Source organism: Pseudoalteromonas phenolica, assembly GCF_001444405.1.
In the GTDB taxonomy this organism is placed as follows: Bacteria; Pseudomonadota; Gammaproteobacteria; order Enterobacterales; family Alteromonadaceae; genus Pseudoalteromonas; species Pseudoalteromonas phenolica.
The window spans coordinates 3,287,274-3,402,616 of sequence record NZ_CP013187.1 but is presented as its reverse complement, the minus strand read 5'-3'; the positions used below and the strand labels follow the sequence as shown (position 1 = coordinate 3,402,616).

The window sequence follows — 115,343 nt, the reverse complement described above, 5'->3', positions numbered from 1 at the left end:
GGATTTCAATCGCGCTCAATGAGCGTGCACATGATTTGTTTATTAGTCATAACTTTGCGCAGCAACAGTTAGGGTATATTCATACTCTAGACCTAAATTATGGTGAGAAGATACCGCAACGTACCATGCTTGAGGTTGAAATTGCTGCGGCAGCAAAACGAAAAGAGAGCAGCACCAGTCACCATAAATATATTGCTAAAGCCAGTAATCATCTGCATCAAATTATAGAGTCATCAATTCAGCAACAAATGGATGATATCGATAATATCTACCATGAGATTGTTGGCATTCAGGATGCGGTACCGACTATTTTAGATATATTAGGCGTTAAATCAGCGTCGGTTGGACGCCTTGAACCCTTGGTTAATGAATTAACTTGGTTAGGCAGAGACTTGGTCTCCTTAGTAAATTTACCGCAGTATCGCAAGCAAAGCTCAAAAGGTGTTACAGTCAAAGTTGACACGCCAGCACTGGCGCTTCGTTATCTTGGGCTTGAAAATTTACAAATGGTGATCCCAACATTTGCAATGCGTCATTGGATGCCCCACGATACATCGCCATTTCCATTATTAAAGCGCAAACTCCGTGATCATAGTATGACAACGGCAATTGCAGCCAAGCAATTAGCTGAGTTGAACGGTGTGAAAGAACAGCATGCTTTTACGCTAGGTATGTTATTAGATGTAGGTAAAGTCGCATTGACGCGCTTGTATCTAAGAACGTTTGAAAAGGTCTGGCAGGAAAAGGTGCGCATTGCGCGTGATAAAAACCATAAAGACCTTCACTCTGCACTTTTAGAGCTATCACCTGACCCATTATTTTTAAGAGGTTTGCTACTAAACCATTCAGCAAATCTATCGACAAAGCTAATAGAAAAAATGGCGTTTAGATATTTGCCATTTATGGCGCCGATGGAAGAGTTCGCTGCTAATTATTTACCTCAGTCGCATAGTCAGTCAGCCGATTATTTACCTCTTAGCCAGGTATTGCGAAAGGCACATGGCTACAGTCTGTATATGATCCTCAAAGACAATCAGTTTATCGAAAAGGATGAAGCAGCTCATTGGTTTGCTCACCTGGGGTTATCAAAAGAGGAACTCACTACGCTAGCAAAATGTAACTTTAATAGTTTACAGCTAACAATTTTGTAAAATTTAAGATTTTTTTTGCGACTATTCATTCAAGCCACTAATTAACTCGATTAGTGGCTTTTCCTTTTCTTAACAGTCAAATCTATCGAGTGCACCTAAATAGTTATTCACTCACTATGAAAAACTATCCCAAACCCTTGAATATCAAGGGCTCTATGAAAGTTTTAAATGAGACTTTAAGGCTTTTTTCTGAAATAATGGGTGAATGGAATTTGTGCCATACGGCTATTTTTAGCCGCAAACTAGCTACACTCAATACTAGTTTTAGCGCACCTAACTCAACTTTATGGGGATAGAAAATGACTATTAATCGTGAATTATTCGATCAGGTAATGGTACCTAATTATGCACCTTCAGCAGTTATTCCAGTTCGAGGCGAAGGTTCTCGTGTTTGGGATCAGGAAGGTCGCGAGTTTATCGACTTTGCAGGTGGTATCGCTGTTAACTGTTTAGGTCACTGTCACCCAGCATTAGTTAATGCGCTGAAAGAGCAAGGTGAAAAAATCTGGCACCTATCAAATGTAATGACAAATGAGCCAGCACTTCGTCTAGCGAAAAAATTAACAGACGCAACGTTTGCAGAAAAAGTTTACTTTGCAAACTCAGGTGCTGAAGCGAACGAAGCAGCACTTAAATTGGCGCGTCGTTTTGCACTTGATAAGTTTGGTGCTGAAAAATCACAAATCATCTCATTCAATAAAGGCTTCCACGGTCGTACTTTCTTCACTGTAACTGTGGGTGGTCAAGCTGCTTATTCAGATGGTTTCGGTCCTAAGCCAGGTGATGTTGTTCACTGTGACTATAACGATCTAGCTGCATTCGAAGCGCTAATCTCAGACAACACATGTGCTGTGATGATGGAGCCACTGCAAGGTGAAGGTGGTATCGTATCTCCAGAAGCTGATTTTGTTAAAGGTGTGCGCGAACTATGTACTAAACACAATGCGCTGCTTATTTTTGATGAAGTACAAACAGGTGTCGGCCGTACTGGTGACCTATATGCTTACCAAGGTTTAGATGTTATTCCTGACATTCTGACAACTGCAAAAGCATTAGGCGGTGGTTTCCCAATCGGTGCGATGATCACAACAACAGAAATCGCGAAGCACTTAAAAATTGGTACACACGGTTCAACTTACGGTGGTAACCCACTAGCTTGTGCTGTTGCAGAAGCTGCGTTCGATACGGTAAATGATGAAGCTGTTTTAAACGGTGTTAAAGAGAAAGAAGCACTATTCCGTGAACTGCTTACTGCGATTAATGACAAGTACAACGTATTCAGCGAAATTCGTGGTAAAGGTCTATTATTAGGTGGCGTTGTAAATGAAACATACAAAGGCCGCGCTAAAGAATTTTTAGTTGCAGGCGTAAAAGAAGGCGTGATGTCTCTTGTAGCTGGCGCTGACGTTGTTCGTTTCACGCCTTCACTGGTTATTCCTGAAGCGGATATTCGTGAAGGCATGGCGCGTTTCGAAAAAGCAGTTGCTGCAGTTGTAGCTGCAAACGCTTAATTCCTTGAGTGGCCAAGCTTGCTTGGCCTTGTCTACCGTCAAGTTAACTTTTTAGGAGTAAGCGGACTCATGATGATCCTTCGCCCAATCCAGCAAAGCGACTATCCAGCGCTTTTAAAAATTGCCCATGAATCAGGTCATGGCTTTACTTCATTGCCAAATAATGAAGAGCTATTACAAAGCAAAATCGAACGCTCTGAAGCGTCTTTCAAAAAAGAAACGGATGTCCCTTTTGATGAAGGTTATTTGTTTGTTTTAGAAGACACAGAAACTGGCGAAGTAGTGGGTACCAGCGCGATTGAAGCAGCAGTTGGTTTAGATGATGCGTTTTATCATTACCATCTGAGTAAGGTGATCCACTCATCACGCACCTTAAATGTTTATAAAGCGGTTGATATTCTGACTCTGTGTAATGACTACACGGGTGCAACTGAACTATGTACTTTGTTCTTGAAAGAAGGACATCGTCGAGGTTTTAATGGCAAGTTACTGTCAAAGTCGCGCTTTATGTTTATCAAACAACATCAACAGCGTTTTGCCGATACGGTTATTGCTGAAATGCGTGGTGTATCAGATGACAATGGTCAAAGCCCATTCTGGCAATGGCTAGAAGAGCACTTTTTCTCAATGGACTTTCCAACGGCAGATTATCTAACGGGTATCGGTCAAAAGGTGTTCATTGCTGAGCTTATGCCAAAGTATCCAATTTATGTGAATCTGCTGAGTGACGAGGCACAAGAAGTAATTGGTCAAGTGCATGACAATACTCGCCCAGCGATTGAGCTACTTAAGAGTGAAGGTTTCACTTTTAATGGTTATGTAGATATTTTTGACGCAGGCCCAACGGTTGAAGCAAAAGTAGATAACATTCGTACTGTGCGTTCATCAAGCTTTAGAACAGTTTCAATCGGTGATAACCCAGGTGGTTCCCCTGTGATGATTGCTAATGATAAACTGGAAGGGTATCGAGCAACCGTTGCTGAGCTTCAGATTGATGACAATACTGATACCGTCGTTATCTCAGCAGAGTTGGCAAACGCATTGAATTTAGTGGATGGTGACAAAGTCAGCATCGCAACTATATAAAAATAGAGATTTATTATGACAACACATGCCGCACAATTTATTAATGGTGAATGGTTAGCAGGTCAAGGTGAGGCATTCTCATCACTGAACCCAGCAAACAACGAAGTTATTTGGCAAGCAAACTCAGCAACGGCTGATCAAGTTGATACAGCTGTAAAGTCAGCGCGTGAAGCTTTTTATAGCTGGAGCGATATGGCATTTGAAGCGCGTTTAGAGATTGTTAAGCGTTTTGCTGAGCAGTTAAAAGAAAACAGCGAAGAGCTGGCAATTGCGATTGCGAAAGAAACAGGTAAGCCGCTATGGGAAACGCGTACTGAAGCGGGTGCTATGGTTGGTAAAATTGCCATTTCAGAAAAAGCATACCATGAACGTACTGGTGTGGTTGAAAACGCAATGCCAGTTGGCCGCGCGGTTATTCGCCACAAAGCACATGGTGTCGTCGCTGTATTTGGCCCATATAACTTCCCAGGCCACTTACCAAACGGTCACATTGTGCCTGCACTTTTAGCGGGTAATACGGTTATCTTTAAGCCGTCAGAACTAACCCCTTATGTTGCTGAGCTCACACTTAAGCTTTGGGAAAAAGCGGGGCTTCCAGCGGGTGTGATCAACCTAGTGCAAGGTGAAGTAGAAACAGGTAAAGCACTTGCTTCTCACCGTGGCATCGATGGCTTGTTCTTCACAGGTTCTTCTCGCACAGGTCATATCCTTCATGAGCAGTTTGCAGGTCAGCCGGGTAAAATTCTTGCGCTAGAAATGGGTGGTAACAACCCATTAATCGTAAAAGATGCGTCTGATACAAAAGCGGTTGTTCACGATATTATTCAATCTGCATTTATCTCAAGCGGTCAACGTTGTACGTGTGCGCGTAAGTTGTTCTTACCTGCAGGCGAGCAGGGTGATGCGATCCTTGAGCACCTAGTACGTGCAACAAAAGCAATCAAAGTGGGTAACTTTGATGATGAAGATCAGCCATTCATGGGCTCTATGATCTCAAATCAAGCGGCGGCAGGCATGGTTGCAGCACAGCAGCAACTGATTGACTTAGGTGCTGAGGCTATCATCGAATTGACACATAAAGAAGGTACTGGCTTTGTAACACCAGGTATCCTTGAGTGTTCAAATGTCACTGACTTCCCAGATGATGAGCACTTTGGTCCATTATTAAAAGTATTCCGTTACACAGACTTTGATGCAGCAATCGAAAAAGCAAACGATACAAGCTTTGGTCTTTCTGCTGGTCTATTAAGCGACAATGCTGAAGATTACGACCACTTCTTACGTCGTATTCGTGCTGGTATTGTAAACTTTAACCGTCCTATCACAGGTGCATCAAGTGCAGCGCCTTTCGGTGGTATTGGTGCGTCAGGTAACCACAGAGCAAGTGCATACTATGCAGCAGATTACTGTGCTTACCCTGTAGCGTCTGTTGAGTTAGAAAAGGTGACATTGCCAGGAGCATTAAGCCCAGGTTTATCAATCGACTAATTCACAGCCTCTATCTATTTAGGTAGAATAAAAGTATTAAAAAAAGCAGCTTAGGCTGCTTTTTTTTCATCCGTTAGCTGTAAAAGTAGCAATGCATGTGAGTTTCTGCTTAAATCAATAGGAGATGCTTTGAGAGTTTCAGGTGGACAAACTATGGTATTAGATAAACAGGGCTATGATGAGTTAGTAATGTACTTAACCCACAATTTAACCTTGTTTGAAAAGCCTGGTGAGATTGAACCAGGTGCACCAAGGGTGATGGAGTTAATTGAAGATGTCATCGCTGAGTATGTAATCAAAATCTGTGAGCAAAACACAGAGTTATCAACTGAGCAACGCAGCTTAATTGTCCGTGAGGTAGATGGTATCGTCTATGACTTGCAAGAAGTGCTGTCTAGCGTGACCGAGCAACGAGTGACCAAAGAGCAACGAGAGTTTATTGAAGAGTTTGCAGGTTTGGTTAAAAACCTATTCGACGCCGCAATCTAAAATAATTGCAGTCTCAAACAGTTTATAGCATTTTATAACACCGCCGTTTTAAGGCGGTGTTTGTATTTATAGAGGTAAAAAATGGAAGCAAATATTAAGTGGGTTGAAGGCGATACTTTTATTGGCCGTTCACAGTCTGGTCATAATGTGGTATTTGATACAGGCGCTGATGGTGCTGCGCCAAGCCCAATGGAAATGGTCTTAATGTCGACGGGTTGCTGTTCATCGGTGGATGTTGTGAGCATTCTAAAAAAAGCAAAACAACAGGTTGAGAATGTTGAAGTTAAGCTAACAGCAGAGCGAGCAGAAAGTGCGCCTAGAGTATTTACCAAAATGAATCTACACTTTGTAGTTACCGGTAAAAATGTTTCTGAAAAGCACCTTGCACGCGCGGTTCAGCTGTCTGCTGAGAAGTACTGTTCTGTGGCCTTAATGCTTGATAAAACAGTAGAAATTACTCACAGCCATGAGGTTGTTGAAAGCGTTGCAAAATAACGCTTTTTCAGTGCGGATTTTTCGTATAAAATCCGCCCTCTTTGAGTTCTGCGTTGCAGATTTATTGTTTAAAGGTTGAGTATAGTGAACAAGCCCTTTGATAAAATTAAGCTCCATGGCTTTAATAACTTAACGAAAAGTTTAAGCTTTAGTATCTATGACATTTGTTACGCTAAAACGGAGCAACAGCGTAAAGAATATTTAGAATATATTGATGAGCAATATAGCGCTGATCGCCTAACGGATATTCTAAAAGAAGTTGTCGATATCATTGGTGCAAATGTGCTGAACATTGCTCGCCAAGACTATGATCCGCAAGGTGCAAGTGTAACTATCTTGGTGTCTGAAGAGCCTGTAGAGCAGCAGACATTTGATAGTAACGAAACACCTGGACCACTTCCTGAGTCAGTGGTTGCACATTTAGATAAGAGTCACATCTGTGTTCACACTTATCCTGAAGCGCACCCTAACGATGGTATTTGTACATTCCGTGCAGACATCGAAGTATCAACGTGCGGCGTAATCTCTCCACTTAAAGCGTTGAACTTCTTGATCCACTCACTAGAGTCGGATGTGGTGACAATCGATTACCGTGTACGTGGTTTTACCCGCGATATCACAGGGGTAAAACACTACATTGATCATGCAATTCATTCAATCCAGAATTACATGACAGAAGATACCAAAGAAGCGTATCACATGGTGGATGTGAATGTTTTCCAAGAAAACCTATTCCACACTAAGATGATGTTAAAAGAGACAGATCTTAATACTTATTTATTCGGCTTAAGTACAGATGATTTAAGTGCAGAAGAGGAAAAAGAAATCCGCGCGAAAGTAGAGCGTGAGATCCAAGAAGTATTCTATGGTCGTAACCTGCCTGAATTAGGTTAATCTCTCAGAAAAAAGAAAAGCGCGCATTTTAATTGCGCGCTTTTTTTATGTCTAAATTTTATAACTCGTATTTAAACGTCAAACCGATAAGGCGAGGCTCGCCATACTGGTAGTAATTTTCAGTCGCGTACTCTTTAAGTGGGTTATTACCGAACTCAAAGCCGCGAACAGGCACATCTCTATCAGCTAGGTTTCTACCCCAAGCGGTCAGTGACCAGTTTTCACTGTGGTAGCTGACACTTGCATTAATTAGATTTTGATTAGGTGCTTGGTCGTTATGACTGTCTGAGAAGTAATAACTATCTTTGCCCTCGAATCCAATTTGCACCTCTAAGTTATCTGTTAGCGCATAGTTAAAGCTGAACGCATATTGATATTTAGGGGCTTGGGCTTGATCTCTACCGTGTTGGTCGATGCCATTAGAAGTGGTGAAGCCTTTAATTTTCGAACGTAAATAGCCAAAACTATAGTTAAGTGCAAGGCGCTCTGTATATTGTTTAGTGCCTTCTACTTCAAAGCCATAGTTTTTACCTGAGCTGGCATTATCTAAATATCCAGCGAATTGTTGGTCTTGAACTTGCCATTGCTTTAATTGCATATCGTCACGCTTCATGTAGAAAGCAGTTACACGCAAGGTATGGCTTTTATCTTCAGATTGGCCTTTTACACCGAACTCGGCATTCCATAAATATTCAGGATCAAAGGTGTAGTTCTCTGGCTGAATATTTAGGTTTTCATCTTTCGCTTTCGCAAGTGCCTCGCCGTTTACCCCTCCGATTTTGTAGCCACGAGATAGGCTGGTGTAGATCATTGTACGTGGTACAACTTGATACTCTAGTGCAACCTTACCACCTAGCATGGTTTTATCGGTTGTTTCTGAAAAGCCATTGTTGTCTTTGTAGTCAGCTTCATAGCTTTCTGCACGTAAACCGGTGATCAGCTCAACATCTTTTGCGATTGATGTTACTTTTTGGCCATACACAGCGGTGTTAATGATATCAAAACTAGAATTGAAAGGGTTGCTAGGGTCATTATAGATACGAGTTAAGTCTACATCGCGACGCTCAGAATAAAGGCCAACAATCCAGTCATTTTGTTTCGAGCTTACTTGCAGGTCGAAAGTGCCTTTTTCAGTATCGCGTGAATAAATATCAGTAGAGCTGTAACCCCAAGGGTGAAGACCTGCTGCACATAAGTTTGTTTGGCTGGCGTTATTACACACCCAGTCTTCATCATAGCTGTATAGTGAATCTGCTTGCAAGCCAGTTGCCGTTGCTGTGATATTGACTGTTTCAAAGCCGGTATAATTTGCAGTTAAAGAGAAAGCATCGCTTTCTAAGTTATCTTGGCCCGGTTCATCAGCAACACTGTTGCGGCTATTATCAAGCGTAAATGCATCATAACCGTTTTCGATATTGATGTGATGTACAGCAATTGAAGTATTAAAGCTGTTGCTCCATTCATTATTAAGCTTCAATCGTAAAGCTTGCTCATCTTGTTCTTGGGTTGGGCGATCCAGAAATAGGTTATCGGTATAGCCATCTGATTTACGTTGGAACGCGCTCACTCTGATAGTTGAGCTATCAGTTAAGCCAGTGCCTGCAGCAATACCTGCTTCATAACTATTATAGTTGCCAACACCTAACTTCACCTTCAATGCTTTATCTTGGCTAGGCGCAGTGGTTTGCATATCAATCATACCTGCCATGGCATCTGCACCATAGCGAGTTCCCTGCGGGCCGCGATAAACCGCCACTTGCTCAACATCAAATAACAATGCACTGCCACCAAGACCAGAGTAGTTAATACCATCGATGAGTAAGCCCACACTAGGCTGGATAGGGTCTTGGAATTGAGAGCGAAGACCAACGCCACGGATCTGTACAAAGCGACCGCGAGATGCACCAGCTGTGAAGTTGACGTTAGCCGCTGAATTTAAAATCTCATCTAGGTAGCTGGCGCCACGTTGTGTAATTTCAAGCTCGCCTAATACGCTGGCACTGGCGCTTAAGGTTTGAATGCTTTCTTTTTTGAAGTCACCGGTGACTTCAATCACTTCAAGGCTATTTTGCTCAGCAATCGCATTAGTGGCAAATAAAGGCAGCATGGCTGCACATAACAGAGAGATTTTTGCTTTCATTTTCAGGCTATTCCGTTTTGATAGTGAGGCGTGCATACGTTATGAATGTCAGTTTTGTTCAATTCAAAATCAGTAGTTAAGTTCGGCACGCGCTGGTTATTCTAACAAATCAGACCATACAGAGAAGTGAAACTATGTTTAATTGTGTTATAACTGCGGCAAAGACTACCAAGTTAATGAGGGTTAAATGAGTTTCAAAGTTGAGTTTAAAGTGCGCGACTATGAGTGCGACTTGCAAGGCATCGTCAACAATAGCGTTTATTTCAATTATCTAGAGCATGCACGCCATGAGTTTTTGGCTGCTAAAAATATCGATTTTGCGCAACTTGCACGTGATAAGGTCAATTTAGTGGTGATCCGCTCAGAAATGAACTACAAAGACTCATTAAAGCCTGGCGATGCATTTTACGTTGAAGTCGAAGTAGAGCGTTTAAGCCGTTTGAAATTCGCCTTTAATCAAAAGGTGATCCGCGCAGCAGACAATAAACTGATGCTGGATGCAGTTGTGACAGGCACATCGGTAAATGCAAAAGGTCGTCCGTTTGTGCCTGAGCAACTTGAGCAGTTATTTACATAAAAAATTAAGCCCTAAACATAGGAAACCTTGCATGAAAAATAAGCTATCTACTTTGGCCATTGTTTTGGGCTTAGCAGGCTCTGCTGTTTTATCAGGATGCACCATGGTGTGGGATGACCCAAATAGCCTTAACCCTTTCTCTGAAAAGACGCTACCGCAAGGGCATTGGCAATTAAGTCAGATTGATGAGGTTGCGCAGACTAGTAGTGAGATGCGCATTCAGCTCGTTGAAGGCAATCAGATCATGGGCCACACTGGATGCAACCGCTTCTTTGGTAAAACCCGTATTGAAGACAATCAGCTGTATGTTGAGCAAATCGGCATGACAAAAATGCTCTGCTCCGATGAGCTCGATAAACAAGAGCGTATGCTACTGAATATGTTAGAAATCGGTGTGCCTTTTACGTTGTCAGATAAGACCCTAATACTAAATGGTAAGCCAATCCTGACCTTTAAACGTTTAGATGGTCTTGAATAAGCCATTGTTTATGAAGTAGACTGCACTCAATTCGTTACTTGTCGGAGTGCCTTCGGGCTGAGATCGCATTATTTGCGGGATCCGTGAACCTGATCAGGTTAAAACCTGCGTAGGGAACAAGCTGCCTTGCAAGCAAATACCTTTGCTGGCTGCAAAAAGCTAAGATGCGTCGTGCATGCATTTAGCTCGGACCAATTGGGCTAACCCCCATCTCTCTCCACCTGGAGATCTGACAAGACACCTTAACTAACCATGAGGCAAGTCATGTCAAACAATAGTAGCAAGCCAAGCCGTCGCGAAACCCGTGCCGCGGCATCAGAATATATTTATAACCTTACTGGTCAACCGTTTCCAAACTCACAAAAAGTGTATGTAGAAGGTGAGCAGGCGGGTGTACGTGTGGGTATGCGCGAAATCACTCTAAGCGACAGCTTTATTGGTGGCACAGAAGAAAACCCTGTGTTTGAGAAAAATGACCCAATCCGTGTTTACGATACATCAGGCCCTTACACAGAGCCGGGCTTTGAACTAAATGTACGTAAAGGTTTACCTAAATATCGTGAGCAATGGATCTTAGATCGTGATGACACAGAAGAGCTCGAGTCAGTAACCTCACAGTTCTCTCAACAACGTATGGCTGATGAAGGCCTTGATCACATCCGTTTTGAGCACTTACCTAAAATTCGTCGTGCTAAAAAAGGCAAAAATGTGACGCAAATGCACTATGCGCGTCAGGGCATCATCACCCCAGAAATGGAATTCGTCGCGATTCGTGAAAACATGGGGCGTGAAAAAATTCGTGAAGAGTTATTAGCGCAACAGCACAAAGGCGAGTCGTTTGGTGCTGAAATTCCAGATTTTATTACGCCAGAATTTGTACGTTCAGAAGTGGCACGTGGTCGAGCTATCATTCCCAACAACATCAACCACCCTGAATCAGAGCCAATGATTGTGGGTCGTAACTTCTTAGTTAAAGTGAACGCCAACATTGGTAACTCATCGGTTACGTCTTCAATCGAAGAAGAAGTTGAGAAACTAGTATGGTCTACACGCTGGGGTGCAGATACGGTCATGGATCTGTCTACAGGCCGTTATATCCACGAAACGCGTGAATGGGTTGTACGTAACTCGCCAGTGCCAATCGGTACCGTACCAATTTACCAAGCCCTTGAGAAAGTAAATGGTGTTGCTGAAGACCTAACATGGGAAATTTTCCGCGATACGCTGATTGAACAAGCAGAGCAGGGTGTAGATTACTTCACGATCCACGCTGGTGTATTACTTCGCTACGTACCAATGACGGCAAAACGTGTCACCGGTATTGTATCGCGTGGTGGTTCAATCATGGCGAAGTGGTGTTTAGCACACCATAAAGAAAACTTCTTATACACACACTTCGAAGACATCTGTGAGATCATGAAGCAGTATGACGTATGTTTCTCATTGGGTGATGGTTTACGTCCGGGCTCAATTGCAGATGCCAACGATGAAGCACAATTATCAGAGTTACGCACTTTAGGTGAACTGACGAAGATTGCTTGGGAGCATGACGTTCAGGTGTTTATCGAAGGTCCTGGTCACGTGCCAATGCATATGATCAAAGAAAACATGGACGAGCAATTAGAGCACTGTCATGAAGCGCCTTTCTATACGCTTGGCCCATTAACGACCGATATCGCGCCGGGTTATGACCATATTACTTCAGGTATCGGTGCTGCGCAGATCGCTTGGTATGGTACGGCGATGCTGTGTTATGTAACACCAAAAGAGCACTTAGGCCTACCAAATAAAGAAGACGTGAAAGAAGGTCTTATCACATACAAAATCGCCGCTCACGCAGCAGATTTAGCAAAAGGTCACCCAGGTGCACAAATTCGTGATAACGCGTTATCAAAAGCGCGTTTCGAGTTCCGTTGGCACGACCAATTCAACCTAGGTCTAGATCCTGAACGTGCACTTGAATATCACGACGAGACACTACCGCAAGAGTCGGGCAAAGTGGCGCACTTCTGCTCTATGTGTGGTCCTAAGTTCTGTTCAATGAAGATCACCCAAGAAGTACGTGACTACGCGAAAGACCTAGAAGCACAAGGTGTTGATATTTCTGATAACAACGCAATTAAGATCAAGATGATCGATGTTGAAGCTGAAATGAAAGCCAAGTCTGAAGAGTTTAAACAAACAGGCTCTGAGCTATATCACAAAGCGATTTAGCAATTTATGCCATGCTTCGCGCATGGCATTGTTTTTTGGACCTGAGATGATTGCGTCTTAGGTCTTAACCTTCGGGTTTTTAGGGGCAGAAATGAGTAAACCAAAAGTTGCGATCTTAGGGTTTGGTTTGTTGGGGCGTGTCGCAGCATTGATGCTGATGGAGCGCTATCAACTGAGTATCTTTGAAAAAGACGACGCACAAGCAAATAACAGCGCCGGTGTGTTAGCAGCAGCCATGTTAGCGCCGTTGGCAGAGTCGGTAATTTGTGAAGCAGACTTAGCCGAAGATGGCTTAAAAGCCATGGCACTTTGGCCTGAACTTTTGGCAAAACTTTCTTCCCCAGTATTTTTTCAACAAGCAGGCACCCTCGTTGTTGCACACCAGCAAGACAAGGGCGATTTACAAAGCTTTTCACAGCGTTTAAAACCCCTAGCTGGACATCACGCACACATAGCCGATAGCCGAGATATTTCTCAGTTAGAACCAGAACTAGCAGGGCGTTTTCATCAAGGCATATTTTTACCTTGTGAAGGCCAGCTCGATAACTTGGCTTTTTATCGCGCCAGTTTTGATACGCTACAACAGCAAGATGTTGAGTTTCATTTTGGGCAATCTGTGTATTGCGAGCAAGGGCAAGTAAACGGTGAAGCATTCGATTGGATCATCGATTGTCGTGGCTTAGGCGCCAAAGATGAAGTATCTGGGTTGCGTGGCGTACGTGGTGAAGTCGCCCGCGTGTACGCACCAGAAGTGACGTTAACTCGCCCTGTGCGTTTAATGCATCCTCGCTACCCAATTTACATTGCGCCTAAACCCAATCATGAGTTTGTCATTGGTGCGACTGAAATTGAGTCGCAAGATAATGGCCCGATCACGGTGCGCTCTACCCTTGAGTTGTTGTCAGCTGCCTACACGGTACACAGCGGCTTTAGTGAGGGCCGTGTAATGTCGATTAATTCTGGGCTAAGACCTGCGTTTGTTGATAATCGTCCAAACATTGAGGTGAAAGACAACCTCATCCAAATTAATGGCTTATATCGCCATGGTTATTTACTTGCACCCTTTGTGGTGCAGCAAGCACTGAGCAAGGGGTTACTTTGAACGTCGTATTCAATGGTCAACAAGTCGCGTTAACCGACACTAATTTACAAGCATTTATTGAATCGCAAGGCGCAGTGCCGCCATTTGCTGTGGCTGTGAATGGGCAGTTTGTACCGCGTAGCCAATGTGCTGTGGCTGAATTAAAAGAGGGCGATCAAATCGAGTTATTGTCGCCTATTCAAGGGGGCTAAACATGCATAAACCACTCACCATTTATGGCGAAACCTTTGATAGCCGTTTATTGATAGGCTCAGCACTTTATCCATCTCCGCAAATTATGCAGCAATCGCTGGTGGCATCGCAGTCACAAATTGTGACTGTGTCATTGCGACGCCAAAACTCAGTCGAAGCTGGGCAAGATTTTTGGCAATTAATCAAAGATACAGGGCTGCGCGTATTGCCTAATACAGCAGGGTGCCACAGTGTGAAAGAAGTGGTGACCTTGGCGCAAATGTGTCGCGAAGTCTTCGATACAGACTGGATCAAGTTAGAGCTAATTGGCGATGAGTATAATTTGCAGCCTGATCCCGTGGCTTTATTAGAAGCGACTGACATTTTGATCAAAGATGGTTTTAAAGTACTGCCTTATTGCACCGATGACTTAGTGATCTGTCAGCGTCTGGCCGATTTAGGCTGTGAGGTATTGATGCCTTGGGGCGCACCAATTGGCACAGGCAAAGGGCTAATTAATCCTTATAATTTAAAAACCATTCGTGAGCGCCTGCCAGAGCATACTCTCATTGTGGATGCAGGCTTAGGCTTACCGTCGCATGCTTGCCAAGCGCTCGAGCTAGGTTATGATGCGGTACTATTAAACTCGGCCATTGCTGGTGCGGGTTGCCCGGTGACCATGGCCAAAGCGTTTAAATCTGCAGTAGAAGCAGGGCGCTTTAGTTATGAAGCGAAAGCCATGCCTGAAAAAGAGGTGGCGGCACCTTCTACGCCGACCATGGGGATGCCGTTTTGGCACCAAGATTAAAATAGATAAAGAATTTAGGAGTCTGACATGTCAGAAGTTGTTTGGAGTATTGCAGGCTCAGACAGTGGTGGTGGCGCAGGTATTCAAGCCGACCTTAAAGCTATGCACAGCTTCGGTGTACACGGCTGTACAGTGATCACGGCGCTAACCGCACAAAACAGCCTTGGGGTTGACGCTATAAACCCTGTTAATAATGCTGTGATTGAGTCTCAACTTAATGCATTGGCGCAAGATATGCCTGCAAAAGTGATTAAAATAGGCTTGCTCGCCAATATCGCGCAAGTAGAGTTAATCGCCGAGCACATTGCTCACTACAAAAAAACGTGGGCGGTGCCGCCAGTGGTGGTGTATGACCCGGTTGCGATTGCAACCAGTGGTGACACGTTAACTGAAGAAGACACGGTTGACGCACTGAAAAAGTATCTTTTCCCGCTGGTGGATGTGATCACGCCAAATACACACGAGACACAGTTACTCACAGGTATTTACCTTATTGGCCCAAGTTCAGTGGTTGAAGCGGCCGAAAAGCTGCAGGCTTTTGGTGCAGGTTCAGCGGTGATCAAAGGTGGTCACTGGGATTACCCGAAAGGCTACTGCATAGATTATTGTCGCAGTGACAGCCAAGAAGAACACTGGCTAGGAAACGAGGCGATAGTCACTCCACATACCCATGGCACGGGCTGTAGTTTATCTTCATGTATCGCGGCTTGCCTTGCCAAAGGTTACCCGTTAAAAGATGCATTTATTTTAGGTAAAGCGTATATCAACCAAGGTTTAGCAAGCGCCGTGCGTTATGGCGAAGGCATTGGCCCTGTAGCGCATACGGGCTTCCCAGAAGACTTAACGCATTTCCCGCAAGTGATTGAGCCGGGTAGTTGGTTAGCCGATGAATTAGAACTGGGCGCGCCGGATGATTTTAATTTTGCAGCAGGTTTTGCTGACACCGAGGGTGAGCTTGAGCTTTATGCGGTTGTTGATACTGCAGATTGGATTGAAAAATGTTTAGCCGCAGGCGTACCGACCGTTCAACTGCGCATTAAAGATCCGAATGATCCAAACCTAGAAGCGGAGATCAAAACTGCCATCATGCTGGGTGAGAAATATCAAGGCCGAGTATTTATTAACGATTACTGGCAGTTAGCTATTGAGCATGGTGCATATGGTGTGCATCTTGGTCAAGAAGATTTAAGTGAAGCAAACCTGTCGGCAATTCAAAATGCGGGTTTACGTTTAGGTGTATCGACACACGGCTTTTATGAAATGGTGCGAGCGCATAACTATCGCCCGAGCTATTTGGCATTTGGGGCGATTTATCCAACCACAACCAAAGATATGACAGGGCAAATACAGGGCCTTGAAAAGCTCAAGCATTTTGTACCGTTAATGAAAGCACATTACCCGACCGTGGCCATAGGCGGTATTGATATTGCGCGTACTGAGCAGGTTGCCAGTACTGGTGTGGGCAGTGTCGCGGTTGTGCGTGCTATCACTTTAGCTGATGACCACCAAAATGCGGTTCTTGAACTTAAAGCTGCAATTCGCAAAGGACGAGGTGAGGCTTAATGGCATTGGATGACAAAGAGCGGCTGCGTTACAGCCGCCACTTGTTACTCAAAGAAGTTGGCGAAGCTGGGCAAAATAAGCTGAAAAGTGCCAAAGTTGCGGTGGTAGGCTGTGGCGGTTTAGGCAGTCCGGCTTTACTGTATTTGGCGGCCTCAGGCATAGGGCAACTGACATTCATTGATGATGACGAGGTTGAGCTGTCTAACCTTCAACGTCAGATCATGTATAAGGTAAACCACCTTGGTCAAAGCAAAGCTAAAGCTGCAGGTAAAGTACTGACTAGTCTAAATAATCAAATTTCACTGAACCCAGTGCACGCACGTTTAAGTGCAGAAAATTTAGATGCATTATTGGCTGATGCCGACTTTATCCTCGATTGTAGTGATAACTTTAAAACCCGTTATCTACTGAATGAATACTGCCTTGCGAAGCAAAAAGTACTAATTTCAGGCGCAGCCATCGCAACCCAAGGTCAAATAATGGTATTTGACTTTAGAAGCGAAAGTCCTTGTTATGCCTGCCTGTTTCCAGAAAGTAGTGGGCAAGTTTCTCAAAACTGCGATAACTTTGGAGTAATCAGCCCGTTGCTCGGTGTTATTGGCTCAATGCAGGCGCTTTATACCGTAAACATGATTTTAGGTCATCATAGCGGCAGTGTGTTTAAACAAGTGGATGGTTTAACGTTAGAGCAAAAGTCCTTTGGGTTATTTAAAGATCCAGAATGTGAACAGTGTGCAAGTGGTTAGAGAGTCAGAGCATGTCATGAATCACAAAGCCTTGTACATCACCTTGAATAGGTTTGAGTTCCGCAAATAAAATTGCATTTTGCGCTGAGTTAATATGAAACTGGTTGATGAAATGGTGATTACTCTTCATGACTTTTTCAGCTTCTTTGGCTGTTAAATTATAGCGCCAGATGCCGGAGCCCTTGCGATAGAAATAAACATTATCTTCTATTAGTTGAAAGTTGAGCCAGTTTATATTGCTAAAATCTTTGATAAGTAAAGTCTCTTTACCCTCAAACAAACGCCACAGTCCAGCTTGGTTCCTTTTTGAGTAAATCAGCCCGCCTTGATATTGATACCCACTATAGCCACCATACTGTGTTAATTGAGTGTGTATTAAAGTCGTTTTGTTAAACAGCCATAATTGCCATTGACCGCTTTTTTGACTGCTATAGATGATGTTTTTATCGTCTTGGCTATAGTTTGCAACATACGCTTTGTGCTCAGCAGTTATGAGTGTATTCACTTTATTGGTGAGTAAATTAAGCTCATATAAAGCGCCCTTTTTTTCAAAAAGTACATGCTCTTTTTGGCTATCAATTTGAAAGCGTCTAAAGCCAAATTCAAATGGCAGCGAGATTTTGTGTAATGCTTCGCCTTTAAGTTGCCATAAATCATGCGTGCCCATCATGTCTGAGAGAAATAACAATGACTGATTATCAGTTTGCCTTGGCAGACGGTTGAGCGCGGCATTGTTAAGCACGGTTTTGGTTTCTTGTGTGTTGAGGTCATATCTTTTTATACGACTGCTAGGGTGATATTGAGTCGCGAGTAATACCTTGCCATTAGAAGAGAGGGTACTGGTAATGGACTCAATCGGATAGCTCAGCTGTTTGATGGCGTGTTCAGAACCACTTTGAGTATCAATTTGTAGTAAGGTCTTTTCTGCAGTAAAAAACAGTACATCATTTCCTGCGTCCCAGGCTAAAGCACCAACCACATAAGGTACAGGATAAGTTGCCAGCTTTTCTAGTGTATGGGTGTTTAGCACATGAATTTCACTGCGATCAGACTCAAGATATCGAGCAAATGCTAAACGAGGTTGAGTGGGATGAGCGGCCAATCGAAAGTCACCATTTAAAGCAACGTGCTTTTGTGGCAAGGATATTTGCTCTAGTACCTGAGTTGCTATCTTAAATTGATATATTTTATAGGGCGTTGCGTTATTTTTTCTGGCTTGAATAAAGAGCCTCTGCATATCGTAGTGCCATGCAATTTTTACATCCGAAAACTGACTACAATCGAGCAATGTCTTTTTATCAAAAGAAGCGAGAGATACCTGTTCTATTAAGCAGCTTTCTCTATTTTGAGACACCAGTCCGATGACTTTCCCATCTGGAGCGAGTCGAATATCTCGAACGTCAGTCAGTTTTATCGGCAATACTTTTGGGATGTCTTTATTTACCTTCAAGTACAGTGATGCTTGACCATTTACATCAGTATTAATGAATAACACTTGCCCGTCTTTTGAACTACTAAGCTTGGTTTCTACCCCATCGAGCGCGGTAAATCTAAACTGGCTGAACTCAGTTTGTTTGGTTTTTTCCTCTGTGTTCTGCAAAGTGTTATGTATGTATAAGAAAAACAGCGATATAAGCAAAAAAGTGCAAATGACGATGATTACCCATCTATTTTGAGGTCTTATAGACGGTTTTAAGGTTGCGGAGCCCAGTGTGTTATTAGGCTCAGACAGTATTTTTACAGGTGCGCAAAATTGATATCCAAACTTTGGCTTGGTGACAATAAATTCAACATCTGGTGATAGCTGTTCTAGATGACTTCTAAGTTTAGAAATCGCTTTGTTTACCGCACCGTCAGAGACGACTTGTTGTGGCCAGGCCAACTCAATTAATTTATCTCTCGATAGAACGGGTTCGTTACTTTGAATAAAGGCTAATAATAGGTGATAAGACTTGGCTTCCAATAAAACGCTTTCTCCATTATGAAAAAGCGCTTTTTCTTGAGTATCAAAGATGATGTCATGTATTTGATATTTCATACCTAGCCTAATGTTTTTTATACTTATTTTTTAGGTAAGCAAAAGGTAACGATAAATTCGATTAAAGGTTGTGACAATAATGTAGCAGCAAATTTAGTCTCTTGGCAAAACAGGAGAGACAAATGAAAAAGTTATTATTAGCCCTTGTATTATCTGGTGTGCTACAAGCTTGTGGAAGCCAGAGCCACCCCACAGAGCAGGTTGAACTCAATGAAACACCGGAGGAAACCTCAAGTGATTTACATTTAAGTTTAGGAGATCGTTTTTATACCTTGGCCTTCCCTGAAGGAGGGGTTAAAGAAGGAAAAGCATACAAGTTATTATTTGCTTTTCATGGTTCAGGAGGAACAGAAAAACGTATGCAACGCATGACGCGATTTGAGTTATTAAGCGATGACTACCTTGTAATTTATCCTAAGTCTAAGGAGATAGAGTGGGATGAAGGGTGTGAGTGTAATATTGCACATCGTTTGGGGGCTAAAGATGTCGAATTTATCGTTCAATTGATTGATAAAATGCATGCCGAATATAATTTGTTGGAAGGTGAAAACTACGCGGTCGGTTTTTCTCAAGGTGGGCTGTTCAGCCAAAACATGCTGTGTAAGTTCAGTGAAAAGTTTCAAGCTGTCGCGAGTGTGGCATCGCCTATGTCAGATAGGTTATCGAGTATGTGTAGTATTACCGATCCTACAAGTTATATGTTAGTGCAAGGCACTGCAGATAGAGTCTTACCTTATCAAGGTCTGGTACATCATAACTTTGGGCTTATTTCGGCGCCTAAAACAGTCGAGTTGATTACTAGCCAGACCATACCTGATGCCATAGTGACTGAAAGTACGCCCAGTGAGCGCGTTACGGAGAAACTATATCGCTCTTCAATCGACGCTACACTATTGAGCAAATTAGTGAGCATTAATGGAGGTGGCCATGCTTGGTCTTTTGAAGACTACTCAACCTCAAACCAGCTATTAGACTTTTTTAATCAAAGCAGCGCATACGCTTTACCTGAATTCTCAGCGCTTTATACGGTGAATACTAAAAACTATCACGTTAGAAGTATGGGCAAACAAACTGACAAGGGAGATGTGGTGATCCTCTCTGGTGCGAACAAGTTTTTTCACAGTGACTCCGCTTGGGCTTCTCTTGTGCAACCATTACTTGCAGAGCATGCAAGAGTGCATGTAATAGACAGGCTGGGGAATGCTTGGAGCTCCGATGTAGAAGAGCCGTCATTCAAACAGCTGGCGGAAGATTTGCCTGAACTACTGAGCTTATTAGGCACTAAAGAAGTAACATTCTTGAGTTTCGCCAACAGCAACTTAGCGACCCTCATGTACTTACATAATCCCAACCCTGATATCAAGGTGAATGGTGTAGTGTGGGCTGATCCTGATATTTTACTACCTCACTCAATTTCTCAATATCAAAGTGGCTCGGTTGCAGGCCTGCGAAAATATAAAACCGAATATATTGAGCATGTGCGTGGTGGTAATTGGACTGAAAAGAGTCGTGAGCGTATTGCCATTGAACGTGAAGAGATCGTCAAGCTCATTCCGTCAAATCATCAAGAGAAAATGGATTGGGTCTATTATGGCCAAGTAACTGAGCAGCGATTACAAGTCGAAAATCAAGTAACACGTATAAAAGAAATGATGAACTATCATGATGACCTGAATATTGCCGAGCCATTGCAACACAATATTAGTGTACCTATTAGTGTAATTGATACTGATTTTGAGCGCTTAGACATTGAAACTGCCGACGAAGAAAATAAGGCTGGTTTAATTAAATGGCAACAAGAGGGGACGCAATGGAGTAAAGATATTGCTAATAAGACTCAAGGAAAATATTACCAGCTAAAAAATGCCAGTCATCAAGTGTTTTTTGAACATCCAGATACCGTGATAGAAGCCGTGTTAGAGCTAATAGAGCGTTCTGAATAAGCTCTTCATTTTAAAGGCATGTCTAATTTATGGCTCGTGATTTGATAGGTAAAGAAGTCGCGAGCCATTTTTTATTCAACTAACCATTCTGTTTCACAATACACACTATGCGCTTTTTCGAGCGCTTGGCTTAACCATTGCCCACCTTTGTTTGCATTTTGATATTCAGCTAACAGTTGAGTATCTGCTTGTTGCCATTGAGTAGGTAGCTGTGATTGAAACGTTTTTAAAGTCGTTATGGCATTATCAAACTGGTCAAGCTCAGCATACGCTCTAGCTACATAAATTGCTTCTAATCGGGTGGTGAATTGCGCTAGCCTGAGGTTTAGTACTTGCGCATATTGCTGCTGTAAAAGATATGCGTACATTTTGCTATATCTAGCGTAGGCGTGTGTGATGCGATATGCAGGTGTTTCAGTGTCTAATAATGCTTGTGCAAGTACTTGGTGTGCCAGTTCAAAATCTTGGGTTTGGGTATGCGCCCAACCTAGAAAGACTCGGCTGCTTGCGGCAATGATTTGATTTGAAGTGGTATTCAAAACTTGATTTAGTAAATCAATCGCTTGCTTTAGCTTTTGAGGGTTACCAGCCTGCCCACCTCGATCACTTTGGTCTAACCCCTGATCAAGATAAGCAAAAGCAAGATAGAACTGTGCCCAATCAAGTAGGTTCTTAGCATCTAGTTGTTGTGCTTTATCAATGGCAGATTGAAAATAAACTTGTGCCTTATCGCCTTGATGCAATTGCATCTGATAAAAACCCGCGTACATTTCAGCGACGGCAAGCTCATAAGGTTGCTGCAAAACTCGGTAAGCTTGCATTGATGCAATAAGGGCTTGTGCACGCTCCTCTACCGGTAGCCCATAGTTTTGTGCAATGGCCAGTTGTGTGGCAGCAACTTGACTTCGATTATTTAGTGTTTGATAAAACCCTAATGCCTTTTTTAAGCGTTTAGCATTTTCGGCCAAATCTAAATGTGGGCTTTGCTCTAATCCGGAATTGATTGGTTCGCCAAGGTAAAACATTTTATCTGCGAGTAGTTCGGGGGCCGTGCTTAGCTCGAAAGTTTGATCGATTTGGTCCAATACAGCTTCATGTGCTTGCCAATTCATATTAAGGAAATGTTGGTCAGCTTCGAGCTTTAGACTGCTAGCAAGAAGTTTTGCATCTTGTGTTTGCGCACTTTTGGTAACGCTCTTGGCTATCCAAACGTTGCTCTCTGGATGACCTTTTTTAGACATAAGATCTGCCATCAAAAAATGCACAAAAGCGTCTAAGTAGGGATCATGCTCGAGAGAGATATTCACTAAATGAAAGAGAGTTTGCTCGGCTTCTTGCCATTGGCCCAATGTAATTAATGTTTGACTTAAATAAGCTTTTGCCCACAAAGAGGGCTTTAAGGTCAATGAAGCACTAAAAAATCGCTTTGCGTCGAGCGCACCTGTGGTTTGAAGCGCTTGCATACCTTGCGCAATCGCCATGGCTGATAAGTCTGGTTGGGAATGTTCTGATGTAAGTACTTGCTTTGGATTAATTAGCTGAAAAACTTGATGGCCAACACGGTCGATATTGGCAGCAAGGTTATCAAAACTCATACTACCTTGTTGTACCCTGCCATCGCGAAATAAAATTTGAAAGTCGATAATTTGCTGCTGTTTAAGCAGTCTGACACTGGCCACTAGTGCTGCGTCAATTTGCTCTTTTTCTAGCATGGCGCGAATATAGTTAGGTAATGTAGGCCAACTAATTTGATGTTCAAGCAGTAACAAATTGCCTTGGGCTGGAGAGACAATTTGCACTTGGTTAGCGCGTTTTAAATCGACCGATAACATATCCGATAAACCTAATTCGAGCCATGCCATATCGGCATTGCCGGTGTTATTACTAAAAGGCAGTACAATGAGAGATTCTACTTGCTGCTGAATATGCTGTTGTGAGTCTGCTTCATCGGCGGTTACATCATCTTCGAAGTAGCGAGTCGTACTCCAAATACTCATCGCGACGAGTCCACATAACCCCATAAAAATGAGCTTCTTAGTCGATGCGAATATATTTTGTTTAGAGGCGTTGGCGCTTTTTGAATGATGCGATTTAGACGTTAATTTTAATGGGCAGATCCAACGGTATCCACGCTGCGGAATGGTTTCTATAAAGCGGGGGGTTTTTGCATCGTCTCCAAGTGCCGCTCGCAATTCTCGAATGCTTTGAGTGAGCGATGCTTCACGAAAGTCACCATGTTGCCAAAGCTCACTCAATAAGCGGTCTTTACTTATCACTTCATTTGGGTGCTGTAAAAAATAAGCCAGTAGTAGTGCGACCTTGTTTCTGAGCCTAACTTGTTCACTTGCGGTATTGAGACAAGCGGTGTCTGGGATAAAAGTGAATTCAGCAAAACAATACACGACGCACTCCTTGGTAATAGTCATTGCTATTCTATGGTATTCCAACCTGTTTTTAAAATTTAAACATCTTCCAGTGTTTTTTATAAGTTCATGTAATAAATGGTTAAATTTTTATTTGATAGAAATTTTATGACGATTTTATACGCCCTTAATAGCAAACCAAGCGCTGTACTGTTGAACTTGTGTTCATCACAACTCAAGGGCTGTTCATATGGAACAACTGCTACAGCAACTATTATTTTCGCAGCAACACTCGGCATTGTTATTTGTATTGGTGTTTTTTACAGGCGTACTGACCAGCTTAACGCCTTGTGTATATCCGATGATCCCCATTACCGTGTCGGTGGTTACTCAGCAAGCAACTCACGCGAAGCAGCGAGTACGATTGGCGTTTATTTATGTACTTGGCTTGGCGCTGACTTACAGTCTGCTAGGTGTTTTGGCTGCCAGTAGTGGCCATTTATTTGGCTCTGTCGCGACTCACCCCATGATGCTTTTTACTGCGGGAGTTTTTTGCCTACTTATGGCTGCCAGTCTATTAGATTGGATAAAGATGCCGCAGCTTTCAGTGCGTGTTAGCGCAAGTAGCCGTGTGCGATCATTGAATGTATTTGTCACCGGCTTACTTTCTGGCTTAGTCATGGCGCCGTGCACCTCTCCGGTACTCGGCATGCTACTGATGTTTGTGGCCTCCACCCAATCGCCACTGTTGGGTTTTAGTTATCTATTTTTATTTGCCCTAGGCATGAGTGCTTTGCTTTTGCTGATTGGCTGCTCGACACACTTTTTATCACGCTTACCCAAATCAGGCCGCTGGATGCAGGCTGTCAAATATCTGCTGGCCGTTACTATGATGGGAGTGGCGTTGATGTTCTTTTTACAAATTAACTCATAAGGAAACACCATGAAAAATCTGTGTATGTTTTTACTCTGTTTATTGTTATTGAATTTGCCAATAAGTGCGCAAGCCGCGCCTTTGCAAGTGGGTGACCAAGCCCCTGAATTCTCGGTTACTACGCTGGCAGGACAGCAGCTTGCGCTTTCAAAGTTTGTGGGCAAAAAGCCCGTTTATTTAAAGTTTTGGGCGACTTGGTGTCAGTACTGTACCAACGAAATGCCGCATTTAGCGAGGTTACATCAAAAGTTGCAAGGCGATGTTGAAGTGATCACCGTGAATATTGCCTTGAATGACTCAGTTGCAAATATCGAAAACTTCTATGCTGTGAACGATTTATCGCTGCCTACGGTGTTTGATAAAACGGGTGCCTTAACGCAAAGCTATGGGGTAATGGGCACGCCGTTTCATGTTTTGATAGATAAGCAAGGGCGTATTCATCAGCAGTCTTTTTTTGCATCCGATGAATTTAATCAAGCCTTACTGAACTTAGCGAAACAATAATAGCGAAACAATAGGAGAAACAGCATGAAAGCATTATTTTTGGTCTTTGTTTTATTGAGTGTGAGCACAGCCTCCTTCGCAGAACAGTTACAAAGCTCAGAAACTAAAATGAAACATTTAGTATTTATTGACGTGTGGCAGTATTTTAGCGATCAACAAACACCGCTAACGGACTGGCTGAGTGCACAAAATTCAGAAGAGTATCAGGTGCAATATGTGCAGCCAAATATCAATGTCACCCGTGATATTTTGGCGCAGGCGCAACAGGCATTTCCGGTTTTAGGCGATCTTTACTTAGACGAAAATTATCAGTTGATGCGCCAATATGGTGTTTGGCAGATGCCTTACCATGTCATCTTGCAAAACGATCAAACGGTTTTTAAAGGCAATGATACAGATCTAGCACGTTATTTAGTCGCGGAGCAATTGATCAATCAGGAGCAACTGACTGCTGTGCATCATTTATTGCAAGACTTAACTCACGAAAATAAACCACAGCCAAGTCAAACGCAGTTTGTAAAACAAGCACCAGTAGCGCGCGTTGATGAAAATGATATTGCTCCCAACTTTAAGGGGCACACCTTGTTGGCTGAGCCAATCAGCTTAAATAGCAGGCTTACAAATTTACAGGCCGATGAGCATCTTAGCTTGGTTTTTGTTGATTCTTTGTGTCCTATGCCACAGTTTGCAGGGTGTGAAGCAAGCTTAGCGCGTTTGGCTAAACGAAAAGACAGCAATACTTTGATTGTTGTGAACGGCTATTATGTTGACGAACATCATGTAAAACAGTTTATCGCGGCAAATAAATTGTCACAGCCTGTACTTTGGGATCAACACAACCACATCTTTAATCAATATGGGGTATTAGCGACAGTGACTGAAATTCGCATTAATAAAAATGGCAGAGTGATTAGACGAACACAACTTTAACGCTGCGTTTATCGCCATTGGAGGTCGTTGTTTAAAGTTTTAGCTTCGAAGCAACGACTTCAGTACTTTTGAAGTGTTATTTTCGAATCTTCATACCAATCCGTTCGATTAGGTGATCTATTTTTAGGCAAGGAAAACTGTTTATAGCGAGACTAAATTTTTGCTATTTATTTGTTCTAAATAAAAACTTTCAACGAAGCTAGCGTCCGCTTTAGTCCCTCAAAGTGATTGAGTATTATTGAAGATTGGTATTAGTGTTGCTTTTGAATATGAGAATTGATGTTGTCGCAAGTGATATACGGCGAGATTGACTATCAATTTTGTCTTTAGGGTAAATTCTTGTTTTTACTCAGAGCGTGATTATATACAAATCAAAAGCGCATAAATGACTATAAAATCGCACTTTAACTATTCTTAATAACTTCTAAACTGAACATATTAAGATGAAAAGTTAGTTTGCGGGTGAACGGCTTTGCATATCGTTATTGAAATTTTAAATGTGGCTAAATATGGCTAAGAGTTCAATTAATATGCTTTTGCAAGCCTGCTTTTTCTTTTGGCTTTTTAGCGCTCTAGTACATGGAAAACCGCTCAGTTTAGTGACCAGCGAAGGGCCGCCGCATACGATAAATAATAAACTATTTAGTGGCATAGATTTAGATGTGACTAAAGCAGTACTCAGACAGCTTGGTTACTCTGTGAAGCTTAACTTTGTAGCACTTGGCAGAGCAGAGATGTTAGTTCGCTCCGGTCAGTATGACTTAATGGCACCGATATTTTTTGCACAAGATACCGATAACTTTTATATCAGTGAGCCCATTGTTACTTATAAACCCATGGTGTTTTCTTTATCTGAGCGTAATTTATCGCCCGAATCTATCAGCGATCTTGCTAAGTATTCTGTGATTACTTTTCAAGGTGCACCGGGCTATTTTGGCGATGCGTTTAAAGCCATGTCGGAGCAAGCGCGATATAAAGAGTCGGCAGACATGTCGGTGATCCCCGAGATACTGGCTAAATCCCGTTACGACTTTGCAGTATTAGACCAATATATTTTCTATTACTTCTATCGCATAAATGACAAACAAAGACCCATAGATATCTTTAAACATCATTATTTAATCCCGCCAGTCACCGCCAGTGTCGCTTTTAAAGATAAAATGCTCAGAGATAGGTTTAATTATGAGTTGAAGAAGTTTAAACAAGGTAAAGGCTACGCCAAAATCGTTGAGGCTTATTTGGGGCGAATGGAGCAAGTGGCTCTGACTGATACCCAGTAGTTTTGTTGATTGTCTGAAACGACATTTGTAAATTTTAAAGGTGATTTTCTTAACGCTTTTGATATTCCCTCAGGCTCAATCCAAACTGCTTTTTGAAGGTGCGACTCAAATGCGCGCTGTCTGAGAAACCTGCAATATACGCCGCTTCTGTGGCCGTTTTTCCTTGCTGTAATGTCTGTAATGCACAGATCAAACGTCGCCATAATAAGTAAGGTCGCCAGGGGATCTGCATTGTGTCTTTAAACAAATGCAAAAAGCGACTTTCTGAGAGGTTGAGCTCTGCGGCAATATCGACAGCTCGCCACTGCTGTGGTTTTACACACTCTTTGCCAATGCAGTGATTAAGCTTATCGAGCAAGCGGGCTATTCGTGCATCAACTTTGGTTTGCGGTGTTGTGGTTAGAGGTGATGGGGTTTGAGGTACCTTGGTTTGAAGTGCAGGGGTTAAACCACACAAAGTGAGTAACTCACTTAGGCTTTGAGTACTGTCTAGTTTCTTATTAATGTCGATTTCAATAAAGGCTTTATCAGCCAGTTTTGCCGTGAGCTGTTTGCCAACATTGCAGCTAGGTTCGATTAAGACCACCCACCCAGCTTGCATGGTGAGCTGATGACTAACATCTTGGTTAATGATGCTTGCATCGGAGAGCTCTATTGCATCGTGATTTGGCAGAGTAAGGCGCATATCCGCGTTACCTATGGGTAAGGAGATCTGAATAAGCGTGTGTTGGTGAGCAGCCGTTTTTGGCACTGTGCCAAAAATAGCTAGTATGCCGGGCTCGATGAGTAATTGGCTAGGTGCTTGCTGCGTCATAGATTATGGGCAATAAAAAACCGAAGACATTGCTTCGGTTTTATCAGCTATTTACATAACTTGCTAGTGTTTGCTTATGCAAACGCATCTTGTAGTGGTGGTACTACTTGCTTCTTACGGCTTAGTACACCATCTAACCATACGCGGCTTTGCTCAGGCGCAACACCGTAAGCGCGCTCAACAATGCCTTCGTCATCAGACGCGATAAGCATTTGTGAACCTTCTTTCATGATGTCTGTAAGTAGTAAGAATACAGAATGGCGGCCGCCTTCTTCTTTTAGCTTTGCAATGTCAGCTTCAAGATCAGCTTTGATGTCGTCAAATACAGCTAGGTCGATAACTTCTAACTGACCGATACCGACTAGGTTACCGCTCATGTTGAAGTCTTTAAAGTCACGCATAACTAAGTCGCGAGCAGGTGTGCCTTCAACCGCTGATTTAACTTTAAACATTTCCATACCGAATGCTTTGTAGTCTTCGATACCAGCGATCTCAGCCAGTACTTCAACACACTTGATATCAGCAGTCGTACAAGTTGGAGATTTGAAGATAACAGTGTCAGAAAGGATTGCACCTAACATAAGACCCGCGATGTTCTTTGGAATTTCAACACCGTAGAAGTCATACATCATCTTGATGATGGTGTTTGAACAACCAACAGGGCGGATCCAACACTCAAGCGGTGTAGACGTCGTTAAGTCGCCAAGTTTGTGGTGGTCAACAACACCCACAACCGTTGCTTCATCAATGTCATCTGGTGCTTGTGTTTTTTCTGTGTGGTCTACGATGTAAACCTCTTCACCTGCATAGCTCATTTTAAGCTCAGGCGCTTCAAAACCAAACGTGTCTAGAATGAACTGAGTTTCAGGTGATACATCGCCTAAACGTGTTGCGATTGCTGCTTCACCAATTTGATTTTTTAAATATGCAAGTGCAATTGCACCACAAATAGAATCTGAATCAGGGATCTTATGACCCACTACATACATTGCCATGGACGGAACTCCTTAAATTTTGCGCGATATTCTAGCAAACAATCACGACAGTTTAATAGCAAGTCGATGCATTTTTAGACCTAAATCTAAGCCTAACGGAAGCAAAACAGGGCAAAAGCATGCTCCACAGTGAAGATGTTTTTCGATACACTGCAAAACGACTATTTAATAAAAGCAATAAAACACAGAGGCAAGCACATGGGATTGAGTCGTAAAGCATGGAATAACGTGGTGATCTTCGCCATGCTGATCATGATCTTCTTTTTAAATGGTCTGCATCATAAGCTCAATCCAAATGAACAAGCGTCTGGCTCACAACGACTCTTACCCGAGCAAACATTTGTACTGACATTGGCTTTTCCTGGCTACAAAATTGAGCGCATTGGCACAGCTTGGCGCAGTGAAGGGCCGTGGCAAGTAAGTCCGAATCAACTGCCTTTGTTGATTGATGCATGGCAGCAAGTTGAGTTAGAGCTGACAGATATTTCGTTGCCGAGCAGCAAAGCCGTCAGTGTGGCGCAGTTTTGGTTAGCAGGCGAAGAGTTACCTTGGAGCTTTCAACTCTATCAAGACGCCGAGCAATACTATATTTTTGATAAACAGCAGCAATCTTGGTTGATCTTAGAATCAGAGCTTGCATATCAACTGTTTGAGCCGCTTAATTTAGCGCAAGCAACAGCACAGTAACCTCAACATATTGAAAGAAATAGACATTAGAGAACCTCATGCCTGAATTACCAGAAGTCGAAGTCAGCCGTTTAGGCATTAGCCCACACATTGAAAAACAAACAGTCAGCAAAGTATTAGTACACAATGCCAGCCTTCGTTGGCCTGTGCCAGATGAAGTGAAAGACATTGAAGGGCTGACGATCAACAGTGTGCGCCGTCGAGCAAAATACTTAATGCTCGATACAGATATTGGCAGTGTGATTTTACACTTGGGTATGTCGGGGCATTTGCGCATTGTGCCAATTAGTGAGCCGTTAAAAAAACACGATCATATTGAGATCCACTTCGATAATGGTAAAGCGTTACGTCTAAACGATGCTCGTCGTTTTGGTGCGTGTTTATGGCAAGCACCTAATGAGTCTCATACGTTGTTCGCAAAGCTTGGGCCTGAGCCACTCACCGATGAATTCACTGCCGATCATTTATTTGAATGTTCGCGCAACAAGAAGGTGCCTATAAAGCAATTTATTATGGATAACCATGTGGTTGTGGGCGTCGGTAATATTTACGCCAACGAATCGTTGTTCAAAGCGGGTATTCATCCAAAACGCGAAGCAGGCAAGGTGTCGTTAAAGCGCTATAAATTACTCACGCCAATCATCAAAGATACTTTAGCCGCGGCCATTACCCAAGGTGGTACTACGCTAAAAGACTTCGCACAGTCTGACGGTAAACCTGGTTATTTTGCTCAGCAATTACTGGTTTATGGGCGTAAAGGCGAAGAGTGCGTGACGTGTAAAACCGTACTGAAAGAAATTCGCTTAGGCCAGCGAAGTACCGTGTATTGCCCAAAGTGTCAGAATTAAATGAGAGAAGAGTACGCGAAAAATTATGTCTTGTGAGGTAGCGCTTGCCACCTCACAAAACAAGCGGACTAGAAAATTAAACCACTTCTGAGTAGAGTTGTTGCGCTTGGCTTTGCGTACTAAAACTCCACGCTGACAATATCTGTGTCACTTGCTTTATTCGTAACTCAAAGCTGCTTTTTAAAGCGCGCTCGTGAATGGTGTGGTCGCCGTCACCATAAGGCCCAAAGCCATCTAACGTTGGCACGCCAGCGGCGCTGACTACGTTCGCATCTGACACACCGCCGCGTTGCTCGGTTTTCAGCGGTTCATCTAAGATCATAGCAATCTCATCAAGAAGCTGTTGTTGCAGTGCATCTGGGCTCATCACACCGCGTTGTAAGCCTCCGTTAACGTTAATTTGCACGCCAGTGATCTCCATGGCGAAGCAGATATTTTCTATGCCTTTGAGTAAACGTTGTTGCTCTTTAAGCGTTTTAAAACGGGCTTCGACCATCATATTAGCTTTTGGTGAAATGGTATTGGTGCTTAAACCGCCTGAGATTTTACCGACATTCACGGTGCTGCCTTTTTTTAAATCGGTCAGAGCTGTCATCTCGGTAAGCATATTTGCCAGTGCATAGTTGGCATCGATGCCATCGGCATAATGATTACCGGCATGAGCGGCTTTGCCAATTATTTCAATATCGAACGTGGCAATGCCTTTTCTACCAATGACGACTTCGTGATCTTTACCTGCCGCTTCAAATACCAAACATGCGTCATAGTCTTTGGCGAGTTTTGCAGTTAAATATTTACTGTCATCGCTGCCAGTTTCTTCATCACTGACCAATAAAAAATCGATGTTATAGAGCGGGCCAAATTCCGCTTTTAAGTTACGAAGCGCATTCAGTGCGACAAAGTTACCGCCTTTCATATCGCATACACCGGGGCCATACACCCAGTCGTCATCTTGTTTAAACTCGGTAAAGGTATTGGGTGGAAAAACGGTATCAAGGTGGCCGAGTAACAAGACTTTTTTGCCTGCTCTTTTAGGGGTATGGAAAAGTAAATGATCGCCAATGCTTTCTCTTTGGTAACGGGTCATAGCAAAACCCAAAGGCGCAAGCAGCGCAATCATTTGCTCGCCATGTTCATCAATCCCTGCTTTGTTTTTACTATGAGAATTACAACGAATAAGGGTTGCTAATTCTGCAAAATCTATCTGTGTCATAACGGATTTCCCTGTATTTAATTGCCGCCAGTTTCTCGACACTATGTTTCAAGGAGGTGAATGTTTTATGAACAAATTTTGTTCGCTGCTATTGGTCAAAAAAGTGTCATCTTGATCCGTTTAAATTGCGGCCAACAGCGCAAATAACCCTTTTGCATTAGACCCGTTTTTGAAAACAAGGAGCACATTGTGGCAGCACCTCATGTAGGCATTTGGATGTACGAAAATGGTGGCGGTAAAGCCATCGAGCAAAAGCTAGTTCACGCATTGGCTGAGCGAGGCATTCAAACCTCAACAGGCTTAAATTTGAGAGATGCTAGAGCGCAAGGCGGCTCAATTATGTGTAATGGCATCGCCATGGAAAAGTTAGATACGTTTTTAAGCTATAACGCAGGGCAGCAAACTCAGTATCAGCTTTATTTGTATCAAACATTGAGCGAAACCATTCCGACGCTCAATAACTACAACGCTTTCTCAATTGCTGAAGATAAATTCCGCACCTCTCACTTACTTAGCTCGCAAGGCATCGTAACGCCAGATTACCGTTTATGTCACAAGAACGACATGGACGGCTTGAAGTCAGCCATCCGCGACTTCGGTGGCAAATTGGTTTACAAACCAACCGACGGCTGGGGTGGTGTTGGCATAGTAAAAATTGACTCTGAGCAGGCGCTCGACATGCTAATGCCCTTTTTAAGCCGCACCGACTTACGTTACTTCTACGTAGAGCGCTTTATCAATTATGACAACACCGACTATCGCATTGACATTGTCGATGGCAAATGTGTGGGCTGTTATGGCCGTAAGGCACCGAAAGACGATTGGAAAACCAACATTACTAGCGGTGGCTCTGTATTCGTGCGCGAGCCAAGTGACGAAGTGGTCGATATTGCAGTTAAAGCCACAAAAACACTCGGGTTAGAGATAGCAGGTGTTGACCTTATTTACGACCGAGAGCGAGAAGAATATGTGGTGCTTGAAGTGAATACCATTCCTGCTTTTGCCACGCCAGAACAAGAAGCGCTGGGGATTAATTTTAATCACAGCAAAATCTCGGCCATGGTCGAGCTGATAGACAAAACCGTACAACGCAAACTTTCACTGCAATCTGCCAAGGTGGCTTAAATCATGACGAAGAAAACCTCACTGCCAAAAATCGGTCTGCTTTATTTAGACTATGTACTGCGCTTTTTTGATAAATCTAACTTTAAAGGTTGGCCCGATAAAATTGAGCAAGTGACCTATCATTGGGGTAATGACAAAGCCCGCTTTATTGCAGAAGTGAAACGCAAAAAAATCGACGTGTTAATCGGTAATATTCCAGCTACGGCGTACGAGACATTTCGCGACATTGCCCGTGCTCTACCTGAAGTACGTTTTTTACCATCGTTAGATAGTCAGTTTTCCAATAAATCAAAAGAAAATGTGACGCACTTTTGCCGTAAATACGATTTACCTATCCCACATACGGAAATTTTTTATATTCCTGAAAAAGCGCAGTCTTACCTTGCCTCTGCGACTTACCCGAAGATCATTAAACGCTCTTACGGCCCATCGAATTATGGTGGTTACTTTGTCCATAAGGTAGACAGCTACGAGGAAGCGCAGAGTCTGTTGAGTGAAAAACGTTATTACCCCGTGTACGTACAAGATTTTGTCCCTATGGAAGCAGATATTCGAGTCATGTTAATTGGTCACAAACCTGTTTGTGCGTTTTGGCGTCGTCCGCCTGAAGGGGAGTGGCTGACTAACACCAGTCAGGGCGGCAGCATGGACTACCAAGGTATTCCAAAGTCAGTGCTTGATTTAGCGACTAAAACCTCAAAAGCGGCGAATGCAGAATATTGGGCTTGTGATATCGCGCTAGGAAAAGATGGAAAACTACGCATTTTAGAGTGTGCGACTGCCTTTGCAGCCTTTCCTTATATTCGTGATTGGATTGGCCAATATTTGATGTGGCTATTGGGCGAAGGACGTTTTCATAAACCAAATATTCCTATTTATAACTGGGAAGAGTTGGGCAAAATCGATGCACGCTTTCTGCGTACTATGCGCCATATTGGTTTTTCTACATATACGCCAAGCCAAGACTGCGGCGAATTATTTACCGATATGACAGAGCAAAGATATCCAATCTTTGATACTCAATACCGCGCGGGTGAAGAGTGGCCGAGTGAGATCTGGAATCTACAAGATAACTTTAAGTTGCCAGCCAAAGTGGTGCCTGCGTCAGCTATGCAACCAGTGCCGGGTAGTGATGAAGTCATGTCTGAAACAGATTTGCCGAATGTGGCATTTGATGAGTCACAAATTCGCGCCATGCTGGGTGAAGTCAAAGGCGTGGGTGACAAAATGATTGATGACATCTTAGCGACGTTTGGCGCAACTGGTGTGGTTGAGGCTTTAAATACTGAGCCTGAACAGCTATGTGTTGTTAAAAATCTCAAAGCGAAAAAGCTAGAGAAAATCGTCGATCACTGGCACGCCTTTACAAAAGCATAAACGGGAAGCAGGCATGAAAATACAATACGCGTCGTATCAAGACACCATCGACTTTTTGCAAAAAGCGATGAGTGAACATCCGCATTTAATACGTCTACAAAGTATCGGTGAAACTTGGGAGGGCAGGCCCATTATGCTGGTTACTTTGTCATTAGATGTCACCTATGCGGATGACAAACCCGCGTTATTGTATACGGGCACCATTCACGCTCGGGAATGGATAGGGAATGAGTTAGCGATTAAGTTTATTCAGTATGTCATAGACAATTATCGCTTTAACCCTAAGTTACAAACAGCGTTAACACGAAACACGCTGTATATGGTGCCCTGCCTAAACCCTGACGGCTTTGAGTACTCGCGTAATCACTTTTCATTTTGGCGTAAAAACCGCCGCAATAATGGCGATGGCACTTTTGGAGTGGATCTTAACCGCAACTTTGACGCTAAATTCATGCGAAACAGTAATACGCAATCGAACACTTACGGTGGTCCGCATGCGTTTTCAGAGCCTGAAACCTGCGCCATTCGTGACTTCGTCGAAAAGCGCAGTAACATTTGTATTGCCCTTGACTACCATTCACAGGGGAATGTGTTCTTTCCGGCTCATAAGTTTAATCATGAAGTTGAGATTGAAGGCACAGATTTAAATGTGTTGTGTGCCAACATGAACAACGAGATTAAAAAGGTCACGGGGCGCCAGTATGGTATTCATCGTGGCAAGCCGCCAGCACAGCTTATTCATGGCAGTGGTCGCGAGTATTACTATCGCAAAGGGATTATTGCCACTGTGGTCGAGGTAGGGACCCGCAACATTCCTGATTATATGAAGAATATGGCGCAAAGCGTGGCCGAGAATATTCCAGCGGTTGCCTATGCTTTGGGTGAAGCCATTAACTACTCAAACCTTGCGCCTGCAAGAGTGCCTGATTTCACTATTAAGCAAGTGGGTCACGATAGTGTGGAGTTAGAGTGGGAATATGAGCAGCGAGAAGATATTTATTTTGAGTTATACCGCGCTGAACATAATAAAAGCCCCTGCAATGAAGCCAACTTAGTGGCAATTACCAAGTCATTGTCGTTCACCGATACACAACTAGAAAGCGGACAGTTTTATTTTTACAACATCCGTGCTGTCGATAAAGTCACAAAAATTAAATCGCCGTTTAGTCCAGAACTGCGTTTAAAAACCTTGTTGGCAGAGCATCAATGTAGCCGAACGTTATTCCCAGCCAAAGAGCAAGTTGGGTATTTAAGTGCTAACTATCAGCAAAAGGCACGCGAGCGCTTTGGTTATAACTCGATGTTTATTGGTGTCGATAAAAAGCGTGGCACGAGCGTGGGTGTCGTGGTATTCGATTTGGCGAATATCCCAGAAGGCTCGCATATCGATCGGGCGGAATTTTTCCTATATCCGATGAATCGGGTGAATGCGAAAATAGAGAAGTATGGCGAATGGTCTATATCGGTGCTCGATCCAAACCAAATCGATAACATTTATGACTACAGTGCCATTTGTGAGGCGCCAGCTTTGCATACGCTGGGGCAAACGATTGAGTCAGATAAGATGACCCAAGGTATTTGGCTTAAATGGTCGTTTAATGGCGTCGAGCGAGATTTGATCTCTCAACTGTTAGACGATCAAAAACTGATCTTACGCCTGCAAGGCCCAACCAGTTTACCGCTAGGTAATGACTCACAAGTAATGCAATTCGACATTGGCTATGGGCCATTTGGTAGCGGCTTACATTATCGCCCTAACTTAGAGCTGGTCTATCAATTACCAGAGCAAAGCTTAAAACTGACGCCAAACAGCTGTAATACTATTTATCAAGAGAAAGTGATTGCGGATAGCTTATGTTCTGGTTTCGACGACCAAGGTGAAATCGTCTACGGGCAAATGGCATTTGAGCATCAACATGAGTTAGAGCCAGAGAAAACCGTGTTCACCCAAGCTTGCTTAACCTTGTACAGCCAAAACTCACTGCCATCGAGCAAAGACGTACGCTTTACCGTAGAGTTGGTGGAGTTAAAAGACGTCGACTTTAAACACGTTAAACAGCGTCAGAAAATCGAATATATCGGCTATGAAGTAAGTAATGCCCAACTTAAAGAGCGCACCGCACACGACTTTATGTTTGACAGCTACAGCTTGAAAGAACTGGCGCGTTTGCATCAAACACAAACCCCATATTACTTCGTTATTCGAGCTACAGCTGAGTCACAGGCTAAAAATGCGTTAATTGAGTGGAGTAATGCTGAGTTAAATATTCGTTATATAAACCGTCGTAATCAAGCTTTACCCGCGCCAACAGAGTTACAAGCACAGGTTGAAAATGGGGTGGTAAAACTAACTTGGCAAAACCCAGAGAGTGATGATTTTGTCGGCTGTTTTGTGGTGCGAAATTGCTTCCACCCACCGCGTTCTCCGTTTGATGGTGTAAAGCTATACGGTGGGCCAGATGAATATACGCTCGATAATTTTGGTAACCCTGATATTGCTAAATATTATGCGGTGTTTAGTTACGACCATGCGCCAAACTATTCAGAGCCCGCGGCGGTGTATTATTTGAGTAATAACAAAGAGTGATTAACGAGTTTTAGGTGGTTTTGTAGGTCGTCATTTATGGCGAAAAGTTTGAAGCTAAACGGTGGCAGTTCAAGGAGTTGGGGCCGTTAATTTAGTGCGAAAAATTTAATATTTCATCAGGTATTGCACTAAGCATTTTGTCGCGCTAAAGCACGACCTACAGTTGGTCATGTAGGTCGTCATTTATGGCGACAGGTTTGAAGCTAAAAGGTGGCAGTTCAAGGAGTTGGGAGCGTTAATTTAGAGCGTAAAAATTAATATTTCATTAGGTATTGAACTAAGCATTTTTGTCGCGCTAAAGCACGACCTACAGGTGATTGTGTAGGTCGTCATTTATGGCGACAAGTTTGAAGCTAAAAGGTGGCAGTTCAAGGAGTTGGGGCCGTTAATTTAGTGCGTAAAATTAAGCATTTCATCAGGTATTGCACTAAGCATTTTTGTTGCGCTAAAGCACGACCTACAGGTGATTGTGTAGGTCGTCATTTATGGCGACAGGTTTAAAGCTCAAATGGTGCCACACCCACAGCTTGCATGGTGTAACCGGTTTGCGCTAATTCGCCACTCCAAGTCTCAACTTTGATAATCCCTGTGACTGTGATTGCATCGTATAAACTTTCGATTGGCACACCGTTTTTGATTTTTACATGGACGATCTGATTTGGTGGCGGCGGTGGCACATGAATACACGCGCCAAAATACGGCACTAATAAAAACTCAGTGATCACTTCGCTGTCACCTTCAAGGGGTACAACAAAACCCGGCAAACTCACTGACTGACCATCTAATGCTGTTACCACCGGGGCGTCTAAGTCTGGTTGCACCCAGTTTTGATCTGCGCCATCGTGGCTGGCTGCATCTTGATTACTAATTTGCACATGACCTTGTGGGATTAAGTCTTCCCAAAAAATTTCTTTCGGTGCTTGGGCAAAACTCAGTGCACTAAAGCACAAAGCAAAGCAGAGTGAAAATAATTTCATACTTAAGATAACCTTTTAAACTTTAATACTCATACCGTCGCTGAGTGAATAATAATAGGCGCGCAATGCAGGGAAGAGCCCCATCACAGTGCCAGCCAGCATAATAGCGCCCAATAGCTTAACTTCATAGCTGCTGAGCATAGAAAGCGACAAGCTAATACCAAACTGTGTCTGTAACACAGGTTGCGCTAGCAAGATTGCCACAAAGAATAATGTCGTGCCGAGCAGGCAACCGAGTAGCGTGATGATCACCGCTTCACTGGTTAGCAAACTGAAAATATGCCAAGGGCGTGCGCCGACAGATCGCAGAATGGCCAGCTCACGACGTCTTTGATTAAGCGTTGCGAGTAAGGTTGTCAGCATACCGAGTAAGCTGATGATCACCACCACGATTGAAAACAGCAATAAGATTTTTTCGACAATATCTAACATGCCCCACAGTTCGCGCAAGGTGACGCCGGGCATAATGGCCAGCAGTGGCTCGCCTTTATATTGGTTGATATTACGACGAACTTGCAAAGTATAAAGAGGTGAATCAAAACCCATTAGAAACGCAGTGATTTGCTTTGGCTCACCAATTAAATCGCCCGGTTCACTTTCAACAAGTTGGTGAGTTTTATGCTGATGCTCGCCATGACTATGGTCGTCATGCTCATGCTCGCCATGACTGTGGTCGTCATGTGAGTGATGATCATGATCTTCATGCTTATGCTCATCATGAGAATGAACTGATTCGTTTGGTGGTTTATTAATCGCCTTTCCAATCATGCGCGGCGAAGCGTTATGACCAGAACCATGCATTTCATCGATGGCGATAAGTGGCACATGTACAGTTCGGTCAACTGGCGTGCCGGTCGGCTTTAAAATACCGACTATGGTCATTGGATTATCATCATGATGGTGAAAACTGGTGTTACCCATACCATGAGAAATCACGATTTGTTCTCCGAGATGGTAGTTGAGCTTTTTCGCCACATCGCTGCCGAGAACTACTTCGCGACCATTATGAAATGCGCGACCATGTTCAAATGCCAGCATTTGCTTTTTCCCGTAACGGAAATGGGTGAAGTAGCTGCTATCTGTGCCTAATACCGCATGTCCCTTGTGGCTATCACCAAGGCTTATCGGAATAGTCCATGCCACACCGCGTTGCTGTTTAATGTATTCATAGCTTTGCCACTGCACAGCATTGTTGGCATGACCTATTCGAAATACACTTGAGAGCAAAAGCTGTATGTCGCCCGTGCGCGCACCGACAATTAAATCTGTACCAGAAATGGTATTGGCGAAGCTGCTTTTTGCTTCTTGTCTTACTCGCTCTATCGAGAGTAGCAGCATCACACTGATGGCGATGGTGAACAAAGTGAGTAGTACGCTCGATTTACGATTCCAACTGCTTTTGAAAGCCAGAGATGCTAGGTTCATTGTGCCGCTCCGTTAATCTCATGCAAACTCACTTTTCTATCGAATAGCTGCGCCAAGCTGTGGTCGTGACTGACAAATAAAATGGTAGCTTGGTATTTTTCTGCTTGGTTAAACAAGGTTTCAATAAAGGCTTCACGGCTGTCGGCATCAAGTGCTGAAGTCGGTTCATCGGCAATGATAAGCTCTGGCTGACCAATAAATGCCCGTGCAGCAGCCACTCGCTGTTGTTGACCGATACTTAATTCACTGACTGATTTGGCTTGTAAAGTGTGGTCTATCCCTAAATTTTCTAGCAAATCAATAGCGCTTTGCTGTAAAGATTGAGTGAGTTTGCTTTTTCGCATTTTAGAGTATTGGCAGCCAAGCATGACGTTTTCAATAGGGTCTAGAAATGGCAGCAAATTAAAGTTTTGAAAAATAGTCCCAATATGGTCGGCCCTAAATTGATCTCGTTTTGCGGCTGAGAGTTGGCGCATTTGCGTATCTAAAATTTTAATATCACCCGTTTGAATGGCATTAATACCTGCTAATAATCCGAGCAGGGTCGATTTACCACTGCCACTTGGGCCATGTAAAAAAATCCGTTCGCCTTGGCTAATTGTTAACTCAGTAATATCTAGCGTAGGGGCGGGGTGTTTAGGCCAGCTAAATACGAGGTTGTTTATCTCAATCATAATGGGCTCAATAAACTAAAAACACTGTGATGGTATAACAGTTTTCTCATCGGCTAAACTCTGCTCGGTTTAATTACCAAAATTCAACGATAAACCCCACATTTAGCAACATAAGAGTTCGGGTTTAGTTTGTGATTTAAGGGTCTTGCGATTATTATATGCACTTCTAACCCCCTCATATTTTTTGCACCCCTTAGCAAGGTGCATCCGGCCTTGGAGTAATAATGAGTAGCTACAAAGTTTTAGAAGTGAATGATGATCTACCGATCCGCACAAAAGGTGCCGTTCACAGTGGTAAAGTTCGTTCAGTTTATTGGTTAACCGACGAAGACAGTGCGCGTTTAATCGAAGAAAAAGGTTACGATGTACCTAAAGGTACGGAGTTGGCGATCATGGTAATTTCTGATCGTATTTCTGCGTTTGACTGCATTTGGCAGGGCGAAAATGGCTTAAATGGTGTACCAGGCAAGGGTATTGCACTAAACAGCGTGGCATCACACTGGTTTAAGTTATTCGATCAAGCAGGTCTTGCGGGCAACCACATTGTAGACATTCCTCACCCTTATGTGTGGATCGTGCGTAAAGCAAGCACGGTACGTGTTGAAGCGATTGCGCGTCAGTACATTACAGGCAGCATGTGGCGTGATTACAGTAAAGGCGTGCGCAACTTCTGTGGTATTGAGCTACCTGAAGGGCTTGAAGCCAACCAAAAGTTAGATGAAGTACTGATCACTCCGTCTACAAAAGGCATTATCACTGACGTACCAGAAGTACCACCAGTGGATGATGTCAACATCACACGTAAAAACATCACAGATAACCTAGCTGCATTTAACTTCAAATCAGAAGCTGATGTGGCTCAGTACGAAAAGCTATTAACAGAAGGCTTTGCATTGATCAGCAAAGAACTTGCTGAGCTTGATCAGATCTTTGTTGATACCAAGTTTGAGTTTGGCTACGTAGAGCAAACTGATGGCACAGAACAGCTAATTTACATTGATGAAGTGGGTACGCCTGATTCATCTCGTATTTGGGATGGCCCAGCTTTCCGTGATGGTAAAGTAATCGAAAACTCGAAAGAAGGTTTCCGTCAGTTACTAATCAATAACGTGCCAGACAGCGATGTATTGCTTAATAAAGACAGAATGCCTGAGCGTGAGCAACTGGCACAAGATTACAAGCTACCTGTAGATGTGATGATGTCAGTATCAGACACTTATGTAGGTATTGCGAGTAAGATTGTTGGTCGAGAGTTAACAATTCCTGCTGATCCGCGTGCAGAAGTGATTTCTATCCTTGATAGTGAATATGGCCTTATCGATTAAAAAATGAGTTGAAGTCCTAATAGGGGCTAAGACCTAAAGCTATAAAATCCTCAGTCTGATAATACTAAAAACTTGTATTATCAGGCTTTATTCGCAAAACCCTTGCAATTAACAAGGTTATCCCTTTAACTAACCTAAGATCTCGGTCAATGAATTTAAGGCAATATTGGTCTATATTCATAACCAACTCAGAATTCTAATTTCACTGCGCAAATTGTTGTGGCTAATGTTTAGTAAGCAGCGTGCAAAAGGAACATCATGAGCACCACTTTAAAACAACGTATTATTTTACTGTGTGTCGGGCTTGTATTGCTTACGGCAATCACAAGCTTAGTAAGCTTCTGGTGGTCGACAAATCAATATAACGATAAACAAGTGCAACAAGGTATTAAAGTTGCGCAAAACGTTTATCAACAATACCTAAAAGCCAAGGAACGTTTATTAGTAACCGCATCTACGGTATTAACGGCTGATTTTGGTTTCAAACAAGCTGTGGCGAGTCGCGATCAAGACACTATTCAAAGTGCATTATTTAATCATAGTAACCGCATTGATGCAGATCTGATGCTGTTGATGGATCTAAAAGGCAATGTCATTGCGTCTAACAAAGAAGGATTGGTGTTACCAAAAAATAGTCAGACTCTGATGAGAAAGCTACTTAGTAATGGTAAAGAGTCAACTTTCATTGTGATAGGTGATCAGTTATACCAAACCATTATTCTGCCAGTTAAAGCGCCAAGAACGATCGCTCTAAGTGTGGTTGGATTTGCCGTTAACGAAACAATAGCGAAAGAGTTAAAAGAGTTAACTGGCGTAGAGATGAGTTTTATTTCTCACGCGACAGGTCTAAAAGCCAGTTCAATAGAGCTACCAAATGAACAGAGCGATCTTCTAGCCTTCATTCATGGTCAGACAACAACACGCTGGCTTTCTGACTACCCGGTTTTTATAAGTGCCGAAGTGCCTTTGCCTGCTTTATCGAGTAATCCCATTAGCGTTATTCTCAGTGCAAACCTAACAGAGCAATACGACGAATTTGATCAGCTAGTATTAAGCATCATTTTATTGTCGTGCGGTACTATAGTGCTTGGTTTCTTAACCAGCGGATTTTTAGCAAATAACTTGACGACCCCACTTCAGCATTTGACTGAGATGGCAAAGCGCTTCTCAAAAGGGGACTATAGTGCGGGTTTAACGGATCACAGTCCAAGTAAGGAGATCTGTGAGTTAGTAGATGCTTTCCAAGAAATGGGTGAAGACATTCAAGCTCGTGAGAAGCAAATTCGCTTTCAAGCTCAGCACGACCATTTAACGGGCTTTTATAATCGCTCTGCGGCCCTAGAGCGCCTTTCGAAAAAGTTAAAAAGCAATCCTACCTTGTATTTAATTGCGATTGATATACGAGGTTTACGCCACATCAATGACAAGCTAGGTCCTAGAGTTGGTGATGATTGTATTCGCGCGGTTGCTAAGCGAATTGAAGAAGTTACTAAAGACTCTAATGGTTTACATGCACGGATTGGTGGCGATGAGTTTTTAGTGGTTATGGAGCCAACAGTGGGGAGTACTGTTGAAGCCTGTGTCGCTAAGCTTAATCAAGCGTTAGTAAAAAGCTACATGATCCGTAATTTAGATATATCGCTGCGCTTTAGTATGGGGGTGGTGATTTATCCCGAGCAGGCTGATAACCCCGAAGACTTGGTGCGTAGAACCTTGATAGCAGTCGATACGGCAGCGCAAGATAGTCATGAAATTTATTATTATCAAGATGGTGAAGACGAAGAGCACTTAGCCCGACTCAAATTGATTGATGAATTAAAGCAGGCACTTACGAATGATGATGGGCAATTGTTTATGGCCTATCAACCAAAGTTAAACTTGAAAACTCAACAAATTGATAAAGTCGAAGCGCTGATCCGTTGGCATAAACCTGATGGTCAATGGGTATCGCCAGAGCTATTTATTGATCTTGCTGAACAATCAGGTTTGATTGTTGATTTGACACAGTGGGTTGTTTCGACGGTAGTAAAACAGGTCGCAGAGTGGCAGCAGCAAGGTATTTCGATGAAAGCAGCGATTAATGTGTCAGCACAAGATATTGCCCATGATGACTTTTTCCCGCATTTAGAGGCTGAATTATCACGTTTCAAAGTACCGCCTGCATTAATCACCGTGGAGCTCACAGAACGCGATATGATAGAAAATGAAGAGAAGGGCATCGCTGCACTTAAAGCCTTAAAAGCACTCGGGGTGATGATTTCATTGGACGACTATGGAGTAGGTCAAACCTCGCTGGGGCGCCTTAAAATGCTACCAATTGATGAGTTAAAATTAGATAAAGTATTTATCCTAAAACTTGATGAATCGCAGCAAGATCAACACATCGTACAGTCAACAATCACGCTTGGTCATCAATTAGGCTTTTCTGTGGTTGCAGAGGGGGTTGAAAACTTAGCATCGTTAAACCTACTCGATCAAATGCAATGTGATTATGCTCAGGGGTATTATCTCAGTAAGCCACTACCTTCGGCTGAATTCCTGAATTGGTTAGGGGATTATCATCAGGCTGGGTAGTGATGAATTTTAGAAAAGCCGCATGATGCGGCTTTTCTATTTCTATGGCTTATATGGATTCTCAAGCCTTTCTTTTACAGCATTAAAGTGAGCCATTTCATCGCTTAGATTGCCCCAAGCTTGAGGTAACAGGTATTCAGATTTCAAATAACTCAAAAACTTATCTACGAGAATGTGATCAACTTCTTGCTCTTCTATACCTTTTAAAGTTTGGATCAACTCAGTTACGTTTTTACAATGATGGACTAAACCATCAATATTGAAAAATGCATTGCCAAGCGTAATAACATTTTTCCCGAGTAATAGAGATTCCATACCAACAGTTGAGTTAATTGTAATAACAGCGAGCGAGTCTTCAATCAGTTCTTGCGTGTTGTTACCATTTGCAAAAATAATATCTGGGTGCTTATTGTGTAACTCAGAGAAGTTTCTTGGCCAACTCGGATGCTCTTTAATTACAAACTTAAATGGTTGCCAAGAAGAACTTTTCTTTAGCTCTTCTAAAGATTCTTCTAAAGTTGCGTAAAACGTTTCCATATTTGGCACCCAAGGAGAGTGACATACTATTTGAGTGTCATTAGGCACTTGAAATGGCACGAATATATATCTGCTTGGTAGCTTTGTCTCATCGATGTCTTTTTTGCGTTGCTTGTGTGGGGCTCTTGCAACAAGCTGAGTTTGTCTTTGTTCAACATCACCTTGCCAATTGAGATAAAACTCTTTGCTTCTAGGCACCGAATTAAGTGCATTGACGCCTTTAGGATCTAATGTGGTTGTATTGGGTAACAAGCCATTTTCGAATAATATAGTCTCTTTTCCTAATGCTTTTGCAACTATATAGGGTGTTCGATTTGGTTGCTTCATACCATTCCAAAGGATAACCGTCGTGCATGGATGTTGCTCTAAAAAATTATAGTAGTAATTGGCACGTGCTTTCTCAATTTTGGTGTAGCTGAAGCGAAATAACTTGTTGAGTAATTTAGACTTCTTTAAAACAGGGTAACGAACTTCTTTCCTTTTCATGTGCACATCTACTAAGTCATTCAAATCTATTGAATTCAACTCTGGTCGATAGTTAAGTGACGGAAAGCATAATTGTTTTAAAGCGTGAAGCTGCGCATTATTACCTAAAAAATGCACGAGCTTTTCGTAATATCTGTAATGGGAAGATTTACGTGATATAAATAAGTAGTTTTTTGCAGTCATTTAATTCAAGTGCCTGATTAAGTAATAGTTGAAACGATTGGGTTGGTTAATGAATTGAGTTTTGATGTCACTTTATTATTGTAATAGTGTCGTGACTAAGGGTAATTAGCATCAAAATATAGCCCAATAGTTATGTACGCCAAATTTTAACAACTGCATGCGAAGCTGCAAAGGTAATAATAAGAAGAAGCTAAATTAGGTTGTTTAGAGACTCATTACTTAGAATTTCTTTGGAGAATAATTTGAAAAACATTAGGTCTTGCGAGTGGTTAAACGAAAACATTAAGAGAGTTCATGTCTTCGATGCTGGCATAGTGAGTGCAGGCGTAAAAGGAGCATATTGCCCTCAAGCGATTATTCTTGGTGCCAAACGATTTGATATTAAAGATGCGCTGTGTGAACCAGAAGCAAAGCTTTCAAGCACCATGTGTGGTGCGCAGCAGTTTCAGGCAGAAATGCGCCAGCTAGGCGTGAATAATACTGATACAGTGATTGTTTATGACGACAAAGGCCTTTTCAGTGCCGCACGCGCTTGGTGGATGTTCAAAAGTATGGGCTTTGACGAAGTATACGTACTAGATGGTGGCTTAGTGCGTTGGCTTGAATTGGGTTTACCTACTCAGGCTGAGTACAGTCAAGCTAAAGCTATAGGTGATTTTGTCGCTCATCCAAAAGTGGGTTGCTTCATTGATAAGCATGCGGTTCTTAATGCCATAGACGATCCTAATACCTTATTGCTCGATGCGCGCAGCTATAAACGTTTTACAGGCGAGGAGCTTGAGCCTAGAGCCGGAATGATTTCGGGTCATATTCCAAACAGTAAGAGTATGCACTATGCGAGTGTGCTCGATGAAAGCAAATGCTTAAAACCAATTTCCGAATTACATGCAAGATTGAAAGCTTTGGGGGCTGAAGATAAGTCTCTTCAGTTTAGCTGCGGCTCGGGCATAACAGCCTGTATTTTGGCAATGATAGCTGATGAATGTGGTTATCAAGATTTAGCTGTGTACGATGGCTCATGGTCAGAATGGGGCAATGCTGAACATGACCTACCCATAGAAGTAGGCGAAGTATAAGTGACTGCTTAACCAGAGTTCGGGTTACTTATAAGGGCAATGGCGGCAGCCGTTGCCACAGCACTTACCCCGTTTTAAGTGCGCCCAACGACTCATCACTAGCAAGCCATTTTCTATTTCGTAATCAATGCCTTCAATAAAATTAGTATCGTTTTGATAAGGTCTTGCGAGCGCAAGCTGCTCCTTAATAGGTTTGCTTTTAATACCTTGTATGTAAGCCCTAATATTTTTTATTAAACAAGCGCGACATACGCAGCCAGATGACTCGGAAATAGGTAGAATATTTGGCAGTGTCATACACCAGCAATCAGTATCGGCACTACATTTTAAAGTTTGCTGGCATTGCGAGCAGTTCATGGATACATTCGAATAAGAGAAATTTACGTGAATAATAACATGACTCATCTAGAGGCGGTTAAAGCCATTGTGCACTTTAGTGAAAAGCGTTCAGAGGCATTTTCAGTATTACTCTCTGCCTCGCAATCAGAGGTAGTTTATTGTGTTAGCAATCAAGATGTGCTCATTGTATTAGATAAGGTATTGAGTAAGCAGTTAGATATTGATGAATTAGAAATGTGGGCACAGTTACTCGACATGCGAGAAGACATTGATACACAACAAGTGGAAGGCGCATTGTATGCTTTGAGTAATCCTGAGCAGATGGGAGAGTTAAGTGTTAAGAAGCTTCAAACATTGCGGCAGGTTTTGAGCGGTTGAGTAATTTATAAAGCAAAAGTAAAAAAGCAGCCGAAGCTGCTTTTTTTAATACGTAAAACTTGAAGCAAGTTTATTTATGATAAGCCAAACACGCTTCAACTTCGTTCTTAGAACCAAGAATGACCGCAACGCGCTGGTGGATGTCATTTGGTTGAATATCCATAATACGCTCTTCACCTGTGTGCGCTAAACCGCCCGCTTGCTCTACTAGCATTGCCATTGGGTTTGCTTCGTACATTAAACGAAGTTTGTATGGTTTTTCTGGGTTTTTGGTATCTGCAGGGTAAGTAAATAAACCACCGCGGCATAATACACGGTGTACGTCACCAACCATGGCTGCAATCCAGCGCATGTTAAAGTTTTTACCGCGGGGGCCAGTATCGCCAGCTAACAAATCTTGAATGTAGTTCTTCATTGCTGGTTGCCAGTGACGCTGGTTAGACGCATTAATAGCGAACTCTTTGGTATCTTCTGGAATTTTCGCAAAGTCTTCAGTTAATAAGAAGCTGCCATGCGTCTTATCAAGCGTGAAAATACGAGTGCCTTTACCTGTAGAAAGCGCAAGCGTTGTTGATGGGCCATATAGTACATAACCCGCTGCAACTTGCTTGTGACCCGGTTGCATGAAGATAGCAGGATCCGCAGGATCTGAATCTTTAGGCGCTTGCATGATTGAGAAAATCGTACCAACGAGTGAGTTGATGTCGGTGTTTGAAGAGCCATCAAGTGGGTCGAACGCGACGATGAAGTCTGCGTCAGGGTTGCCTGCTACTGTGTAGTCTTCTTCTTCCGATGCAATCGCTTTTACATAGCCAGACTCTAATAAGATGTCTTTTAAAAGCTGGTTAGACAGCACATCAAGCTTCTTCTGAGTTTCACCTTGAATGTTTTCGTCTAATGTTGAACCTAATACGCCAGAAAGTGCGCCTTGGCCAACACGGAATGAAATTTCTTTACAAGCCGCAAGGATAGTGCGGATCAATGAAACTAACTCTCTAGAACAACCGTCTTCAATTAACACCGGAGGAAGTCTACGCATAGTAAATAGTCCTGATAACGTTATGGTCGCAGCCAAGTATAGTGTGAGAGGGGGCTGCGTGCCGCGCTGAATTTTGTCTTAAATAGCTGTTAAACAGATTGGATAAATTATACTGTAATGTTTATACCAATTTTATTAAATGCATGAACATTCTAGCGAGCTAAATAACTCTGTAACTTCGTTAAAAATTTCTTATATAGAACAACTATATGTCGTAATTTTTGCCTTGCTACAGTGCTATTTTTCGACGCAATAATTGCTCATTGCTTCAATGCAATTGGTATAGCAACCACTTAAAACCTCTAATAACAAAGATAAGATTATGCGAAAAATTGGATTTTTACCTGTCATATTCTCAGCTTTGCTGGGCACTATGATAACCCAAGCGCACGCCGCAATTAAGTCTATTGATGAGTTTACTGAAAAGTTTAATCATTTTCCGGGTCATTACTCCTTTTATGCCGACACGCAAAGCGGCAAAATTTACCTTGATGTTGATAAGTTCAAGCAGCCATTTTTACTACAATTTAGTTTGCCGTACGGGGTAGGTTCGAATGATATCGGCCTAGATAGAGGTCAACTAGGCGGTACCCATATCGCGCAATTCGAGCGCTTTGGCGACAAAATCATGCTTCGCGCCTTAAACACTTATTATCGTGCGAGCTCGAATAACTCCGCTGAAAAGCAAAGTATCAATGAGGCGTTTGCGTCAAGTATTTTGCAAGGCTTTAAAGTTGTTGCTGAAGACAATGACAGCGTCTTGATTGATTACACGCCTTATCTGTTAGCAGATGTGCATGGTGTGAGTCGCACACTAGCAAATCGTAAACAGGGTAGCTTTAATTTAGATAGTTCGCGCAGTGCGGTATTTATGCCTCGCTCAAAAGCATTTGTAGATAACACTGAGCTTGAAGCCGTCTTAACGTTTAAAGGCAGCAAGCCGGGCGAATATGTTCGTCAAGTCAGTGCAGATCCATATGCAGTGACAGTTCACCAGCATCACTCTTTAATTAAATTACCTGATGACGAGTATCAGCCTCGCCAATTCCATGCGCAATCTGGATATTGGAGCATTGAGCACAAGGATTACTCGGCTCCGCTGAACGAATCTATGCTGGTGCGTTATATTCCTCGTCATCGTTTAGCTAAAAAAGATCCGACGGCAGCGCAAAGCGAAGCGGTTGAGCCGATTGTGTATTACCTTGACCCAGGTGTTCCTGAGCCAGTTAGAACTGCATTATTAGATGGTGCACGCTGGTGGGAGCAAGCGTTTGAAGCAGCCGGCTATAGCAATGGCTTCCAAGTGAAAATTTTACCAGAGCATGCTGATCCTATGGATGTTCGCTATAACGTGATCCAATGGGTGCACAGAGCAACACGTGGTTGGTCGTATGGTTCTTCGATTATTGACCCGCGTACGGGTGAGATCATCAAAGGCCATGTCACATTAGGCTCATTGCGAGTTCGACAAGATATCCTAATTGCAGAAGCGCTAGCAGCGCCTTTTGTGAAAGGTGATGAAGTAAACGCACATTTACAGAATATGGCCCTTGATCGTATTCGTCAGCTAAGTGCCCACGAAATAGGTCATACGCTGGGTATTGCGCATAACTTCTCGGCGTCTGTTAAAAACAGGGCGTCTGTAATGGATTATCCACACCCATTGGTTGGCTTCGATACGCAAGGACAGCTAGATATTTCTAAAGGCTATGCCAAAGGTATGGGCGATTGGGATATTCAAGCGGTGAAATATGGTTATAGTGATTTCAGAGGTAAAGACGAAGCAACTGAGCTTGCCAATATCATCACTGAAAATCACAATAAAGGTTTAGAGTTTATTTCAGACCCTGATGCACGCCCGCAAGGTGGTGCTCATCCAACCGCACATTTATGGGATAACGGTGAAAACCCAGCCTCAGAATTACTGCGTGTACTCGATATACGTCAGCAAGCGTTAAACTCATTCGGTATTAATAACATTAAAACTGGTGTTGCTCTGTCTCAATTAGAAGAGAAATTAGTACCCCTGTTTTTATTCCATCGCTACCAAGTTGAGTCAGCTGTGAAACTTATCGCAGGTATTGATTACGATTATGAAGTACGTAGCGAACGTGCTGTTAAAGGTGCGAAAATTGTAGATAAAGCGACACAGCAACAAGCACTAACGGCGATGCTAAAAACGCTTGAGGCTGAGCAGTTGATGATCCCTGAAAGTATCTTAGCGTTGATCCCACCTAAAGCATACGGTGAGCGTAAAACCCGTGAAAGTGTTTATGGTCGCACAGGCTTAGCACTTGATGCCATGGCGTTGCCGGAAGTGGCGGCAAACCATAGCTTGAAACTACTGTTAAACGCTGAACGCTTAAACCGTTTATCGCAGCATAAAGCCCGTGATAATCAGCATTTTGGTTTGAGTGACCTAATGAATACACTATACAGCAAGGTCTTTGAAGCGGATAGTTCATCAGGTATGGCACAAAAGCTGACTCAGCGTGTGCAATTTTTAACAGCAGCACGACTAGCCCAGTTAGCCAGTTCAAATAAAGTTGAGCCAGAAGTACAAGCGCAGTTGCGCTTTCAATTGATGCGAGTAGCAAAACAATTTGACCAAAGATCATTGTTTAGCAGTGTGAGTGAAGACACGGCATTTAGACATGACCTTGCACGTCAAGTAAAAGCGTTTTTAGAATCAGGAAAATGGCCAAAAGCCTATGCAGCATTAAAGATGCCGCCCGGTTCACCAATTTAATTTTCAATCTAAAGAGCGCAAATAAGCGCTCTTTTTGTTACGTTTTCTTACAATTAAATAATCATTTTATTTACTTGAGAAATATTCAATTAATATCTTGCTAGCTTGTCCCCTTTTTGATAGTTTATTTTTGTGACCTTGGGTCACACTCAATAAGGAAAGTCACTATGAAATTGAAGTTAAACAAAAAGAAAGTAAAAAACTTAAGTTTAGATAACTCACAAGCTGTTTTAGAAGCAACGCCGCACATTGCTGGTGGCCGTCCAGTGTTTGCAAAAACTGAGGTTTGCCATACAAACCCTTGCATCACGATTACTACTTTACCGCCGAGCTACAGAAACGACTGTTTATCTTAATAAACGAAAGTTTTAGAAAATTACTCTATTCATCATTGGTCCTGATGTTATGTAAATAACTCATTCAGAGATATCAAGCCTACTCATTTAAGGAAAATAAAATGAAACTTAAACTAAATAAAAAAAGTGTAAAAAACCTTTCAAAAGACGACAAAGCACTACCAGTAAATGCAACTCCAGCGGTAGCGGGTGGTGCTAATACTTCGCGATGCTACACTGATACAGGTTCAATCGCGTGTGATAGACCAACAACTTACACATTAAGTATCGAGATTTGTAGAACACTTCCATGTGACATCATGTAATTGAACATCCGATGATAAAAGCCACCTTAGGTGGCTTTTTTAGTTTTAAAACACAACTCATTAATTAACTGAGTGATCTTCTCTTGCGAAGGTTTGATTTTCTCCATTGCTAAAAACTCATCAGGCTGGTGGGCTTGCTCTATAGAACCCGGACCCATGACAATAGTCTCACAGCCAAGTTGCTGTAAAAATGGTGCTTCAGTGCAGTAGTTTACCGCAATGGCTTGTTCCCCAGAAACCGCTTCGGCGAGTTTTACCAAGGCGCTGTCAGTTGTGCCAGTAAAGGCCGGAATAGGGTCATGTAAGTCGATAACCGCGACACTATTTGGGTATTCATCATTAATGGGTTTAACCGCTTCTAGCAATAATAATTGCAGCTCTTGAATACTCAGCCCGGGTAATGGACGAATGTCTAAGTGCAACTCACAGCAGCCACAGATACGATTAGCATTATCCCCTCCATGAATATGCCCTAGATTTAGAGTGGGGTAGGGTATTGCAAAATGCTCAATTGAATATTTATTCTTTAAAGTGTCTTTTAGTTGCAACAGCTTTGCAATAATCTTATGCATCACTTCAATGGCATTTAAACCGCGGGCAGGATCAGAGCTATGACCCGACCTACCTGTTACTCGAATGGCGGTACTCATGTGTCCTTTATGGGTGAATACAGGCACCATGTCTGTCGGTTCACCTATGACACAAAACTCAGGTTTTAGACTCTGATGTTTCGCCACTTCTTGAGCGCCCGCCATAGTGGTCTCTTCATCTGCAGTGGCGAGGATCATAATAGGTTTTGCCTGTTTCGCGCCTTGTGTATCTAATTGCTTAATGGCTTCAATCACAAATGCAAAAAAGCCTTTCATATCAATTGAGCCTAGACCATATAGCTTGTTATCTACTTCGCTGAGTTTGAACGGATCATAGCTCCAGCGACTGTCATCAAAAGGCACTGTGTCTGTATGCCCTGCCAACATCAATCCGCCTTCACCTTCGCCACGTTTTGCCAGTAAATTAAATTTACCCGGTGCGCTATCGAGCTCTGTAATCTCGACCTGAAAACCTAAGTTTTCGCACCAAGCTGCTAATAACTCTATTGTCGAGTAATTACTCATATTTAGCTGAGGATCTAGCGCGCTAATAGAGGGCTCGGCGATAAGTTGCTGGTACATATTAATAAAAGCAGGAGCGGTCATGTTAATCCAAAATATTTATTCAAAATGTTTGCATAATAATTTATATGCGTTTAGTATGAATATCAATTCACTTTATGAGAATAAATATATTTAGAGGCTAAGATGCGACGATATACATTCAACACTTTTTAAATAATGCCCAGAGGGCACGAAGCAAAACCAAATTTTTAGAGATTTTTTACTATGTTGAATGTAACCATTATTGGCGCTAGCGGCTATAGCGGCGCTGAATTAGCTAGTTTAATTGCCAAACATCCCAACTTCTCCCTTGCAGGATGTTTTGTGTCAGAGCAAAGTTTAGACAAAGGAAAGCTCCTGAGTGATTTGTATCCGGAACATGCCTCTTTGCTCGACACGCTTCTTTTACCTCTTAATGAACAAGCCTTTGCAGATATTGAAGCTAAAGCAGACTTCGTTTGCCTGTGCACAGATCATAAGGTCAGTGTTGAACTCGCACCTAAGTTTTTAGCCACGGGCAAAAAGGTATTTGATTTATCTGGTGGATTTAGACTTAAGAATCCTCAAGATTACGACAGCTTCTATGGTTTTACTCACCAATCACCCACTTGGCTTGCTCAAGCTGAATACGGCTTAGCTGAGTGGAATGCAAAGGGCATTTCACAGGCACAGCTCGTTGCTGTTGCGGGTTGTTATCCAACAGCGGCGTTAAATGGTTTAAAACCGCTCAAGCAAGCCGATTTACTTGCTGACGATACTATTATTGTTAATGCAGTATCGGGCGTAACTGGCGCGGGTCGCAAAGCCAATATAGGCACACAGTTTTGCGAAGTGTCTCTCGCACCTTATGGTTTATTCAATCACAGGCATACGCCTGAAATTTCTCAGTATCTTGGTCATTCAGTGTTATTCACCCCGCACTTAGGTAACTTTGCACGCGGTATTCTTGAAACCATTTATGTGAAATTGAAGCCAGGGGTGAGTGAGCACCAAGTTAATGAAGCATTCCAAGTGCTCGCCGACGAGCCGTTAATTCGTTTAAAAGGCAATAAGCAAATGCCTTCAATTAAAGGTGTGGCTAAACAACCGTATGTTGATATTGGTTGGCAAGTGCAAGGTGAGCAACTGATAGTGGTTGTTGCCATAGATAATTTGTTAAAAGGTGCGGCTGGCCAAGCATTGCAGTGTATGAACATCGCGGCATTATTACCTGCTGAACTTGGCCTAAAAGGAGTGTCATGAAGATGCAAACTTGGGTTATTAAAGTCGGCGGTGCGGTGTTAAACACAGAAGATGCTGCGATGGGATTATTTACCGCAATAGCAGAGTTAATAAAAGTACAAATAGATAAGCAATTTGTTGTGGTACACGGCGGCGGTGCTTTGGTTGATAAGTGGCTGTCGGAGGCGGGTTTTGCAACCGCTAAACACCAAGGTTTACGTATCAGTCCAAAAGAACAAATGCCTTATATAGTCGGTGCGTTGGCAGGTACCGCGAACAAACAACTTAGTGGTCAAGCTATCAAAGCTGGCTTGAAACCTGTGGGCACCTGCTTATATGAAGCAGGCTTAATTGCCACACAAAAACTCAAAGCATTAGGACAAGTGGGTGAATGTGAACAGGGTGAGGCAAGTATATTACCAACACTTTTAGAGCTAGGCAGAACACCTATGGTGAGCTCAATTGGTATCGGCGCTGATGGTCAACTTTATAACGTTAATGCTGACGAAGCGGCGGCGGCGATTGCCGAGCAACTAAATGCTGAACTGATTTATATGACAGATGTAGAAGCAGTGCTTGATGCGAATAAGCAGCCTTTACATCAACTATCTGAACAACACATTGCTACTCTCATCGAAGAAGGAGTCATTGTTGGCGGCATGGAGGTCAAAGTAAAGACCAGCCTGCACGCTGCACAACACTTACGACGCGGGGTGTACATATCGAGCTGGCAGAAGCCAGAAAACCTTATTGCCTTAGTTCAAGGCATCCATGTCGGTACAAAAATTACACCTTAGGAAATAGCAATGACATCTCATTTTTTAACAGGATTAGAACTAAATAAAGCTCAAGCGCTAAAACTATTGTCGCTTGCACAAACCATCAAGCAGCAGCCAAAAGAGTTTAATCAAGCGCTTGCAGGTCAATCTATCGTTACCTTGTTTGAAAAGCCGAGCTTACGTACTCGTGTGTCTTTCGATATTGGTATTAATCGTTTAGGTGGTCATGCGGTTTATCTTGATCAACAAAACGGCGCGATGGGCGGTCGTGAGTCGGTGAAAGATTTTGCCCTCAATATTGCCACTTGGGCTGATGGCATCGTAGCGCGTGTTAATGCGCACAGTTCATTGCAAACATTGGCTGAGTTTTCGAGTGTGCCTGTAGTGAATAGCTTATGTGACCTATACCACCCATGTCAGGCGTTAGCTGACTTTTTAACGCTCCAAGAAGTTTATGGTGATGTCAGTAAAATCAAACTAGCGTATTTAGGTGAAGGTAATAACGTCACTCACTCTCTGATGTTATTAGCTGCAACGTTAGGTACTGACTTTGTAGCAATTAGTCCTAAAGGTGCGTCGCCAGATGCACAGGTTTTAAAACAAGCTGAGCAACTTGCTGCTGAGTCTGGTGCGTCAATTACAGTCAGTGATGACATTGAAGCAGCTACTGGTGCTGATGCTTTATATGCTGATACATGGGTGTCAATGGGTGACACAACACCACTTGAGCAAGTTAAAGCTAAGTATATGCCGTATCAAATTAATCAGCAGTTGGTAGAACAATCTGGCGCTAGCACGATTCTACATTGCCAACCTGCGCACCGTGAATATGAGATCACGTCAGAAGTGATGGACGGTGCAAATTCAAAAATTATTCAACAAGCTGAAAACCGCATGCATGCCCAAAATGCATTGCTGGTATCACTGTTAAATCCAAATTATGTGTAAGGGTAAAGTAATGAGCGAAATCAAAAAAGTTGTATTGGCATATTCTGGTGGTCTTGATACCTCGGCAATAGTACCTTGGCTAAAAGAAAACTATGACTGTGAAGTTGTCGCCTTTGTAGCCGATGTAGGTCAAGGTGAAGAAGAGCTAGTAGGTGTAGAAGAAAAAGCTTTAGCCTCGGGCGCATCTGAGTGTCACATCGTAGATCTAAAAGAAGAAATGGTCAGTGACTACATTTACCCAACACTGAAAACAGGTGCGATTTACGAAGGTACTTATTTACTTGGTACGTCTATGGCACGTCCTATTATTGCTAAAGCCCAAGTTGAAATAGCTCGTAAAGTAGGAGCTGATGCATTAGCCCATGGTTGTACAGGTAAAGGTAACGACCAAGTTCGTTTTGAATCTTGTTTCTCGGCATTAGCACCAGATTTAAAAGTGATTGCGCCTTGGCGTGAGTGGGATCTATCAAGTCGTGAGTCATTATTAGACTACCTAGCAGAACGAGATATTCCGTGCGCTGCATCTGCGACGAAGATTTATAGTCGCGACGCAAATGCTTGGCATATTTCGCATGAGGGTGGTGAGCTAGAAGATCCTTGGAATCAACCAAGTGATCAAGTATGGACTTGGACAACAGCGCCAGAGCAAGCACCTGATAAGCCGGAGTTTGTTGCTGTGTCGGTAGAAAAGGGTCAAATTGTTGCAGTTAACGGTGAGCGTTATAGCCCTTATAAATGTTTAATAGAGTTGAATAAACTCGCTGCACCGCATGGTGTTGGTCGTGTTGATATTCTTGAAAACCGTTTAGTGGGCATGAAGTCTCGTGGTTGTTATGAAACGCCAGGCGGTACAGTCATGATGGCTGCATTACAAGCAATCGATGAGTTAGTGCTAGATAAAGCAAGTCGAAAATGGAAAGAGGCCCTGTCATCTGAGTTTGCGCATTTAGTGTATGACGGTCGTTGGTTCACGCCGTTAAAAGACTCAGTGCTAGCAGGTGCAGAAGCGCTAAGTGAAGTTGCAACAGGTGAAGTAATCTTAAAAATGTATAAAGGCCAAGTTGCTGCAGTACAAAAGCAATCGGTTAATAGTTTATACAGTGAAGATTTCGCTACATTTGGTGAAGACGATGTGTACGATCAGTCGCATGCTGAAGGGTTTATTCGCCTGTTCTCGTTGTCGAGCAGAATTGCCGCGTTAAACGCAAAGGCTAAATAAGAGTTAAGTTCGGAGATTTCAGCATGGCATTATGGGGTGGTCGTTTTTCATCAGGACCAGATGAGGCTTTTAAACAATTTAATGATTCTCTGCCGTTTGATTACCAAATGGCTGAGCAAGATATTATAGGCTCAATCGCTTGGGCCGGTGCACTGCAGCAGGTTAATGTGTTGAGTGTACAAGAGCATACTGAACTTGTTGCGGCTTTAAATGAACTATTAAGCGAAGTACAACAAGATTTATCGGCGGTTGCGAGTGCTGGGTATGAGGACATCCATTCGTATGTTGAAGCTAAGCTGATAGACAAAGTAGGTGATTTGGCGAAAAAATTACACACGGGCCGCAGTCGCAACGATCAGGTTGCGACTGATTTTCGTCTTTGGAGTCGAAGTACAGCTGAACAAATAGTTGAAGCCATTCAAACGTTAAAAGCAGAGTTCGTTGCACTTGCAGAACGTGAACTTGGTACAATACTACCTGGTTATACGCATTTACAGCGTGCACAGCCGGTACTATTCAGCCATTGGTGCATGGCCTATGTTGAAATGCTTGAACGCGACGAGTCGCGTTTAAGTGATGCCATTACTAGATTTAATGTCAGTCCACTTGGTAGTGGTGCATTAGCAGGCACTGCTTACCCCATTGATAGAGAAGCTTTGGCGCACAATCTTGGCTTTAGCCATGCTAGCCGTAATAGTCTAGATGCAGTGTCTGATCGCGACTTTGTGGTTGAGCTTTTAAGTTGTGCCAGTATTTCTATGATGCATTTATCGCGCTTCGCAGAAGATTTGATTTTCTACAATTCAGGTGAAGCTGGTTTTATTGAGTTGGCCGATAATGTGACTTCGGGGTCATCATTAATGCCGCAAAAGAAAAACCCAGATGCTTTGGAGTTGATCCGTGGTAAAACAGGCCGAGTCTTTGGTGCATTCAGCGCCATGATGATGACACTAAAAGCATTGCCGCTTGCATATAATAAAGATATGCAAGAAGACAAAGAAGGTTTGTTTGATGCTATGCCGACTTGGCTTGCCTGTATTCATATGGCACAAGCTTGTATTAAAGGCATCAAGGTAAACGGTGAAGCAACATTAAAAGCAGCGCAAGGCGGGCATGCTAATGCCACTGAACTTGCAGATTATTTAGTTGCTAAAGGTATTCCATTTAGAGAAGGTCATCATATTGTTGGCCAACTTGTTCAGCATGCGATTAGCAAAGGCCAAAATCTAGAAGATTTATCACTTGATGAATTTCAATCAGTTTGTTCTGTAATTGCAGAAGATGTTTACCCTGTACTAGAGATAGATGCTTGTATTGCCGCACGGCAGGCGCTAGGTGGCACATCCTTGCCACAAGTGGAACAAGCAATAAAGTTTGCTAAACAGCAAGCGCAATCAAAATAATGCTGAATATGCAATTGGTTTGCTAGAGCTCGTTTTGTTGACGCTTCTAGCAATGTCAATTGAGTTCACCAATTGACAACTTGCTTGAAGATTAAATTAAATGCTATTGAGCACTGATTTAGTTATTAAATCGGTGCTTTTTTGTTTAGGTTGAGCATAAATCCAGCGCTTAATCAAGATAACTGTAATGCGGTGTAATATTGGATCGATCATTGCTAAATAACTTTTAACAATAATTCAACGTCACTTTTATGACTCTCTGTTTCACAGCTCAAATAAGGAAACATTATGTTAAAGGTAATTAAAACTTTAGTATCAAAACAACGTTCGGCTCAAAGCACTAGCCAAATCAATTCGCTTTCTGGTAAGGTAATCAAATCTGAAAAGTTTTTAGAGCAAATTACTGGCGCTCGCGGTGGTGGTACACTTGAACCTAGAAAAGGTGAAAAGCAGGATTAGTAAGCTCTTTTGGTGGGGATATTTTTAGCTTAGACAATTTGGGTATACATTTTGATACCATTATTGTACTTGGTATGGTTTTGGCATTTTTATTGAATGCTTTTTTTTACATTTCGAGTATTAGTAAAAATCTATCCCTACTTATCACTTCCGCAGTGATGGCTATGTCTTACTTTACTAGTAATCACTTTATAGATTTGTCGGCCTCAAGAGAAAATATTTATATATCTTGGATCTTGTATGACATTTTAACAATCTTGCTCATTATATCTCTCAATAAACTCACTAAGCAAAAGTATTGTTGTGCGGCAAAGTATACGATCATTGGCCTTACTTTTAATGCTATCCTCTTCTTGTTAATTCATATTGATCTTAGGGTATTAGACAATAGAGAACCTTGGTGGTTTTGGTATTTTTATACGTTAGCGATTAACACAATAGATGTGATTATGGTTGCATCTTTGATACTTGACCGAGATTTCTTGTGCATAAAGTTTTTTAAAAACAGAGTTAAGAAATATTTTTCAAAACGACAAAAAACGATTTCGGCTTAGTTTTTATGTGAAAATACAGTAAACAAATTTCTTTTTTCCTGAAGCTCTTATGTCAATGTTGTCTACAATAAATACATTCATTGTGTTGTAAGACTTGTGTCTATGAGTAATACCGTTTACTTTGTCACTCTGTTTAGATGAATTAAGTATTTCTTTAAGACTTTTTATACAGCTTAATTACTTCAGGTTATGTATTACTGTGGGTCTCTTTTTTTCTTCAGCAGCTTTTACAAGTTTTGTATCACATTTTGTAATTTGGTGCTTTTTAATGGCTACCTTGTTAAATTTTGTGAGAATGTCTGGCTGGCAATTTCAAAACGCAAATAAGGCAAAACTTAAAGAACCCGTGGTGCTTTCTGCCATAATGTTCCTTTCTTATTTTTTTGGCAGTGTAATTGACTATTTTGTCAATCTGAAGGAATTCATCTCTTACTTTCATCCGAATAGTTATTACTTGTTACTCGATATTTTAACGGCACTGCTTATTTATAAAGTGGTTAATGTAAGCTCAAGGCAAGGTCAATTATGTAAATTTTATTTATTATGTGGGCTTTTGTTTAACGCATTACTCTTCCTAATAATTCAAATAGAAATTTTTCTAGTATACGAAGGCTTTAAAGCTTATGAGCCTTGGTGGCTTTGGTACGTGTTTTCTATTGGTATTAATTCTTCCGATGGCATGATGGTTTTGGTGTTGATACTTCAAAAGGATTTCTTAAAAGTTTACGGTTTATTAAATAAAACCCGATGTGGTTTGAGTAAGTAGATTACATGAATAATTACAATATGGTTTATTTTGGTAACTACATCGACTGGGACTTGGTGATAGGTTTTCTCAGTATGCATTTGGTCACATGGTTGTTATTTTTAGTTATGCTGACTAATTATGTGAAAACATCAAATGTGCATGCTTCGAATGCAGAGAGGATAGAGAGAAAAGAAGTTTTAAAAGTATCAGTCTTGATGTTTTGTTCATACGCATTAATGATACCAATAGAGTATGTAGTGACACGGCTAGATTTTTCTTCGCCTTATTTTCCCTATACGGTTTATTTGTTATTAGACCACTTCACTGTTCTATTTCTTTGCCTTGTAATAGGTATATATAGTGACAAAGGGCGACTTTGTAAACATTATGTTTTTTTTGGCTTGCTTTGTAACTCTGCTTTATTTGCATTTATCCAAATCGATTTGCTACTGATGTATAACCACTATAAATCAATGGAGCCATGGTGGTTTTGGAGTGTCTTTACAATAGGTATAAACTTTTTTGATGCAGTGATGATACTGGTGCTTTTGAGTTGTAGAGATATATTATTATTACATAAGTTAGAGTCACAATTTTTAGCAAGGAGAAGTAAAAAGCTTAGAGTTGGTGAATTAAAATGATAGAAGTTTTGTATCTTTTTGGTGAAATATTGTACTTTGAGCCGATAGTGCAATTTTTATATGGTCATACTACAACGTTTATCTTTTTTATGGTGCTTCTGGTGAACTTTGTTAGAACCTCCAGAGGAAGCTGCTACCCTTTAAAAAAAGAGCAAGCACATGAAGTGCTGATTTTGTCGCTTGTTATGTCTGTTTCATACGCGATTCCCATGCCATTTGATTATATATATTGGCTATCTGAAGAGCGGTCAGTTTACATACCTAATACACCCTATATGGTACTGGATATTCTAACTATTCTATTTATTTACAGTTTTGTAAAAATAGGAACAAGCTTGGGGGAATTGTGTCGTTTTTATTTAACGGTTGGACTTGGAGTGAACGCTTCTTTATTTTTCTTATTACAGCTTGATCTTTTACTTATACATGAGGGGTTGAAGGAGAGTGGCTTTTGGTGGTTTTGGACTGTATTTAGCTATGGAATAAATGGTTCTGACCTCATCATGGTCCTAGTTTTAGTTGTACAAAAAGACTTCTTAGGTTGGTACAAGCTAAGCGAAAAAATTAAGGGCGCGTATTCGCGCCCTTAATTAAAATTGGATTTCCCAGCTTGCTGAGACTGCTGTGTGAGTCTCAGAGTCTTTGGGTAGTTTATCTTTCCAAACACTCAAGCCCAGTTTTCCTAAGCCTTTTAATACGCCTTGCTGATAGCCTACTTCGAGTAAGCTTCTATCTAAGTCTAAAGAGTCAAAATCTAACTGCTTTAATTTAGCATACCCGCCGAAACCAGCTAGGCGGTAATAATCAATACCTAGAGTGATGCTTTTAGCTTGCGGCCCCATGGCTGCACCCAGCCATTGCTCGCGTTGCATGTAGTCAGCACCTTCGTTTGGAGTGTTAAAATTACATTGGAAACTGGCTTGTTCAGATTGACAATTCAGCTCTGTATCACTTAATTCAATAAAGCCTTTTGCACGGTAGCTCATATCTGCAAGGTAGCTTTCAATACCAAGGGTATAGCTGCTATTACTGGGCAATAATCCAGCGTCATTTTCACCGGCTATCTCAACATAGACAGCAAAAGGTAAACCTTGAAAAGTGTTCGAGTATTTCGCATCTAAGCTTGTTAGGCGTTGTTTGCTTCTAAGCTCGGAGTTGTGTGGATCTTCTTTATAAATAAAGTCACTTGATGTTGAGCTAAACGCAATCTCTAATCCAGATAATGGCATGCTAGATAAGCGAACGCCCCAAAAATCACCTTCTTTCTTTGTGGCTAATGTTGGCTTTTGCTTGGCCGCGATAGCAGTGACTTGCCAAGGGCCGATAAATGATAAAAATGATGGGCCTTGGTAGTCGGTATTGGCTCTACTCAGTCTAAACGCCTTCATAGGGGCCGCGTTGTTGCTAAGCAGTAAAGCTTGCTCATTACCTGGGCCCCACCAATAGTTCAGTTGCTCGATACTAGCTGACCAGTTATCTAGCAATATCGCGACATGACTACCATAATGATTGATGTACTTTCCATCGATGGCATCATCTGTATAGTTTACTTGCACTTTGGCGCTAACGTCATCACTGAGTATCTGGCCAAACGTTTGAACACCAGACTTTGCGCCTTTGCGCTCACCAAACCCTTTTCTTAATTCTGGCTCTTGATTATAAAAGGCGCGAATACTTGAACGACGCTCTTGTTTAGCATTAGATAAAGCATGCTTGAGATGCGTAATCGCGAACTTTGCCGACTCAGGTACTTCATTCATATCAACAGCAGCTAAGTCTTGCACTATACCTCGCCATAATAACGGATATTGGTTGACTGGTCGGTTTATTAAATTATGGCTGACAAGTAAGTCGATAGAGTGTTTAAGCTGCGCTTGCTCTGCATCTATCCACGGGCTAGAGGTGGCAGAGAAGCTGCTCAGGCTTAGAGCTAGGGCTAATACTTTTAGTCTCATCCGTGTAATTTTTCCAATAAGGCCTTTGCAACGATAGGGTCTACAAACTCGGTTACATCTCCATGGTGTAAAGCCACTTCTTTAACGAGTGTTGAGGAGATGAATGAATTTCTTTCTGAAGGAGTCAAAAATACGCTTTCAAGGTCAGGGTTAAGTCGGCGATTCATATTCGCTAACTGAAACTCATAATCAAAATCCGAGACTGCGCGAATGCCACGAATTAGTACTTGAGCATTTTGTTGCTTAGCTAAATCAACCAAGAGACCCGAAAAGCCAATGACTTTAACATTTTTGTATTCACTTAATACCTTTTCAGCGAGTTCAACGCGCTCATCCAAGTTAAAGCAAGGTTTTTTACTTGGGTTATTCGCAATGGCGAGTAATACGACATCAAACATTTTAGCTGCACGCTTAATTAAATCTGCGTGACCATTTGTGAGCGGGTCAAATGTGCCTGGATATAGCGCGGTAACTTTCATAACAATTCAGCCAGAATAAAATTTGTGTAATATTATCAAGCTTTGCTGTTAAATACACTGGTCTGCTTAGCAACTTGTTGCTTATAACTCTTCCATTTTAATGGTATTTTCAATATCGGTATAATTTCTGATAGTTTGTTTTTAATTTGGGTAATGACACATAATTTATGTGTTATGACAGAATCAAATAAGTAATCAAGGCAGAATTTAGTTATTATACTCATCAATATTAGCGTGTCTGAGAGCAGGATATGAATACCAAGGAAAAAATTATTCGTACCAGTATTGCCTTATTTAACCTTCATGGAGAGCGAGCGATCACCACTAATCATATCGCTTCAAATTTAGGTATAAGCCCCGGCAATTTGTATTACCATTTTAAGAACAAAGAAGACATTATCCGTAATATCTTCACATTATATCGAGAGCATTTAAGTACACACTTTAAGCCACTCGATACATCCCACGAGCCTTTAGAGCAATTGACGCAATACCTAGATTCATTGTTTGAGCTCATGTGGCGTTATCACTTTTTCTATGACAATTTAACTGACATTCTTGCAAAAGACAGTGAATTGAAAAAACAATACATAGAGTTTCAAGCGGACTTATTTGATCAAGTGCGCTCTGTTGTGATCGGTTTACGTAGTGTTGGCGTAATAGAAATTACAGATGAAGATGCGTCTGAGTTTGCGCACATGTTAAAGATGACTGTGAGCTTCTGGACACCTTACGTTAAAGCGCGTCGTATGACAGGGGTATTAGAGCAACAAGATATCTATAATGGTATTGTCAAAGTGTTAGTTTTAGTCAAACCATATTGCACTGATTTGAGTTTTAAGAAAATTAGTGACCTGCAAAAGCAATATCAGCAATTGGCTGATGAGGCTTTACCGAGTATTGCCTAATCAACCAATATTGTTTATTTCCTCATCGCATAGAAATTTGTTATAATCGCGCGCCCGACTGACGCGGCGCGCATTCGCCCACCTTAAGAGTGTTTCTATGCTTAAATTTATCGTAAAACTGCACCCTGAAATCGCGATCAAGAGTAAATCTGTTCGTAAACGCTTTACCAAGTTACTTGAGAAAAACATCAAGATGATTTTACTTCGTCGAGATGAGAAAGTACGCGTAAAAAATAACTGGGATAACATTGCAGTTGAAACGGATATCAGCGATGCACAAACCCGTGAATGGTTCATTGATAACCTAAAACGCGTACCAGGTATTGTGCAGTTTATCGAAGTACAAGAAACACCTTTTGAAACTATTGACGATATTTACCAGCGTACTCTAGAACTTGCGAGTCACACTATCGAAGGGAAGACCTTTTGTGTGCGTGTGAAGCGCAATGGTAACCATGATTTTACTTCAAGCGATGTAGAGCGTTATGTCGGTGGTGGTCTTAATCAAAATGTTGAAGGCGCAAAAGTTAAACTTAGCAAGCCTGATGTTACAGTTAAAATCGAAATCAAAAAAGATCTGGCTTATATTGTTACTCATACACATTATGGTATCGGTGGCTTCCCTCTGCCGACACAAGAAGATGTGTTGTCTCTTATCTCAGGTGGCTTTGACTCTGGCGTTGCGACCTATCAGATGATGCGTAAAGGTGCGCGTACTCACTTCTTATTCTTTAATCTTGGTGGTGCTGCCCACGAAATCGGTGTGAAACAAGTGAGTCACTATTTGTGGAAGCAATTTAGCTCAACTCACAAAGTTAAGTTCATCACGGTAGACTTTGAACCCGTGGTTGCTGAGATTTTAGAAAATGTAGAAAACGGCCAAATGGGTGTGATCCTTAAGCGTATGATGATGCGTGCAGGGGCAGCTGTAGCTGAAAAAGTGAATGCTCACGCGTTAATCACAGGTGAAAGTGTTGGTCAGGTTTCAAGTCAAACATTGGCAAATTTAAGTGTGATCGACCGTGTTACAGAAACATTGATCTTACGCCCGCTTATTCAACATGACAAAGCAGATATCATTAAGATTGCCCGTGAGATTGGTACAGTAGAAATGGCTGAATCTATGCCTGAATACTGTGGTGTTATCTCTCAGAAACCAACTGTAAAAGCGAAAATGTCTAATATCTTGGAAGAAGAAGCCAAGTTCGACTTTGATGTTTTAGATACGGTAATCAAAAATGCGACAGTAAAAGATATTCGTGAAATCGAAGAAGAAGCGAAAGAAGAAGTTAAAGAAGCTGAAACTGTTAGCGAGCTTCCTGAAAATGCTGTGGTACTTGATATTCGTTCGCCTGAAGAAGAGGATGCAAATCCACTTGAGCTTGAAGGGGTAGAGGTAGAGCATATTCCATTCTTTAGATTAGCCACTAAGTTTGGTGATCTGCCTCAAAACAAAGAATATTACTTATATTGTGCCCGTGGCGTAATGAGTCAGTTACAAGCACTTATTTTACACGAAAATGGCTACATGAATGTAAAAGTGTACCGTCCATAACAATTATCATAGCCTGTTCAAAAGCCGAGTATAACTCGGCTTTTTGCTATCAGCTTGTTTGTTCTAAATGATTGATTTGTTCAAGCATGGTTCGGTTATAAGGCGTATCCAGTCCGAGTTTTTTTGCCTCACTAACGATATAACCACAGATCGCTTCAATTTCAGTTTTTCGTCCTAACTTTACATCTTGTGCCATTGACGAATTATTAAAACGTGTTTGTCTCATTACGGTATAAGCACTATTGAGTGCGTCTGCTAATGCGATATCAATTCCTAATTTATGGGCAATAAAACAGGCTTCGTTTAATAAGTTTATCACTTGTGTGGCGTAACTTGGTTTTAGTAATCGCCCATTTTGAACTTGATGCAATGCAGTAAGTGGGTTGATGGCAATATTAACCATTAGCTTTTGCCAGCGAAGTAGTGCCATATCTTTATGTATAGCGCTTACGGCAATACTCTTTGAAAATACTTCTTCATAAAAAGCATCAATGTTATTTTCAGCTTCAGTATTACAAGCGCCTAAATAGGTTGCCCCAATACCTGTTTGAACCACAGTGTTACTTGAAGGCTTTAATGCCCCACGTGATGTACTCATGAAGAATAGGCTTTGAGAAGAGTTTAGTTGCGAAGTGAGTTCTGTCAAATCGGTGATACCATTGTGACTGATAATTATCTTGGCTTCAGGCGCTAAAAAAGGCTGAATGGCATTGAACGCATCTATGAGCTGGTACGCTTTAACGCAGATAAAGCAAATTGAGATGGTATCTTGCGGGGTCAAACTTGTGATATCAGTTATATCGGTTGCGATTGGTGTGACGACTTCATTTTCTTGATAATAAAAGGTATCTGTTTTTTTACTGCGAGTCAGTAGCGTAATTTCATGATACTTACTTAAATGAAACGCGAAACTTAAGCCAACAGCGCCAGCACCTAATATGTGAACATTAGCCATGCTTGCGAACTCGCCATTCTCGCCATGCGAAATAACTTAAATAGTAGCTGGCAGCACCAGCAACATCAGCAACAAAGTCACCGATAGAAGCTTGTCTATAAGGTAAGGTATCTTGCATATATTCAATACCAATGCCATAAGCTGTTAGTAAGCATAATTGTAGCCAAACTGGGAAGCGAATTGCATGATGCATAATAAAAGCTAAGACAAAGAAAATACCAAAGTGTGCAACTTTGTCCGCATGTTCAAAACGAATACCAGAATGCTGGATCTCTTTAGCAAATAAAAAAGTACAAATACTTAAAGTGAGCAGTAATAGAATTTGATAAATACGCCGAGTCACAAAACTTCCTATTTCTCTATGCAGGCAAAGTTTCATCAGTATATCATCGAAAAATGGATGGTGGGTGAATATACAAAAAGCCCATGTAAATGGATGTGAGCTGAAACATAAATTTATTCACCGAGTCGGTTTTTGCTTGTTATAATCAGGCCATAATATGATTAGGAGATAGATAATGCCATCATTTGACATTGTGTCTGAAATTGAAATGACAGAAGCGAAGAACGCGGTAGATAATGCTAACCGTGAACTTGAAACCCGTTATGACTTCCGTGGTGTTGATGCATCAATTGAATTAGTTAACGAGACGATTAACCTGAAAGCTGAAGCCGAGCAGCAAGTTATGCAGTTGTTCGATATCATTGCTGCAAAAGCGTCAAAGCGTGGCTTAGATGTTTCAAGCCTTGAACTAAAAGACATTGAGCGCTCTGGTAAATATGTGTCACGTAAAGTTGCACTTAAACAGGGTATTGATAAAGACATGGCGAAGAAAATCGTTAAGCTTATCAAAGACTCAAAAATCAAAGTACAAGCCTCTATTCAAGGTGAAGAAGTTCGTGTAACAGGTAAAAAGCGCGATGATTTACAAGAAGTGATGCAGCTAATTCGTACTGGTGAACTAGGTCAACCTTTCCAGTTTAAGAATTTCCGCGACTAAATTAGATAAGTGGCAATAGGTGAACTATCGCCACTCTACACGCGCCACTATTTTTTTTCTGGTGGCGCATTATCTCTTTGCTGTATGTAGCGTTCTCTTTCTCGTAAAGCATGTTCAGCTTGTTTCATTTCTTCATCTCTGATTCTCTTTGCTATTTTGAAGCCTTTTTCAAATTCAGCGCGCATTTCTAATGGGCATATAGTGTTTAGTTCAAGGCCTTTCTTGCCTCTTTCGAAGCCATTATCATAAGTGCAATAAGTCATTAAACCATCAGTAAAGCCATCAATGTAGTGCGTTTGAGCAGTCTGTATTAATTGCTCTGAACACTGTTGTTTGTATGAATCAAAAATACGTACACTCTTGCCTGATACTGCTGCTTGTTGACCAAATTCATACCACTCGCTTTCTGATGCATTGCAAGCTATTTTAGTTGTCGTTGACTGACAACCTATCAGCAAGCTTAATGGTAAAAATAGTATTATTTTGTTCATCTAATAGTCCTTAAATTTCCTGCTGTTTTCTTGTTTGAATAATATTTTCAATGAGTGCTATTTGCTGCCATATACCTTTGGTTTCTGAATAGCGATTAGCGACGTTTTTTAGTGTTTTAAGTGCTGCTTGATAGTTTTGCAAATCAACATAGAGCTGAGCTCTTGCAAGCATGGCCTCTTTTTTCGATTCATTAAGTGCTTCTGCTCTTAATAGTAAGGTTTCTGCTTTCGTAAACTGTTTGTCGGATGTGAGATAATTGGCATATTCAAGCAATGCCTTACCATTATTTGGGTTCTTCTCAATTGCAAGCTGAAAACTTTCTGCAGTTTGAATTTTCTTATTTAATTGTTTAGCGATTAAGGCATGATGAAGGTGAATAATACTCTGCTTGGGTGCTGACATCGCTGGCAGTTTACTTTCTAGCGAACTGAGAATTTTCTGGCTTTGAGACCACAGCCCCCTTTGACCGAGCCAAGTTAAATAGGTGTTGAGGCTGTTCATCTCGAGGTCGAAGTTGTTTAAATGAAAGCTAATCAGTTCGACTGCTCTATCAAAACTATCAAGTTGCATATGAAGCTGAGCTGCTATTTTGTAATTACTTTGCTGTTCGTTACCGAGCAATATCGCCATTTCTAAAGATGCTAATGCTTCTACATTATTGTTCAGTTCAAGTTTAAGTATTGCTTGATTTAGCCATAACTTATGGTCGTTCGGGTGCTTGGCAATAAGCTCGCTTAGAAGTGCTTGTGCAGCAGGGTACATTTTGGCTTGCGTTAAAGAAATAAATAACCCTTGCTGCCACTGTTCTTGGGTTGGTTCTAATGCGAGTGCTTGCTGGTACGCTGATATCGCAGAATAGGGGCCGTATAGAGATAAATTTAAATATGCTAACTGACCATATATTAGAGCATCTTGAGAGCCATAGGAGATAGCATTAGAAAAATGTTCTCTTGCTTTCTCTAGCTCCCCTTTTAGTAGGTAGAGCTGTCCAAGGTCACCATGCGCCCTAATAAGTTGTGGGCTACGGCTCAATGATGATAAATAGGCTTTTTCAGCTTTATCATAATCCTCTAACGCGAAATATAGTTGTGCTTTTAGCATTATCATGGCAACGCTTAACTCTATTTCATAAAAAGCCTCCAGCTCTTTAAGGACTTGCTCTCTTTTACCTTGCTCTAAGAGGCTCTTTAAACGTTCAGCCGTCTCAAGCTCTTCAGGTGCTATGTTTGCCTCTTTTTCAGTGTAAGGACCGGTAAATTGAGGCAATACAAATGTTGGAGGCGCAACTTCTATCTTAAATTGAGCGTATGATGAGCTGGCAAATGCGACAGTGCTACACAGGCTTTGAGACAGTAGCGCAGCAATAATTATTTGTTTTAGATTCTTCATAGATTATCTGCCGTAATTGAAGTTAATAGAGTAAAAGTAAATTGCTTGCACAGCTCGGCCATCTTTCTTTGGCTTGCTGAAGATTGCATGGCTGACCCAAGCGCGGATCACTTCTTCCATTTCTGGGTAAACAGGATCAACAATGCGTTTGATATAGGGCTTGCCTGATTGATCAATAATCAATTCAACCTGTGTCTTTATTCGCTTCACCCCCTTTTGTCTAACAGACTTAGGGGGAGGGAAATATTTTTGTCGCACGACTTGTGGCACGCGATCGAGCTTTTCGACAGCCAGTAAAGGCATATCAAGGGCTAATCGCTCTTGAATCACCTTTGCATCAATCGCGAAGTTGGGTAACTCAAGCGACTCGACTTTTGGTAGTGTCATTGTCGGTTTATCAGCATAATTAATACTAGGTCCGTCACCTAAGCTGGCTAGGTTAAGCGCGGTTTGAGACGGCTCACTACTGCTCGAAGTAGTTTTCACTGGCGGTGGTGGCGGCGGTGGAGGGGTTGGTAAAGCCACGTCTATTTTTCTGGTAATGAGGTCAGCTTTAGGTGCCTCAGGTTGCTGTTTTAGTAAATGTAAGCTGAAAACTAGACCTGCAACAATCATTGCACTTAGCAGCCAGGGAGCTAAAGTGAGCGTTCCATACTTCAATGAATTATGAGTCAGAGGAGCCATATTATTGCGCCTGTGTTGCTAGGCTAATATTGCTCAAACCGGCGAGCTTAGCTTGATCAATGACTTTTACCAATAACTCAGTGGGAACGCTTTTGTCTGCTTGAATGATCAGTGGACGAGTTTGCGAACGGCTTGCTTGCATCAATGTTGCCCTTACACCGGCAACGCCAATATTAGTGCCTGCATACATGACTTGACCTGTATCCGTTATCGCAATTAAAAATACTGACTTTTGCAACTGCTGACTGGATACGGCGTTGGGTTTATCAACCTCTACCCCTGTTTCTTTTACAAATACAGTGGTCACGATGAAGAAGATAAGTAGTATAAAGACCACGTCAAGTAGTGGTGCTAAGTCTATCTCTTGGCTTTTAGATTCGGAAATTTTTTGTTTTATTAGTGAGCGCATGCCGTATTTACCTGCCAGTTAGAAACTTTGTTTCTCAAAGCGGTATGGAGCAAAAGACCAGGTACAACAAATACTAAGCCTAGCTGAGTAGTGAACATAGCAGTGGCAATCCCGCCACTGATCATCTCTTGCATATCTAGTCCGTTGTTGACAGACATGAAATTAAAGGTGCTTAGTAATCCACTGATTGTGCCCAAGAGTCCCAGTAAAGGTAAGGATGCAAGCAGTGTCTTTAGAGCGCTTAACCAGTAATTACAACGCGCAGCCCATTGTGTGTTGCAAGTTGCGAAAGCCAGTAACGATAAAAGCTTACCGTAACTAAAAAATGCAACGCCAATCAATGTCCATACTATGGTGTTGTTGAGTAGCTTTAGGAATATGCTGATATCTGTCATGTTAGTGCATCGCAAATTTACTAATCTGAATAGCATTGGCTTCAAGCTTGGCGTTATAGCTTTTAGCCTTACGGCTTAACAGCGCACTTATAATGAGTGACGGAATAGCAACAATCAGCCCAAGCTCTGTTGTTACTAAAGCTTCCGATATTCCTCCTGAGACGGTTGCCGCATCTCCAGTACCAAAGGTATTCATCATCATAAAGGTATTTATCATGCCAGATACGGTACCAAGTAAACCCAAAAGCGGTGCAATAGCAGCTGTTGTAGCAACAACGCCTAAATAGTTTTCAACTTTATGTTGGTGCTGCATTAAGTAAGACACGATTTGATCGTCCCTTTGCTCAGAGACTGGTGTATCGAGCGCGATTTGAACTAGTTTTTTCTCTGCGCCATCAAATGGAATTTGCACTCCAAATGAAGTTTTTTTGGCATTGAGTTGCTCAATGAAATCCTTACTAATGCGAGGTAAGCGCATGAGTTGAATGCTTTTAAGTAGTGCAGCGATAAATGCTAATAAGCCAAAAAATAAAATAGGTAATGCCCACACACCGCCTTTTTTAATGTGGGAAACTATCCCTTGCTGGTTATTTTGCAACTTAGTGGCATTACCAAGTGTCGGGTCAAAAGTCACACTCCCTATGCCCGTTTGATTGAGCTGCAGTAATTGCACAGCTTGAGCATTTTGGCTTACCCCTTTAACAAGGTTGGGTAGAGTTTGATTAACTGGATTTTCAAGCAACCCACCAGATTGTAATTGGGAATTATATGCCAGTTGGATAGGGCCAATATTGAGTACATTAAAAGGTTTGATCTCACCGTTTGTACTGATCACATCAGTTTGTTGCCAGCTGGGTGCAAGATCGTCGATTAATTCGTTTCTCAGGCGCCGAAATATCTCAGGATTGACTGTGACATCGCTCGTTCCAGTATGCTCAAAAGCAATATTTTGTTGTTCCAAATAAGTTTGTAATAACAGTTTTTGGTAATTATCTTGTTCTCGCCATTTATTGATCCGGTCAGAGAGTTGCTCAATACTCATCAACTGCTCATCGGCAGTTCGTTGAATTGTTGTGGCTTGTTCTCGTAATGCTTTGACGGCAGCAAGCTCTTTATTTAGCTGGACCTGATATTTCAGGGTTTCTTCGTTAATCTTAGACTCAAGCGCCTGCAGTGACTTTTGAGATTCAGTGATCCTGTTGACGAGCTCTTGGCTGACAGAAATAGGGGCTGCAGTAGAAGAAAAGCCAGTGATCAACAAGAGAAGTAATATTGTGAGCCGAGTGATCATAATAAATCCTTTTCAATGGGGGCTATAGCAATAGGAGCATTCACAAAGGCTGCAGTTGTAGGTTTATTGAGGATAGATTTTATTTGCGCAAGAGATTGTAAAAGGTCTTCTTGCGAAGAGAGGCCTAATAACTGCTGAGCTTGCTCTGTGTGGTGCCACTGCCAACCATGTTGTTCTACACGTCCTATCCCAAAGTGTTTACCATCTTGGCTAACGTACCAAGCCTGTGACAAACCCAAATAAATCTGACTTACGAGCATTTGTGTCTCACCGCCTGCTGTAGGAATAGTCATGTTGGTATTATTCATCGCCACTCTTTGATTAAACTCAGTCGCAGATTTAAATATGCTTAAAAGTTTTTCTAGTTGCTCGCTGTTGGAGTAGGGGCTGCTATTAATGGTTGTTAAAGCATCTTCCCATTGAGCTTGAATAGGAGGGGGTAATAGAGGTGAGATTCTATTAATAAATTGCATTAGGCCCTTTAGCTCAACTTCAACCAATCGCTGATTTTCTTCAAGCTGTTGCTGTTGCTGAGTGAGCTCAAATCGCTTTTCGTCCACTTCGCTTCGCGCGTCTTTGGCTCTATTGAGTAATGCACGCAACGCTGCTTTTTCTTCTTTTAGCAACTTTATTTGATTTTGTAATGATTGCTGATTTGTTTGCCAGCTCAATTCTAGTTTGCCTTTTTGGCTCTCTAAGTCTAGCCATTGTTGCATTAGCTCATAATCGGTTTGGTTGGCAAATGCATTACTGGACAGCGCTGTCATTAAGAGGACTATTTTTTTCAATTATTGTTTTCCCTGTACTCTTCTTAGATACAAACTACAATTGCAGAAATAGTTCAAATAATCAACAGTTGGCGTCATTAGTTTTTTGCATGTTCAAATAATAAGGGTATGAAAATAAATATTTTTACTGTTTTAAATAGGAGGTTTTATATAAGGAGATGTGTTTTTTAAAGAGAATAAAGGGGACTTAGGTCCCCTCAAAAAATAGTTGACTATTGTTCTGCCAGAAATGCAATAGAGCTAGGATTTAATTCAGTTGCTAGTCTATCTTTATACTTTTCATTTGTTTCGGTATTTAAAATATCGATACCCGGCGCTGTTGGGTCGCCAATACTCATCCATAAAAAGTTAGCTGAATCTAGCTTGATTTTACTGATGGCGGTTTCACCCGTGTTAGCAATACCTGAAGCGATAATTTCACCTGACGTTGGGTTAAACTCATGCAGAGTAGATTTTACATGGTAAGACGGCGTAAAGAAGGCTTCTGAGCTATAAAAGTAGCCTTTTTCTGCTGACACAATGGCTGTACCACTGATGTAACCACTGGTATTGTTTTCAATGTCTTGTGCGGTTAATACTGATTTTACTGAATAATCAGCAGGAGAGATCTCTTCAATACGGCTAAGCTCTAAGCTTGGCGCTGAGTAGCCGCTGCGTGTAGTAACATAAATCTTTTCATTTGCTGCAATTATGCTGTTTTCTAGCGGGTTCACACCAGCAAGAGGAATACCTTTAAAGCTGTCTTCGCTGTTTGCATTTGTTTCAATCTCTTCATCGGTTGCAGTATCAAACACGGCTACATATGCAGTACCTGCAGAGAAGTTATCGTTTTGCCTTTGCATTGCGATATAAAGCTTATCGTCTAAGATAACCGCTGCTGAAGGAGATGGCGTGCCATTTTTATTGTCATTGCTGTAAGCCGAAATATCTAATTCACCAATTTTAAAGTCTTCTTGCTGAGTTGCTTGCGGGTTAACGATCCATACTTTGCCTGAGCCATAACGAATCAAATACGCTTTTGTATCACTTAATGAAACTAGAGTGTAAGGGTTACGACTGGTTGAGTCTTGATCATCTTGCGTCGAGTAAGACCATACCGCAGCGTCTTTTTCAGCTACATTGTATTTATCAATGGTATCGATAAAGAAACGGCCGATGTGGAAAAGGTCTGAGTTATAGCTGGCAACCGTGTAATCTGACTTGGCTTTGACATAATAACCAGTTTCTACTTGTTGATTGAGAGCATCAACAAATACGACTTCAGAACTGGTGTAATCAGGTGCAATTGTTTGTACTGCGGCAAAATCCGGGGTGTCTTTAACATCGCCCAGTGAAACAGTGATGTTTAAAGAGGTGCTGAGTTTGTCAGCCTGATTTTCCGTCGCTGTAAGAGTAACTGAAAAAGTGGTTTTTCCAGCTGTTTCGAAGTCTTGTGCATTTTTGAAACTCAGTTCGCCCTGTTGCGTGATAGTAAATAAATCACTGTCGTCACCGCTAATTGTTAAGGTAATAGCGTCGCCATCGGGGTCATTCGCAGTATAATTTGCAACCAGTGTGGTGTTTTCAAGTACAGATGGGTTCAATTCACCACTTAGTGTTGGAGCACTGTTATTGTCTGAGCTGCCACAGGCAGACAGCAGTAGCGCCGAACAAATAAGGCTTAGTGAGAAAGGAGCTCTTGAGCTATTAAATTGCATAGTTATAGACCTTTAATTGAGTATTTGACTTGAAAGCTGCGTCCTTGAGCGGGGCGGTTTGCTAAGTCTTGATAGTCGTTATTGAAAATATTATTCACTTGAAGTGACAGTGTTTGTTGGCTGTTCTGCCAAGTAACACTGAAATCGCTGATTTCTCTATCACTTGGTGTGCCATTGCCTTTGGCTTGCGTATTAGTGAAGCGATTGGTTCTGTTGAAATACAACTCTTTATCGATATGAGTATCGAGTGATAGTCGCCAAGCTTCGTTCAGTTGATAATTCAAACTGATGCTATATTGCTGATGATAAATACCTGGTAGCTTTTTATCGTCAAAGGCAACAAACTCGGAGTGGGTTTGGCTATCTATTACATTGGCCTGTAGCTGTGTACTCCATGCTGAATTAAAACGGTAATCTATTTGTAGTTCTAGGCCATTTAAAGTGGCATCACTGACGTTGGTATAACTGCCTGTACCCGTTGAATTAAAAATCGCAACAATGGCATTTTCTTGCTTTGTTCTATACAAACTGCTGGTGATATTAAGTGCATTTTTATTGTAACTAGAGGCCAACATAAAGGTGTTGGAGTGCTCAGGTGCTAGGTTTGCATTGCCTTTAAACGCACCTCTATCACCATATAACTCAAACAACGTGGGAGTGCGAATGCCCTTAGAAAAGGCTAATTCAAGTTCAATGTCATTAAAATGGGTGGTTGTGCCGAGTTCATAGCTTGAATAACTGTCATCTTGCTTGAGTTGATCGACTTGCTCAGCACTCACATTTCGTTTTTGATTGCTCGAGCGAGACTTTTGTTTGTTAGCAAGTAAGTAGCTTTGCAAAGGTAAATCTTCACTTTGCCATTCGACTCTTGTTCCGAAGTGTAAGTCTGTTTGCTGCGCTTTTACATCACAGCCACTGAAACCATTGCATATATTGATTTGGTCATTTAAAAATTGTTCCGAAGTAAATTGCTGTTTTGCAAGGTTGCTATAAGGCAATAGCGTAATATTGTCGAACACAAAAGTCGGCTTTAAGCTGACAAAATATTTATCAGTATCGTAAAAGTAATCTCGCTGTAAGACGCTACTTGGTGCGTCAATATAATGCTCTTTTTTGCTATCTATGTAGCTTTCAAATTCGACTTCAGATAAATGCTTTGAGTCACTTTTCCACACATGAATGTATCCAGCCCGCCAGTTCTTAGTTTCTAGATTTGAAAGGTTTTCAGGTGAGTTATTTTGATAATTAGGGATGGCTTTATTTTGCTTTGTATACTGTGCATTGAGGCGAATGTTATGCGCATCTAATGAGATTTGATCATTTATGTACAAAGCCGTTTTATCATAATCGTTATTACGTAAAGGTTGCTCAGCACTGATGGCAGAATTATCGAATGTTTGCGGTACCATGTAGTCATAGTCATTTTTAACTCTTAAAAATTGACCGCCAAGAGAAAGTGCATGAGTATCTAGTTTAACATTATGATTTAGGTTTACTTCTTTGAACCCAAATGATCCCGCAGCTAGGCTCAAACGAGTTTGTGAAGCTGATGGATTGTACGTGTTTACCCTGATCACACCACCAATTGGCGTCATTCCTGTGCCAATCGCCTGACTCTTGCTGACTTCAATACTTTGAATTTGTTCTACTGGGATCTGATTTAAATCGAAGCCGCCAAATTGATTGTCGTTTATTAATTGACCATCGATATACAGCTGAACTTGTTTACTGCTTGAGCCTCGAATAGAAACATTGACTGGATTACCAACGCCACTAATTTGTGTAATTTGCACTCCATTGATAGTGCTTAAAACGTCAGATAGGCTTTGTGCGCTGGCAAGAAATTCGCTGCGCTGGATTAATTGATAGTTTGCTGTGGTCGTGCGTTGCTGCTCTATTTCGATGATTTCCATCTCGTTTTGCGTATTTTGTGCATTGGCAAACTGCGCGCTAGGCAAAAGGCAACAAATAATAAAACGAGAAATTAGCAACTGCATACGCACCTCAAAATGAGGACGATAAGATACATCACCAAAGCGAAATTACGATGGCTAATACCTTATATCGCCCACCGCAATATAATCTTATGGTTGATAGTTAGGCCGGTCTCCGGGCTTATGCAATGATTGCAATTACCGTTGCGGGGGCAGCGTTAGATTACTTAACCTAATAACAAGGTTCAAAATAGATGACTCTATTATGAAGGTTGCTTTAAGTTTTAGGTTACGTCACTAACTTCCCGATTATCTCAAGTCGATACTATGATCTGAGCACCTAGCTATTTAGACGGCTAGTCTGATGGCTTTATACCGAAAAGTCAAAGAAAGATATGCTGAACAGAGGAGTAGGTTTGTGTATAGAGGATGTGCTTCGTAAGTGTTACGAAGCACATAAAAGAAATACTTGATGTGAGATTAATTTGTTGAAGGCAGTTCCATGATGCCGTCAATCTCGATTTGCACACCTTTAGGTAATTCTCTTACACCGATAGCTGCACGTGCAGGGTATGGTGTTGAGAAGTGTTGGCTCATGATCTCATTTACTGTAGCGAAGTTGCTTAGATCCGTTAGGAAGATATTTACCTTAACCATGTCTTGTAAGCGACCACCTGCAGCTTCACACACGGCAGTAAGGTTTTTAAACACCTGTTGCGTCTGCTCTGCAAAGTCTTCAGAGATAACTTCCATAGTGTCTGGCACTAATGGGATCTGGCCAGACAGGTATACAGCAGTACCTACTTTAACCGCTTGGCTATATGTGCCGATCGCTGCAGGTGCATTGTCTGTTGAAATAATAGCTTTGTTCATAATAATCCTACTTTTTACGGTATACACGTTGAACATCAGGCATCACCCTGATCTTACGCATCACATCCGCGACGTGAACACGGTCTTTAACCGTGATACCTAAATCAATAATATATAAGTTACTTTCTTTTTCGTCAGTGGCAATTTCGACGATATTTGCGTTGGTACTTGCCACTACACTGGTTAATTTTGCAAGCGTACCTTGGTGGTTGATGATTTCAACTCTAAGACCTGCAATATATTCTTTCTCTGGGTTGTCATCCCATTTTACGACGAAATATTTCGAACGTTCACTTTCCCAGCCTTTAATGTTTTTACACTCTTGGCGATGAACGTTTAGGCCCTTACCTTGGCTCACATAAGCGGTGATGGCATCACCTGGTACTGGACGACAGCATTTCATGTAGTTAACTAGCATGCCTTCTGTACCTATGATCGCAGCTTTTGCCTTTTTAGCTAAGTGTTCAATACTGCCATCATCTTCGTCAAGATCATCATTTTGCAATAAGCGCTTGGCAATCAGCACACTCATGATATTGCCACAACCAATTTCAACAAGTAGTTCAAGCATGGTTGAAAGCTTGTGCTCTGCTAGTACACGGTCAATTTGTTCTTGCGAAATGTCACTTAATTGATATTCGCCAAGGGCAGAATCGAGTAAGCGACGGCCTAACTCTAGGGCCTCTTCTTCTCGTTGGCTCTTCAGATAGTTGCGAACACCTAAGCGCGCTTTACCTGTAACAATAAAATTTAACCAAGTGGCGTTAGGGTGAGCGCCAGAGCTTGTAATCACTTCTACGGTTTGACCTGTATCGAGCGCTTTGCTGAGCGGATAAGGTTTACGATTTACACGCGCGCCTACACAGGTGTTACCGACATCTGTGTGTACCGCATAAGCGAAGTCGACGGCAGTCGCACCCATTGGGAGTTCTACAATGCGGCCGTCTGGCGTGAAGACATAAATTTCTTCTGGGAATAGTTCAGTCTTAACGTTTTCAACGAATTCAAATGATGAACCCGCGCTCTGTTGTAATTCAAGTAAGCTCTGCATCCACTGACGAGCACGCTGCTGTGCAGTGTGACCCGCACTGTCGCCAGCCTTTTTATACATCCAATGCGCAGCAACCCCTTTGTCAGCCATTTGATCCATATCGTGGGTACGAATTTGGATCTCGACAGGAATACCATGTGGGCCAACAAGCGAAGTATGCAGTGACTGATAACCATTGGTTTTTGGTACGGCAATGTAATCTTTGAAGCGTGTTTCGATTGGCTTATATAAGTTATGTGCTACACCGAGTACACGGTAACAAGTATCAAGGTTATCAACAGCAATACGGAAAGCATAAATGTCCATAACTTCATTGAACATCAGTTCTTTATTAAGCATTTTACGATATATGCTATACAAGTGTTTTTCACGGCCACTGACATTTGCTTGAATACCAGCTTCTTCAAGGCGAGATTTGATCTCATTTTGAATATTGCTGATCACTTCTTTACGATTACCACGAGCTTTTGCGACTTCTGATTTTAGAGCGCGATGACGCATTGGGTAAAGCGCCTGAAAACCTAAGTCTTCTAATTCATTTTTAATGTCATGAATACCAAGGCGATTAGCAATAGGCGCAAAGATTTCTAACGTTTCGCGGGCGATGCGACGACGCTTATCTGGGCGAAGTGCGCCAAGCGTGCGCATATTATGCGTTCTGTCGGCAAGCTTAATCAGAATAACGCGGATATCTTGCGTCATCGCCATGATCATTTTGCGATAGTTTTCAGCTTGGAATTCTTTTTTATCTTTAAAGCTGAGTTTATCTAACTTACTTACACCCTCGACAAGCTCCGCGACAGTATTGCCAAAAATCTCAGCAAGATCTTGCTTGCTAAAATCAGTGTCTTCAATCACATCATGCATGAGTGCAGCCATAAGAGTTTCATGGTCTAAACGCATGCTGGCAAGAATTTGTGTCACTTCAACTGGGTGAGTGATATACGGCTCGCCACTAGAGCGAGTTTGCCCTTCATGGGCTTCACGCGCCACCACGTAGGCTTTTTGAACCAGTTCTACGTCAGCGGGGGAAAGGTATTCTGAGATCTTTTGCTTCAGGCCTTCAAAAAGATACATTCACACTCCAATGTTCCAGTGAAGTAATATGATGCTATGAATATACGATGAATTATCAGAGAAACCAATGGCTAGCTGTGACTTTTATGTCTACGGTGAGTAATTAACCTGAACTCTGGGTAATAAATCTATCTCCAGAGGCTACTTTCAACGCTAACAGCGTTGAATTCACTTGCAATAGGCTCGCTATTGACGCGCAAATTCGCCTTGCCTGCATGGATGTAGGTACCTTGGCGATAGCAGGACGCGTGAGCGGTGTTACCCTTAAAAGTCTCCGTCTGCAGATTAAATGATATTTATTATTGCAATATCAATATGCTAGTAAATCTCTTAACCAAAGTTCAGGCTAATATTTGTTATTGACCACTAAAAACAACAAAGCCAGCGTTAAAGCTGGCTTTGAGTATGAAGTGCAGGGGATTTTAGCTGTTACCGCCAACAATTGCAGCAACCGCAGCAAGCTCTGCAGCTTCTTGGTTTTGTTGCTCTTCACGATCGATCATATCAAGAGACGAGTTGTTCACAAGTCCTTGTTCGATCTCACGTAGGGCGATTACAGTTGGCTTATCGTTTTCAGCATCAACCATAGGATCTTTACCACCTACAGAGATCTGACGAGCGCGACGCGCCGCTACTAGGATTAAGTCAAAACGGTTACCAATTTTATCTACTGCATCTTCTACAGTTACGCGAGCCATCGAAGCACTCCAAAGTTATTCATGTCGAATTGGTAAGTTTACTTGATGCAAACCAATTCTCCAATAGGTGGTTAAAAATTTATCTTGTTTAAATGAGAGAGATTAAGCCAATAACTCAGCAATTAAACTTTGATGACGGTGTTTTTGTGCATCCAGTTCAAGGCGAGCAGCCATGACAATATGCTCAAGTTGCATTAGAGCTGTATCAAAATCATCATTTACTAATACATAATCGAACTCATCATAGTGCGAGCTTTCTGATTTTGCTTCCGCCATGCGCCCTGCAATTACTTCTTGAGAATCCTGTCCACGGTTGTTTAAGCGATTTTCAAGTTCGGCTTGCGACGGCGGTAAAATAAAGACCGTTTTTACTGATGGCATTAATTCACGAACTTGGCGCGCGCCTTGCCAATCAATATCTAAAAACACATCAATGCCTTGCTCAAGTTGAGACTCTATCGCCGCTTTTGAAGTGCCATAGTAGTTTTCGAAAACTTGTGCCCACTCAAAAAAGTCACCTTGATCAATTAAGGCTTTAAATTCATCTACACTAACAAAGTGATAGTGCTCACCATTGTTTTCACCTGGACGAGGACTACGGGTAGTGTGAGAAACTGACACTTTAATATCAGCATGTTTCTCTAACAGTGCTTTGATTAGGCTTGATTTTCCCGCACCAGAAGGCGCTGAAAGAATAAATAAATTACCGCGAGTTTGTGATGTCATAATTAAATCTGTGGCTTGAAACGTGATTTGGTTTCTAAAAGCACATTTTAAACCCTGCCAGTTTAATTAGCTAGAACAGATTTCGAACGCAATAAAATTGTCATACAGCGGTTGTAAAATAATCGGATACTGTTTCTGTTTTGGTGATCTGCAGTGGAGAGTGGTCGCATAGAGGCGTTTAAAATTGACGCGCAGAGTTTACAAACAATTTTAGACGAACGTTTGGTGGAGCCCTTATTTCAACCAATTTGCGATGTTGCGCGGCAAACTATTTTGGGTTTTGAGGCATTAAGTCGAGGCCCTGAAGGATCTGAATTAGAATCACCAAACGCCTTATTTTCAGCAGCACAGCGTTTTAATAGGCTCTCTGAATTAGAGCTATTATGCCGTGAGAAGGCGATTGAGCGTTTTGCTGAACTGAACCTATCGGGCAAATTGTTTCTAAATGTCAGCCCAAATACACTACTAGACCCAAATCACCCTAGAGGTGAAACTCTTCAGCTTATTCAACAATATGGGTTACAGGCCAACCAAGTTGTAATTGAAGTGACAGAGCAAGACAAAGTAGATGACGGCTTTTTGTTGCTTAAAACCATCGGCCATTACCGTAAATTAGGCTTTAACATTGCTATTGATGACTTAGGGGCGGGTTACTCTGGGTTAAAGCAGTGGTCAGAGTTACAACCTGACTTTGTAAAGATCGACCGCTACTTTATTGATCATTGCGATCAAAGCTTAGTTAAACGTGAGTTTTTAAAGTCAATTATTGAACTTGCTAAGGCAACGCGTACAGCTGTTATTGCTGAGGGTATTGAACGCGCTGAAGAATTAGCTTTAATCACACAGTTGGGAATTACCAATGCGCAAGGTTTTTTAATTGCACGGCCCTCAGCTGTGCCATTGAATGCCTATCCAAATACTTTAAAAGAGTCGAGCCAAGCACAAGGAAATGTGATGCATCGAGGTTTAGTTAAAACAATTGGCGAATTAACGCATGTCACTCCAGCTGTGTTAAATGGCGTATTATGCCAAGATGTACATCGCGTGTTTGAAAAAGACAAACAGCTGATGAGTCTCGCTGTCGTTGATGAGCAGCAAATGCCAATGGGTTTACTTCACCGAGATCAATTAACAGAAGTTTTTGCTGCGCCTTATGGTCACGCTTTGTATGCTAAAAAGCCTTTAGCTTCTCTCATGGACAAACAACCTTTAATTGTAGATGAGCAGTCTCAACTTGATGAGGTGAGTCAGTTAATTACAGAGCAAGACTTTGATATTCGTCGCCACATAGTGGTAACACAAGGCGGAAAGTATTTAGGCTTGGTACCACTTAGAGCAATTTTAAAACACATTACCGAAGAAAAAATTCGCAATGCACAGCATGCAAACCCGCTCACTATGTTGCCTGGTAATGTTGCAATAAACGAAGCCATAGAACAGCGACTGTTAAATAAACAAGACTTCACCTTGGCGTATATCGATTTAAATCACTTCAAGCAGTTTAATGACTTGTATGGCTATGCCAGTGGTGATGGAGTGATAAAACTGCTCGCTGAAGTGATAAGTGAATGTTGTATTGGTTTTTCTGGATTTGTGGGACATATCGGAGGTGATGACTTCATGGTGGTATTCGATGGCGATGACGCTGAGCCACTTTGCCGAGAAATTATCAATGAGTTTGAATTAAAGTCTAAAAGCTATTTTACCCATGAGCATGTAAAAGCAGGTGGCTACTGGGCTACAAACCGAGAAGGGCAGCAGCAGTTTGTGCCTTTGCTCACACTGTCCATTGGTCTTGTGTCACCGCATGTTGACAGCTGTCACAATAGTCATCAGGTAGCGGCGCTGGCAACGGATGCCAAGAAGGAAGCCAAACGTTATCGCAACAGCTATTTATTTGTGGCGAATAAGCGTCGACCAACAGTGGCGATTGTTTCTTAATCAGAAATACTTGAGTCATGGCTCTATTTTGGGTAGCTTAGAATAAAATGAGTGGGAGCCCACTATATGCAGAGACTCATCAATTTTTTCATTATTATAAGTGTTTGTGCTTCTTTTCAGCTTCAGGCAAAAGAAATTGAAACTATAAAAGTCGCGAAAGAGCCAAGAAAGCTTTATGAGCGAGATCATTACCTTTATGAGTTGCTCGATAAAGCGTTAAAAGCTGCAGACGCCACTTACGACTACGAGCATGTCACAGTTCATCCTCATCAACAGCGTACTTTGATGGCACTCTCGTCAGGAAAAGTTGACTTACATTGGAGTATGACCAGCCCTGATCGTGAGCAAATCGCAATAGCCATTCCTGTGCCTTTATTTAAAGGCTACATAGGTAAGCGGGCGATCATGGTGAAAAAAGAACGTCTTGCACAGTTCGCTGAACTTAGCAGTATTGAGCAATTGAAAGCATTTACTGCTGTACAAGGGCATGACTGGCCTGATACTAAAATATTGGCTTTTCATAACCTGCCGATAAAACCACTCTCTAACTATCAAGCTATGTTTAAATTATTAGCTGCAGGTAGAGTCGACTACTTCCCTCGTTCTTTCATTGAAGTGAACTCTGAGCTTGAAGAAAACCCAGATAAATTTGTGTTATTACCGAATGTATATTTGGAATATCCCACAGCATTTTATTTCTTCGTAAATAAAGCAAAGCCACAATTGGCAGATGACCTAAAGCGTGGATTGAATAAGTTAAAAAATAGCGGTGAATTTGATGCGTTATTTTCGCGTTATTTTGAAAAAGATCTAGCGCGGTTATCTATGTATCAGCCTGATAAGGCGATTAAGTTGAAAAACCCGTATTTTAATGCTGAATAAGGAACATTCAGTAAAACAAAAAAGGAGCCATCGGCTCCTTTTTTAAGTCAAACATACATGGCCATTACTTAAGTAATGACTCAGTTAATGTCGGACGAATTTCTTTTACGATTTGTTGGCAAAGTTTTGGGGAACCACACACGATGTTTCCACTCTTCGTGTAGTTAGTACCGCCAGCAAAATCTGTGATCATACCGCCAGCTTCTTTGATAAGTAGCTCACCTGCTGCTGTGTCCCAAGGCTTAAGACCGATTTCGAAGAAACCATCAATACGACCTGCTGCAACATAAGCCATATCTAATGCTGCAGAACCAGCACGACGAATATCAGCTGTGTGAACAAATAAAGCTTTGAATGCATCAGTGTATGCATCAATGTGATGCTTTTGCTTGAATGGGAAACCCGTCGCTAACACAGTACCTGCGATTTCGTTGTTTTTAGCTACGCGAAGACGCATGCTGTTTAGTTGTGCACCTTGACCGCGAGAAGCTGTGAATAACTCACTACGTACTGGGTCGTAGATAACAGCTTGGTCTAGGCGACCTTTAACTTTAAGTGCGATTGAAACGGCATAATGAGGAATGCCTTTGATGAAGTTAGTTGTGCCATCTAATGGATCGATGATCCACTGATAGTCAGCATCTTTACCCTCGGTAACACCTAGCTCTTCACCCACGATTGAGTGTTCTGGATACGCTTTTAAAATCGTTTCACGGATGATAGCTTCCGCGTCTTTATCTACGTTAGTAACAAAGTCGTTGCTGCCTTTTTGTTGGGCTTCAACACGTGATAAATCTTCACTTGCACGTAAGATCACTTTACCTGCATTACGCGCAGCGCGTACCGCAATGTTTAACATTGGATGCATAGCATTACCTTTGGGTTGTAAAAGAACAGTATAAATTCGTTGCCCACCGACAATACAGTAAGCACAGGACGGCGTATTCTAGCGATTTTTACTTTAAAGTAAACCCAAAAAACAAAATAAATCTGTTGTTTTTTTAACCGCATTGAAATTGCTATTAAAAAATATAAACGAAGATTTTTGAGTGGCTGAAATAGGCTGTGGTAAACTTAGCCAATTATCAATTTTCGTCGTATAGGCTTAGTGAAATGGCATTAGAAGATATTCGTATTGTGTTAGTTAACACCTCTCATTCAGGCAATATTGGTTCAGTTGCACGCGCAATGAAAACTATGGGGCTATCAAAACTATATTTAGTTGACCCGGCTTGTGAGGTGGATAGCCATGCCAGTGCCCTCGCAGCTGGTGCAACTGATGTACTAGGTAATAGCGTAACTGTGAGCAAGTTAGAAGAAGCCATTGCTGACTGTTCACTAACAATTGGTACAAGTGCTCGCTCACGTACTTTGTCTTGGCCAATGGTAGAGCCAAGAGAGTGTGCTCAAAAATTGGTTGATGGATCTGAAAGCGGCCCTGTAGCTTTAGTTTTCGGTCGTGAAAACAGTGGCTTGACTAATGAAGAACTGCAACTTTGTAACTACCACGTATGTATTCCTGCAAATCCTGAATATAGTTCATTAAACCTTGCGATGGCTGTCCAAACCCTTACCTATGAAACGCGTATGGCGTTTTTAGATAAGCAAGACAAGCCAGTAGAAGAAGACGACACAGTTTACCCAAGCTCGCAGCAAATGGAGCTTTTCTACGAGCACTTAGAAAGCACATTGAAAGAAACCGGCTTCATCATCAAGCAGCATCCAGGCATGGTAATGACCAAGCTAAAGCGTCTGTTTAATCGCGCCCGTCCAGAAAATCAAGAGCTTAATATTTTACGCGGTATTTTGACTTCAATTAACAAGTCTACAGGCAATAAATAACCCCTGATTATTTTTTGTTTAATACTTGACTAATTTAGTCGGGTAATTACAATGAGCAGTACTTGAGTAAATTACTCAGGTATTGCACTTGTTACTTTAGTGGTAAGTGTAGTGAGTAATACTTGACTATCCTAGTCAGGTAATTAAAATTCACCACCTGATAAAACGCTGAGGGGGCAATAATGAAACTAACATCTAAAGGCAGATACGCAGTCACAGCGATGCTCGATGTTGCTTTGCACGCCGATGTTGGCCCAGTTCCTTTAGCTGATATTTCTGAAAGACAAGAAATATCATTATCTTACCTAGAACAATTATTTGCTCGTTTACGTAAACATGGCTTAGTGAGCTCTGTGCGTGGACCGGGCGGCGGCTATTTACTTGGCCGAGATTCGCAAACTATCTCTGTAGGTGATGTGATTAATGCAGTCGACGAGTCAGTTGATGCAACCCGTTGTCACGGTGAAGGCGGCGGTTGTCAGAACGGCATGCGTTGTTTAACTCACACACTATGGTCTGATCTAAGTGAGCGTATTGCTGAGTTTTTAAATAATATTTCCCTAGCTGAGTTAGTCGCCAAATCTGATGTGCAGTCAGTTGCTTCTCGTCAAGATAGCGCTGTTAAAACTGCCATAAAGCAACTAGATAACATTCAAGTGAGCTGTCAACTTTAAGTTGGCGTCAAGCGGAGAAACCAATGAAATTACCGATATACCTAGATTATGCAGCAACCACTCCGGTTGATCAGCGCGTTGCAGATGAAATGATGCAATGTCTGACTATGGATGGCAATTTTGGTAACCCAGCATCACGTTCACACCGTTTTGGTTGGCAGGCCGAAGAGCTAGTGGACCAAGCGCGTAACGATATCGCTGATTTAATTAATGCAGATCCGCGTGAAATTGTTTTCACTTCAGGCGCGACGGAATCAAATAACCTAGCAATTAAAGGCGCTGCTAACTTCAATAAGAAGAAAGGCAAGCACATCATCACGGTTAAAACTGAGCACAAAGCCGTTTTAGATACATTCCGTGAATTAGAGCGTCAAGGGTTTGAAGCAACTTACTTAGAAGTTGAAGAAAACGGTTTACTTGACCTTAAAAAATTAGAAGCAGCAATGCGAGATGACACAGTACTTGTGAGCGTAATGCACGTGAACAATGAGCTAGGTGTTATTCAAGATATTACGACCATCGGTGAGATGTGTCGTGAGCGCAAGATCATGTTCCACGTAGATGCAGCGCAAAGTGCGGGTAAAGTAAAAATCGACTTACAAGAACTAAAAGTTGATTTCATGTCTTTCTCTGCGCACAAAATCTACGGTCCGAAAGGCATTGGTGCACTTTATGTTCGTCGTAAGCCACGTGCTCGTCTAGAAGCACAAATGCACGGTGGTGGTCATGAGCGTGGTATGCGCTCTGGTACGTTAGCGACTCACCAAATTGTTGGTATGGGTACTGCTTTCCGTGTTGCCAAGCAAGATTTCGAAAAAGACCATGCGCACATCAGCACGCTTCGCAAGCGTTTAATTGATGGCTTGATGAGCATGGATGAAGTGTATTTCAACGGCGCGATTGAGCAATCAGTGCCTGGTATTTCAAACATCAGCTTCAACTTTGTTGAAGGTGAGTCATTACTAATGGCTGTAAAAGACATCGCGGTATCTTCTGGTTCTGCATGTACTTCAGCAAGTCTTGAGCCATCGTATGTATTACGTGCGCTAGGTCGTAATGACGAGCTAGCACATAGCTCAATTCGTTTCAGCATCGGTCGATTCACGACTGAAGAAGAGATTGATTACACGGTTGAGTTACTTAAAAACTCAATTGGCCGTCTTCGTGAAATGTCTCCACTTTGGGAGATGCACCAAGAAGGTATTGATTTAGATAGCGTTGAGTGGACTCACCACTAATTTAACGTGTAGCAAGTTTATAGCGGGTAGCGAGGAAAGAATTATGGCGTACAGTGATAAAGTAATTGATCACGTAGAGAACCCAAGAAACGTAGGTGCTCTAGATAAAAACGATCCAAGCGTTGCAACAGGCATGGTGGGTGCACCTGCATGTGGTGACGTGATGAAGCTGCAGATCAAAGTGTCTGAAGAAGGCGTTATTGAAGATGCTAAGTTCAAAACTTATGGTTGTGGTAGTGCGATTGCATCATCTTCACTGGTAACTGAGTGGGTGAAAGGCAAAACACTAGACGAAGCTTCTGAAATCAAAAACACAGATATTTCTGCTGAGCTAGAATTACCACCGGTAAAAATTCACTGCTCAATTCTAGCTGAAGATGCGATTCAAGCTGCAATTGCAGATTACAAAAGCAAACAAGCTAAATAAGAGAGAGCGGCATGGCAGTAACATTAACTGACGCGGCAGCTAATCGCGTTCAGACATTCTTAGCTAATCGTGGCAAAGGCATCGGTCTTCGTTTAGGTATTAAAACGACAGGCTGTTCGGGCTTAGCTTACGTATTAGAGTTCGTAGACGAGTTAGACGAAGGTGATGAAGTGTATGAGCATAATGGTGTTAAAGTCATCATTGATGCGAAAAGCATGGTTTACCTTGACGGTACAGAGCTTGATTACACGAAAGAAGGTCTAAACGAAGGGTTTAAGTTTACCAACCCGAATCAAAAAGACGAATGTGGCTGCGGCGAAAGTTTTACAGTGTAACTGACCTTGCTGTTGTTAACAAAGCCCTGCCTTGGTAGGGCTTTGTTGTATAATATCATTTAGCATAATAATTTTAGCGCTTTAGAATGAGTTAACCTAATGCATTACTTTGAATTGTTTGATATTCCCGTTTCATATGATGTTGATCTAAATGCCATTAATACCCGCTATTTAGAATTACAACGCATTGTTCACCCAGACCGATATGCCGGAAAAAGTGAACGCGAAAAACTGCTGGCTGTTCAAAAAGCCGCAGAGATCAACGATGCATTAGCGGTGTTAAAACACCCAGTGAAACGTGCTGAGTATATGTTGAGTGAAAAAGGCAAAGACATTCGCGCCGAACAGCAGACTTTACAAGACCCGATGTTCTTAATGCAGCAAATGGAACTGCGAGAAGCGCTAGAAGATCTTCCGCAGAGTAATGATCCTGAAGCGGCTATTGAAGATTTTGAACAAGAAATTAAGCTACTTGATACACAATATTCAGCACAACTCGCATCGCAATTAAGCAGTGATGACGATGCACAGTTAGACGCTGCAGCTGATAATATTCGAAAGCTAAAATTTGTATACAAATTGCGTGATGAATTAGCGCGCATAGAAGACAGTTTATTCGACTAAACCAAATTGGTTTAATACTCAAACTATTTGTCGTTGCAAGTAGGCGCAATCGAGTGAAATCCCATGAGCATAGATTTTCTATGCGATAGGGTGGAGCGAGTGCCGTCAACACCGCTGCAGCTTTAAGTAAGAAGAGTATAGACACGAACCTAAAAACGTAGAGCACTATGGCACTATTGCAAATTGCTGAGCCGGGGCAGAGCGCGGCACCTCATGAACATAAGCTAGCTATTGGCATTGACCTTGGTACCACAAACTCATTGGTTGCGACGGTACAAAGTGGCGAAGCCAAAACCCTAACCGATTTTGATGGCTCAGCGATGTTGCCATCAGTGGTTCGCTACGAAGCTGATAAGATCACCGTGGGTCAAGTTGCCGCTGCGGCATCAGCAGAAGACCCGACTAACACGTTAATTTCAGTAAAGCGCTTCTTAGGCAAGTCTCAAGCTGAGATTGAACAAAGTTATGGGCAACTGCCTTATGAGTTCGTTGAAAATAATGGCAGCTTAGCCATTAATACTGTAGTGGGTGCAATTAACCCAGTACAGGCATCAGCAGAGATTTTAAAGTCACTTAAAGATCGTGCAATAGCCAGCTTTGCAGGTGAAGACATTAAAGGGGCAGTGATCACAGTACCAGCATACTTTGATGATGCACAGCGTCAAAGCACCAAAGATGCTGCAGAACTTGCCGGTCTAAATGTTCTACGTTTATTGAACGAACCAACAGCTGCTGCCGTTGCTTATGGTTTAGATTCAGGACAAGAAGGCGTGATCGCCGTTTACGATTTAGGTGGCGGTACATTTGATATCTCTATCTTACGTTTAAACCAAGGTGTATTTGAAGTTTTAGCAACGGGCGGTGACTCAAGCTTAGGTGGTGATGACTTTGACTCTGCACTTGTCGCACATTTTAAAGAACAAACGCAAATTAATGATTTAAATAATTCAGAGCTGCGTTTATTCATCAATAAAGCCAAAGCTTGTAAAGAAGCGCTATCTAGCTATGAAACCTTTAATGTTGGTTTAGAGCTACGTGATACATCTCACACAGTGACAGTAACACGCGCTCAGTTTGCCGAAATGGTGATGCCGTTAGTGAAAAAGACATTACGTGCTTGTCGCCGTGCGGTAAAAGATGCTGATGTATCGCATGAAGAAATCTTGCAAGTTGTTATGGTGGGTGGTTCAACCCGTATGCCAGTTATCCGTGAGCAAGTTGAAGTGTTCTTTGATAAAAAGCCACTGACTTCTATCGACCCAGATCGCGTGGTTGCAATCGGTGCTGCGATCCAGGCAGATATTCTAGTCGGTAACAAGCCAGATTCAGACATGTTACTGTTAGATGTATTACCACTGTCTCTAGGTCTAGAAACCATGGGCGGACTGGTTGAGAAAATCATTCCGCGCAACACCACGATTCCAGTAGCACGTGCGCAAGAGTTTACCACGTTCAAAGATGGTCAAACGGCCATGTCATTGCATGTATTGCAAGGCGAACGTGAACTGGTAGATGACTGTCGTTCACTGGCTAAATTTAGCTTAAAAGGTATTCCAGCAATGGCAGCTGGTGCAGCGCATATTCGCGTCACCTTTAAAGTGGATGCAGACGGTCTGTTGAGCGTTTCAGCGATGGAGAAATCAACGGGCGTGCAAGCTGAGATCCAAGTTAAGCCGTCATTTGGTTTGTCTGACGATCAAGTTGCGCAAATGCTTAAAGATTCAATGAGCAATGCCAAAGAAGATATGCAAGCACGTATGTTGAAAGAGCAACAAGTTGAAGCGCTGCGAGTATTAGAGGCGTTAGAAGCTTCTTTATCAACTGATAGCCAGCTATTAAATGATGACGAGTTAGCAGCCCTTCGCAGTGAAATGCAAAAGCTGGCTGATTTACGTGAAACTGCGACTTCACCAGATGAGATTAAAACGGCCATTGAAGCTGTAGATACGGCAAGTAGTGAATTTGCTTCGCGCCGTATGGATATGTCAATTAAACAAGCCCTTACTGGGCAGTCTGTAGACGAGGTATAAGTAATGCCACAGATTATTTTCTTACCCCATGAAGAGCTTTGCCCAGAAGGCGCGGCAATTGAAGCAAAGACAGGTCAAACTGTACTGGATGTTGCTTTAAAAAATGGTATTTCAATTCCTCATGCTTGTGAAAAGTCATGTGCATGTACAACCTGTCACGTGGTGATCCGTGAAGGTTTTGACTCACTAGAAGAGAGTGACGAGCTAGAAGATGATATGCTAGACAAAGCATGGGGTTTAGAGCCTGAATCACGTCTAGGTTGTCAGGCAATCATCAACGATGAAGACTTGGTTGTAGAAATTCCAAAATACAACCTGAACATTGTGAATGAAGATCACTAATACCAATCCTCCTAATTAAGCGATCTATTTTGAGGCAAGTAAAACTGTTCGATAGCAAGGCAAAAATTTTGCTATTTATTTGTTCTAAATAATAAATTTTTAACGAAGCTAGCGTCATTTTTAGTCCCTCAAAATGATTGAGTATTATTGAGGATTGGTATAATAGATTTTGATTATGAAAACCCGTAGTCTTTACTACGGGTTTTTTGTTTAAGGAGACAAAACATGTATTGGAGTAAGGCGTTAAATAGCTCACTTATTAATGGCAAGTCGTATCAAGGTAGCGATTCTTTCACTGTAAATAACCCAGCAAACGAGCAGTTGATTGAAACACTTTCATCGGTTGATATGGCAGGCTGTCAGCAGGCATTAGATGCTGCCATTACATGTTTTGAAGCGCTAAAATCGACTACAGCTAAACAGCGCAGCGATGTGTTATTAAAATGGCATAGTTTGATTTTAGAGCACAAGCAGGCATTAGCAGAGCTGGTTACCCTTGAACAAGGTAAGGTCTTAAAAGAATCTTTGGCCGAAGTTGATTATGCAGCGGGTTTTGTAAAATGGTTTGCAGATGAAGCGCTACGAAGTTATGGCGAAGTTATTCCGGCTAATAGTCCAACTCAACAGCTGACTGTCATTAAGCAGGGAGTAGGCGTGGTGTTTGGGGTCACGCCGTGGAATTTCCCTCTTGCCATGATCAGCCGTAAAGTAGCCCCAGCCTATGCAGCGGGTTGTAGTTTTATCCTCAAGCCATCTGAATATACACCATTAAGTGCATTGGCGCTGTGCCAGCTTGCATTGCAAGCGGGTATGGAAACGGGCGCATTTCAAACTTTAGTCACAGAAGATGCTGCACAGGTTGGCGCGTTTTTTTGTGAACACAAACAAGTTAGAAAAATTACGTTTACCGGTTCAACACGAGTCGGACAAATTTTGTTATCACAAAGCGCCCAGTCAATTAAGCGAGCTTCTCTTGAGCTCGGTGGTAATGCACCTTTTATGGTATTTGAAAGTGCTGACATTAAAAAAGCGGTACAAGGGCTGTTGGTAGCGAAATTTAGAAATGCGGGTCAAACCTGCGTGGCAGCCAATCGAGTCTTAGTACAAAACACGTGTTTAGATGAGTTTTTAGCAGAATTAAAGCTGCAAACTGCTCGGTTAAAAGTGGCTGATGGTTTTACTGAAGGTGCCGATTTAGGCCCATTAATTAACACCGAAGCGAAACTAAAAGCACAAAGCTTAGTTGAAGATGCTGTTGCGCAAGGCACCAAAATTGCCTACCAAGGTGACGAGAAAGCGGGGCAGTTTATGGCGCCTATTATTCTGACTGAGGTAAACCAAAGTATGGAGATAAGTAGAAGCGAAATATTCGCGCCTGTGGTCGCCATTCAGACTTTCGAAAATGAAGCTCAGGCACTCACTATCGCTAATTCGGTTGATGAAGGTTTAGCTGCGTATTTTTATTCGCAAGATATGGCACAAGTTCAGCGTGTAGCGAACAGTCTTGAGTATGGTATGGTGGGTATTAATGAAGCGCTCATTTCAAACCCAGTTGCGCCATTTGGCGGGATGAAAGCATCAGGTCTTGGGCGAGAAGGAGCAAGGCAAGGTTTAGAGGAATACCAAGAAGTTAAATATCTCTGCCAAAGTTATTGAAGCAAAATAATTCTGGTGAGAATGTGTTGGCATTCTCAATTCGTACCACTAATGTGTATACAATTTTTCGCTGATTATCTAATCTAAAGCTGTTACACTCTTGCGCTTGTTAATTTTTGGTCAACAATTTTAAATGGCAACAGAGCAAAATAATTTAACACTTGTTGTATTGGCTGGTGGGCTTGGCAGTCGCTTTGGTGGTAATAAACAAATTACTCCTCTTCCCAAACTTGAGCGCACCATTATGGAACTGAGCATTGAAGATGCTTTCAATGCGGGCATTAAGCAAGCGGTGTTAATCATTAATAAAGCCGTTCGTGCAGAATTAGAGCAAACAATCTTGCCACGTCTCCCAAAGACGATGCATATCAATTTGGTTGAACAAAGTATTGATATGCTGCCTTCTGAGTTTAAGCATTTAGCCGATCACCGTACTAAGCCTTGGGGCACAGGGCACGCATTATTATGTGCAAAGCCTTATGTGACTGGCCCTGCTGTTGTTATTACTGCTGACGACTACTATGGACCTAATGCATACAAACAAATGGTAGAACACTTTAGTCAATCGCAAGATGCTAGTAGTATGGCCATGGTTGCCTTCCCAATTGAGAAAACCCTCTCTGAACAAGGGGGAGTAAACCGGGGTATTTGTGAAGTCGAGCAGCAATCGCTTAGGTGCGTGACTGAAACCTTAAATATTCATCAAACTGAACATGGCTTGGTGGGGGAAATTGAGGGAAAATTACAAACACTAGACAGCCATTGCTTAGCTTCTATGACTTTTTGGGGGATTACACCCATCTTGATGGCTAAACTAGAATCTGATTTTAGAAAGTTTCTAGAAGCTTATGACAGCGATGTCAAAAAGGAGTATTATTTACCTAATTGCATCCAATCCTGTATAGAAAGTAAACTTGCATCGGTAAGTGTTTACTCAGCCATTGATTATTGGTTTGGTGTGACATATAAAGAAGAATTAACAAGCGTAGCAGGAAAGATTTATGAACATCGTCAAGGATGAGCAGATTACCACGCCAATAACACCAGTATCTGAGGTGACTATGACTAATACTGCGATAGCTGAGCATTTGTCGCAAGAATTTGGCTTAGACCACGAAAATGCCACAATAAAGCCAATAGGCAGTGGTCACATCAACACCACAATGTTGTTAAAAGACCCGCAGCGCGCTGTTGTTGTACAAAAGCTGAACACTGAAGTTTTTCCAAACCCCGAGCATCTAGTCGAAAATGCCAGAGCAATAGAACAGCACCTTACAGAAAAAGCTGCTGAAAACGACTATGCATTAGAGATTATAAAACATTTACCTACGACTTCAGATGATTATTTAGTGAAGGTAGATGGTGATGTCTGGCGTGCATTAGAGTTTATAGGTAAAAGCTACAGTGAAGATGTGGTGAGCTGTTCTGAAAAGGCGCAAACTGCAGCGAATGCATTTGGACAATTTGCACAAGCATTGTCAGACTTTGATGCCCAAGTATTGCACCATGTTATTCCTGATTTTCATAATTTGGCTATGCGTATTGCAGCGTTTAATGACAAGCTTGAAGCTGATAGCCAAAATCGAGCTGAAAAATGCCAAGAGGAAATTGCGTTTTGCCAAGCGCAATTTGGTCTTGCAGATGAGTTAGAATCGATCTACGGAACCATTCCACTTAGGCCGTGTCACAATGACACTAAAATTAATAACATGCTGTTCTGTAAAGAAACCGATGGCGCACGTTCAGTGATTGATCTAGATACATGTATGCCTGGTTATTGGCTGTTTGATTTTGGTGATATGGTGCGTACTTTTTGTTCTCCTGAAGAAGAAGATTCTACAAACCTAGATAATGTGCGAGTACGAGAAGAGATTTTTGCAGCCTTAGTTAAAGGCTATGTTGCGCCTTTAGAAAATGAGCTCACACCAGAAGAAAAGCAAAGTTTTTTACTTGGTGCCAAAGTGATGCCATTTATGATTGGCCTACGCTTCTTAACTGATTACTTGGATGGTGATAATTACTTTTCCACCAAGTACAGTGAGCACAACCTTCATAGAGCAAGAAATCAATTCAAGTTATATCAAGATGTAGTCGCGAAAGAAGCGCTGCTTGAAAAGTTAATACATAGCTAAAACATATAAAAAGCGCCATAGGCGCTTTTTTTTGTGCCAGAACAAAATAGGAACATATATTGGTCGCAACTGAATGACAGCGCTTGACTTATTGGTTAGGGTAAATACCAATCAGTCATAATACTTAACCAATTTGAGAAGCTAAAACTCACGCTAGCTGTGTTAAAAATTTATCATTTAGAATAACTAAACAGCAAAATTTTTGCCTTGCTATCGCAAAGTTTTATCCACCTCAAAATAGGCTACTTAATTACACCGATTGGTATAAGTGGTTACAAAGAGGGAAAATAATAATGAAACAACTTAACAGACGTGACTTTCTCAAAGCTGCAGGTGTTGCTGCTGCGGCAAGTGTCGCTGCAGGGTGTGCGCAAACATCAAGCTCAAGCACAGCATTTGTGCCGACTCAAAAAGGTAAGTCGGTTATTGGTCTTATCGCACCAAAAATGGACGTAGTTAGAGTTGGGTTCATCGGTGTTGGTCAGCGAGGTTATGGCCATGTGCGCCGTATGAGCCATATTGAAGGCGCTGAAATCGTCGCAATTTGCGATACTCACGATGACGTTTTGGAACGTTCTGCTAATTATCTAGCCGAGCGAGGCTTAAAAAAACCAGCATTGTACCGAGGTGCTGATTTAGCGTATCAAGATATGTTAGCCCGTCATGATATTGATATTGTGATCATCTCAACGCCTTGGAAGTGGCATGCACCTATGGCCATTGACACGATGAACAGTGGAAAGCATGCATTTGTAGAAGTGCCTTTGGCACTCACCGTCGAAGAAATGTGGGACATTGTTGATACTGCGGAGCGCACTCAGAAAAACTGTATGATGATGGAAAACGTCAATTATGGTCGGGATGAGTTAATGGTACTGAACATGGTTCGTCAGGGGCTATTCGGCGAATTACTGCACGGTGAAGCCGCTTATATTCATGAACTGCGTTGGCAAATGAAAGAAATCGAGCATAAAACGGGCTCTTGGCGAACGGGTTGGCATGCGAAGCGTGATGGTAACTTGTACCCAACACATGGCTTAGGCCCTGTTTCTCAATATATGAACATAAACCGTGGTGACCGCTTTGATTACTTAACTTCAATGAGTTCTCCAGCGTTGGGTAGAGCTGCTTATGCACAACGAGAATTCCCTGCGAATCATCAGCGTAACCAATTGAATTATATTGCCGGTGATATGAATACCACCATGATCAAAACGGTTAAAGGCCGCTCCATCATGGTACAACACGATACTACCACGCCAAGACCTTATTCTCGCCATAATCTGATCCAAGGTACCAATGGGGTGTTTGCCGGCTTCCCGAATAGAATCGCACTTGAAAAAGGTGGCAATTTAGATAATTTCCATGAGTGGGAGCATGACATGAACCCTTGGTATGATAAATATGATCATCCACTTTGGAAGAAAATGGGTGCTGAGGCAGAGCGCAATGGTGGCCATGGTGGTATGGACTTCTTAATGTTCTGGCGCATGATTTATTGTTTACGCAACGGTGAAGCGTTAGATCAAGATGTTTACGATGGTGCGGCTTGGTCTGTGATCTCACCTCTTTCAGCTCAGTCTGTCGCGAATCGCAGTGAATCTATTAGTATTCCAGACTTTACCCGAGGGGCATGGAAAAATGCTACGCCATTAGGTATTGTGGGTAGTTAATGGCTTTAAGCGCGCGATGAGCGCGCTTTTTGATTGTCGAGGTGAAATATATGACAAGGTGCTTTGCGATTTTTATTGTTTTGCTTTTAGTTGGTTGTAAAAGCTCGCTTAAGCAAAATAATGTGCCCACTATAAAACCTCAAGTTGAGCAATTTATATCAACCTATCAGGCTAGAGTCGATTTTGATGCATTTTTAAAGCTCTATGCAGATTCTGCACAGTTAGAAGATTTAGTATATGGCCATCACGCTGTTGGAAAATCAGGCATTGCTGCTTTTTATAATTGGAACGGTGGTAATTTTAAAGTAATAGATGATTTAAAGACCTTTAAAGTAGATCGTTTGATTATTGATGAGCAACAGCGGCAAGCCGTTATAACAGGGCACTTTAATGAATTTATTTACCATGGCCAAAAAATGGGACCTTGGCGATTTGTTATGACGCTTCAATTTAATGAAAAAGGGCTCATTACGCACCAGCAAGACTGGATCAATTACACACCCAAAGCGGATTTTATGACGGGTAAAAACCTCAATAAAACTATTCCTTAAAAAATATCAGAGGCTAAAATAGATAAAACGACTTAATTATGGATTTTAAAATGCAGCTCTCTGTAGAAATTAGCAAATATCCACTTCACTCAGACTATATTCCTTTTATCAAAGCCTTTATTGAACGCTTAAATACACACCCAGAGCTTAAAGTGTTAACCAATACAATGTCGACACAGATATTTGGTGAATATGACCTCGTTATGTCGGTACTTCAACAAGAAATGAAACGCTCTTTTGAAGAGTTTGGGAAGATTGTATTTGTGTGTAAGTTCATTTCTGGAGACTTATCGCCGCAATGATTGAATTTTTAAGCGCCACATTTTCCGGTTTTACTGCTATGTCTGGCTGGGAATACATCGCGGTCATACTTTCCTTAGCTTATGTCTTTTTAGCTGTGAAGGAGAATCAATGGTGTTGGCCTGCGGCTTTTCTGAGTACGTTTATCTATACCATCATGTATTGGAATGGCGCGTTGTTGATGGAGTCAGCATTAAATGTATATTACATGGTGATGGCGGTTGTGGGTTGGTATATGTGGCAACAAGGCAAGCAGCCAGGTTCAGTCGCCCCAATTATTTCTTGGCCATTGTTAAGACATATTTACATCATCATTGTCACCGCTTTGACGGCAACTGGTATCGGCTTTGTTATGGACAATTATACGCATGCTGATTTTGCGTATCTAGACAGTTTTACAACCTGTTTTGCTGTGATGACAACTTATTTAGTGGCTAAAAAGGTTTTAGAGAACTGGCTTTATTGGATCATCATTAATGCCGCATCTATGTACCTGTTCTTTGTGAAAGGATATTACCCGACATTTGTACTTTATGTGTTTTATACGGTTATAGCCTGTTGGGGGTACAAACGTTGGTACGAAGAACACGAACAAAGAAATGGCTTACCAATTGCGAGCTTATAGTTTTCAAAACTTGCCAGATAAAGTAAGAGACTTCGTAACAGAGACACTTTATTCTCGGCAAGTTGAGGCTTGTTATCAAATTACTTCTGGGCTTAGTAATCAAAACTATCTAATTGTTGTTGAGCAGAGCAAGTATTTGCTTAAGCAGTATCAAAATGATGTGCCGTTACCAAGCCTGCTTTTTCAACGAACAATATCTTCAACAGTCTGTAATGTTCAGAAAGTCATTCATTGGGATGAGAAAAGCAAAGTAGCCTTATTTACTTACGTCGATGATGTTGAAAACGATATAGAGAAACATCGCTTATGCGATTTAGTAGAAACCATTGCTCAGGTACACCAACAATCTTCAGAGCATCTACAATGCACGCTTGATTTGAAACAAGCTTTGATGAGTTTAGGGTCTTTATTCAAACAGCGTTTTTACTCACAGTGGGAATTCAGCTCAAACTCTCTCAATGTTTATCCTAAGGAGCTAGGGTGTTGCCACAATGACTTGGTTAGAGAAAATGTGATTTCTACTAAGTATGGTGCAGTGCTGATTGATTTTGAGTATGCAGCAGTCGGGGATATTTATTTTGACTTGGCCGGCTTGGTAACGAGTTTTCAACTTGGTGATGAGGAAATCGTCTGGATGTTGAGTATTTACTATGCTTGTATAGGCTCAGAGGTGCCCAGTTACGCAATAGAGAAGTTGTGTGTTTACAGAATGTCTTATTTACTCTTGTGTATTGCTTGGTATGAAGAGCGGGGTGAAGTAGAAAAAGCCACTTCACACACATTACAACTAAAGAGACTAAATGCCACCAAGGCGCTTCGCTAACTCTTTATATTTTTCTACATCAGTTTGATCAAATACCGGATCACCTTGTGCGTCTTCGCCTTTGGCGATTAGTAGGTTTTCACGAGCAAGTCTTTTCACTCTTTCCACTTTAACTTCTAAAAACTCAGCAACTTGCTGCGTGGTCATTTGGCTCATAATAGCTTCCTCTCGATGTGTTAAGCTTTTATTGTTGTTGTTACCGCATTACACGGCGCTTTATGTTAATAAAACGTAGTAACTTGCTGTCTATAATACTGGTAAATCAAAATCTAAGCATAGTCAAAAATACAAAAAACCGCTAAAAAGCATTAATATTTTTGTTTTTAGCCTGTTATTTAATCAGCTGAAAGTGAAATGCTAGTATTTGCAAAGGAATGACATTACTATATGCAGCGTTCGTGTGCTCTCGTGGTGAAATGGATATCACGTAGCTCTCCGGAAGCTGAGTTGCAGGTTCGATCCCTGCCGAGAGCGCCATGAGCATTTTTTAAAAGCGGTTTTTGACCGTAAATAACCACTGCACACTATCGATGTTCTCTTCTCTGTTTATTGGTGCAGCAATATCTAAATGTAACACGATACCTGCATTTGCTCGACTAGGTGCAAGCCTTAATCCCAGACCAATATTCTTGAGTAATGAGTTATCGACGTTTACTTGGGCTTTCCCTGTAACTTTACCTGCATCGAAAAACAGTGCGCCTCCAACTTTGAAAAGGTGCAATAAGTCATACTCCCAGTAATACCGCTTTTCTAAGTTGACCAAAATACTGCGACTACCTTGTTGGTAGTTCAATGGGTAGCCTCTTAAACCTGTTTCTCCTCCTAAAACGAGTTGCTTATCTGCAGTTAAGTTCTTTGCATATTTTAATGATAAGTTGGCAAACCATGATTGTTGTATGCTGGTGTTAAGATAATACTGAACATTCAAAGTACTAATAAAGTTTCTTGCTTTATTTTGAGTTGTATTCCATTCGCCCTGTACATTGGTGTTTAACCTCCACAGGCTGCGTTCAGTTGTGTAATGTGCTTTGCTTGCTGAAAAGTGATAAATCAAATGGCTATCATCATCAACCCAGTTACTCGATGAATAACCGAGTTTTGCCTGCACATTCCAGCCTAAATTAAGATCTTCTGTACGATAAATAGAGTCAAAGTTACGGACTTTAATATAGTCGTCTTGCAACCATTGACCCTGTAAATATGGGTAAATAACTTCTCGATTTTTAGCAATAGTAAGAAATGAATTGGAAGTTTCAGAAAAGTTATGTTTTTCGTTGTGAAGTCCTACAGTATATCTATATGTCCATTGCTCAGGAGCTTGAACCGCTATGCCATAATAGGCATCTGTCATTTCAGTGTCTTGCAAAAATTCTGAAACAGCTTCATTTCTTGAATAGATAGATTCAACTCGCTTGTTTGAATAGCTATAAAATCCATAGCTTTGCGTTGATTTTATCGAGTAAAAAGGCAAATAAGCACCTAGATAGTGCCTTTCACCATCTGAGTTATCAGCGTATTCGATACGGCCGCGATAGCGACTTGATAAGATAGCCGGGTCGTCATAAACAAATAAATAACCGTTTCGATCTTTATCTTCTGTTGCTGTGAAAGAGAGCCTTTTACCGTATCCGAGTAAGTTAGATTCACGAAAGCCAATGCGGGAAGAGTTTTCACCACCACTGCGGCTAAAGCTAATATCTGGAAGTAAGGTCCACAAATCTCTTGTTACAACCGTAACATGTACTTCGTTTTTGCACGTTTCTTCAGCATAAATACGGGCATCATAAAGGTAGCTTTGCTGACGTAATAAGCGCTCAGATTCTTCTAATTCTTTAATGTTGTATTTAGAGCCTTGGCTAAATAGTAAAGTACTTAAGATAACATCAGGCTCAGTAGTAATATGTGCATTGTTAGCGAAGCGAAATAAAAAGTTATCTTCTTCAGGTAAACTCGTGTCAAAAACGTTTAACTGCTTTAAAGTGATTTTTGTAATGTGTTTATTTTTAGCTTCTTTGGGGAAAGCCTGTTGTGTATCTAGTTGACGTTTTAAGTTTAAGTCATCGCTGTTTTCTTCACGCTGATTGCTACAGCTATTTTCTTGAGAGTCAAAAACAGAAGGAGCAGCAATTGAGGGATCACTAAAATAAAGAATAGGCAATAGACACAATATAGGTCGATATTCTCTTTCAGTCACTTCCTTCCTCCTGCTATTTATCCTCTTTTATATCATTATATTAAGCAGAAAAATTAGAGCCTGTCTAATAATTATGAAAAGGTAGAGAGCAAAAATAGCTGAAGTGGCTCTAGCAATAACTCGGCTTCAATGCCTTCAGAGCTGATCCATAAACTATCACTGTAGTGTTCAAAATTTAGATTAAAATTTTGTCCTTGCCAACAAAAGCGTATCTGATGACGATCCGCACCTTCTGAGGTTTCAAGAATAGAAATAGTGTTATGGTTTAGGAATATTTGCCCCCAAAAGCTAAACTCATCGGCTTCGGGAAAGAAATCAGGTGCGATCTGCAGAAACTTAAATTCAGTGTTGAAGGTAATTTGCGTCATAACTAACTCGCGGCTAAATAATTTCGGATCAATTGCATAAACGGCGCACCATATTTACTAAGCTTGCTAAAACCGACGCCAGAAACATTTAAAAATTCAGCGTCATCGGTTGGCATCTTTTGCGCCATTTCAGCCAACGTTTTATCGTTAAAGACCACGTAAGGTGGTACATCGTCCGCATCTGCGAGCTCTTTTCGCAAACTACGTAATTTGGCGAAAAGCTTTTTATCGTAATTAAATTGTGCCAGTTTGTCTTGATAAACGTGTTTAGCCTGCAAGCGTGGTTCAGCCAATTGCAATACATATTCACCACGTAATACAGCTCTAGCAGCTTCAGTAAGCTTGAGGCTTGCGCCTTGAGTAATATCTTGTGCAAGTAACCCATGGTGGACAAGTTGTCGCAATATGCTCAGCCAGTACTCGACACTATGACTTTTGCCTATACCATAGGTACTCAATTCATGGTGACCGTTATCGCGAATTCGACTAGTATTCGCACCTCTCAGTAAATCAACTATATACCCTAAGCCAAATCGTTGTTGTGCACGATAAACACAAGAGAGAGCCTGTTGAGCCACTAAAGTACCATCGAAACGTTTTGGAGGGTTTAAGCAAATATCGCAGTTGCCACAAGGTTCTCTTTGATATTCGCTAAAATAGTTTAATAAAATTTGTCGACGGCAAGTTTGTGCTTCCGCAAAGTTTGCCATAGCTTGAAAGCGTTGTTCTTCTACTTTACGTCTTGCTTCATCGGGAATATCTTCGAAAAAACGTTTGACGCGACCTATGTCAGCGGGGTCAAAATACATGATGGCTTCTGCTGCAAGTCCATCACGACCTGCACGGCCAGTTTCTTGATAGTAAGCTTCGATACTTTTAGGTATATCGTAGTGAAGCACAAATCGTACGTTTAATTTATTAATACCCATGCCGAATGCAACCGTAGCAACGACAATATTAATATCGTCTCTGGCAAAAGCTTTTTGCACGAATTGGCGTTGCTCATTACTCATACCAGCATGGTAAGCGGCGACATTAAAGCCTGCTTCGGCAAGCTTTTCAGATATATCGTCTACACGCTTACGACTGGTGCAATAAATAATGCCGCTTTGGCCCTTTTGCTCTCGCAAATAGCGCATAAGCTGAGAAAGAGGCTTGAATTTTTCTTCAATGGTGTAGCGAATATTTGGTCTGTCAAAGCTACCGGTATGAATATAAGGGGCATTTAATCCCAGTTGGTGCGCAATATCATGACGTGTAGCAATATCTGCAGTTGCCGTTAAAGCCATCATAGGACAATGAGGAAAGTGCTGTTTAAGCTCACTTAACCTACGATAATGGGGTCTGAAATCATGTCCCCAGTGAGACACGCAGTGAGCTTCATCAATAGCAAAAAAACAAACGTTTAAGCTTTTTAATCTTTGAATAAAATCAAATTGCAGCGCCTTTTCTGGCGCAACATACAGCAATTTCAATTGACCATCTGCTAATTGATTAAAAATTGCATTTTGTCGAGCAAAATCTACCGTGTTATTGATATATGCAGCGCTTACTCCAATGGCTTGAAGCTGAGAGACTTGATCTTCCATCAACGAGATCAAAGGTGAAATAACAACGGTAGCTCCATTGAATAAAAGTGCTGGGATCTGGTAACACAATGATTTACCACCACCAGTAGGCAGTAATACTAAAGTATCTTGTCCACTTAATGCCGCATTAATAACTGCCTCTTGGCCAGCTCTAAATTCAGCGTAGCCAAAAGTCTCTTTTAATGCTTGCTTAGCAAGGGTTGAATGTTCGCAGATTGGGTCTGATTTCATGGCGGGCATTTTAGTGGCTTTTGCTTTACTTGTCTGTAAATTTATTTGCGCTGATGTGTTTGACGGTTTACAGCCTTCGGCAAAGTTATGTCGGTTAGTTCCTATTTTCTGTCTATTTGCAGGCATCCTGGCAATGTATAATGGCTTTTTACTTCCTGAGTCGTGTCGATGCTAAAAAATGAAACCCAACAGGGCTACCTTTATGCTGTGTTAGCATTTTTAATGTGGGGAATGGCCCCAATTTATTTCAAACAGATTGAATCGATAGCTGCGCTAGAGATTTTGACTCACCGAGTGATTTGGTCTGTACTTTTTCTGATCCTTATCTTATTTGCAGTAAAGCAATGGCATCAGATCCAGCATGTCATTAAAAAGCCAAAGTTATTAGGTATGCTCTGTATTAGCTCAACCTTATTAGGTTTTAATTGGGGGCTGTTTATTTGGGCGGTAAACAATGATCATATGCTTGATGCAAGTCTTGGCTATTATATAAACCCTTTATTAAATGTACTTCTTGGGGTGGTATTTCTTTCCGAGCGTTTGAGGAAGTGGCAAATCATAGCAGTAATTATTGCGTCACTAGGTGTGCTTCTACAGGTAATAGCCTATGGCTCTTTTCCTGTCGTAGCATTTGCGCTTGCAAGTTCTTTTGCAATATATGGGCTTTTAAGAAAGAAAATGCCAGTAGAGTCATTGCCAGGTTTATTAATAGAAGCACTCATATTAATGCCTTTCGCAATTTTATATTGGTATTTGACCCCTGCGACAGTTAGTTCAGATATGTTTAGTAATGAAGCGCTCTTAAATATATTGTTGATCAGTGCAGGCGTGGTAACAACTTTACCTTTACTCTGCTTCATTGGGGCTGCTAAACGTCTACCCTATTCTACACTTGGCTTATTTCAATATTTAGGGCCTAGTATTATGTTTACTTTAGCAGTGACACTCTATGGAGAGGTATTCTCTGTCGAGAGGGCTGTGACATTTGCTTGTATTTGGGGGGCACTGGCTTTGTACAGCTGGGATAGCTTGAGAGCGAGTAAAAACCAATAGAAAGTTATGAGAGTGGCATGGCAATAAACTTGCCACTCGTTTTAATCGAATAATAATGTGATTAACTTATGACTTTATTACGTCCAGAGTGTTTTGCTTCATAAAGCTTGATGTCAGCTTCCTTAATTAGGCTGTCTACATTCGTACTAGCGGTATTACAAAAACCAATAGAGACGGTAAAATGTATATTATGCTTTGTTAAGCCAGCACTATGGGTATCGAGGTAAGCTCTAAATTTATCTAATAAAGCTAAGCTTTCATCTTGTGAATCATTGGCAAAGTAAACCGCAAATTCCTCACCTCCAAGCCTTGCTGTAAGCTGGCCCGGAAAATGAGAATCGAAGGCATGTGCAAGCGCCTTAAGTACTTCATCTCCTGCATCGTGGCCATAGTTATCATTTATTGCTTTAAAATGATCAACATCAATCATAGCCAAACCGACTTCGGCATTTGAAGCTGATTTTTGTCTTAATGATTTGTTAGTGAATTCAAAAAAATAACGTCTATTTGGTAAGCCAGTTAAGTAATCTGAATTAGCTTGACGCTTAATTGTAGCGATATACTCGAGCATATCGACGTTTTGGCTCAACCTACAATAGAACTCTTCAGCATTAAAGGGTTTTCTAAGATAGTCGTTCGCACCTCTTTTTATAAATCGAGCTGAGAGGTGCAATGCATTTGAACTTGAAATACCAATAATCGCTTTCTCATCATTTGAATATTGAAGACGTATTTCGCTACATAAATCTTCTCCATTCATATTTGGCATTTCGTTATCAGTAATCACCACTGAAACTTCCGGGTTCTCTTTTAATACCTTCAGTGCTTCAATACCATCGCATGCTTCTATTACTTTATATTTGTGTCTTACTAATAGAGAGCTGATGTAGTTTCTAGTCTGACGCGAGTCATCTACTACCAATACCTTAACATACTCGTTTCGCGGTAATCGTATAAGTTGTTTTTTAAGATATTGATATGCCTGCTTATTTTCCTTGGTTATGTAATCAATGATTGGGTATTTCTCGACAGTCTCACGAGTTTGATTGTCTAGATTACCAGTCATGACAATCGTGGGGATATCAGAATTCACAGTATAATGAATTGCCTCGCCATTAGGTGCATCTGGCAAGATGAAGTCGACGACTGCGCAAAAGTAAGTGTTTTTAGCAAGTAATTCTTTGGTTTGAGCTAATGATTCAGCTATGTCTGCTTCATAACCAGCAGATACAGCAATATGTTTTTGCACTCTAGCAATCGTGGGGGTGTCTTCGATAATTAGGATTCGACGTGTCACTCAGTACTCGCTCGGTAATTCACCTATACATTTATTATTAACCTTAACCTATCTACTAAGCAATTCAACACTAAATTGTAAATATAAGGAACAATAAAGTTTTTTCTATAAATTACGAAATAATTAATTCCTCTTCTATAATTTATAGATGAAACATACTTTTATGACGTTTTCAATGCAGTTTATTTGCAATTATTTGACTCTATTGTGTTGTGTGTAATATTTCTGTCATTAACTGCTGAGAAACTAACGTCGTTTTGAATCATCATGTGTTGCGATATTGAGGAAAATTACATGAAACTAGTTAAATCAACACTTCTTCTTGCTGTACTAGGTGCTATCTCTGCGAATGCTCACGCAGATGTTAAAGTTTACGGCAAAGCAAATGTATCTGTTCAATCAAGTGATGAAGGTGCAGGAAGTGCGACAGAAATTAAAAGCAATGCGTCACGCTTTGGTTTTAAAGGCTCAGAAAAACTAGATGGTGGCCTAGAAGTAATTTATAAGCTTGAGTTCCAAGTTGACGTATCTGATGCAGATTCAAAGGGTGACTCTGACAATATTACTGCAAGAAACCAATTTGTAGGTTTGAAAGGAAGTTTCGGTGAGGTTGTAATCGGTAGAAATGATACTGCTTTCAAACTGTCACAAGGTAAGGTTGATCAATTTAATGATTTAGAAGCTGACGTTAAAAACCTATTCAAAGGTGAGAATCGTTTAGGTAATACAATTTCATATAAGTCAGCAAGTTTTAATGGCTTCAAAGTATTGGCAACATTTGTAGCTGAAGATTCTACAGACGGCGAAAATGGTTACTCAGGTGCAATTACCTATGGTGACTCGGGGCTTAAAAAGTCTAAGTATTATGTTGCTATTGCAGGTGACAGCGAAGTAAAAGGTTATGACGCTTTTCGTGTTACAGGTCAATTTAAAGCAACTGATGCACTTAAACTAGGTGCTATGTATCAGAAGCAGGAAAAAGTTGACGGTACAGGTACCGCAGATGGCTTCTTATTAAATGCTGCATATGGCTTCGGCAAGAATACATTCAAAGTGCAATACCAAACAATTGACTTTGATGCAGTAGAATCTAAAGATGTAGATGGTTTTAGTGTTGGTATTGATCACAAGCTAAATAAATCAACCAAACTATATGGCTTCTACTCAACAGTGGATGAAGACCAAGGTACAGAAGAAGATTACTTAGGTCTTGGTATTGAATATAAGTTTTAATATCCATCTGGAAGGTATTATATAAAGCAGGCTTAGGCCTGCTTTTTGTTTTTTTGTGCGTCAGAAATGAAAATGATGTACGAAAAGCAAACAAAAGCAGGGTGCTTTTAGTGTTTTTGTTCTCTTTTTGAGCGGTTGAACACTTTTCTCGAAATTAATTGAAAAAAGGGGTTGCGCGCTTTTAAATTCTCCCTATAATGCGCACCCACTGACACGGGGAGAGACGCTGAAAAGCAAATCAAAACGATGTCGAGTCAAATAAAACTTAATATTAAATAACTTTTAAAATTAAGTGTTGACATAAAAAGTGAAGTCGTTATTATGGCGCTCCACTTCGCAGCAAGGCTGCGGCGACAAGCAAAAGCTTAGTCGCACTCCGGTAACCGGAATGTTCTTTAAAAATATGAAGCAATCATCTGTGTGGGCACTCGTACAGATTGAGTTCTAACAGCTCTTGATTCAGGAGCAAAAAATTTAGAGTCTCAATTTCTTATGAGTGACTATATAGTCAATTTATACAGAATTCATTGAGCACGAATCTTCGGATTCAAAAAACTTTTAATTGAAGAGTTTGATCATGGCTCAGATTGAACGCTGGCGGCAGGCCTAACACATGCAAGTCGAGCGGTAACATTTCTAGCTTGCTAGAAGATGACGAGCGGCGGACGGGTGAGTAATGCTTGGGAATATGCCTTAGGGTGGGGGACAACAGTTGGAAACGACTGCTAATACCGCATAACGTCTACGGACCAAAGGGGGCTTCGGCTCTCGCCCTTAGATTAGCCCAAGTGGGATTAGCTAGTTGGTGAGGTAATGGCTCACCAAGGCGACGATCCCTAGCTGGTTTGAGAGGATGATCAGCCACACTGGAACTGAGACACGGTCCAGACTCCTACGGGAGGCAGCAGTGGGGAATATTGCACAATGGGCGCAAGCCTGATGCAGCCATGCCGCGTGTGTGAAGAAGGCCTTAGGGTTGTAAAGCACTTTCAGTAAGGAGGAAAGGTTAGTAGTTAATACCTGCTAGCTGTGACGTTACTTACAGAAGAAGCACCGGCTAACTCCGTGCCAGCAGCCGCGGTAATACGGAGGGTGCGAGCGTTAATCGGAATTACTGGGCGTAAAGCGTACGCAGGCGGTTTGTTAAGCGAGATGTGAAAGCCCCGGGCTCAACCTGGGAACTGCATTTCGAACTGGCAAACTAGAGTATGATAGAGGGTGGTAGAATTTCAGGTGTAGCGGTGAAATGCGTAGAGATCTGAAGGAATACCGATGGCGAAGGCAGCCACCTGGGTCAATACTGACGCTCATGTACGAAAGCGTGGGGAGCAAACGGGATTAGATACCCCGGTAGTCCACGCCGTAAACGATGTCTACTAGGAGCTGGGGTCTTCGGACAACTTTTCCAAAGCTAACGCATTAAGTAGACCGCCTGGGGAGTACGGCCGCAAGGTTAAAACTCAAATGAATTGACGGGGGCCCGCACAAGCGGTGGAGCATGTGGTTTAATTCGATGCAACGCGAAGAACCTTACCTACACTTGACATACAGAGAACTTACTAGAGATAGTTTGGTGCCTTCGGGAACTCTGATACAGGTGCTGCATGGCTGTCGTCAGCTCGTGTTGTGAGATGTTGGGTTAAGTCCCGCAACGAGCGCAACCCCTATCCTTAGTTGCCAGCGATTCGGTCGGGAACTCTAAGGAGACTGCCGGTGATAAACCGGAGGAAGGTGGGGACGACGTCAAGTCATCATGGCCCTTACGTGTAGGGCTACACACGTGCTACAATGGCGCATACAGAGTGCTGCAAGCTCGCGAGAGTTAGCGAATCACTTAAAGTGCGTCGTAGTCCGGATTGGAGTCTGCAACTCGACTCCATGAAGTCGGAATCGCTAGTAATCGCGGATCAGAATGCCGCGGTGAATACGTTCCCGGGCCTTGTACACACCGCCCGTCACACCATGGGAGTGGGTTGCTCCAGAAGTAGGTAGCTTAACCTTAGGGAGGGCGCTTACCACGGAGTGATTCATGACTGGGGTGAAGTCGTAACAAGGTAGCCCTAGGGGAACCTGGGGCTGGATCACCTCCTTAACGATTTAGAACAGATTTGTTCGTAGTGTCCACACAGATGATTGTTGAATAGAATTAGAGAACACAAACATTGTTTGGGTCTGTAGCTCAGCTGGTTAGAGCGCACGCCTGATAAGCGTGAGGTCGGTAGTTCAAGTCTACTCAGACCCACCACTTCTTCTCGATGCTGCGTTATAAAGCTCGTCGTTTAGTCGAACTAAACTTCCTCGCTTTATGCCTTGCCTCAAAAAGAAGCTCGGTCAAACAATGTATTCCTAGTAATGTGGGGCTATAGCTCAGCTGGGAGAGCGCCTGCCTTGCACGCAGGAGGTCAGCAGTTCGATCCTGCTTAGCTCCACCACTTTACTACTTACTCCTCATAGATAAATGCTTTGACTTCAGAGTCTTTAACTCTGAGAAGTAATTCTCTTGCTCTTTAAAAATTTGGAAAAGCTGATAATTAATTCTTTTAGAAGAAATTCTAAAAAGAGTTTTCAAAAGTAAAACAATGCCGATAAACATTCATTTGTTTATTAGCGTCTACTTTAGTATTCAATATTAACTTCTGGCGAAGTTAAAACTGTCTTTGACACATACACCTCAAAGTAATAAACCATTTTGGGTTGTATGGTTAAGTGACTAAGCGTACACGGTGGATGCCTTGGCAGTTGGAGGCGATGAAGGACGTACTAACTTGCGATAAGCCTAGTCAAGCCAGTAAGAGGCGCTTGAGACTAGGATTTCCGAATGGGGAAACCCACCTGCTTGCAGGTATCGTTAACTGAATACATAGGTTAACGAGGCGAACGCGGAGAACTGAAACATCTAAGTACCCGTAGGAAAAGAAATCAACCGAGATTCCGAAAGTAGCGGCGAGCGAAATCGGACTAGCCCTTAAGCTTTAGTGTAGTTAGTGGAACATTCTGGAAAGTTTGACGATACAGGGTGACAGTCCCGTACACAAAAACTTATCTAAAGTGAAATCGAGTAGGTCGGAGCACGTGAAACTTTGACTGAATATAGGTGGACCATCATCTAAGGCTAAATACTCCCAACTGACCGATAGTGAACCAGTACCGTGAGGGAAAGGCGAAAAGAACCCCTGTGAGGGGAGTGAAATAGAACCTGAAACCGTGTACGTACAAGCAGTAGGAGCCCCTCGAGGGTGACTGCGTACCTTTTGTATAATGGGTCAGCGACTTATATTTTGTAGCGAGGTTAACCGTTTAGGGTAGCCGTAGCGAAAGCGAGTCTTAACTGGGCGTTGAGTTGCAAGGTATAGACCCGAAACCCGGTGATCTAGCCATGGGCAGGTTGAAGGTTGAGTAACATCAACTGGAGGACCGAACCCACTAACGTTGAAAAGTTAGGGGATGACCTGTGGCTTGGAGTGAAAGGCTAATCAAACCGGGAGATAGCTGGTTCTCCCCGAAATCTATTTAGGTAGAGCCTCGGACGAATACTTACGGGGGTAGAGCACTGTTAAGGCTAGGGGGTCATCCCGACTTACCAACCCTTTGCAAACTCCGAATACCGTAAAGTAATATCCGGGAGACACACGGTGGGTGCTAACGTCCATCGTGGAGAGGGAAACAACCCAGACCGTCAGCTAAGGTCCCAAAGTGTATGTTAAGTGGGAAACGATGTGGGAAGGCTAAAACAGCTAGGAGGTTGGCTTAGAAGCAGCCATCCTTTAAAGAAAGCGTAATAGCTCACTAGTCGAGTCGGCCTGCGCGGAAGATGTAACGGGGCTAAACATACCACCGAAGCTACGGCTGCATACATTAGTATGCGGGGTAGGGGAGCGTTCTGTAAGTGGCTGAAGGTGTGCCGGGAGGCATGCTGGACATATCAGAAGTGCGAATGCTGACATGAGTAACGATAATGCGGGTGAAAAACCCGCACGCCGGAAGACCAAGGGTTCCTATCCCATGTTAATCAGGGTAGGGTAAGTCGACCCCTAAGGCGAGGCTGAAGAGCGTAGTCGATGGGAAACGGGTTAATATTCCCGTACTTGGTATAATTGCGATGGGGGGACGGAGCAGGCTAAGCAAGCATGGCGTTGGTTGTCCATGTGAAAGTGAGTAGGCTGAGAACTTAGGCAAATCCGGGTTCTTAAGGCTGAGACACGAGACGAGTTTCTACGGAAATGAAGTTGCTGATGCCCTACTTCCAGGAAAAGCCTCTAAGCTTCAGATTATACCGAATCGTACCCCAAACCGACACAGGTGGTCAGGTAGAGAATACTAAGGCGCTTGAGAGAACTCGGGTGAAGGAACTAGGCAAAATTGTACCGTAACTTCGGGAGAAGGTACGCTCCTATCTGTGATGAGATTTACTCTCTAAGCGGACGGGAGCCGCAGTGACCAGGTGGCTGGGACTGTTTATTAAAAACACAGCACTGTGCAAAATCGTAAGATGACGTATACGGTGTGACACCTGCCCGGTGCCGGAAGGTTAATTGATGGGGTTAGCTTAGGCGAAGCTCTTGATCGAAGCCCCGGTAAACGGCGGCCGTAACTATAACGGTCCTAAGGTAGCGAAATTCCTTGTCGGGTAAGTTCCGACCTGCACGAATGGTGTAACCATGGCCACGCTGTCTCCACCCGAGACTCAGTGAAATTGAAATCGCAGTGAAGATGCTGTGTACCCGCGGCTAGACGGAAAGACCCCGTGAACCTTTACTACAGCTTGGCACTGAACATTGAGCCTACATGTGTAGGATAGGTGGGAGGCTTTGAAGCAGCGTCGCTAGATGTTGTGGAGCCATCCTTGAAATACCACCCTTGTATGTTTGATGTTCTAACATAGGCCCCTAATCGGGGTTGTGGACAGTGCCTGGTGGGTAGTTTGACTGGGGCGGTCTCCTCCCAAAGAGTAACGGAGGAGCACGAAGGTTGGCTAAGTACGGTCGGACATCGTACGGTTAGTGTAATGGTAGAAGCCAGCTTAACTGCGAGACAGACACGTCGAGCAGGTACGAAAGTAGGTCATAGTGATCCGGTGGTTCTGAATGGAAGGGCCATCGCTCAACGGATAAAAGGTACTCCGGGGATAACAGGCTGATACCGCCCAAGAGTTCATATCGACGGCGGTGTTTGGCACCTCGATGTCGGCTCATCACATCCTGGGGCTGAAGTCGGTCCCAAGGGTATGGCTGTTCGCCATTTAAAGTGGTACGCGAGCTGGGTTTAGAACGTCGTGAGACAGTTCGGTCCCTATCTGCCGTGGGCGTTTGAGAATTGAGAGGGGCTGCTCCTAGTACGAGAGGACCGGAGTGGACGAACCGCTGGTGTTCGGGTTGTGATGCCAATTGCATTGCCCGGTAGCTACGTTCGGAATCGATAACCGCTGAAAGCATCTAAGCGGGAAGCGAGCCTCGAGATGAGTTCTCACTTTAACTTTAAGTTAACTGAAGGGCCGTTGGAGACTACAACGTTGATAGGCTGGGTGTGGAAGTGTAGTGATACATTAAGCTAACCAGTACTAATTACCCGTGAGGCTTAACCATACAACGCCAAAGTGGTTTTAGCTCAGAAGCTAATATGAACTAGAGTAGAAGTTTTAGAATTATCAGATTTTTTCCGAATTTAAAGCAAAGTGATTAGATAAGCGATATCGCGAAATCAGTTCACCTTGCGCAAAGGAAATGAGTGCTACGCACTTGTCATTAACCCTTTGCACGTAAAGTATTTCCTGGTGACTATAGCGTTTTGGAACCACCTGACTCCATGCCGAACTCAGAAGTGAAACGAAACAGCGTCGATGATAGTGTGGGCTTCCCATGTGAAAGTAGAACATCGCCAGGGCCTAATTTAAAAAATAAGAATACAAACAAATTCAAAGAATTTGCTTAGTGACCATAGCGTTTTGGAACCACCTGACCCCATGCCGAACTCAGAAGTGAAACGAAACAGCGTCGATGATAGTGTGGGCTTCCCATGTGAAAGTAGAACATTGCTAAGCACCAAATTTTAACCCCAACTCAAAAGAGTTGGGGTTTTTTCGTTTTTAGCCTTAAAAATTAAATATCAAATTATCATTCACTTTTCATTTAAACATAGTGATAATCCCACCTCACTAACCGCGAGCAAAATTAAAAGGTCACAATGAATTATATTCCCCTTAATGAATTCAAAAAGGCTTGGGTGTTTAGGCATCAAGACTTGGAAATTGCCCCGACTGATCTTGAAAAGATTAAATTGATGTCTCCAACACGTTCAGCTGTGCTTTGGTCTACTATGGTTAGTCGTGAAAAAGATCATCCAGATTTTTTCACTGAAAATGAGTGGGCTGGGCAAGCAAGTTCATGGCAAGAAAACTTGAACTGGGAAAAAGACTGGGAAGCGGGGTTAGATGAACTACCAGAGAGCATAAATGAATTTCTAAAGTGGGAAAACAATACAACGGTTTATTTTTGCTTAAATAGAGACTGTGTGATTGAAACCCAGTTTGATGTTTTCAAACGTTGCTGGCAAAACTTTATGTTCCTTGCTGATGGTTGTTTATTACTTGGTAAAAAGCGCGATACGGTTGCACAGTTCTTAGAAAATGGTGATGTTAAACTCGGTAATAAACCTAAGGGCTAGCAGTAATACGTTGCACATGCTATAAAAACTGCAGTAACCGAAGAAGGGGATGTCAGTGCAGAGTGTGCAACAAGCTCAGCTATGGAACGATGAAAAAGAGCGGTTAATGTTTGCTGAGCTGGTTAATGTTTTCTACGCCAGAGAAATTCCAGCACTCGCTGCTGTTCATAACGAGCAGAAACTACGTAAGTCGTTGGCTAGTTTACCCTTCTATGTAGAACGCGCTGCGCGGCATATAGTGCAGGGTGATATTCCGCTAGAATTAGATTCGCAAAATGGCGGTTGGCTTGCACCTCAGAAAAAGTTGCCCTCTCCTGATCCAGAGCAAAATGCTTCATTTTATAAAAAACATGCTAAAACTGGATTAGTTATTCCTGTGCTAAAAGAGCATACGGGTTATCAGTCTTTGAGCTTAGATTGCATTGATCAAGTTGAAAAAAATAGTTTTCATAGCAACTTAAGTGGATGGTTTTTCTTTTCAGGGGCCTCTCAATCCAACCTTAATCTACAAGTTCTAAAGCCAAGCAAACAGGTCATGACCGCAGCTTGCTGTGGTCATCAGTGGCAATTTAATAAAGCAGTCCCACCCAGAAGGCTTAGTTTGCGCGAGATGCTATTAGCCAGTATGATCAATTGGAAAAATGTGCGTTCAATAAAACGTGATGTTTGATTAATTTGTTATTGGGAAGTGCAGTTTTGCGTATATTTCAGTTTCTACTTCTTAGCCTTGCGCTATTCCTTCAGTATAAATTTTGGTTCGGCCATAATGGTATGCAAGATTATACGCGTTTGAAGAGCGTTGTAGATACGCATCAGGTAGCGAACGAGAAATTAATCAAACGAAATAAGCTTTTAAAAGCTGATATTGATGATCTTAAACTTGGTTTAGAAGGCGTTGAAGAAAGAGCGAGACATGAGCTTGGTATGATCAAGCCAACTGAAACCTTCATTAGAGTGTTACCGAATAAATAACATGAATAATCCTCCTATTATTGCTGCTGTTGTTCCAGCTGCAGGTGTTGGCAGCCGTATGCAGGCTGAGATCCCAAAACAGTATTTAAAAATAAATAATAAGTCTATTTTAGAGCACACCGTTAATAAGCTCACTTCTATGCGTGAGCTCAATACCATCATGCTAGCAATTAACCCAGAAGATGAGTTGTTTAACACACAGCAATTTAATATGACTAAAGTACGGACGACTGAGGGTGGAAAAGAGCGAGCTGATTCAGTTTTAAATGCACTAAATGCACTTGAGACACTAAACCCTGATTGGGTTTTAGTACACGATGCAGCAAGACCAATAGTGCAAATTGAAGACATACAAAAGTTGATTGCCAGCTGCTTTGAAAAGCAAGAAGGCGGTATACTTGCAGCTAAGGTCAAAGACACCATTAAACGTGGTCAACAATATAGTGAAGAGACCGTACCTCGTGCCGAATTATGGCAGGCTCTTACACCTCAGTTATTTCCTTATCAGGCGCTAAAAGATGCTCTGAAGACTTGTTTATCTGAATCCAAACTTATTACGGATGAAGCTTCAGCTATGGAGCTACAGGGTAAGCCAGTATTACTCGTTGAAGGTCGAAGTGATAATATTAAAATTACCACGCCAGAAGATTTACGCTTAGCCGCGTTTTTACTAAAAGAGCAGGAAGAAGAAAATGATTAGAATTGGTCATGGTTTTGATGTGCATAAATTCGGTGGTGAAGGCCCATTAACGATCTGTGGTGAGAAAATTCCTTTTGAGCAAGGCTTTATTGCACACTCCGATGGGGATGTAGCTATTCATGCGTTATGTGATGCTTTACTTGGCGCAATGGCACTTGGCGACATTGGTAAACATTTCCCAGATACGTCTGCTGAATTTGAAAATATAGATAGTCGTATTTTGCTAAGACAAGTAATGGATCAAGTTACAGAGCTCGGTTATAAACTAGGTAATTGCGATGTCACGATTGTTGCGCAAGCACCAAAAATGAGACCGCATATTGATAACATGCGTGCCAACCTAGCTGCTGATTGTCAGGTTGAATTGAATCAGGTAAATGTAAAAGCAACGACCACAGAAAAGCTTGGTTTCGAAGGTCGTAAAGAAGGCATTTCAGCCCATGCAGTTGCGTTATTGGTTAAAGTATAATGGAATTGCATTATCTGTATGACAA

Annotated in this window: 105 protein-coding genes, 3 tRNA genes, 4 rRNA genes, 1 pseudogene and 2 riboswitches (2 of these 115 cut by a window edge); of the genes and pseudogenes, 77 read left to right on the top strand and 36 right to left on the bottom strand. The window is 41.9% G+C overall.

Annotated elements, in window-relative coordinates; translation table 11 throughout:
- The 7 genes from PP2015_RS15280 to speD all read left to right on the top strand — a co-directional run.
- Window positions 1–1,151: the 3' portion of an HDOD domain-containing protein gene (locus tag PP2015_RS15280; RefSeq protein ID WP_058031125.1), read on the top strand. The gene continues 25 nt to the left of window position 1, outside the view; only the last 1,151 of its 1,176 coding nucleotides appear in the window; the start codon falls outside the window, past its left edge; the stop codon is at window positions 1,149–1,151.
- A gap of 299 nt (window positions 1,152–1,450) precedes the next feature.
- Complete coding sequence (locus PP2015_RS15275; RefSeq protein WP_058031124.1) at window positions 1,451–2,662, top strand: aspartate aminotransferase family protein; 1,212 nt, start codon at window positions 1,451–1,453, stop codon at window positions 2,660–2,662.
- A 69-nt stretch (window positions 2,663–2,731) separates the two neighbouring features.
- The gene (astA, locus tag PP2015_RS15270; RefSeq protein WP_058031123.1) at window positions 2,732–3,748 is read left to right on the top strand and encodes an arginine N-succinyltransferase; all 1,017 of its coding nucleotides are present in this window, start codon (window positions 2,732–2,734) and stop codon (window positions 3,746–3,748) included.
- Between the two features lie 15 nt (window positions 3,749–3,763).
- Window positions 3,764–5,236, top strand: a complete 1,473-nt coding sequence (gene astD / locus PP2015_RS15265) for a succinylglutamate-semialdehyde dehydrogenase (protein ID WP_058031122.1) — start codon at window positions 3,764–3,766, stop codon at window positions 5,234–5,236.
- Between the two features lie 153 nt (window positions 5,237–5,389).
- Complete coding sequence (locus PP2015_RS15260) at window positions 5,390–5,725, top strand: DUF3802 family protein (protein WP_058031121.1); 336 nt, start codon at window positions 5,390–5,392, stop codon at window positions 5,723–5,725.
- Window positions 5,726–5,806: 81 nt separating this feature from the next.
- Window positions 5,807–6,220, top strand: a complete 414-nt coding sequence (locus PP2015_RS15255) for an OsmC family protein (protein ID WP_058031120.1) — start codon at window positions 5,807–5,809, stop codon at window positions 6,218–6,220.
- An 84-nt stretch (window positions 6,221–6,304) separates the two neighbouring features.
- Complete coding sequence (gene speD / locus PP2015_RS15250) at window positions 6,305–7,114, top strand: adenosylmethionine decarboxylase (RefSeq protein ID WP_058031119.1); 810 nt, start codon at window positions 6,305–6,307, stop codon at window positions 7,112–7,114.
- A gap of 58 nt (window positions 7,115–7,172) precedes the next feature.
- Here the strand turns inward: speD and PP2015_RS15245 are convergent, their stop codons facing one another.
- Window positions 7,173–9,254, bottom strand: a complete 2,082-nt coding sequence (locus PP2015_RS15245; protein ID WP_058031118.1) for a TonB-dependent receptor — start codon at window positions 9,252–9,254, stop codon at window positions 7,173–7,175.
- Between the two features lie 187 nt (window positions 9,255–9,441).
- On the opposite strand from PP2015_RS15245, the gene PP2015_RS15240 reads away from it, so the two are divergent.
- From PP2015_RS15240 to PP2015_RS15205, 8 genes are all read left to right on the top strand, one after another.
- Entirely contained in the window at window positions 9,442–9,831 is a 390-nt protein-coding gene (locus PP2015_RS15240; protein ID WP_058031117.1) for an acyl-CoA thioesterase, read from the top strand.
- Window positions 9,832–9,862: 31 nt separating this feature from the next.
- Window positions 9,863–10,309 (top strand): META domain-containing protein, encoded by a 447-nt coding sequence (locus PP2015_RS15235; RefSeq protein ID WP_058031116.1) that lies wholly within the window; start codon window positions 9,863–9,865, stop codon window positions 10,307–10,309.
- A gap of 32 nt (window positions 10,310–10,341) precedes the next feature.
- A riboswitch (TPP riboswitch) is annotated at window positions 10,342–10,442 on the top strand.
- 131 nt (window positions 10,443–10,573) lie between these two features.
- Window positions 10,574–12,523 (top strand): phosphomethylpyrimidine synthase ThiC, encoded by a 1,950-nt coding sequence (thiC, locus tag PP2015_RS15230; RefSeq protein ID WP_058031115.1) that lies wholly within the window; start codon window positions 10,574–10,576, stop codon window positions 12,521–12,523.
- A gap of 91 nt (window positions 12,524–12,614) precedes the next feature.
- Window positions 12,615–13,625 (top strand): FAD-dependent oxidoreductase, encoded by a 1,011-nt coding sequence (locus PP2015_RS15225; protein WP_058031114.1) that lies wholly within the window; start codon window positions 12,615–12,617, stop codon window positions 13,623–13,625.
- Window positions 13,622–13,816 (top strand): sulfur carrier protein ThiS, encoded by a 195-nt coding sequence (gene thiS / locus PP2015_RS15220; RefSeq protein WP_058031113.1) that lies wholly within the window; start codon window positions 13,622–13,624, stop codon window positions 13,814–13,816. The genes PP2015_RS15225 and thiS overlap by 4 nt, the downstream gene beginning before the upstream one ends.
- A 2-nt stretch (window positions 13,817–13,818) precedes the next feature.
- Window positions 13,819–14,604: a thiazole synthase gene (locus PP2015_RS15215; RefSeq protein WP_058031112.1), complete on the top strand. Its 786-nt coding sequence runs from the start codon at window positions 13,819–13,821 to the stop codon at window positions 14,602–14,604.
- A gap of 27 nt (window positions 14,605–14,631) precedes the next feature.
- Window positions 14,632–16,167, top strand: coding sequence for a thiamine phosphate synthase (thiE, locus tag PP2015_RS15210; RefSeq protein WP_058031111.1), 1,536 nt, complete (start codon window positions 14,632–14,634; stop codon window positions 16,165–16,167).
- Window positions 16,167–16,913, top strand: a complete 747-nt coding sequence (locus PP2015_RS15205; RefSeq protein ID WP_058031110.1) for a HesA/MoeB/ThiF family protein — start codon at window positions 16,167–16,169, stop codon at window positions 16,911–16,913. Before thiE ends, PP2015_RS15205 begins: the two co-directional genes overlap by 1 nt.
- A gap of 4 nt (window positions 16,914–16,917) precedes the next feature.
- Here PP2015_RS15205 and PP2015_RS15200 read toward each other — a convergent pair whose 3' ends face one another.
- Window positions 16,918–18,951 (bottom strand): winged helix-turn-helix domain-containing protein, encoded by a 2,034-nt coding sequence (locus PP2015_RS15200; protein ID WP_058031109.1) that lies wholly within the window; start codon window positions 18,949–18,951, stop codon window positions 16,918–16,920.
- Window positions 18,952–19,073: 122 nt separating this feature from the next.
- Here PP2015_RS15200 and PP2015_RS15195 point away from each other — a divergent pair, with 122 nt between their 5' ends.
- A complete protein-coding gene (locus tag PP2015_RS15195; protein ID WP_058031108.1) occupies window positions 19,074–20,894 on the top strand; it encodes an alpha/beta hydrolase in 1,821 nt (606 codons plus the stop codon).
- A gap of 71 nt (window positions 20,895–20,965) precedes the next feature.
- Here the strand turns inward: PP2015_RS15195 and PP2015_RS15190 are convergent, their stop codons facing one another.
- Window positions 20,966–23,320: a winged helix-turn-helix domain-containing protein gene (locus PP2015_RS15190; protein ID WP_083496603.1), complete on the bottom strand. Its 2,355-nt coding sequence runs from the start codon at window positions 23,318–23,320 to the stop codon at window positions 20,966–20,968.
- A gap of 187 nt (window positions 23,321–23,507) precedes the next feature.
- Here PP2015_RS15190 and PP2015_RS15185 point away from each other — a divergent pair, with 187 nt between their 5' ends.
- The 4 genes from PP2015_RS15185 (at window position 23,508) to PP2015_RS15170 (ending at window position 26,905) form a co-directional block, all read left to right on the top strand.
- A complete protein-coding gene (locus PP2015_RS15185; RefSeq protein ID WP_058031106.1) occupies window positions 23,508–24,191 on the top strand; it encodes a cytochrome c biogenesis protein CcdA in 684 nt (227 codons plus the stop codon).
- Window positions 24,192–24,200: 9 nt separating this feature from the next.
- A complete protein-coding gene (locus PP2015_RS15180; protein WP_058031105.1) occupies window positions 24,201–24,695 on the top strand; it encodes a TlpA family protein disulfide reductase in 495 nt (164 codons plus the stop codon).
- A gap of 24 nt (window positions 24,696–24,719) precedes the next feature.
- Entirely contained in the window at window positions 24,720–25,625 is a 906-nt protein-coding gene (locus PP2015_RS15175) for a peroxiredoxin family protein (protein WP_058031104.1), read from the top strand.
- A gap of 509 nt (window positions 25,626–26,134) precedes the next feature.
- Window positions 26,135–26,905, top strand: coding sequence for a substrate-binding periplasmic protein (locus PP2015_RS15170; protein WP_058031669.1), 771 nt, complete (start codon window positions 26,135–26,137; stop codon window positions 26,903–26,905).
- 49 nt (window positions 26,906–26,954) lie between these two features.
- Here the strand turns inward: PP2015_RS15170 and PP2015_RS15165 are convergent, their stop codons facing one another.
- Complete coding sequence (locus PP2015_RS15165; RefSeq protein ID WP_058031103.1) at window positions 26,955–27,719, bottom strand: helix-turn-helix domain-containing protein; 765 nt, start codon at window positions 27,717–27,719, stop codon at window positions 26,955–26,957.
- Between the two features lie 74 nt (window positions 27,720–27,793).
- Window positions 27,794–28,714: a manganese-dependent inorganic pyrophosphatase gene (locus PP2015_RS15160; protein ID WP_058031102.1), complete on the bottom strand. Its 921-nt coding sequence runs from the start codon at window positions 28,712–28,714 to the stop codon at window positions 27,794–27,796.
- Between the two features lie 135 nt (window positions 28,715–28,849).
- Here PP2015_RS15160 and PP2015_RS15155 point away from each other — a divergent pair, with 135 nt between their 5' ends.
- Together PP2015_RS15155 and mutM are read left to right on the top strand one after the other, a co-directional pair.
- A complete protein-coding gene (locus PP2015_RS15155) occupies window positions 28,850–29,401 on the top strand; it encodes a hypothetical protein (RefSeq protein WP_227009243.1) in 552 nt (183 codons plus the stop codon).
- A 38-nt stretch (window positions 29,402–29,439) separates the two neighbouring features.
- Window positions 29,440–30,249 (top strand): bifunctional DNA-formamidopyrimidine glycosylase/DNA-(apurinic or apyrimidinic site) lyase, encoded by an 810-nt coding sequence (mutM, locus tag PP2015_RS15150; RefSeq protein WP_058031101.1) that lies wholly within the window; start codon window positions 29,440–29,442, stop codon window positions 30,247–30,249.
- Window positions 30,250–30,325: 76 nt separating this feature from the next.
- Here the strand turns inward: mutM and PP2015_RS15145 are convergent, their stop codons facing one another.
- Window positions 30,326–31,462, bottom strand: coding sequence for a M20 family metallopeptidase (locus tag PP2015_RS15145; protein WP_058031100.1), 1,137 nt, complete (start codon window positions 31,460–31,462; stop codon window positions 30,326–30,328).
- A 189-nt stretch (window positions 31,463–31,651) separates the two neighbouring features.
- Here PP2015_RS15145 and PP2015_RS15140 point away from each other — a divergent pair, with 189 nt between their 5' ends.
- Genes PP2015_RS15140 through PP2015_RS15130 form a run of 3 tightly spaced genes read left to right on the top strand, consistent with a single transcriptional unit; the run spans window position 31,652 to window position 36,551 of the window.
- Window positions 31,652–32,587, top strand: a complete 936-nt coding sequence (locus PP2015_RS15140; protein ID WP_058031099.1) for an ATP-grasp domain-containing protein — start codon at window positions 31,652–31,654, stop codon at window positions 32,585–32,587.
- A gap of 3 nt (window positions 32,588–32,590) precedes the next feature.
- On the top strand, window positions 32,591–33,964 hold the full coding sequence (locus tag PP2015_RS15135) for an ATP-grasp domain-containing protein (protein WP_058031098.1): 1,374 nt from the start codon (window positions 32,591–32,593) through the stop codon (window positions 33,962–33,964).
- Window positions 33,965–33,977: 13 nt separating this feature from the next.
- The gene (locus tag PP2015_RS15130; protein ID WP_058031097.1) at window positions 33,978–36,551 is read left to right on the top strand and encodes a M14 family zinc carboxypeptidase; all 2,574 of its coding nucleotides are present in this window, start codon (window positions 33,978–33,980) and stop codon (window positions 36,549–36,551) included.
- 497 nt (window positions 36,552–37,048) lie between these two features.
- Here the strand turns inward: PP2015_RS15130 and PP2015_RS15125 are convergent, their stop codons facing one another.
- The 3 genes from PP2015_RS15125 to PP2015_RS15115 are packed head-to-tail and all read right to left on the bottom strand — an operon-like array spanning window position 37,049 to window position 39,627.
- Window positions 37,049–37,528, bottom strand: a complete 480-nt coding sequence (locus PP2015_RS15125) for a DUF3299 domain-containing protein (protein ID WP_058031096.1) — start codon at window positions 37,526–37,528, stop codon at window positions 37,049–37,051.
- Window positions 37,529–37,543: 15 nt separating this feature from the next.
- Entirely contained in the window at window positions 37,544–38,953 is a 1,410-nt protein-coding gene (locus tag PP2015_RS15120; protein WP_058031095.1) for an ABC transporter permease, read from the bottom strand.
- Window positions 38,950–39,627, bottom strand: coding sequence for an ABC transporter ATP-binding protein (locus PP2015_RS15115; RefSeq protein WP_058031094.1), 678 nt, complete (start codon window positions 39,625–39,627; stop codon window positions 38,950–38,952). Before PP2015_RS15115 ends, PP2015_RS15120 begins: the two co-directional genes overlap by 4 nt.
- A gap of 224 nt (window positions 39,628–39,851) precedes the next feature.
- Between PP2015_RS15115 and PP2015_RS15110 the strand changes: the two genes are divergently transcribed.
- Window positions 39,852–40,952, top strand: coding sequence for a phosphoribosylaminoimidazolesuccinocarboxamide synthase (locus PP2015_RS15110; protein WP_058031093.1), 1,101 nt, complete (start codon window positions 39,852–39,854; stop codon window positions 40,950–40,952).
- Window positions 40,953–41,210: 258 nt separating this feature from the next.
- Entirely contained in the window at window positions 41,211–43,526 is a 2,316-nt protein-coding gene (locus PP2015_RS15105) for a bifunctional diguanylate cyclase/phosphodiesterase (RefSeq protein WP_058031092.1), read from the top strand.
- Window positions 43,527–43,568: 42 nt separating this feature from the next.
- On the opposite strand, the gene PP2015_RS15100 is transcribed toward PP2015_RS15105, so the two are convergent.
- A complete protein-coding gene (locus PP2015_RS15100) occupies window positions 43,569–44,732 on the bottom strand; it encodes a capsular polysaccharide export protein, LipB/KpsS family (protein ID WP_058031091.1) in 1,164 nt (387 codons plus the stop codon).
- A gap of 242 nt (window positions 44,733–44,974) precedes the next feature.
- On the opposite strand from PP2015_RS15100, the gene PP2015_RS15095 reads away from it, so the two are divergent.
- Entirely contained in the window at window positions 44,975–45,808 is an 834-nt protein-coding gene (locus PP2015_RS15095) for a sulfurtransferase (protein ID WP_058031090.1), read from the top strand.
- Between the two features lie 24 nt (window positions 45,809–45,832).
- Here PP2015_RS15095 and PP2015_RS21690 read toward each other — a convergent pair whose 3' ends face one another.
- On the bottom strand, window positions 45,833–46,165 hold the full coding sequence (locus tag PP2015_RS21690; RefSeq protein ID WP_083496602.1) for a DUF5522 domain-containing protein: 333 nt from the start codon (window positions 46,163–46,165) through the stop codon (window positions 45,833–45,835).
- Between the two features lie 27 nt (window positions 46,166–46,192).
- Between PP2015_RS21690 and PP2015_RS15090 the strand changes: the two genes are divergently transcribed.
- The gene (locus PP2015_RS15090) at window positions 46,193–46,525 is read left to right on the top strand and encodes a hypothetical protein (protein WP_058031089.1); all 333 of its coding nucleotides are present in this window, start codon (window positions 46,193–46,195) and stop codon (window positions 46,523–46,525) included.
- A gap of 70 nt (window positions 46,526–46,595) precedes the next feature.
- Here the strand turns inward: PP2015_RS15090 and PP2015_RS15085 are convergent, their stop codons facing one another.
- Window positions 46,596–47,564, bottom strand: coding sequence for a class 1 fructose-bisphosphatase (locus PP2015_RS15085; protein WP_058031088.1), 969 nt, complete (start codon window positions 47,562–47,564; stop codon window positions 46,596–46,598).
- A 322-nt stretch (window positions 47,565–47,886) separates the two neighbouring features.
- Between PP2015_RS15085 and PP2015_RS15080 the strand changes: the two genes are divergently transcribed.
- The 3 genes from PP2015_RS15080 to PP2015_RS15070 all read left to right on the top strand — a co-directional run bounded on the left by PP2015_RS15080 (window position 47,887) and on the right by PP2015_RS15070 (window position 50,974).
- On the top strand, window positions 47,887–50,313 hold the full coding sequence (locus PP2015_RS15080; protein WP_058031087.1) for a zinc-dependent metalloprotease: 2,427 nt from the start codon (window positions 47,887–47,889) through the stop codon (window positions 50,311–50,313).
- Between the two features lie 167 nt (window positions 50,314–50,480).
- Window positions 50,481–50,669 (top strand): hypothetical protein, encoded by a 189-nt coding sequence (locus PP2015_RS15075; RefSeq protein WP_058031086.1) that lies wholly within the window; start codon window positions 50,481–50,483, stop codon window positions 50,667–50,669.
- Window positions 50,670–50,770: 101 nt separating this feature from the next.
- Complete coding sequence (locus tag PP2015_RS15070; RefSeq protein WP_058031085.1) at window positions 50,771–50,974, top strand: hypothetical protein; 204 nt, start codon at window positions 50,771–50,773, stop codon at window positions 50,972–50,974.
- 26 nt (window positions 50,975–51,000) lie between these two features.
- On the opposite strand, the gene argE is transcribed toward PP2015_RS15070, so the two are convergent.
- Entirely contained in the window at window positions 51,001–52,170 is a 1,170-nt protein-coding gene (gene argE / locus PP2015_RS15065) for an acetylornithine deacetylase (protein ID WP_058031084.1), read from the bottom strand.
- 186 nt (window positions 52,171–52,356) lie between these two features.
- On the opposite strand from argE, the gene argC reads away from it, so the two are divergent.
- The 9 genes and pseudogenes from argC (at window position 52,357) to PP2015_RS15020 (ending at window position 60,690) form a co-directional block, all read left to right on the top strand.
- Window positions 52,357–53,370 (top strand): N-acetyl-gamma-glutamyl-phosphate reductase, encoded by a 1,014-nt coding sequence (argC, locus tag PP2015_RS15060; RefSeq protein ID WP_193330506.1) that lies wholly within the window; start codon window positions 52,357–52,359, stop codon window positions 53,368–53,370.
- Entirely contained in the window at window positions 53,367–54,146 is a 780-nt protein-coding gene (gene argB / locus PP2015_RS15055) for an acetylglutamate kinase (RefSeq protein WP_058031082.1), read from the top strand. The genes argC and argB overlap by 4 nt, the downstream gene beginning before the upstream one ends.
- A gap of 9 nt (window positions 54,147–54,155) precedes the next feature.
- On the top strand, window positions 54,156–55,076 hold the full coding sequence (locus PP2015_RS15050) for an ornithine carbamoyltransferase (RefSeq protein ID WP_058031081.1): 921 nt from the start codon (window positions 54,156–54,158) through the stop codon (window positions 55,074–55,076).
- Window positions 55,077–55,086: 10 nt separating this feature from the next.
- The gene (locus tag PP2015_RS15045) at window positions 55,087–56,295 is read left to right on the top strand and encodes an argininosuccinate synthase (protein ID WP_058031080.1); all 1,209 of its coding nucleotides are present in this window, start codon (window positions 55,087–55,089) and stop codon (window positions 56,293–56,295) included.
- A 23-nt stretch (window positions 56,296–56,318) separates the two neighbouring features.
- Window positions 56,319–57,689: pseudogene (gene argH / locus PP2015_RS15040) on the top strand (argininosuccinate lyase); the annotation flags it as partial.
- Between the two features lie 297 nt (window positions 57,690–57,986).
- Window positions 57,987–58,157, top strand: a complete 171-nt coding sequence (locus PP2015_RS21905) for a hypothetical protein (RefSeq protein WP_157599092.1) — start codon at window positions 57,987–57,989, stop codon at window positions 58,155–58,157.
- A gap of 822 nt (window positions 58,158–58,979) precedes the next feature.
- Window positions 58,980–59,477 (top strand): hypothetical protein, encoded by a 498-nt coding sequence (locus tag PP2015_RS15030; RefSeq protein ID WP_058031077.1) that lies wholly within the window; start codon window positions 58,980–58,982, stop codon window positions 59,475–59,477.
- Window positions 59,478–59,482: 5 nt separating this feature from the next.
- Complete coding sequence (locus PP2015_RS15025) at window positions 59,483–60,100, top strand: hypothetical protein (RefSeq protein ID WP_058031076.1); 618 nt, start codon at window positions 59,483–59,485, stop codon at window positions 60,098–60,100.
- Window positions 60,097–60,690 carry a hypothetical protein gene (locus PP2015_RS15020; protein ID WP_058031075.1) on the top strand — a complete coding sequence of 198 codons (594 nt, stop codon included), beginning with the start codon at window positions 60,097–60,099 and terminating at the stop codon, window positions 60,688–60,690. The genes PP2015_RS15025 and PP2015_RS15020 overlap by 4 nt, the downstream gene beginning before the upstream one ends.
- Here PP2015_RS15020 and PP2015_RS15015 read toward each other — a convergent pair whose 3' ends face one another.
- Complete coding sequence (locus tag PP2015_RS15015) at window positions 60,691–62,055, bottom strand: capsule assembly Wzi family protein (RefSeq protein WP_058031074.1); 1,365 nt, start codon at window positions 62,053–62,055, stop codon at window positions 60,691–60,693.
- Complete coding sequence (gene coaD, locus PP2015_RS15010) at window positions 62,052–62,534, bottom strand: pantetheine-phosphate adenylyltransferase (RefSeq protein ID WP_058031073.1); 483 nt, start codon at window positions 62,532–62,534, stop codon at window positions 62,052–62,054. The genes PP2015_RS15015 and coaD overlap by 4 nt, the downstream gene beginning before the upstream one ends.
- Before the next feature lie 251 nt (window positions 62,535–62,785).
- Here coaD and PP2015_RS15005 point away from each other — a divergent pair, with 251 nt between their 5' ends.
- Both PP2015_RS15005 and thiI read left to right on the top strand, forming a co-directional pair.
- Window positions 62,786–63,442 carry a TetR/AcrR family transcriptional regulator gene (locus tag PP2015_RS15005; protein ID WP_058031072.1) on the top strand — a complete coding sequence of 219 codons (657 nt, stop codon included), beginning with the start codon at window positions 62,786–62,788 and terminating at the stop codon, window positions 63,440–63,442.
- 97 nt (window positions 63,443–63,539) lie between these two features.
- Window positions 63,540–64,997 carry a tRNA uracil 4-sulfurtransferase ThiI gene (gene thiI / locus PP2015_RS15000; RefSeq protein WP_058031071.1) on the top strand — a complete coding sequence of 486 codons (1,458 nt, stop codon included), beginning with the start codon at window positions 63,540–63,542 and terminating at the stop codon, window positions 64,995–64,997.
- A gap of 49 nt (window positions 64,998–65,046) precedes the next feature.
- Here the strand turns inward: thiI and PP2015_RS14995 are convergent, their stop codons facing one another.
- Complete coding sequence (locus PP2015_RS14995) at window positions 65,047–65,952, bottom strand: ketopantoate reductase family protein (protein WP_058031070.1); 906 nt, start codon at window positions 65,950–65,952, stop codon at window positions 65,047–65,049.
- Window positions 65,945–66,295: a VanZ family protein gene (locus tag PP2015_RS14990; RefSeq protein WP_058031069.1), complete on the bottom strand. Its 351-nt coding sequence runs from the start codon at window positions 66,293–66,295 to the stop codon at window positions 65,945–65,947. Before PP2015_RS14990 ends, PP2015_RS14995 begins: the two co-directional genes overlap by 8 nt.
- 175 nt (window positions 66,296–66,470) lie before the next feature.
- Here PP2015_RS14990 and PP2015_RS14985 point away from each other — a divergent pair, with 175 nt between their 5' ends.
- The gene (locus PP2015_RS14985; protein WP_058031068.1) at window positions 66,471–66,953 is read left to right on the top strand and encodes a YajQ family cyclic di-GMP-binding protein; all 483 of its coding nucleotides are present in this window, start codon (window positions 66,471–66,473) and stop codon (window positions 66,951–66,953) included.
- Between the two features lie 47 nt (window positions 66,954–67,000).
- Here PP2015_RS14985 and PP2015_RS14980 read toward each other — a convergent pair whose 3' ends face one another.
- The 13 genes from PP2015_RS14980 to gmk form a co-directional block, all read right to left on the bottom strand.
- Window positions 67,001–67,444: a DUF2799 domain-containing protein gene (locus PP2015_RS14980; protein WP_058031067.1), complete on the bottom strand. Its 444-nt coding sequence runs from the start codon at window positions 67,442–67,444 to the stop codon at window positions 67,001–67,003.
- 10 nt (window positions 67,445–67,454) lie between these two features.
- Window positions 67,455–68,834 (bottom strand): tetratricopeptide repeat protein, encoded by a 1,380-nt coding sequence (locus PP2015_RS14975; protein WP_058031066.1) that lies wholly within the window; start codon window positions 68,832–68,834, stop codon window positions 67,455–67,457.
- Window positions 68,835–68,837: 3 nt separating this feature from the next.
- Window positions 68,838–69,518, bottom strand: a complete 681-nt coding sequence (locus tag PP2015_RS14970; RefSeq protein WP_058031065.1) for a hypothetical protein — start codon at window positions 69,516–69,518, stop codon at window positions 68,838–68,840.
- 1 nt (window position 69,519) lies between these two features.
- Window positions 69,520–69,927, bottom strand: coding sequence for an ExbD/TolR family protein (locus tag PP2015_RS14965; protein ID WP_058031064.1), 408 nt, complete (start codon window positions 69,925–69,927; stop codon window positions 69,520–69,522).
- Window positions 69,915–70,322 carry a MotA/TolQ/ExbB proton channel family protein gene (locus PP2015_RS14960; protein ID WP_058031063.1) on the bottom strand — a complete coding sequence of 136 codons (408 nt, stop codon included), beginning with the start codon at window positions 70,320–70,322 and terminating at the stop codon, window positions 69,915–69,917. The genes PP2015_RS14965 and PP2015_RS14960 overlap by 13 nt, the downstream gene beginning before the upstream one ends.
- Window position 70,323: 1 nt before the next feature.
- Window positions 70,324–71,613, bottom strand: a complete 1,290-nt coding sequence (locus PP2015_RS14955; protein WP_058031062.1) for a MotA/TolQ/ExbB proton channel family protein — start codon at window positions 71,611–71,613, stop codon at window positions 70,324–70,326.
- The gene (locus tag PP2015_RS14950; protein WP_157599091.1) at window positions 71,610–72,401 is read right to left on the bottom strand and encodes a DUF3450 family protein; all 792 of its coding nucleotides are present in this window, start codon (window positions 72,399–72,401) and stop codon (window positions 71,610–71,612) included. The genes PP2015_RS14955 and PP2015_RS14950 overlap by 4 nt, the downstream gene beginning before the upstream one ends.
- 212 nt (window positions 72,402–72,613) lie before the next feature.
- Entirely contained in the window at window positions 72,614–74,098 is a 1,485-nt protein-coding gene (locus tag PP2015_RS14945) for an Ig-like domain-containing protein (protein ID WP_058031060.1), read from the bottom strand.
- Window positions 74,099–74,100: 2 nt separating this feature from the next.
- Window positions 74,101–76,095, bottom strand: coding sequence for a TonB-dependent receptor plug domain-containing protein (locus PP2015_RS14940; protein WP_058031059.1), 1,995 nt, complete (start codon window positions 76,093–76,095; stop codon window positions 74,101–74,103).
- A gap of 86 nt (window positions 76,096–76,181) precedes the next feature.
- Window positions 76,182–76,391, bottom strand: a riboswitch (cobalamin riboswitch).
- 121 nt (window positions 76,392–76,512) lie between these two features.
- On the bottom strand, window positions 76,513–76,905 hold the full coding sequence (locus tag PP2015_RS14935; protein WP_058031058.1) for a RidA family protein: 393 nt from the start codon (window positions 76,903–76,905) through the stop codon (window positions 76,513–76,515).
- A gap of 7 nt (window positions 76,906–76,912) precedes the next feature.
- Window positions 76,913–79,033: a bifunctional GTP diphosphokinase/guanosine-3',5'-bis pyrophosphate 3'-pyrophosphohydrolase gene (gene spoT, locus PP2015_RS14930; RefSeq protein WP_058031057.1), complete on the bottom strand. Its 2,121-nt coding sequence runs from the start codon at window positions 79,031–79,033 to the stop codon at window positions 76,913–76,915.
- Between the two features lie 422 nt (window positions 79,034–79,455).
- Window positions 79,456–79,731: a DNA-directed RNA polymerase subunit omega gene (rpoZ, locus tag PP2015_RS14925; protein WP_058031056.1), complete on the bottom strand. Its 276-nt coding sequence runs from the start codon at window positions 79,729–79,731 to the stop codon at window positions 79,456–79,458.
- A gap of 102 nt (window positions 79,732–79,833) precedes the next feature.
- On the bottom strand, window positions 79,834–80,457 hold the full coding sequence (gene gmk / locus PP2015_RS14920; RefSeq protein WP_058031055.1) for a guanylate kinase: 624 nt from the start codon (window positions 80,455–80,457) through the stop codon (window positions 79,834–79,836).
- Between the two features lie 183 nt (window positions 80,458–80,640).
- Here gmk and PP2015_RS14915 point away from each other — a divergent pair, with 183 nt between their 5' ends.
- Both PP2015_RS14915 and PP2015_RS14910 read left to right on the top strand, forming a co-directional pair.
- Window positions 80,641–82,398, top strand: a complete 1,758-nt coding sequence (locus PP2015_RS14915) for a GGDEF domain-containing protein (RefSeq protein WP_058031667.1) — start codon at window positions 80,641–80,643, stop codon at window positions 82,396–82,398.
- A 66-nt stretch (window positions 82,399–82,464) separates the two neighbouring features.
- The gene (locus tag PP2015_RS14910; RefSeq protein ID WP_058031054.1) at window positions 82,465–83,280 is read left to right on the top strand and encodes a substrate-binding periplasmic protein; all 816 of its coding nucleotides are present in this window, start codon (window positions 82,465–82,467) and stop codon (window positions 83,278–83,280) included.
- Window positions 83,281–83,344: 64 nt separating this feature from the next.
- On the opposite strand, the gene suhB is transcribed toward PP2015_RS14910, so the two are convergent.
- Window positions 83,345–84,148 (bottom strand): inositol-1-monophosphatase, encoded by an 804-nt coding sequence (gene suhB, locus PP2015_RS14905; protein ID WP_058031053.1) that lies wholly within the window; start codon window positions 84,146–84,148, stop codon window positions 83,345–83,347.
- A 245-nt stretch (window positions 84,149–84,393) separates the two neighbouring features.
- Here suhB and trmJ point away from each other — a divergent pair, with 245 nt between their 5' ends.
- The 16 genes from trmJ to PP2015_RS14825 all read left to right on the top strand — a co-directional run bounded on the left by trmJ (window position 84,394) and on the right by PP2015_RS14825 (window position 98,552).
- Window positions 84,394–85,122: a tRNA (cytosine(32)/uridine(32)-2'-O)-methyltransferase TrmJ gene (trmJ, locus tag PP2015_RS14900; protein WP_058031052.1), complete on the top strand. Its 729-nt coding sequence runs from the start codon at window positions 84,394–84,396 to the stop codon at window positions 85,120–85,122.
- 182 nt (window positions 85,123–85,304) lie between these two features.
- The gene (iscR, locus tag PP2015_RS14895) at window positions 85,305–85,796 is read left to right on the top strand and encodes a Fe-S cluster assembly transcriptional regulator IscR (RefSeq protein ID WP_058031051.1); all 492 of its coding nucleotides are present in this window, start codon (window positions 85,305–85,307) and stop codon (window positions 85,794–85,796) included.
- 23 nt (window positions 85,797–85,819) lie between these two features.
- Complete coding sequence (locus PP2015_RS14890) at window positions 85,820–87,034, top strand: IscS subfamily cysteine desulfurase (RefSeq protein WP_058031050.1); 1,215 nt, start codon at window positions 85,820–85,822, stop codon at window positions 87,032–87,034.
- A 43-nt stretch (window positions 87,035–87,077) separates the two neighbouring features.
- The gene (gene iscU / locus PP2015_RS14885; protein ID WP_058031049.1) at window positions 87,078–87,461 is read left to right on the top strand and encodes a Fe-S cluster assembly scaffold IscU; all 384 of its coding nucleotides are present in this window, start codon (window positions 87,078–87,080) and stop codon (window positions 87,459–87,461) included.
- An 11-nt stretch (window positions 87,462–87,472) separates the two neighbouring features.
- Window positions 87,473–87,796, top strand: coding sequence for an iron-sulfur cluster assembly protein IscA (iscA, locus tag PP2015_RS14880; protein ID WP_058031048.1), 324 nt, complete (start codon window positions 87,473–87,475; stop codon window positions 87,794–87,796).
- A gap of 99 nt (window positions 87,797–87,895) precedes the next feature.
- A complete protein-coding gene (gene hscB / locus PP2015_RS14875) occupies window positions 87,896–88,420 on the top strand; it encodes a co-chaperone HscB (RefSeq protein ID WP_058031047.1) in 525 nt (174 codons plus the stop codon).
- Window positions 88,421–88,587: 167 nt separating this feature from the next.
- Window positions 88,588–90,450 (top strand): Fe-S protein assembly chaperone HscA, encoded by a 1,863-nt coding sequence (hscA, locus tag PP2015_RS14870; RefSeq protein ID WP_058031046.1) that lies wholly within the window; start codon window positions 88,588–88,590, stop codon window positions 90,448–90,450.
- A 3-nt stretch (window positions 90,451–90,453) separates the two neighbouring features.
- A complete protein-coding gene (gene fdx / locus PP2015_RS14865; protein ID WP_058031045.1) occupies window positions 90,454–90,792 on the top strand; it encodes an ISC system 2Fe-2S type ferredoxin in 339 nt (112 codons plus the stop codon).
- Between the two features lie 225 nt (window positions 90,793–91,017).
- On the top strand, window positions 91,018–92,448 hold the full coding sequence (locus PP2015_RS14860) for an NAD-dependent succinate-semialdehyde dehydrogenase (protein WP_058031044.1): 1,431 nt from the start codon (window positions 91,018–91,020) through the stop codon (window positions 92,446–92,448).
- A gap of 133 nt (window positions 92,449–92,581) precedes the next feature.
- Window positions 92,582–93,469, top strand: a complete 888-nt coding sequence (locus PP2015_RS14855; RefSeq protein ID WP_058031043.1) for a nucleotidyltransferase family protein — start codon at window positions 92,582–92,584, stop codon at window positions 93,467–93,469.
- 40 nt (window positions 93,470–93,509) lie between these two features.
- Window positions 93,510–94,580 carry a phosphotransferase enzyme family protein gene (locus PP2015_RS14850; protein WP_058031666.1) on the top strand — a complete coding sequence of 357 codons (1,071 nt, stop codon included), beginning with the start codon at window positions 93,510–93,512 and terminating at the stop codon, window positions 94,578–94,580.
- 293 nt (window positions 94,581–94,873) lie between these two features.
- Window positions 94,874–96,253 carry a Gfo/Idh/MocA family protein gene (locus tag PP2015_RS14845; protein ID WP_058031042.1) on the top strand — a complete coding sequence of 460 codons (1,380 nt, stop codon included), beginning with the start codon at window positions 94,874–94,876 and terminating at the stop codon, window positions 96,251–96,253.
- A gap of 50 nt (window positions 96,254–96,303) precedes the next feature.
- Entirely contained in the window at window positions 96,304–96,804 is a 501-nt protein-coding gene (locus PP2015_RS14840) for a nuclear transport factor 2 family protein (RefSeq protein ID WP_058031041.1), read from the top strand.
- 50 nt (window positions 96,805–96,854) lie between these two features.
- Window positions 96,855–97,106 carry a YkoF family thiamine/hydroxymethylpyrimidine-binding protein gene (locus tag PP2015_RS14835; protein WP_058031040.1) on the top strand — a complete coding sequence of 84 codons (252 nt, stop codon included), beginning with the start codon at window positions 96,855–96,857 and terminating at the stop codon, window positions 97,104–97,106.
- On the top strand, window positions 97,106–97,729 hold the full coding sequence (gene pnuC, locus PP2015_RS14830) for a nicotinamide riboside transporter PnuC (protein ID WP_058031665.1): 624 nt from the start codon (window positions 97,106–97,108) through the stop codon (window positions 97,727–97,729). The genes PP2015_RS14835 and pnuC overlap by 1 nt, the downstream gene beginning before the upstream one ends.
- A complete protein-coding gene (locus tag PP2015_RS14825; RefSeq protein ID WP_058031039.1) occupies window positions 97,704–98,552 on the top strand; it encodes a phosphotransferase in 849 nt (282 codons plus the stop codon). The genes pnuC and PP2015_RS14825 overlap by 26 nt, the downstream gene beginning before the upstream one ends.
- Here the strand turns inward: PP2015_RS14825 and PP2015_RS14820 are convergent.
- Complete coding sequence (locus PP2015_RS14820) at window positions 98,526–98,708, bottom strand: hypothetical protein (RefSeq protein ID WP_058031038.1); 183 nt, start codon at window positions 98,706–98,708, stop codon at window positions 98,526–98,528. The genes PP2015_RS14825 and PP2015_RS14820 overlap by 27 nt on opposite strands.
- Before the next feature lie 246 nt (window positions 98,709–98,954).
- Between PP2015_RS14820 and PP2015_RS14815 the strand changes: the two genes are divergently transcribed.
- Window positions 98,955–99,029 (top strand) — tRNA-Arg (locus tag PP2015_RS14815).
- 10 nt (window positions 99,030–99,039) lie between these two features.
- On the opposite strand, the gene PP2015_RS14810 is transcribed toward PP2015_RS14815, so the two are convergent.
- The 3 genes from PP2015_RS14810 to recQ form a co-directional block, all read right to left on the bottom strand.
- Complete coding sequence (locus tag PP2015_RS14810; RefSeq protein WP_405127335.1) at window positions 99,040–100,746, bottom strand: BamA/TamA family outer membrane protein; 1,707 nt, start codon at window positions 100,744–100,746, stop codon at window positions 99,040–99,042.
- Between the two features lie 71 nt (window positions 100,747–100,817).
- A complete protein-coding gene (locus tag PP2015_RS14805; protein WP_058031036.1) occupies window positions 100,818–101,114 on the bottom strand; it encodes a DUF3630 family protein in 297 nt (98 codons plus the stop codon).
- Between the two features lie 2 nt (window positions 101,115–101,116).
- Window positions 101,117–102,934, bottom strand: coding sequence for a DNA helicase RecQ (gene recQ, locus PP2015_RS14800; RefSeq protein WP_058031664.1), 1,818 nt, complete (start codon window positions 102,932–102,934; stop codon window positions 101,117–101,119).
- A gap of 168 nt (window positions 102,935–103,102) precedes the next feature.
- Between recQ and rarD the strand changes: the two genes are divergently transcribed.
- Window positions 103,103–103,987, top strand: coding sequence for an EamA family transporter RarD (gene rarD / locus PP2015_RS14795; RefSeq protein WP_058031035.1), 885 nt, complete (start codon window positions 103,103–103,105; stop codon window positions 103,985–103,987).
- Between the two features lie 61 nt (window positions 103,988–104,048).
- Here the strand turns inward: rarD and PP2015_RS14790 are convergent, their stop codons facing one another.
- Window positions 104,049–105,284: a response regulator gene (locus PP2015_RS14790; protein ID WP_058031034.1), complete on the bottom strand. Its 1,236-nt coding sequence runs from the start codon at window positions 105,282–105,284 to the stop codon at window positions 104,049–104,051.
- A 294-nt stretch (window positions 105,285–105,578) separates the two neighbouring features.
- On the opposite strand from PP2015_RS14790, the gene PP2015_RS14785 reads away from it, so the two are divergent.
- The 13 genes from PP2015_RS14785 to truD all read left to right on the top strand — a co-directional run.
- Window positions 105,579–106,517, top strand: coding sequence for a porin (locus PP2015_RS14785; RefSeq protein WP_058031033.1), 939 nt, complete (start codon window positions 105,579–105,581; stop codon window positions 106,515–106,517).
- A gap of 559 nt (window positions 106,518–107,076) precedes the next feature.
- Window positions 107,077–108,609: ribosomal RNA gene (locus PP2015_RS14780) — 16S ribosomal RNA — on the top strand.
- A 76-nt stretch (window positions 108,610–108,685) separates the two neighbouring features.
- Window positions 108,686–108,762, top strand: a tRNA-Ile gene (locus tag PP2015_RS14775).
- 111 nt (window positions 108,763–108,873) lie between these two features.
- Window positions 108,874–108,949, top strand: a tRNA-Ala gene (locus PP2015_RS14770).
- A 268-nt stretch (window positions 108,950–109,217) separates the two neighbouring features.
- Window positions 109,218–112,099, top strand: a 23S ribosomal RNA gene (locus PP2015_RS14765).
- Window positions 112,100–112,283: 184 nt separating this feature from the next.
- Window positions 112,284–112,397 (top strand): 5S ribosomal RNA (gene rrf, locus PP2015_RS14760).
- A 43-nt stretch (window positions 112,398–112,440) separates the two neighbouring features.
- Window positions 112,441–112,554: ribosomal RNA gene (gene rrf / locus PP2015_RS14755) — 5S ribosomal RNA — on the top strand.
- Together the 16S, 23S and 5S rRNA genes with 2 tRNA genes alongside form the textbook arrangement of a ribosomal RNA operon.
- 143 nt (window positions 112,555–112,697) lie before the next feature.
- A complete protein-coding gene (locus PP2015_RS14750; protein WP_058031032.1) occupies window positions 112,698–113,177 on the top strand; it encodes a DUF2947 family protein in 480 nt (159 codons plus the stop codon).
- A 49-nt stretch (window positions 113,178–113,226) separates the two neighbouring features.
- A complete protein-coding gene (locus PP2015_RS14745) occupies window positions 113,227–113,847 on the top strand; it encodes a hypothetical protein (RefSeq protein WP_058031031.1) in 621 nt (206 codons plus the stop codon).
- Window positions 113,848–113,873: 26 nt separating this feature from the next.
- A complete protein-coding gene (gene ftsB / locus PP2015_RS14740) occupies window positions 113,874–114,149 on the top strand; it encodes a cell division protein FtsB (protein WP_058031663.1) in 276 nt (91 codons plus the stop codon).
- A 1-nt stretch (window position 114,150) separates the two neighbouring features.
- A complete protein-coding gene (gene ispD, locus PP2015_RS14735) occupies window positions 114,151–114,849 on the top strand; it encodes a 2-C-methyl-D-erythritol 4-phosphate cytidylyltransferase (protein WP_058031030.1) in 699 nt (232 codons plus the stop codon).
- On the top strand, window positions 114,842–115,318 hold the full coding sequence (ispF, locus tag PP2015_RS14730; protein ID WP_058031029.1) for a 2-C-methyl-D-erythritol 2,4-cyclodiphosphate synthase: 477 nt from the start codon (window positions 114,842–114,844) through the stop codon (window positions 115,316–115,318). The genes ispD and ispF overlap by 8 nt, the downstream gene beginning before the upstream one ends.
- Window positions 115,315–115,343, top strand: the start of a protein-coding gene (gene truD / locus PP2015_RS14725) for a tRNA pseudouridine(13) synthase TruD (protein WP_058031028.1). Its footprint extends 1,003 nt past the window's final position; only the first 29 of its 1,032 coding nucleotides appear in the window; its start codon is at window positions 115,315–115,317; its stop codon lies off the right edge, out of view. Before ispF ends, truD begins: the two co-directional genes overlap by 4 nt.

Bases quoted from the DNA above. Each gene is read 5' to 3' on its own strand.
- PP2015_RS15275 (WP_058031124.1), top strand. From the start codon at position 1,451: ATGACTATTAATCGTGAATTATTCGATCAGGTAATGGTACCTAATTAT.
- astA (WP_058031123.1), top strand. From the start codon at position 2,732: ATGATGATCCTTCGCCCAATCCAGCAAAGCGACTATCCAGCGCTTTTA.
- astD (WP_058031122.1), top strand. From the start codon at position 3,764: ATGACAACACATGCCGCACAATTTATTAATGGTGAATGGTTAGCAGGT.
- PP2015_RS15260 (WP_058031121.1), top strand. From the start codon at position 5,390: ATGGTATTAGATAAACAGGGCTATGATGAGTTAGTAATGTACTTAACC.
- PP2015_RS15255 (WP_058031120.1), top strand. From the start codon at position 5,807: ATGGAAGCAAATATTAAGTGGGTTGAAGGCGATACTTTTATTGGCCGT.
- PP2015_RS15245 (WP_058031118.1), bottom strand. From the start codon at position 9,254: ATGAAAGCAAAAATCTCTCTGTTATGTGCAGCCATGCTGCCTTTATTT.
- PP2015_RS15240 (WP_058031117.1), top strand. From the start codon at position 9,442: ATGAGTTTCAAAGTTGAGTTTAAAGTGCGCGACTATGAGTGCGACTTG.
- PP2015_RS15235 (WP_058031116.1), top strand. From the start codon at position 9,863: ATGAAAAATAAGCTATCTACTTTGGCCATTGTTTTGGGCTTAGCAGGC.
- thiC (WP_058031115.1), top strand. From the start codon at position 10,574: ATGTCAAACAATAGTAGCAAGCCAAGCCGTCGCGAAACCCGTGCCGCG.
- PP2015_RS15225 (WP_058031114.1), top strand. From the start codon at position 12,615: ATGAGTAAACCAAAAGTTGCGATCTTAGGGTTTGGTTTGTTGGGGCGT.
- PP2015_RS15215 (WP_058031112.1), top strand. From the start codon at position 13,819: ATGCATAAACCACTCACCATTTATGGCGAAACCTTTGATAGCCGTTTA.
- thiE (WP_058031111.1), top strand. From the start codon at position 14,632: ATGTCAGAAGTTGTTTGGAGTATTGCAGGCTCAGACAGTGGTGGTGGC.
- PP2015_RS15205 (WP_058031110.1), top strand. From the start codon at position 16,167: ATGGCATTGGATGACAAAGAGCGGCTGCGTTACAGCCGCCACTTGTTA.
- PP2015_RS15200 (WP_058031109.1), bottom strand. From the start codon at position 18,951: ATGAAATATCAAATACATGACATCATCTTTGATACTCAAGAAAAAGCG.
- PP2015_RS15195 (WP_058031108.1), top strand. From the start codon at position 19,074: ATGAAAAAGTTATTATTAGCCCTTGTATTATCTGGTGTGCTACAAGCT.
- PP2015_RS15190 (WP_083496603.1), bottom strand. From the start codon at position 23,320: ATGACTATTACCAAGGAGTGCGTCGTGTATTGTTTTGCTGAATTCACT.
- PP2015_RS15185 (WP_058031106.1), top strand. From the start codon at position 23,508: ATGGAACAACTGCTACAGCAACTATTATTTTCGCAGCAACACTCGGCA.
- PP2015_RS15180 (WP_058031105.1), top strand. From the start codon at position 24,201: ATGAAAAATCTGTGTATGTTTTTACTCTGTTTATTGTTATTGAATTTG.
- PP2015_RS15175 (WP_058031104.1), top strand. From the start codon at position 24,720: ATGAAAGCATTATTTTTGGTCTTTGTTTTATTGAGTGTGAGCACAGCC.
- PP2015_RS15170 (WP_058031669.1), top strand. From the start codon at position 26,135: ATGGCTAAGAGTTCAATTAATATGCTTTTGCAAGCCTGCTTTTTCTTT.
- PP2015_RS15165 (WP_058031103.1), bottom strand. From the start codon at position 27,719: ATGACGCAGCAAGCACCTAGCCAATTACTCATCGAGCCCGGCATACTA.
- PP2015_RS15160 (WP_058031102.1), bottom strand. From the start codon at position 28,714: ATGGCAATGTATGTAGTGGGTCATAAGATCCCTGATTCAGATTCTATT.
- PP2015_RS15155 (WP_227009243.1), top strand. From the start codon at position 28,850: ATGTTTTTCGATACACTGCAAAACGACTATTTAATAAAAGCAATAAAA.
- mutM (WP_058031101.1), top strand. From the start codon at position 29,440: ATGCCTGAATTACCAGAAGTCGAAGTCAGCCGTTTAGGCATTAGCCCA.
- PP2015_RS15145 (WP_058031100.1), bottom strand. From the start codon at position 31,462: ATGACACAGATAGATTTTGCAGAATTAGCAACCCTTATTCGTTGTAAT.
- PP2015_RS15135 (WP_058031098.1), top strand. From the start codon at position 32,591: ATGACGAAGAAAACCTCACTGCCAAAAATCGGTCTGCTTTATTTAGAC.
- PP2015_RS15130 (WP_058031097.1), top strand. From the start codon at position 33,978: ATGAAAATACAATACGCGTCGTATCAAGACACCATCGACTTTTTGCAA.
- PP2015_RS15125 (WP_058031096.1), bottom strand. From the start codon at position 37,528: ATGAAATTATTTTCACTCTGCTTTGCTTTGTGCTTTAGTGCACTGAGT.
- PP2015_RS15120 (WP_058031095.1), bottom strand. From the start codon at position 38,953: ATGAACCTAGCATCTCTGGCTTTCAAAAGCAGTTGGAATCGTAAATCG.
- PP2015_RS15115 (WP_058031094.1), bottom strand. From the start codon at position 39,627: ATGATTGAGATAAACAACCTCGTATTTAGCTGGCCTAAACACCCCGCC.
- PP2015_RS15110 (WP_058031093.1), top strand. From the start codon at position 39,852: ATGAGTAGCTACAAAGTTTTAGAAGTGAATGATGATCTACCGATCCGC.
- PP2015_RS15105 (WP_058031092.1), top strand. From the start codon at position 41,211: ATGAGCACCACTTTAAAACAACGTATTATTTTACTGTGTGTCGGGCTT.
- PP2015_RS15100 (WP_058031091.1), bottom strand. From the start codon at position 44,732: ATGACTGCAAAAAACTACTTATTTATATCACGTAAATCTTCCCATTAC.
- PP2015_RS21690 (WP_083496602.1), bottom strand. From the start codon at position 46,165: ATGAACTGCTCGCAATGCCAGCAAACTTTAAAATGTAGTGCCGATACT.
- PP2015_RS15085 (WP_058031088.1), bottom strand. From the start codon at position 47,564: ATGCGTAGACTTCCTCCGGTGTTAATTGAAGACGGTTGTTCTAGAGAG.
- PP2015_RS15080 (WP_058031087.1), top strand. From the start codon at position 47,887: ATGCGAAAAATTGGATTTTTACCTGTCATATTCTCAGCTTTGCTGGGC.
- PP2015_RS15075 (WP_058031086.1), top strand. From the start codon at position 50,481: ATGAAATTGAAGTTAAACAAAAAGAAAGTAAAAAACTTAAGTTTAGAT.
- PP2015_RS15070 (WP_058031085.1), top strand. From the start codon at position 50,771: ATGAAACTTAAACTAAATAAAAAAAGTGTAAAAAACCTTTCAAAAGAC.
- argE (WP_058031084.1), bottom strand. From the start codon at position 52,170: ATGACCGCTCCTGCTTTTATTAATATGTACCAGCAACTTATCGCCGAG.
- argB (WP_058031082.1), top strand. From the start codon at position 53,367: ATGAAGATGCAAACTTGGGTTATTAAAGTCGGCGGTGCGGTGTTAAAC.
- PP2015_RS15050 (WP_058031081.1), top strand. From the start codon at position 54,156: ATGACATCTCATTTTTTAACAGGATTAGAACTAAATAAAGCTCAAGCG.
- PP2015_RS15045 (WP_058031080.1), top strand. From the start codon at position 55,087: ATGAGCGAAATCAAAAAAGTTGTATTGGCATATTCTGGTGGTCTTGAT.
- PP2015_RS21905 (WP_157599092.1), top strand. From the start codon at position 57,987: ATGTTAAAGGTAATTAAAACTTTAGTATCAAAACAACGTTCGGCTCAA.
- PP2015_RS15030 (WP_058031077.1), top strand. From the start codon at position 58,980: ATGGCTACCTTGTTAAATTTTGTGAGAATGTCTGGCTGGCAATTTCAA.
- PP2015_RS15025 (WP_058031076.1), top strand. From the start codon at position 59,483: ATGAATAATTACAATATGGTTTATTTTGGTAACTACATCGACTGGGAC.
- PP2015_RS15020 (WP_058031075.1), top strand. From the start codon at position 60,097: ATGATAGAAGTTTTGTATCTTTTTGGTGAAATATTGTACTTTGAGCCG.
- PP2015_RS15015 (WP_058031074.1), bottom strand. From the start codon at position 62,055: ATGAGACTAAAAGTATTAGCCCTAGCTCTAAGCCTGAGCAGCTTCTCT.
- coaD (WP_058031073.1), bottom strand. From the start codon at position 62,534: ATGAAAGTTACCGCGCTATATCCAGGCACATTTGACCCGCTCACAAAT.
- PP2015_RS15005 (WP_058031072.1), top strand. From the start codon at position 62,786: ATGAATACCAAGGAAAAAATTATTCGTACCAGTATTGCCTTATTTAAC.
- thiI (WP_058031071.1), top strand. From the start codon at position 63,540: ATGCTTAAATTTATCGTAAAACTGCACCCTGAAATCGCGATCAAGAGT.
- PP2015_RS14995 (WP_058031070.1), bottom strand. From the start codon at position 65,952: ATGGCTAATGTTCACATATTAGGTGCTGGCGCTGTTGGCTTAAGTTTC.
- PP2015_RS14985 (WP_058031068.1), top strand. From the start codon at position 66,471: ATGCCATCATTTGACATTGTGTCTGAAATTGAAATGACAGAAGCGAAG.
- PP2015_RS14980 (WP_058031067.1), bottom strand. From the start codon at position 67,444: ATGAACAAAATAATACTATTTTTACCATTAAGCTTGCTGATAGGTTGT.
- PP2015_RS14975 (WP_058031066.1), bottom strand. From the start codon at position 68,834: ATGAAGAATCTAAAACAAATAATTATTGCTGCGCTACTGTCTCAAAGC.
- PP2015_RS14970 (WP_058031065.1), bottom strand. From the start codon at position 69,518: ATGGCTCCTCTGACTCATAATTCATTGAAGTATGGAACGCTCACTTTA.
- PP2015_RS14965 (WP_058031064.1), bottom strand. From the start codon at position 69,927: ATGCGCTCACTAATAAAACAAAAAATTTCCGAATCTAAAAGCCAAGAG.
- PP2015_RS14960 (WP_058031063.1), bottom strand. From the start codon at position 70,322: ATGACAGATATCAGCATATTCCTAAAGCTACTCAACAACACCATAGTA.
- PP2015_RS14955 (WP_058031062.1), bottom strand. From the start codon at position 71,613: ATGATCACTCGGCTCACAATATTACTTCTCTTGTTGATCACTGGCTTT.
- PP2015_RS14945 (WP_058031060.1), bottom strand. From the start codon at position 74,098: ATGCAATTTAATAGCTCAAGAGCTCCTTTCTCACTAAGCCTTATTTGT.
- PP2015_RS14940 (WP_058031059.1), bottom strand. From the start codon at position 76,095: ATGCAGTTGCTAATTTCTCGTTTTATTATTTGTTGCCTTTTGCCTAGC.
- PP2015_RS14935 (WP_058031058.1), bottom strand. From the start codon at position 76,905: ATGAACAAAGCTATTATTTCAACAGACAATGCACCTGCAGCGATCGGC.
- spoT (WP_058031057.1), bottom strand. From the start codon at position 79,033: ATGTATCTTTTTGAAGGCCTGAAGCAAAAGATCTCAGAATACCTTTCC.
- rpoZ (WP_058031056.1), bottom strand. From the start codon at position 79,731: ATGGCTCGCGTAACTGTAGAAGATGCAGTAGATAAAATTGGTAACCGT.
- gmk (WP_058031055.1), bottom strand. From the start codon at position 80,457: ATGACATCACAAACTCGCGGTAATTTATTTATTCTTTCAGCGCCTTCT.
- PP2015_RS14910 (WP_058031054.1), top strand. From the start codon at position 82,465: ATGCAGAGACTCATCAATTTTTTCATTATTATAAGTGTTTGTGCTTCT.
- suhB (WP_058031053.1), bottom strand. From the start codon at position 84,148: ATGCATCCAATGTTAAACATTGCGGTACGCGCTGCGCGTAATGCAGGT.
- trmJ (WP_058031052.1), top strand. From the start codon at position 84,394: ATGGCATTAGAAGATATTCGTATTGTGTTAGTTAACACCTCTCATTCA.
- iscR (WP_058031051.1), top strand. From the start codon at position 85,305: ATGAAACTAACATCTAAAGGCAGATACGCAGTCACAGCGATGCTCGAT.
- PP2015_RS14890 (WP_058031050.1), top strand. From the start codon at position 85,820: ATGAAATTACCGATATACCTAGATTATGCAGCAACCACTCCGGTTGAT.
- iscU (WP_058031049.1), top strand. From the start codon at position 87,078: ATGGCGTACAGTGATAAAGTAATTGATCACGTAGAGAACCCAAGAAAC.
- iscA (WP_058031048.1), top strand. From the start codon at position 87,473: ATGGCAGTAACATTAACTGACGCGGCAGCTAATCGCGTTCAGACATTC.
- hscB (WP_058031047.1), top strand. From the start codon at position 87,896: ATGCATTACTTTGAATTGTTTGATATTCCCGTTTCATATGATGTTGAT.
- hscA (WP_058031046.1), top strand. From the start codon at position 88,588: ATGGCACTATTGCAAATTGCTGAGCCGGGGCAGAGCGCGGCACCTCAT.
- fdx (WP_058031045.1), top strand. From the start codon at position 90,454: ATGCCACAGATTATTTTCTTACCCCATGAAGAGCTTTGCCCAGAAGGC.
- PP2015_RS14860 (WP_058031044.1), top strand. From the start codon at position 91,018: ATGTATTGGAGTAAGGCGTTAAATAGCTCACTTATTAATGGCAAGTCG.
- PP2015_RS14855 (WP_058031043.1), top strand. From the start codon at position 92,582: ATGGCAACAGAGCAAAATAATTTAACACTTGTTGTATTGGCTGGTGGG.
- PP2015_RS14850 (WP_058031666.1), top strand. From the start codon at position 93,510: ATGACTAATACTGCGATAGCTGAGCATTTGTCGCAAGAATTTGGCTTA.
- PP2015_RS14845 (WP_058031042.1), top strand. From the start codon at position 94,874: ATGAAACAACTTAACAGACGTGACTTTCTCAAAGCTGCAGGTGTTGCT.
- PP2015_RS14840 (WP_058031041.1), top strand. From the start codon at position 96,304: ATGACAAGGTGCTTTGCGATTTTTATTGTTTTGCTTTTAGTTGGTTGT.
- PP2015_RS14835 (WP_058031040.1), top strand. From the start codon at position 96,855: ATGCAGCTCTCTGTAGAAATTAGCAAATATCCACTTCACTCAGACTAT.
- PP2015_RS14825 (WP_058031039.1), top strand. From the start codon at position 97,704: ATGGCTTACCAATTGCGAGCTTATAGTTTTCAAAACTTGCCAGATAAA.
- PP2015_RS14820 (WP_058031038.1), bottom strand. From the start codon at position 98,708: ATGAGCCAAATGACCACGCAGCAAGTTGCTGAGTTTTTAGAAGTTAAA.
- PP2015_RS14805 (WP_058031036.1), bottom strand. From the start codon at position 101,114: ATGACGCAAATTACCTTCAACACTGAATTTAAGTTTCTGCAGATCGCA.
- recQ (WP_058031664.1), bottom strand. From the start codon at position 102,934: ATGAAATCAGACCCAATCTGCGAACATTCAACCCTTGCTAAGCAAGCA.
- rarD (WP_058031035.1), top strand. From the start codon at position 103,103: ATGCTAAAAAATGAAACCCAACAGGGCTACCTTTATGCTGTGTTAGCA.
- PP2015_RS14785 (WP_058031033.1), top strand. From the start codon at position 105,579: ATGAAACTAGTTAAATCAACACTTCTTCTTGCTGTACTAGGTGCTATC.
- PP2015_RS14750 (WP_058031032.1), top strand. From the start codon at position 112,698: ATGAATTATATTCCCCTTAATGAATTCAAAAAGGCTTGGGTGTTTAGG.
- PP2015_RS14745 (WP_058031031.1), top strand. From the start codon at position 113,227: ATGTCAGTGCAGAGTGTGCAACAAGCTCAGCTATGGAACGATGAAAAA.
- ispD (WP_058031030.1), top strand. From the start codon at position 114,151: ATGAATAATCCTCCTATTATTGCTGCTGTTGTTCCAGCTGCAGGTGTT.
- ispF (WP_058031029.1), top strand. From the start codon at position 114,842: ATGATTAGAATTGGTCATGGTTTTGATGTGCATAAATTCGGTGGTGAA.